This window comes from Pseudomonas syringae (genome assembly GCF_001698815.1).
Lineage (GTDB): Bacteria > Pseudomonadota > Gammaproteobacteria > Pseudomonadales > Pseudomonadaceae > Aquipseudomonas > Aquipseudomonas syringae_A.
Genome location: NZ_LGSI01000071.1, coordinates 1 through 109,131, shown reverse-complemented (window position 1 = coordinate 109,131; position 109,131 = coordinate 1). Strand labels below are relative to the sequence as shown.

At 58.5% G+C, this 109,131-nt stretch carries 93 protein-coding genes, 2 tRNA genes, 1 other RNA gene and 2 pseudogenes; 51 read left to right on the top strand and 47 right to left on the bottom strand.

From position 1 onward, the window contains the following. Positions 1–856: pseudogene (locus AFK24_RS26850) on the bottom strand (transposase); the annotation flags it as partial. Between the two features lie 110 nt (positions 857–966). Between AFK24_RS26850 and AFK24_RS26845 the strand changes: the two are divergent. Next, entirely contained in the window at positions 967–1,158 is a 192-nt protein-coding gene (locus tag AFK24_RS26845) for a hypothetical protein (RefSeq protein ID WP_065836125.1), read from the top strand. A 522-nt stretch (positions 1,159–1,680) separates the two neighbouring features. Here AFK24_RS26845 and AFK24_RS26840 read toward each other — a convergent pair. The 7 genes from AFK24_RS26840 to AFK24_RS26810 form a co-directional block, all read right to left on the bottom strand. Then, positions 1,681–3,216, bottom strand: coding sequence for a sigma-54-dependent Fis family transcriptional regulator (locus tag AFK24_RS26840; protein ID WP_240500464.1), 1,536 nt, complete (start codon positions 3,214–3,216; stop codon positions 1,681–1,683). A gap of 349 nt (positions 3,217–3,565) precedes the next feature. After that, positions 3,566–4,456 carry a transporter gene (locus AFK24_RS26835; protein ID WP_065836123.1) on the bottom strand — a complete coding sequence of 297 codons (891 nt, stop codon included), beginning with the start codon at positions 4,454–4,456 and terminating at the stop codon, positions 3,566–3,568. Between the two features lie 59 nt (positions 4,457–4,515). Next, the gene (locus tag AFK24_RS26830) at positions 4,516–5,637 is read right to left on the bottom strand and encodes an NAD(P)-dependent alcohol dehydrogenase (RefSeq protein ID WP_065836122.1); all 1,122 of its coding nucleotides are present in this window, start codon (positions 5,635–5,637) and stop codon (positions 4,516–4,518) included. Positions 5,638–5,655: 18 nt separating this feature from the next. Then, positions 5,656–7,116, bottom strand: coding sequence for a benzaldehyde dehydrogenase (locus AFK24_RS26825; RefSeq protein WP_065836121.1), 1,461 nt, complete (start codon positions 7,114–7,116; stop codon positions 5,656–5,658). Between the two features lie 776 nt (positions 7,117–7,892). Beyond that, complete coding sequence (gene mdlD, locus AFK24_RS26820) at positions 7,893–9,203, bottom strand: NAD(P)-dependent benzaldehyde dehydrogenase MdlD (protein WP_065836120.1); 1,311 nt, start codon at positions 9,201–9,203, stop codon at positions 7,893–7,895. Positions 9,204–9,225: 22 nt separating this feature from the next. Next, positions 9,226–10,035 (bottom strand): transporter, encoded by an 810-nt coding sequence (locus AFK24_RS26815; protein ID WP_170826404.1) that lies wholly within the window; start codon positions 10,033–10,035, stop codon positions 9,226–9,228. Between the two features lie 117 nt (positions 10,036–10,152). Beyond that, the gene (locus tag AFK24_RS26810) at positions 10,153–11,751 is read right to left on the bottom strand and encodes a GMC family oxidoreductase (RefSeq protein ID WP_065836118.1); all 1,599 of its coding nucleotides are present in this window, start codon (positions 11,749–11,751) and stop codon (positions 10,153–10,155) included. 101 nt (positions 11,752–11,852) lie between these two features. Between AFK24_RS26810 and AFK24_RS26805 the strand changes: the two genes are divergently transcribed. Further along, the gene (locus AFK24_RS26805) at positions 11,853–13,007 is read left to right on the top strand and encodes a helix-turn-helix domain-containing protein (protein WP_080482333.1); all 1,155 of its coding nucleotides are present in this window, start codon (positions 11,853–11,855) and stop codon (positions 13,005–13,007) included. Between the two features lie 236 nt (positions 13,008–13,243). Here AFK24_RS26805 and AFK24_RS26800 read toward each other — a convergent pair whose 3' ends face one another. Genes AFK24_RS26800 through AFK24_RS26785 form a run of 4 tightly spaced genes read right to left on the bottom strand, consistent with a single transcriptional unit; the run spans position 13,244 to position 18,480 of the window. Beyond that, positions 13,244–14,776, bottom strand: a complete 1,533-nt coding sequence (locus AFK24_RS26800; protein WP_065836116.1) for an ABC transporter substrate-binding protein — start codon at positions 14,774–14,776, stop codon at positions 13,244–13,246. Continuing rightward, positions 14,769–16,598 (bottom strand): ABC transporter ATP-binding protein, encoded by a 1,830-nt coding sequence (locus AFK24_RS26795; protein WP_065836115.1) that lies wholly within the window; start codon positions 16,596–16,598, stop codon positions 14,769–14,771. Before AFK24_RS26795 ends, AFK24_RS26800 begins: the two co-directional genes overlap by 8 nt. Then, the gene (locus tag AFK24_RS26790) at positions 16,595–17,446 is read right to left on the bottom strand and encodes an ABC transporter permease (RefSeq protein ID WP_065836114.1); all 852 of its coding nucleotides are present in this window, start codon (positions 17,444–17,446) and stop codon (positions 16,595–16,597) included. The genes AFK24_RS26795 and AFK24_RS26790 overlap by 4 nt, the downstream gene beginning before the upstream one ends. Then, positions 17,443–18,480 (bottom strand): ABC transporter permease, encoded by a 1,038-nt coding sequence (locus AFK24_RS26785; protein WP_065836113.1) that lies wholly within the window; start codon positions 18,478–18,480, stop codon positions 17,443–17,445. The genes AFK24_RS26790 and AFK24_RS26785 overlap by 4 nt, the downstream gene beginning before the upstream one ends. 343 nt (positions 18,481–18,823) lie before the next feature. Here AFK24_RS26785 and AFK24_RS26780 point away from each other — a divergent pair, with 343 nt between their 5' ends. The 6 genes from AFK24_RS26780 (at position 18,824) to AFK24_RS26755 (ending at position 24,508) form a co-directional block, all read left to right on the top strand. Continuing rightward, on the top strand, positions 18,824–19,603 hold the full coding sequence (locus tag AFK24_RS26780) for an outer membrane protein OmpK (RefSeq protein ID WP_205884887.1): 780 nt from the start codon (positions 18,824–18,826) through the stop codon (positions 19,601–19,603). A gap of 96 nt (positions 19,604–19,699) precedes the next feature. Beyond that, positions 19,700–20,914 (top strand): CynX/NimT family MFS transporter, encoded by a 1,215-nt coding sequence (locus tag AFK24_RS26775; protein WP_205884886.1) that lies wholly within the window; start codon positions 19,700–19,702, stop codon positions 20,912–20,914. Between the two features lie 37 nt (positions 20,915–20,951). After that, entirely contained in the window at positions 20,952–22,010 is a 1,059-nt protein-coding gene (locus AFK24_RS26770; RefSeq protein ID WP_065836110.1) for an LLM class flavin-dependent oxidoreductase, read from the top strand. Continuing rightward, the gene (locus AFK24_RS26765; protein ID WP_065836109.1) at positions 22,007–22,648 is read left to right on the top strand and encodes a cysteine hydrolase family protein; all 642 of its coding nucleotides are present in this window, start codon (positions 22,007–22,009) and stop codon (positions 22,646–22,648) included. The genes AFK24_RS26770 and AFK24_RS26765 overlap by 4 nt, the downstream gene beginning before the upstream one ends. Further along, positions 22,641–23,990, top strand: coding sequence for a peptidase M20 (locus AFK24_RS26760; RefSeq protein WP_065836108.1), 1,350 nt, complete (start codon positions 22,641–22,643; stop codon positions 23,988–23,990). Before AFK24_RS26765 ends, AFK24_RS26760 begins: the two co-directional genes overlap by 8 nt. After that, the gene (locus AFK24_RS26755; RefSeq protein ID WP_080482332.1) at positions 23,990–24,508 is read left to right on the top strand and encodes a flavin reductase family protein; all 519 of its coding nucleotides are present in this window, start codon (positions 23,990–23,992) and stop codon (positions 24,506–24,508) included. Before AFK24_RS26760 ends, AFK24_RS26755 begins: the two co-directional genes overlap by 1 nt. Positions 24,509–24,548: 40 nt before the next feature. Here the strand turns inward: AFK24_RS26755 and AFK24_RS26750 are convergent, their stop codons facing one another. The 3 genes from AFK24_RS26750 to AFK24_RS31415 all read right to left on the bottom strand — a co-directional run bounded on the left by AFK24_RS26750 (position 24,549) and on the right by AFK24_RS31415 (position 26,373). Continuing rightward, positions 24,549–25,508, bottom strand: a complete 960-nt coding sequence (locus tag AFK24_RS26750) for an AraC family transcriptional regulator (RefSeq protein ID WP_065836107.1) — start codon at positions 25,506–25,508, stop codon at positions 24,549–24,551. A 342-nt stretch (positions 25,509–25,850) separates the two neighbouring features. Further along, the gene (locus tag AFK24_RS31420; RefSeq protein WP_205884885.1) at positions 25,851–26,012 is read right to left on the bottom strand and encodes a hypothetical protein; all 162 of its coding nucleotides are present in this window, start codon (positions 26,010–26,012) and stop codon (positions 25,851–25,853) included. Between the two features lie 22 nt (positions 26,013–26,034). Then, entirely contained in the window at positions 26,035–26,373 is a 339-nt protein-coding gene (locus tag AFK24_RS31415; protein WP_205884884.1) for a hypothetical protein, read from the bottom strand. A 44-nt stretch (positions 26,374–26,417) separates the two neighbouring features. Here AFK24_RS31415 and AFK24_RS26740 point away from each other — a divergent pair, with 44 nt between their 5' ends. Then, positions 26,418–26,633, top strand: coding sequence for a hypothetical protein (locus tag AFK24_RS26740; protein ID WP_139110583.1), 216 nt, complete (start codon positions 26,418–26,420; stop codon positions 26,631–26,633). On the opposite strand, the gene AFK24_RS26735 is transcribed toward AFK24_RS26740, so the two are convergent. From AFK24_RS26735 to AFK24_RS26705, 6 genes are all read right to left on the bottom strand, one after another. Further along, positions 26,634–26,825 carry a hypothetical protein gene (locus AFK24_RS26735; protein ID WP_065836105.1) on the bottom strand — a complete coding sequence of 64 codons (192 nt, stop codon included), beginning with the start codon at positions 26,823–26,825 and terminating at the stop codon, positions 26,634–26,636. A gap of 756 nt (positions 26,826–27,581) precedes the next feature. Then, positions 27,582–27,970: a transfer-messenger RNA gene (gene ssrA / locus AFK24_RS26725) on the bottom strand. Positions 27,971–28,083: 113 nt separating this feature from the next. After that, positions 28,084–28,377: a hypothetical protein gene (locus AFK24_RS26720; protein ID WP_065836103.1), complete on the bottom strand. Its 294-nt coding sequence runs from the start codon at positions 28,375–28,377 to the stop codon at positions 28,084–28,086. A gap of 209 nt (positions 28,378–28,586) precedes the next feature. Further along, positions 28,587–31,397 (bottom strand): FAD-binding and (Fe-S)-binding domain-containing protein, encoded by a 2,811-nt coding sequence (locus tag AFK24_RS26715; RefSeq protein ID WP_065836102.1) that lies wholly within the window; start codon positions 31,395–31,397, stop codon positions 28,587–28,589. Between the two features lie 71 nt (positions 31,398–31,468). Then, a complete protein-coding gene (gene lldD, locus AFK24_RS26710; RefSeq protein ID WP_065836101.1) occupies positions 31,469–32,614 on the bottom strand; it encodes an FMN-dependent L-lactate dehydrogenase LldD in 1,146 nt (381 codons plus the stop codon). A 77-nt stretch (positions 32,615–32,691) separates the two neighbouring features. Then, complete coding sequence (locus AFK24_RS26705; RefSeq protein WP_065836100.1) at positions 32,692–34,389, bottom strand: lactate permease LctP family transporter; 1,698 nt, start codon at positions 34,387–34,389, stop codon at positions 32,692–32,694. 403 nt (positions 34,390–34,792) lie between these two features. Here AFK24_RS26705 and AFK24_RS26700 point away from each other — a divergent pair, with 403 nt between their 5' ends. Beyond that, the gene (locus AFK24_RS26700; RefSeq protein WP_065836099.1) at positions 34,793–35,560 is read left to right on the top strand and encodes a GntR family transcriptional regulator; all 768 of its coding nucleotides are present in this window, start codon (positions 34,793–34,795) and stop codon (positions 35,558–35,560) included. 270 nt (positions 35,561–35,830) lie between these two features. Here AFK24_RS26700 and smpB read toward each other — a convergent pair whose 3' ends face one another. Then, positions 35,831–36,313 (bottom strand): SsrA-binding protein SmpB, encoded by a 483-nt coding sequence (gene smpB / locus AFK24_RS26695; RefSeq protein WP_065836098.1) that lies wholly within the window; start codon positions 36,311–36,313, stop codon positions 35,831–35,833. Positions 36,314–36,426: 113 nt separating this feature from the next. Between smpB and AFK24_RS26690 the strand changes: the two genes are divergently transcribed. From AFK24_RS26690 to AFK24_RS26680, 3 genes are read left to right on the top strand one after another with little or no spacing between them, the layout of a single operon-like run. Further along, the gene (locus AFK24_RS26690; RefSeq protein WP_065836097.1) at positions 36,427–37,830 is read left to right on the top strand and encodes a sodium-dependent transporter; all 1,404 of its coding nucleotides are present in this window, start codon (positions 36,427–36,429) and stop codon (positions 37,828–37,830) included. A gap of 7 nt (positions 37,831–37,837) precedes the next feature. After that, a complete protein-coding gene (locus AFK24_RS26685) occupies positions 37,838–38,272 on the top strand; it encodes a type II toxin-antitoxin system RatA family toxin (RefSeq protein ID WP_020293177.1) in 435 nt (144 codons plus the stop codon). Then, positions 38,265–38,585 (top strand): RnfH family protein, encoded by a 321-nt coding sequence (locus tag AFK24_RS26680; RefSeq protein ID WP_065836096.1) that lies wholly within the window; start codon positions 38,265–38,267, stop codon positions 38,583–38,585. The genes AFK24_RS26685 and AFK24_RS26680 overlap by 8 nt, the downstream gene beginning before the upstream one ends. Positions 38,586–38,654: 69 nt before the next feature. On the opposite strand, the gene AFK24_RS26675 is transcribed toward AFK24_RS26680, so the two are convergent. Beyond that, the gene (locus AFK24_RS26675; protein WP_065836095.1) at positions 38,655–39,176 is read right to left on the bottom strand and encodes an outer membrane protein assembly factor BamE; all 522 of its coding nucleotides are present in this window, start codon (positions 39,174–39,176) and stop codon (positions 38,655–38,657) included. Between the two features lie 98 nt (positions 39,177–39,274). On the opposite strand from AFK24_RS26675, the gene fur reads away from it, so the two are divergent. Beyond that, positions 39,275–39,682 carry a ferric iron uptake transcriptional regulator gene (gene fur / locus AFK24_RS26670; RefSeq protein ID WP_065836130.1) on the top strand — a complete coding sequence of 136 codons (408 nt, stop codon included), beginning with the start codon at positions 39,275–39,277 and terminating at the stop codon, positions 39,680–39,682. Between the two features lie 163 nt (positions 39,683–39,845). On the opposite strand, the gene recN is transcribed toward fur, so the two are convergent. Continuing rightward, entirely contained in the window at positions 39,846–41,519 is a 1,674-nt protein-coding gene (recN, locus tag AFK24_RS26665) for a DNA repair protein RecN (protein ID WP_065836094.1), read from the bottom strand. Between the two features lie 273 nt (positions 41,520–41,792). Between recN and grpE the strand changes: the two genes are divergently transcribed. The 8 genes from grpE to AFK24_RS26625 all read left to right on the top strand — a co-directional run bounded on the left by grpE (position 41,793) and on the right by AFK24_RS26625 (position 52,316). Continuing rightward, on the top strand, positions 41,793–42,356 hold the full coding sequence (gene grpE / locus AFK24_RS26660; protein WP_065836093.1) for a nucleotide exchange factor GrpE: 564 nt from the start codon (positions 41,793–41,795) through the stop codon (positions 42,354–42,356). Between the two features lie 103 nt (positions 42,357–42,459). Continuing rightward, positions 42,460–44,379 carry a molecular chaperone DnaK gene (gene dnaK / locus AFK24_RS26655; protein ID WP_065836092.1) on the top strand — a complete coding sequence of 640 codons (1,920 nt, stop codon included), beginning with the start codon at positions 42,460–42,462 and terminating at the stop codon, positions 44,377–44,379. Positions 44,380–44,706: 327 nt separating this feature from the next. Then, a complete protein-coding gene (dnaJ, locus tag AFK24_RS26650; protein WP_020293184.1) occupies positions 44,707–45,843 on the top strand; it encodes a molecular chaperone DnaJ in 1,137 nt (378 codons plus the stop codon). Between the two features lie 22 nt (positions 45,844–45,865). Then, positions 45,866–46,669, top strand: a complete 804-nt coding sequence (gene dapB / locus AFK24_RS26645; RefSeq protein ID WP_065836091.1) for a 4-hydroxy-tetrahydrodipicolinate reductase — start codon at positions 45,866–45,868, stop codon at positions 46,667–46,669. A 275-nt stretch (positions 46,670–46,944) separates the two neighbouring features. Further along, positions 46,945–48,081, top strand: a complete 1,137-nt coding sequence (gene carA / locus AFK24_RS26640; protein WP_065836090.1) for a glutamine-hydrolyzing carbamoyl-phosphate synthase small subunit — start codon at positions 46,945–46,947, stop codon at positions 48,079–48,081. Between the two features lie 119 nt (positions 48,082–48,200). Further along, on the top strand, positions 48,201–51,422 hold the full coding sequence (gene carB, locus AFK24_RS26635; RefSeq protein WP_065836089.1) for a carbamoyl-phosphate synthase large subunit: 3,222 nt from the start codon (positions 48,201–48,203) through the stop codon (positions 51,420–51,422). After that, positions 51,419–51,895 (top strand): transcription elongation factor GreA, encoded by a 477-nt coding sequence (greA, locus tag AFK24_RS26630; RefSeq protein ID WP_020293188.1) that lies wholly within the window; start codon positions 51,419–51,421, stop codon positions 51,893–51,895. The genes carB and greA overlap by 4 nt, the downstream gene beginning before the upstream one ends. Before the next feature lie 28 nt (positions 51,896–51,923). Continuing rightward, positions 51,924–52,316: an MFS transporter gene (locus tag AFK24_RS26625; protein WP_065836129.1), complete on the top strand. Its 393-nt coding sequence runs from the start codon at positions 51,924–51,926 to the stop codon at positions 52,314–52,316. A gap of 21 nt (positions 52,317–52,337) precedes the next feature. On the opposite strand, the gene AFK24_RS26620 is transcribed toward AFK24_RS26625, so the two are convergent. Next, positions 52,338–52,646 carry a YhbY family RNA-binding protein gene (locus tag AFK24_RS26620; protein ID WP_020293190.1) on the bottom strand — a complete coding sequence of 103 codons (309 nt, stop codon included), beginning with the start codon at positions 52,644–52,646 and terminating at the stop codon, positions 52,338–52,340. Positions 52,647–52,750: 104 nt separating this feature from the next. Here AFK24_RS26620 and rlmE point away from each other — a divergent pair, with 104 nt between their 5' ends. The 16 genes from rlmE to AFK24_RS26540 all read left to right on the top strand — a co-directional run bounded on the left by rlmE (position 52,751) and on the right by AFK24_RS26540 (position 68,757). Then, complete coding sequence (gene rlmE, locus AFK24_RS26615; RefSeq protein WP_020293191.1) at positions 52,751–53,401, top strand: 23S rRNA (uridine(2552)-2'-O)-methyltransferase RlmE; 651 nt, start codon at positions 52,751–52,753, stop codon at positions 53,399–53,401. A gap of 192 nt (positions 53,402–53,593) precedes the next feature. Next, positions 53,594–55,504: an ATP-dependent zinc metalloprotease FtsH gene (gene ftsH, locus AFK24_RS26610; RefSeq protein WP_020293192.1), complete on the top strand. Its 1,911-nt coding sequence runs from the start codon at positions 53,594–53,596 to the stop codon at positions 55,502–55,504. An 8-nt stretch (positions 55,505–55,512) separates the two neighbouring features. Beyond that, complete coding sequence (gene folP / locus AFK24_RS26605) at positions 55,513–56,364, top strand: dihydropteroate synthase (protein ID WP_065836088.1); 852 nt, start codon at positions 55,513–55,515, stop codon at positions 56,362–56,364. A gap of 16 nt (positions 56,365–56,380) precedes the next feature. Continuing rightward, positions 56,381–57,721 carry a phosphoglucosamine mutase gene (gene glmM / locus AFK24_RS26600; RefSeq protein ID WP_065836087.1) on the top strand — a complete coding sequence of 447 codons (1,341 nt, stop codon included), beginning with the start codon at positions 56,381–56,383 and terminating at the stop codon, positions 57,719–57,721. Positions 57,722–57,787: 66 nt separating this feature from the next. Beyond that, on the top strand, positions 57,788–58,543 hold the full coding sequence (tpiA, locus tag AFK24_RS26595; protein ID WP_065836086.1) for a triose-phosphate isomerase: 756 nt from the start codon (positions 57,788–57,790) through the stop codon (positions 58,541–58,543). A 4-nt stretch (positions 58,544–58,547) separates the two neighbouring features. Beyond that, complete coding sequence (gene secG, locus AFK24_RS26590; protein WP_065836085.1) at positions 58,548–58,928, top strand: preprotein translocase subunit SecG; 381 nt, start codon at positions 58,548–58,550, stop codon at positions 58,926–58,928. Positions 58,929–58,970: 42 nt separating this feature from the next. Then, positions 58,971–59,056: transfer RNA gene (locus tag AFK24_RS26585), tRNA-Leu, on the top strand. 95 nt (positions 59,057–59,151) lie between these two features. Further along, positions 59,152–59,228 (top strand) — tRNA-Met (locus tag AFK24_RS26580). Positions 59,229–59,358: 130 nt separating this feature from the next. After that, on the top strand, positions 59,359–59,817 hold the full coding sequence (gene rimP / locus AFK24_RS26575; RefSeq protein WP_065836128.1) for a ribosome maturation factor RimP: 459 nt from the start codon (positions 59,359–59,361) through the stop codon (positions 59,815–59,817). Positions 59,818–59,876: 59 nt separating this feature from the next. Next, positions 59,877–61,358: a transcription termination factor NusA gene (nusA, locus tag AFK24_RS26570; protein WP_065836084.1), complete on the top strand. Its 1,482-nt coding sequence runs from the start codon at positions 59,877–59,879 to the stop codon at positions 61,356–61,358. A gap of 27 nt (positions 61,359–61,385) precedes the next feature. Further along, positions 61,386–63,917 carry a translation initiation factor IF-2 gene (gene infB, locus AFK24_RS26565; protein ID WP_065836083.1) on the top strand — a complete coding sequence of 844 codons (2,532 nt, stop codon included), beginning with the start codon at positions 61,386–61,388 and terminating at the stop codon, positions 63,915–63,917. Between the two features lie 160 nt (positions 63,918–64,077). Further along, positions 64,078–64,491 (top strand): 30S ribosome-binding factor RbfA, encoded by a 414-nt coding sequence (gene rbfA / locus AFK24_RS26560; protein ID WP_020293200.1) that lies wholly within the window; start codon positions 64,078–64,080, stop codon positions 64,489–64,491. A 3-nt stretch (positions 64,492–64,494) separates the two neighbouring features. Next, complete coding sequence (gene truB / locus AFK24_RS26555; RefSeq protein ID WP_065836082.1) at positions 64,495–65,412, top strand: tRNA pseudouridine(55) synthase TruB; 918 nt, start codon at positions 64,495–64,497, stop codon at positions 65,410–65,412. Between the two features lie 151 nt (positions 65,413–65,563). Further along, entirely contained in the window at positions 65,564–65,833 is a 270-nt protein-coding gene (gene rpsO, locus AFK24_RS26550; RefSeq protein WP_002555121.1) for a 30S ribosomal protein S15, read from the top strand. A gap of 174 nt (positions 65,834–66,007) precedes the next feature. Beyond that, complete coding sequence (gene pnp / locus AFK24_RS26545) at positions 66,008–68,113, top strand: polyribonucleotide nucleotidyltransferase (RefSeq protein ID WP_065836081.1); 2,106 nt, start codon at positions 66,008–66,010, stop codon at positions 68,111–68,113. 290 nt (positions 68,114–68,403) lie between these two features. Then, a complete protein-coding gene (locus AFK24_RS26540; RefSeq protein ID WP_065836080.1) occupies positions 68,404–68,757 on the top strand; it encodes a BON domain-containing protein in 354 nt (117 codons plus the stop codon). 260 nt (positions 68,758–69,017) lie between these two features. Here AFK24_RS26540 and AFK24_RS26535 read toward each other — a convergent pair whose 3' ends face one another. From AFK24_RS26535 to dksA, 17 genes are all read right to left on the bottom strand, one after another. Continuing rightward, a complete protein-coding gene (locus AFK24_RS26535; RefSeq protein WP_240500465.1) occupies positions 69,018–69,311 on the bottom strand; it encodes a DUF2845 domain-containing protein in 294 nt (97 codons plus the stop codon). Between the two features lie 27 nt (positions 69,312–69,338). Beyond that, the gene (locus AFK24_RS26530) at positions 69,339–72,305 is read right to left on the bottom strand and encodes a DUF748 domain-containing protein (RefSeq protein ID WP_065836078.1); all 2,967 of its coding nucleotides are present in this window, start codon (positions 72,303–72,305) and stop codon (positions 69,339–69,341) included. Between the two features lie 108 nt (positions 72,306–72,413). Further along, positions 72,414–73,430: a class I SAM-dependent rRNA methyltransferase gene (locus AFK24_RS26525; RefSeq protein WP_065836077.1), complete on the bottom strand. Its 1,017-nt coding sequence runs from the start codon at positions 73,428–73,430 to the stop codon at positions 72,414–72,416. Between the two features lie 158 nt (positions 73,431–73,588). Then, positions 73,589–74,767, bottom strand: a complete 1,179-nt coding sequence (locus AFK24_RS26520) for an acetyl-CoA C-acetyltransferase (protein WP_065836076.1) — start codon at positions 74,765–74,767, stop codon at positions 73,589–73,591. A gap of 149 nt (positions 74,768–74,916) precedes the next feature. Then, on the bottom strand, positions 74,917–75,783 hold the full coding sequence (locus AFK24_RS26515) for an oxygenase MpaB family protein (protein ID WP_065836075.1): 867 nt from the start codon (positions 75,781–75,783) through the stop codon (positions 74,917–74,919). A 131-nt stretch (positions 75,784–75,914) separates the two neighbouring features. Continuing rightward, the gene (gene acs, locus AFK24_RS26510; protein WP_065836074.1) at positions 75,915–77,852 is read right to left on the bottom strand and encodes an acetate--CoA ligase; all 1,938 of its coding nucleotides are present in this window, start codon (positions 77,850–77,852) and stop codon (positions 75,915–75,917) included. Between the two features lie 137 nt (positions 77,853–77,989). Beyond that, positions 77,990–79,654, bottom strand: a complete 1,665-nt coding sequence (gene pgi, locus AFK24_RS26505; RefSeq protein ID WP_065836073.1) for a glucose-6-phosphate isomerase — start codon at positions 79,652–79,654, stop codon at positions 77,990–77,992. 182 nt (positions 79,655–79,836) lie between these two features. After that, the gene (gene panD, locus AFK24_RS26500; protein WP_065836072.1) at positions 79,837–80,217 is read right to left on the bottom strand and encodes an aspartate 1-decarboxylase; all 381 of its coding nucleotides are present in this window, start codon (positions 80,215–80,217) and stop codon (positions 79,837–79,839) included. A 2-nt stretch (positions 80,218–80,219) separates the two neighbouring features. After that, the gene (panC, locus tag AFK24_RS26495) at positions 80,220–81,077 is read right to left on the bottom strand and encodes a pantoate--beta-alanine ligase (protein ID WP_065836071.1); all 858 of its coding nucleotides are present in this window, start codon (positions 81,075–81,077) and stop codon (positions 80,220–80,222) included. Next, a complete protein-coding gene (gene panB, locus AFK24_RS26490; RefSeq protein WP_065836070.1) occupies positions 81,074–81,874 on the bottom strand; it encodes a 3-methyl-2-oxobutanoate hydroxymethyltransferase in 801 nt (266 codons plus the stop codon). Before panB ends, panC begins: the two co-directional genes overlap by 4 nt. Before the next feature lie 237 nt (positions 81,875–82,111). Next, a complete protein-coding gene (gene folK / locus AFK24_RS26485) occupies positions 82,112–82,597 on the bottom strand; it encodes a 2-amino-4-hydroxy-6-hydroxymethyldihydropteridine diphosphokinase (protein ID WP_065836069.1) in 486 nt (161 codons plus the stop codon). 15 nt (positions 82,598–82,612) lie between these two features. Continuing rightward, complete coding sequence (locus AFK24_RS26480) at positions 82,613–84,022, bottom strand: polynucleotide adenylyltransferase PcnB (protein WP_065836068.1); 1,410 nt, start codon at positions 84,020–84,022, stop codon at positions 82,613–82,615. 720 nt (positions 84,023–84,742) lie between these two features. Beyond that, positions 84,743–86,173, bottom strand: a complete 1,431-nt coding sequence (locus AFK24_RS26475; RefSeq protein WP_065836067.1) for a sigma-54-dependent transcriptional regulator — start codon at positions 86,171–86,173, stop codon at positions 84,743–84,745. Positions 86,174–86,195: 22 nt separating this feature from the next. Beyond that, positions 86,196–89,150, bottom strand: a complete 2,955-nt coding sequence (locus AFK24_RS26470) for a sensor histidine kinase (protein WP_170826403.1) — start codon at positions 89,148–89,150, stop codon at positions 86,196–86,198. Further along, positions 89,134–89,310, bottom strand: a complete 177-nt coding sequence (locus AFK24_RS26465) for a hypothetical protein (RefSeq protein ID WP_004879930.1) — start codon at positions 89,308–89,310, stop codon at positions 89,134–89,136. The genes AFK24_RS26470 and AFK24_RS26465 overlap by 17 nt, the downstream gene beginning before the upstream one ends. Before the next feature lie 123 nt (positions 89,311–89,433). Beyond that, positions 89,434–90,321, bottom strand: coding sequence for a tRNA glutamyl-Q(34) synthetase GluQRS (gene gluQRS, locus AFK24_RS26460; protein ID WP_065836065.1), 888 nt, complete (start codon positions 90,319–90,321; stop codon positions 89,434–89,436). A gap of 211 nt (positions 90,322–90,532) precedes the next feature. Continuing rightward, entirely contained in the window at positions 90,533–90,976 is a 444-nt protein-coding gene (gene dksA, locus AFK24_RS26455) for an RNA polymerase-binding protein DksA (RefSeq protein ID WP_065836064.1), read from the bottom strand. A gap of 392 nt (positions 90,977–91,368) precedes the next feature. On the opposite strand from dksA, the gene AFK24_RS26450 reads away from it, so the two are divergent. Next, a complete protein-coding gene (locus tag AFK24_RS26450) occupies positions 91,369–92,541 on the top strand; it encodes a pyridoxal phosphate-dependent aminotransferase (RefSeq protein ID WP_065836063.1) in 1,173 nt (390 codons plus the stop codon). Continuing rightward, a complete protein-coding gene (gene sfsA, locus AFK24_RS26445) occupies positions 92,541–93,299 on the top strand; it encodes a DNA/RNA nuclease SfsA (RefSeq protein WP_065836062.1) in 759 nt (252 codons plus the stop codon). The genes AFK24_RS26450 and sfsA overlap by 1 nt, the downstream gene beginning before the upstream one ends. Here sfsA and AFK24_RS26440 read toward each other — a convergent pair. Beyond that, positions 93,260–93,589, bottom strand: coding sequence for a Rieske (2Fe-2S) protein (locus AFK24_RS26440; RefSeq protein WP_065836061.1), 330 nt, complete (start codon positions 93,587–93,589; stop codon positions 93,260–93,262). The two genes, sfsA and AFK24_RS26440, sit on opposite strands and share 40 nt — an antisense overlap. A gap of 109 nt (positions 93,590–93,698) precedes the next feature. Between AFK24_RS26440 and AFK24_RS26435 the strand changes: the two genes are divergently transcribed. Both AFK24_RS26435 and deoC read left to right on the top strand, forming a co-directional pair. Then, a complete protein-coding gene (locus tag AFK24_RS26435) occupies positions 93,699–94,607 on the top strand; it encodes a ChaN family lipoprotein (protein ID WP_430962184.1) in 909 nt (302 codons plus the stop codon). 138 nt (positions 94,608–94,745) lie between these two features. Further along, positions 94,746–95,534, top strand: a complete 789-nt coding sequence (gene deoC / locus AFK24_RS26430) for a deoxyribose-phosphate aldolase (RefSeq protein WP_065836060.1) — start codon at positions 94,746–94,748, stop codon at positions 95,532–95,534. A 196-nt stretch (positions 95,535–95,730) separates the two neighbouring features. On the opposite strand, the gene AFK24_RS26425 is transcribed toward deoC, so the two are convergent. From AFK24_RS26425 to AFK24_RS26415, 3 genes are all read right to left on the bottom strand, one after another. After that, positions 95,731–96,003, bottom strand: coding sequence for a TfoX/Sxy family protein (locus AFK24_RS26425; protein ID WP_065836059.1), 273 nt, complete (start codon positions 96,001–96,003; stop codon positions 95,731–95,733). A 206-nt stretch (positions 96,004–96,209) separates the two neighbouring features. Further along, positions 96,210–96,557: a pentapeptide repeat-containing protein gene (locus AFK24_RS26420; protein WP_020293227.1), complete on the bottom strand. Its 348-nt coding sequence runs from the start codon at positions 96,555–96,557 to the stop codon at positions 96,210–96,212. 100 nt (positions 96,558–96,657) lie between these two features. Beyond that, positions 96,658–98,196, bottom strand: coding sequence for a bifunctional aminoglycoside phosphotransferase/ATP-binding protein (locus AFK24_RS26415; RefSeq protein ID WP_065836058.1), 1,539 nt, complete (start codon positions 98,194–98,196; stop codon positions 96,658–96,660). Between the two features lie 129 nt (positions 98,197–98,325). On the opposite strand from AFK24_RS26415, the pseudogene mrcB reads away from it, so the two are divergent. The 3 genes and pseudogenes from mrcB to AFK24_RS26400 all read left to right on the top strand — a co-directional run bounded on the left by mrcB (position 98,326) and on the right by AFK24_RS26400 (position 101,767). Beyond that, positions 98,326–100,666 (top strand): annotated as a pseudogene (gene mrcB, locus AFK24_RS26410) (penicillin-binding protein 1B). A gap of 16 nt (positions 100,667–100,682) precedes the next feature. Beyond that, positions 100,683–101,438: a tetratricopeptide repeat protein gene (locus AFK24_RS26405; RefSeq protein WP_065836057.1), complete on the top strand. Its 756-nt coding sequence runs from the start codon at positions 100,683–100,685 to the stop codon at positions 101,436–101,438. Next, the gene (locus AFK24_RS26400; protein WP_065836056.1) at positions 101,438–101,767 is read left to right on the top strand and encodes a YqcC family protein; all 330 of its coding nucleotides are present in this window, start codon (positions 101,438–101,440) and stop codon (positions 101,765–101,767) included. Before AFK24_RS26405 ends, AFK24_RS26400 begins: the two co-directional genes overlap by 1 nt. A gap of 28 nt (positions 101,768–101,795) precedes the next feature. Here the strand turns inward: AFK24_RS26400 and AFK24_RS26395 are convergent, their stop codons facing one another. Then, entirely contained in the window at positions 101,796–102,224 is a 429-nt protein-coding gene (locus AFK24_RS26395) for a DUF4124 domain-containing protein (RefSeq protein ID WP_065836055.1), read from the bottom strand. A gap of 403 nt (positions 102,225–102,627) precedes the next feature. Here AFK24_RS26395 and AFK24_RS26390 point away from each other — a divergent pair, with 403 nt between their 5' ends. From AFK24_RS26390 to msrQ, 6 genes are all read left to right on the top strand, one after another. After that, positions 102,628–104,352 carry an acetolactate synthase 3 large subunit gene (locus AFK24_RS26390; RefSeq protein WP_065836126.1) on the top strand — a complete coding sequence of 575 codons (1,725 nt, stop codon included), beginning with the start codon at positions 102,628–102,630 and terminating at the stop codon, positions 104,350–104,352. A gap of 2 nt (positions 104,353–104,354) precedes the next feature. After that, positions 104,355–104,846, top strand: coding sequence for an acetolactate synthase small subunit (gene ilvN, locus AFK24_RS26385; protein WP_020293234.1), 492 nt, complete (start codon positions 104,355–104,357; stop codon positions 104,844–104,846). Positions 104,847–104,893: 47 nt separating this feature from the next. Then, positions 104,894–105,910: a ketol-acid reductoisomerase gene (gene ilvC / locus AFK24_RS26380; protein WP_065836054.1), complete on the top strand. Its 1,017-nt coding sequence runs from the start codon at positions 104,894–104,896 to the stop codon at positions 105,908–105,910. 156 nt (positions 105,911–106,066) lie between these two features. After that, positions 106,067–106,924 carry a CDP-diacylglycerol--serine O-phosphatidyltransferase gene (pssA, locus tag AFK24_RS26375; RefSeq protein WP_065836053.1) on the top strand — a complete coding sequence of 286 codons (858 nt, stop codon included), beginning with the start codon at positions 106,067–106,069 and terminating at the stop codon, positions 106,922–106,924. Between the two features lie 64 nt (positions 106,925–106,988). Next, positions 106,989–108,002, top strand: a complete 1,014-nt coding sequence (msrP, locus tag AFK24_RS26370; RefSeq protein WP_065836052.1) for a protein-methionine-sulfoxide reductase catalytic subunit MsrP — start codon at positions 106,989–106,991, stop codon at positions 108,000–108,002. Next, positions 108,002–108,622, top strand: a complete 621-nt coding sequence (gene msrQ, locus AFK24_RS26365) for a protein-methionine-sulfoxide reductase heme-binding subunit MsrQ (protein ID WP_065836051.1) — start codon at positions 108,002–108,004, stop codon at positions 108,620–108,622. The genes msrP and msrQ overlap by 1 nt, the downstream gene beginning before the upstream one ends. Positions 108,623–109,131: the final 509 nt, after the last annotated feature.

Sequence of the window (109,131 nt, the reverse complement as noted above, 5' to 3'; positions counted from 1 at the left end):
TTTTTCGTCGACCATCCAGGCCAGCATCGGGGCGGTTCCATAAGCGGTATCGCCGATGAGCCGATCCGGCTTGATGTCGAACTGTTCTTCGACCCGCTCAATCATGATCTTGGTGCTCTCGACCTCGGCAGTTCGATGCGCTGGCGTCGGCTCCACGTCCATGATCACGCCATGCTCGACATCAATCAGATAGTTCGTCGAGTAAGCGAAAAACGCTGGACCTCCTGGCGCAGCGGTCCAACGTGCAAGTGGATCGGTCAGCGACAGGCGCTTGGGCAGTGCTTCGGCCAAAGCTTCTTCACCCAGCGCTTCAAGGTACTCTCGCACGGCGCGAGTACTTAGCGACGGATCGCTCCAATTGATCTCTTCATTGCCAGGTACGCCGCGTTGCCGACTGGCATCAGCCTTGATAACGCTGGCGTCCACAGCAAAACCTTCGCCTTGACCAGACCTGCGTCCATGCAGCGACGCAGCACCTCGTGGAACAGCCAGCGAAACAGCGAGCTGTCACGAAAACGACCGTGGCGATTCTTGGTAAATGTAGAGTGATTGGGGACTTCGTCTTCAAGACTCAAACGGCAGAACCAGCGATACGCCAGGTTCAAATGAGCCTCTTCGCACAACCGACGTTCGGAACGAATGCCGTAGCAGTAGCCCACGACCAACAGGCGAATCATCAGTTCGGGATCAATCGATGGACGCCCGATTGGGCTATAAAAATCGGAGAGATAATGGCGCAGATCGCTTAGATCGAGGCATCGATCAATGTTGCGCAGGAGGTGATTGGCCGGGATGTGATCTTCAATATTGAACGAGTAAAACAGTCGCTCTTGTCCCTCGACAATTGTCCCATCATGCTGCGAATCCTCCCGCTGGCCGATGACCTGATTTTGCAGCAGGCCAGGCAGGAGGTCTACTTTTTCAACAGAATCGGCCCAAAGCTGACAGTCGATTGAACCGCAAAACATGCGCATCAACCTCGTTGAGGACGGCCCACGGGTTCTGTCGGCGCTGCCGGAGCGTTTTGGTTATTCGGTGATGCGTGAGCCGGAGAAGCTCGGCGTTCTGGTGCGCACGTCCTCGCCCGTAAAAGAAATCAACGCCCGAGACATGGTGATCAGCGACGGGACGTTTATTCCGGCAACGCTAAAGGGCTGAGCCGCGGGCATTCGCGGGCCAGGGTATCCTGCGCAACTGGATGGCCATTAGACCAACCGCATCAATCAACTGATCGTCAAACAGAACCTGCAGACCACGTACCACCAGAGCGTCTTCGCCCTGGGCGACTGGGCCGCGTGCCCGATGGCATCAGGCAGCGAAAAATGTCCCGCTCAGAGCTTAAACCTCGCACCAACAGGCATCGTTGCTTGCCATCTCGTTGAAGAACCGCTCTGCGGGTAAACCCATCGACGACTATCGGTGTGAGGATTACGGCTCGCTGGTTTCACTCGACAGATAGCGCCGTTGGCAACCTCATGGGGCGTGTGATGGGGACAGTGAAAGTGGAGGGTTGGCTTGCCCGAATGTTCTATGTATCGCTTTACCGCATGCACCAGCTCGTGCTGTACGGTGTTTCCCGTACAGGCTTGCTGATGCTCGGTGACCGCATCGGGTGCAAGAATCACCCCCCGTATGAAGCTGCATTGAGACCACGGCGTCGCGTTAACATCCGGGCTGCGGCTAGCGGCCCAGCCGTTTATACAAGGTAGTGCGTGAAATGCCCAATTGGGTCGCCGCCGCGCTGACGTTGCCCGCATTGGCCAGCAGGGCTCGCTCGATGGCTTGTCGAGTGGTGTCCGCGAGCCGCTGCATGGCCGCATTAGGCTGGCCAGAGCAGTGTAACTCAGGGGGTAAATGGTGCGTACGGATCAACAACTCTCCGGTAGACAGCGCAACGGCCCTGCGAATCACGTGATCCAACTGACGCAGGTTGCCGGGCCAGGCGTAATCGCATAGCAACGCGCGGGCGGCGTCATCTGGTTGCAAGGTGCCATGTCGGGCAATTGCGCTGTCGATCAATTGAACAATGTCGACACGCTGAGAGAGAGGAGGTAATTCCACGCGGAACCCGTCGAGCCGGTAATAAAGATCCTCGCGAAACAAACCGCGAGCAACCTGCTCGGAAAGCGCGCAATGGGTGGCAGCAACGATCCGTACACTGAAAGGGCGTGCCTCGCTGCTTCCCAAGCGCGTGATGCGCCGATCTTGCAGCACCCGCAGTAAGCGGGTCTGCAAGGTAAGCGGCATGTCACCGATTTCATCGAGCAGCAACGTCCCCCCGTTCGCAGCCTCCAGCAGGCCAGTGGAGCCGCCTTTGCGCGCGCCGGTGAAACTTCCTTCGCTGTAACCGAAAAGCTCCGCTTCGATCAGACTGTCGGGGATGGCTGCGCAGTTCACTGCAATGAACGGAGCGTTGGGCGTGTAGCGTTGATGCAGGGCGCGGGCAAATACCTCTTTTCCCGTCCCCGTCGCTCCTAGAATCAGCACCGGGAGATCTGCCAGGAAGGCTTTTCCTGCTGCGTCGAACTGTTCGTTGACCCTGGGATCGCCACCCAGTGGCGAGCGAGAGGGGCGTGCAAGCCTGGATTTGATGGCCGCCGGCGTCTGTATCTTACCGTAGACCCGTACGCCATCGGTCAGTGTCAGCAGTTGGATGTCCTGGTCTATTTGGCGCTGGCTGGCCGGCTCGAACAGGTCGTGAAGCGTCAGTGCGCGAGGGCGGTAATGTTCGATGCCCAACAACCGTTGCGCAGCTCTGTTGGCCGCCTCGATGCTCCCGTCTTCGCGGATCGCCAGCAATGCCTGCAACGGCGTGCCCAACAGGCGAGGGTCGTGCTGCAGGGCAATGACCCGACAGCCGACCAGCCCGTCGAACATATGATTTTCAGTGGCCTTCGCCGCATGATTCAGACGCTCAAGCATCGTGCCCGCGTTGCGGCTGCCGATTCCTGTCAAGTCGAGCGCACCGAGCACTTCTCCGCTTAGGCCGTGCACCGGGACGCTGACACAGAAAAAACGCTCGAATTCCTGCAGGTAATGCTGATTGCCTACCACCGCCGTCGGGATGCCTTCTGCCAGCGTGCAGGCAGGCGCGGTCGTGCCGACGTCCGATTCAGCGACGCGGCGGCCAGGCTGGAGCAGCAGCAAGGGACCCTGGCTGCCCTGGGGCTGCCGTGTATGCACAATCCGGTTGTGCGGATTGACGCAGAACAACATCCAGTGGGTGTCTCCAATCAGTTGCCAGAGCCGTTCCATTTCCGGACGTGCGTGCTCGGCCAGATGATGGTCATGATCAGTCAGCGCCGCAAAGTCAAGGTCCGCCCCCCGAAGGCCCGGGGTGTGCGGCAACAGTCCTGCGTCACGCGAGCGGGTCCAAGAGCGGGCGATGCTTTCAGGCAGAAGCCCGACGGGGAGAGGGGCTCCCTCGGAGAAAAGGGCCCGAGCGGTTTGCAAGTCGAATTGAAGGGTATCCATGGGCAGACCTTATTGTTATGGCGACACAGCAGTTGAAGCGTCAGCAGATTCTGCTGTGTCGCGGTGCTCAGTCAAGGCGCGGGATTAGGCCTCAAAACAATAGCAGAGCGCGCAAATTTACTCCTGTGTCTTCGCGAAACCCACCCACCACGCGCGTGTCATGGGTCAACTGCGTGCTGAGCTGCAGGCTCGAGGTGACCATCTGCTGGAATTCGAAACGCACTTGTTGCACTTCGGTTTTCTGCCCGGTGTATTCGTTAGAAATGTATTGCTTGCCGCCATCGGTCGCGGAAAAACCTAGAGCTAGCCGTTGGGTGGGGTTGAAGTCGTAGCGCAGGTTGGCCTGAATCTGATAGGTCGGATCCTGACGCAGCGTCTGGCTGCCGGTGCCCGCATCATTGTTGGGCCCATAGAAAACTGCATCGCCATAGAGCTCCATCCCCCATTTGCCCCATAGCGGTTCGACCCAGCCGACTTGCAAGTCACCTTTGAAACGATTTTCTCCCAAGTTCACCGCGTTATGGCGGTCGTATTGACCCCATGGCAGGTAGATCAACGGAGTGATACCGAAATAGCGGCCACTGGCACCTGCATTAGGCTGGTTGACGAGCCAGAAGGTCGCGCCGACGATGGGATCGGCGATACCGCTGTTGCTGCCTAGCTTTTGCCCGCCGACCTTGACGTCGTAAACATGGCCGAAGGGCAGAAGGATCTGCGGGTCGATGGTGATACCGCCCAAATCCATGAAGTGAATAAGACGTAGGATGCTGATGTTGGACCGCAGCCCGGTTGAGCGAGTCGCATCAGGGCTGCCATCGCCGTTGAACCGATCGGCATGTCCCCATTGTTGATACCAGGCCGCGATGTTGGTGCCGGGTGGGGCGGCGTTGTAATCACCAGCGTTGACGTCGACCGCAAAGGCTTTGCCAGTCAGAAGGGTGCAGGCCGCAAGGCCAAATGCATAGCGAGATGTATGCTTCACGGGAAAGGTCCTGTTTCTTCTTGTTGGAAATGGCCGCCCTGTCGAGCGGCCACTATCTGTCAGCGCTGAATGCGGATAATCGGCTTCAACGTGAGACCCTTCTCGCTGTCTTCGGCGGCCTGATTAATCTCCTCGAAGTTGTAAAACTTGACGAGTTTGTCGAAGGCGAATCGTCCTTGTAGGTACAACTGCACAAGTTCTGGAATGAATTTCTTGGGAATGCTGTCGCCTTCAACAATGCCCCGAATGGACTTGCCCCCCAGCAGTAGGTCGTTGACGTCGAATTGTGCAGTGGTCCCCAGTGGGGGAGCGCCGACCACGCCCAGCACGCCTCGACTGCCAAGGGCGTCTACAGCTTGGCGAAGGACTTCAGGACGACCTGTCGACTCCAAAGCGAACTGCACACCACCGGTGATTTCGCGAACCGCGGCAACCGGGTCCGTCTCACGGCTGTTCACCACATGCGTGGCGCCCAACTCCAGCGCCAGCTTCAGACGCGAAGGCACGACATCGACTGCGATGATGGTGCCAGCTCCGGCGACTTGCGCTGCCAGCACAGCGGAAAGCCCCACGGCTCCGCCGCCGAACGCGGCGAAGGCACTGCCAGGTGTGACACGAAGCGAATTGATGACGGCACCGGCACCCGTCTGGATTCCGCACCCCAGAGGGCCGAGCAGTTCGATGGGCGCCTCTTTGGGAACGCGGACTGTGTTGTTTTCTCGGCCCAAGGCATAGGTTGCAAAGGACGATTGAGAGAAGAAGTGATCGTGCAGCACAGCTCCGTGCTCATCCTGCAGCGCATTCTGGCCGTCTGGTCCAGCGCCACTGAAGTTGCGCCCGAAAAACTCCTTGCAGTACGCTGCCTGGCCGGTGTCGCAGGAGAGGCAGTGGCCGCAGTAGCCGTATGTCATCACGACGTGATCGCCGACGGCCAGATCCACGACCAGAGGACCTACCGCCTCGATGATGCCTGCGCCTTCATGGCCTAGCACGGCAGGAAGGGGGACCGGATAATATTGATCACGCACGATCATGTCGGTATGGCACATACCGGTGGCGACGATGCGCACTAGCACTTCATCACCGATGGGTGCGCGAATCTGCGCAGATTCAAGCACGAAGGGCGCGCCTTTACCTCGAGTGACTGCGGCACGAATGGGGCGAAATACAGTGGTGTTCATTATTGTTGTTCTCCGTTTTTACAGGGGGTAGGCCGGTGCTTCACCTTTGAGGGTGAGCCATTGCCATTGCGTGAATTCTTCCCAGTTCGCAGCACCGCCGATGCTCGTGCCATTGCCCGACGCGCCGACGCCTCCGAACGGGTTGATAACTTCATCATTGACTGTCTGATCATTAATGTGCAGAAGTCCGGTGCGCAACTTCTCGCCCAGCTTGAGTGCCCGCCCGACATCACGCGAAAGGACTGCGGCGCTAAGGCCGTACTCGGTATCGTTGGCCAGCCTCACGGCTTCATCGTCGGTATCGAACGGGACCACCACGGCAACAGGCCCGAATATCTCTTCATGGAAGGCGGGGTTCTTCTGGTCGACGCCGCTCAGCACTGTGGGTTGAAAGAACAAGCCGTCAGCCGCTCCACCGATTTCCACCTGGGCACCAGCAGCCTGGGCGGCCCGAACGATTCGCAGGACGCTAGTGCACTGCTGCGCACTAATCAGAGGTCCCAGGTGAACTTCGCCGCTTGCAGGATCGCCAACGGTCAGGCTCTGAGCCTTGCGCACCAGTTGCTCAAGGAAACGGTCATAGATGCCTCGTTGTACCAGGAGACGTCCGGTCGACATGCAAATCTGGCCCTGGTGCAGATACACCCCCCACGTCGCATTGGCGATCGCAAGGTCCAGATCTGCGTCGTCGAGCACGATGAGCGAATTCTTGCCTCCCAGCTCCAGTGAAACCTTCTTGAGGTGGCGTCCGGCGGCTTCACCCACTTTGCGTCCGGCGTTGGTGGAACCAGTGAACTGAATCATCGCCACCTGAGGGGACGCTGTAAGTGTGGACCCTGCGTCGGCTCCTCCAGGGAGCACATGCAGGGTGTTGGCGGGCAAGCCAGCCAGTTGGAAAAGGCGAGCAATGATAAAACCGCCACACACCGCCGTACGGGGGTCCGGCTTGAGGACCACGGCGTTGCCGGTTGCCAGTGCCGGAGCTACGGCGCGCATGGCCAGATAGAGCGGGAAGTTGAACGGTGAAATGACCCCGATTACGCCAAGTGGGCGCCGCCGAGCCAGGCTCAGCCGACCCGCTGGCGATGGCAGAACTTCCCCTTGGCTGCGTGAGGGCAGGGCGCAGGCTTCGTGAAGCGCTTTGATGGTGACAGCGGTTTCGAATGCTGCTTTGGGACGCGTCGAACCGCTCTCGCGGACGATCCAGTCGATAATCTCATCCTGATACTGTTCGGCCAACTGTGCGGCTCGACGCAGAACTGAAGACCGCTGGTCATAGGGCAGTGCAAACCATTGTCGCTGGGCTTCGACGGCCCGTTCGCAACTGCGTTGTACCTGCGCGCCGTCTGCCATTGCCAGCGTGCCGAGTATCTGTCCGCTGCCTGGCGACAAAACGTCCACGCATGGAAGCGCCCCGGCTTCCCAGTCGCCGGCATAGAGGCGCTCCTGCCACAGATCGTTGGGTAGCAATCGATTCATTGTTCACTTCCTTCTTATTGTGCAGTTGTTGGAGGTGCTACGTGGACTATTGCAGGTGCCGTGCCACACCGCAGAACCGCACTGGCGCGGGACTTTCAAAAAGCTGTTGTCGGAAAGCTGGACGATCGGAGGCTGGGGAGCTGTCCAGTATCTGAACAATCAGGATCGTGATCGGGTAATCGAGGGAGTTTTAGCGAAGGAAGGCTCGGCGATTGAAGCAGGAAGGTGTGCTACGCGCTTGGAGAGAGGGATCAGGCAGGGACGACGCAGGGCTGCAGAGGCTCCGTGCCCGATGAATCAGGCACGGAGGGTCGATTGGGCGCAGGGGGCGATCAGGCGACGATACGCACGGACCTCTTCTGAGTGAATGTCAGGAAGCTGTGATGGCCGTGGTACTCGCGCCGAAGGGCATGTAAGGCGAGAATGCTTGGAGCATGACGCTGTTCACCTGTGCGTCTCAAGATTAGATATGCAAGATGATCGAACAGGCGTGAAAAGTAGACATAGGGATATGGCACGCGTCGCTACGATTTAGTACGAGCGCTTTTACGCAGTTGTTTCGGTCGCGTCCTATTCAACTCCCGTCGCCGGAGAAGCAAATCCAAATTTCATCAAGTTAAGAGGGACGTAGAAAAAGCCTCGGCCTTCCGGGAGCAAGCCCTTACTGGCGTATCAACCTACTGCTATCGCATAACACGCCAACAAGAGCCCTCCACAATGCAACGGTGACGCAGCGGGACGATTACCAACTGCGCCACATCTGATAGCACCCTTGATTAAGGAACGATGCGTATCGACTTCTTGTGGGTGAACGTCAGAAAACTGTAATGCCCGTGATATTCACCCATCCCCGAGTTACCAACACCACCGAAAGGCAGGTAAGGGGAGAAGGCGTGCAGCATTACACCGTTGACCTGCGCATCGCCCGCTTGAATCTGGTCGATGACGGTCTGAGCTTGTGCCTGGTCATGGGTGAAGACGTAGACCGCCAAAGGCTTGGGGTGATACAGATTCACCGCGGCAATTGCCTCGTCGGCCGATGCAAAGCTGAGCACTGGCAGGATAGGCCCGAACAACTCTTCGGACATTAGCGCATCGCTCCACTGCACCTGGTCCACTACGGTTGCGCTGAACACCCGGCGCGCAGGATCCGCCTCGCCCCCCACCAGCACGCGACCTTTGCTGTCGGCGAGCAGTGCCTGAAGTTTTTCGACTTGGCGGCTGGTCACCAGTTTGCCGGTGGAGTCGATATCGGGCAGTTGCTGCTTGACCGCGTGCGCAAGCTTGGCCAGCAACGGCTCTTTTACGTCGGCCTGTACGTAAAGATAGTCCGGAGCAATGCAGGTCTGACCGCTGTTGATGAACTTGCCGAACAGCAACTGCTCGACCACCTGATCCAGGTTGGCGTCGGGCAGCACGATCAGTGGGCACTTGCCTCCGAGTTCCAGCACTACCGGGGTCAGGTGCTCGGCGGCCGCGCGCATCACCACTTTGCCGACGTTGGGGCTGCCGGTGAAAAAGATGAAATCGAAAGGCAGGCTGAGCAGATGGGTGTTCTGCTGACGCCCACCCTGCACCACGGCAATGTAGTCAGGCTCGAACGCTTCGGTGATGATCTTTTTCAACACCGCTGAGGTTTCAGGAGTGGTCTCCGATGGTTTCAAAATAGTGGTGTTACCCCCTATGATCGCGCCCACCAGAGGCGTCAAGGTGAGGTTTATCGGGTAATTGAAAGGCCCGATGATGTAGGCCACACCGAAGGGTTCTTGGGTGACGTAGCACGTCGAAGGAGCAATGATCTCCGCGGTCGGCACTTCCTTGGGTACGGCCCATTGGTCCAGATGCTCCAGGGCGAAGTCTATTTCGTGCAGTACCGCGCCTATTTCCGCCAGATCGACGTGTTCGCGGGGTTTGCCCAGATCAGCGTCAAGGGCAGCATAGAGCAGTTCGCGATTGTCGAGCACCGCTTGCTTGAGGCGCTCCAAACTTTGCTTGCGAAAAGCGATGTCGTAGGTCTGGCGCGAAGCGAAGAACGCTTTCTGACGGGCGAAGATCGCGTCGATAGTGTGGTTATCCGGGAAGCTCATGGATCGATTACCTCGTCGATGTTCAAAAGAATTGCGCAATGCGCAGGTTAAGTTGACTTTGAATCTTGAAGCCGTTGTCGACACTCGTGTCGCGGCCCCAGCCGAGAATGAGTTGGGTTTTGGAGGGAAGCATGTACGCTGCGCCGATCGTGTACTTGTTTATCCCTGAGCGGCCTTGACTCATACCATCGACGAACTGCTCGCCACCCCACTCATGGGAGTAGGAGGTGCGCAGGTCTAGGCTGGGGGTCAGGTTGTAGCGCAGGATGGTCTGCCCTTGGTACAGCGTGCGTTGCGAAAGCGTTGCCCCGGTGCTGCCATAACGGTCGTTGTCACCGAAATGGGTGCCGTCGAACACCAAGTCCAGGGTTACCTTGTCGACCAGTCGCTGACTGAAGCCCAGTTGCAAGGTGTACTTGTAGCGGTTCTCACCGATGTTGAGCGGGTCGTCCTTGTCATAGCTTCCGATGGGCAGCGTTACCATCGGCGTCACCCCGAAAAAGGTGCCTGATGCCGGCCGGTTCACTAACCACACTGTGTTGGCGAGGATCAGATCGCCAACGCCGTTGCCGGTGCCCAGATCGCTACCTGCCTGCTTGCCGTTGACATGACCGAACGGCAGCAGAAATTGCGGGTCGATGGTGAGCCCGCCGATTTCCATGAAGTGGATCATCCGCAAAATGCCGATGTCCTGAGTCAAATGGGTGCCACCCCCGACATTGTTACCATGGCCGTATGCGCTATGGCTGTAGCCATGCTGGTAGTAGAGCAGAGCTATATTGCTGCCCGGCAGCAATGGGTTGTAGTCACCGCCGTCGACATCCAGCGCCATGCACGTAGCTGGGACCAGAGTCGCGAGGCACGCCAAGGCCCCAGCGTGGGCCAGCGGGTTCCGGATTGATTTCATGGGGCAGATCTCCTAGAGCTGCTGCAGGAAGTCGCGCGGGTCTCAGTGCTTGAAATAAGAGGCTACGAGCATTTTCGCGCCATGCAGCGCCAATGCCTGGGTCGGTGCATTGGTGTTGCCGCTTGTGATGTTGGGCATGATTGAGGCGTCGATTACGTGCAGGTTGTCGACCCCGTGGACCCGCAGTTGCGCATCGACTACAGCATCATCGTCATATCCCATGCGGCAGGTGCCCACGGGGTGCCACATGGTGGTCGCGACGCTCTTGACCCATTCGGCGATCTGCTCATCAGTCTGCACCTGGGCGCCGGGTGAGACTTCCTCATCAATGACCGGCGCCAGTGATTCCTGTTTCATGACTTCACGCATAGCTTTGACCGACTCCACCGCGACCTTGAGGTCGTACTCATGGCCGATGAAGTTGGGGTGGATGAGGGGCATGGAGGTTGGATCGCTGTCGGCCAGACGGATGTACCCCCGGCTCTTGGGTTGCAGCACCACCAGCTCGAAGGTGATGCCGGAGCGGCTACCCGTCGGGCTCAGGCCATCCTTGGAAATGATCGGCACGTGATAGCACTGCACGGTGGGTTCGGCGCTGAAATCCAGAGGGTCCCAGTAGGTCACCGTCTCGATGCCATTGCCAGCGGCCGGGCCATCCTTGGTCAGGATGTAGCGCAGGCCGGCATTGACCGTGCCCAGGCCTTGGGCTGCTTTCTGATAACCCAGGTTGCCGGTTACATAGGCGCTGAGCGGAACGATAGGGTGGTCGTGCAGATTCTCGCCCACGCCCGGCAGGTCGATCTTTACCGGGATGCCGAACTCTTCCAAGTGTGCACGTGGACCAATGCCTGAGTGCATGAGGATTTTGGGGCTGTGCACCGCCCCTGCGCTCAGCACCACGTGGGTGGCGTGGATCTCGGTACTGCGGCCGCCAACCAGCGCTTGCACGCCCACAGCACGATTTTGCTCGAACAGCACCCGAGTGACGGTGGTCTTGGTCAACAGTGTGATTCGACCGCTGTCCAGATGCCGACGCAAGTGCGCTTCCACGGCGCTGCAGCGGCGTTTGTTCTTGATGTTCGATTGCACCGGTGCGACGCCGATCTGGCTGTCACCGTTGTAGTCGGGGTTGTAAGGCAATCCATATTCCTGGAATGCTTTCAGGCAATACTGATTGAGCTCATTGATGCCATTGGGCATCTGGACGGCGAGGTTGCCATGAATGCCATGATGCTCGTTGTGAAAGGTGTCATTGCTCTCCTGTTCGATGAACGCCTTCCACATGTTGGCGTACGACCACCCACCTTCACCGCGCGCCGCTTGTTCCCAGCCATCAAAATCGCGCTTCTGGCCCCGTACGTAGCACATCGCATTGACCGATGTACCGCCGCCCAACACCTTGCCAGAGCGAAAGCGCCGCTCGCTGCCGTGTTGGGGGATCGTGTTGTCTTTGAACACATGCTTGTCATGGGCAAGGATGTTTCCGAAACCTGCGGGGATGTGGATCAGGGGGTCGCCGTCTTTTCCGCCGGCCTCAATGATCGCGATGCTGGCTTTGGTCTGCTCGGCGAGGTAGCTCGCCACTACGCATCCAGCCGCGCCGCTACCCACCACAATTACGTCAAAACTTTGCGTTGTCATGCTTGTTCACCGTCGACTGAGAGTATCGATTGCTTTCAAGCATGGTGCGACAGGATGACGCATGCGGCCATCGGGCTAGGGTCTGATCCGAAAGCCCAAAGATGACACTTATTGGTACAGCTAACGATTTTCGTGTTACAAAACTGAACAGTTCAAAGGTTGATCAATCGATAATGGATAAGTCGCACGCATTTGGGGGATTTTCTGATGATTACTCAGACCGACTGAGGACCGCTAAGGAAGCCATCGTTAGCGGCGGGGATGCAGGGCATATGGGCATCCCTGAATACCTGGTGGAGTCGTGGCGGCGCAGTCATGGATTTGGCATTCATCCCTCGGACCAGTTGCTGGCTTCACCAGATTCCCAGTTGTTCCTGATCGACGACCAGGACCGCTATTTGAGCGCGGTTGTCGGTCAGGCGATCGATTCGATCTGGAATTCGTTCGGCGGTGAAAATTGGGTGGTCTATGTCACCAACGAAGAAGGGGTCATCATCCGCGCTCGGCACGGATCGAACCCGGCGTCGAGATCCTTCGCGCTGCAAGTTGGCCGGCGCTTGAGCGAGTCGGACATCGGCACGACCGCACCGTCATGCGCCCTGCAGGAACGGCGGCCTCTGACTTTGGTTGGGGCTGAGCATTACCTGTCGGAATTTTCTCGTCTATTTTGTTGCGCGGTCCCGATTTGGGGCCCGTGGGGAACGGTCATGGGGGTCATGAACATTACCGGTAGTGAGGAGTTCAAATCTAGCCTGGTAGAAAAGAAACTGTTCAGCGCAGCGGTAAAGGTCGAGAACAGGCTGTTCATGGACGCTCATCGCTCCAATCAAGTGATCAGGATCCACTACGACTTCGAATTCATCGACACGCACCACGCGGGTCTAGTAGCGATCAACGGCTATGGGGACATCCTGTCGTTGACACGCTGTGCTGCCGAGATGCTGGATAACATTGATCCCTTTCACCAGCGCTGCAATCTGGCGGATCTCTTCCTGGATGATCTGCTGATCGATGGTCAGTGCTTCGAGGCCCAACTCAAGAACGGCATCGTGTTCTACACCCGAGGAATGCTGCCCGGTAGCGGCGCTGACATCAGTGCGCCGTTTGTGGTGCGCAAGATGGCCACTTTGCGAGATCGATCAGAGCTGCATATTCTTGAAACATTAGCCAAGACTAAAGGCAATGTCAGTAAGGCTGCGCAGATTCTCGGCGTTTCTAGAAATACCCTTTATCGGGTATTAAAGAAGCACGATTGATGTGTTTCCACTTCCATTGCTGGATCCTCAAACATACAGAAAACCAAGGCAAGAGAGTTTCCCACTAGTCCGCCGTACGAAGCTTGCTCTACCAGGTGGAACTCCTCATCTCCCCCTCCGACCGAGACGATCCGCGGTTTAACAAATCCTCAACCTGTACCTCTTCCGTATCGTCCGGAAAGCCATGAGTTTTTCGTCGAGGTCTGCGCGTAGAGGTATCGTGATACGTGAGTGCTCTAGTCGTGGCACCAGCCCAGCGCGGTGGGAAACAACAGCCCGCTCGGATGGGCAGTAAAGTGCAGGTCGTCGCGATAGACGAAGGTCGCGGGGCTTTGGAAAAGCGGGATGGAGTAGCCCTGTTCCACCTGCCAGCGATCAAAGTTTCTGAACCCGGCAAAACGGATTTCATCGTTCGGCTCAGCCATCAGCGGGTCCAGGCGTGCGGCTATATCGTCGCTCTTGAACAGGGCGAAACTCATCGCCGGGTGCATTAGAAAACCCGAGTAGGTGGCCGGGTCGCCGGCGGCAGGATTCCAGCCACGCAGCACCGGTCCGTCCAGGCGGCCCTGGTTCTGGTAGGCAATCAGCAGACTGGGTGACAGGACCTTGAGGTGTACCTCGATGCCGATGGCTTGCCACATGTATTGGACTGCCTGGGCCATTTCCAGATCTGCGGGCAGGGCGCCCTTGGTGGTGTAGAGATTGAGCTGCAGGGGCCGTTGCGGGCCATGACCGGCGCCGGCGAGCAGTTGCCGTGCGCGCTCGGGATCGTGGTCGATGCGAAAACCTTCGACGTGGCCTGGCATGTCGGGGCCGGCGGGTACCCAGATAGGCACCGCGCAACCACCGAACAGCCCCGAGGAAATCGCCGGCTTATCCAGAGCATGGTGCAGCGCCAGTCGTACATCGCGATTGCGCAAGGCTCCCTGGTTGACCATTTGCAGCAGCACGATGGCCGTGCTGGGGCGAATGCTTTGGGCAAGCCCCGGCAGGTTGCCCAGGCGTCGGGTTTCCCGGACCGACAGGTTCATCGTCAGCCCGGCCTTGCCAGCCTGGAGCATGGCGGCGCGGGCAATCGCATCGCGGCTGATTAGAAAGACCAGTCGGCGTATCGGAGGCGGGCCGCGCCAGTAGTCGAGGTTGGCCTCCAGGACGACCCGCTCGCCCTGCCGGTACTCGACCAGGCGATAGGGACCGGACCCCACCGGGGCCTTGGCGAATCCGCTACTGCCCACGGTCTGATAATAGTCGGCGGGAACCAGGTATGACGGTACATCGGCGAGCATTGCCGGGGCGAAAGCCATGGGATAGCGCAGGTGGATAATCGCTTTTTGCTCGCTGAGGATTTCGATCTCCTCGATACCACTCCAGACACCGGCCAGCAACGATCCCGGTGCCTGGCGTGCGCGATCGACGAAGGAGAAACGCAGATCCCGAGTGGTCAATCGGTCGCCGTTATGGAAGCGGATTCCGTCACGCAGGCACAGCTCCAGCGTGCGGCAGTGGGTATCCAGCCAGCGGTGGTACGTGACCACGCTGGGACCGTAGCGCAACTGGTCGTCGACCGTCAGCGGCTGGTCGAACAGGCACTTGATCAGCGCCGATTGCAGCGGGTTGACCCCGAGCGGATCCCAGCCGTTGATATCGGTCGGGTAGGCAATGCTCAGTTCATCGGGCGTGCCTCTGCTTTCGGCGAGTATGGCCCTGGGCAGTGCGGCCAGGGCCAAGCCCTGCAGGGTCCCGCGAAGCAGGGCGCGGCGTTCAAGCATGGTCGGTCTCGCTATCTGCGGCGCGTAGCAGCGCCTGGGTCACGGGATGTCGGGGCTGGTCGAACACTCGGGCGGTTTCGCCGCTTTCGACGATGCGTCCCTGATCCATGACCAATACACGGCTACACAGGTAGCGCACTACGGCCAAGTCGTGGGAGATCAGCAATAGGGCGATCTTGTGTTCGCGGCGCAGCTCCAGCAGCAGGTTGAGAATTTGAGCCTGCACCGACGCGTCCAGTCCGGAAACGATTTCATCGGCAATCAGCAGTTGTGGCAGTACGCACAATGCTCGGCCGATGTTGACACGCTGGCGCTGGCCGCCGGAAAGCTGGCCGGCCAGGCGATTGAGCATGCCTGAGGGCAGGCCAACCGATCGCTGCAGGGCCAGTGCTCGACGGGCGCGCTCCGAGCGCAGCACGGAGCGATGGTCCAGCGGCTGGGTCAGCAGATCGCCCAGGGTACGACGCGGATTGAGGGCGGCTGTCGGGTTTTGGAACACTAGCTGTAGAGCCTGGCGCCGCCGCTCCCAGGAATGACGATCCTGCTTGAGCGGATGCTCGTTGAGCAAGATACGTCCGGCGCTGGGCACCTGCAAACCCATCAACAGTCGCGCGAGGCTGGTTTTCCCACTGCCGCTGGCACCGATCAGCCCGACGAATTCGCCGGGCGCGATAGTCAGGTCGATATCTTCCAGTACCTGAACCTGCCGGCCATAGGGCCAACGCCCATGACGAAGCTGCTGGGCCAGCCCTTCGACCCGCAGAAAGGGTGTCTCGCTACCCAGCAGGCCCAAGGCGTAATGTTCGTTCAGCCGGTTGACGTCGTGCCGTGCCGGCTCTTGACCGACCCCTCCATTGCAGCGCAGGCGACGCCCGTCGGCTTCATGTTGCAGTGCGATCGGCCCCTGGGAGCAGTGATCGGAAGCTTGGGCACAGCGCGGTGCAAAGCGACAACCCGACAGTCCGGCCAGACCCTCGAGCCCTGGCATCTGGCCCACCAGTGGCTGTAGCGCCTGCCAAGGGCCGCGCAACGAGGGCCGCGCGCGCAACAGGGCGCGGGTATAGGGATGACGAGGGTTATCGAGCAGTTGTCGGGCGCTGCCGTACTCGACTGTGGTTCCTGCATAGAGCACCAGCAGGTCGTCGCAGAGCTGCGAGGCCAGGCCCAGGTCGTGGGTGATAAAAAGCACGGCGGTGCCGTGCAGGCGCTGCAGGTCGCGTAGCAGGCTGACGATATGCTGCCGGCTCGGAGGGTCCAGCGCGGTGGTGGCTTCATCGCAGATCACTAGGTCGGGCCCACTGGCGAAGGCCATGGCAATCAGTACCCGCTGGCACATGCCTCCCGATAGTTGATGCGGATACTGCTGCAGTACTCGCTGCGGCTCGGCGATGCGTACGCTGTTCAGCGCCCCGAGGCTCAGCGCGGCACGACTTGTTGCGCAATGGCCAAGGCGCTGGAAGTGCTCGTCGAGTTGCTGGCCGATACGCAGTACCGGGTCGAGCGCCTGAACCGGATCCTGGGGCACGAAACAGATACGCTTGCCCAGCCGTTGCCGGTGTTCGGCTGGTGGGTCACTCAGCAGGTCGCCGCCGGCGAAACGCACATCGCCCTCGACCACCCGCAGACCCTGGGGCAGGGCACGGGCCAGAACCTTGCCAAGCAGGCTCTTGCCCGCGCCGGACTCGCCGACCAGCCCCAGAATCCGGCCTTTGTGCAGGCGGAAGCTGATGTCCTGCAGGGCCAGGCTGACCGGGCCGCGAACACTTAGCCGCCGTACTTCAAGCAGGACTTCGGCAGGCAGGGAAAAAGGCGCAGTCGTCATGGCACGGTTACTCCGCCCGAGGCTGCCGGACCGCGGCTTGCATAGCGTAAACCGGTGCCGAGCATGATGCTGGCAAGAATTGCGCTGACGGTCGCGAGCAGCGGCGGCAACAATTGCCACGGCGCGCTAAGGGCGTTGTCCAGGCCTTGGGCGATCATTGTGCCCCAGGAGGGCACGCCGGGGTCCACAGACATACCGACGAAGGCAAGGATGCTTTCGGTGACAATCGCACTGCCCATGGACAGGCTGGTCATGACGATCAACGTAGGCATCACCCCCGGCAGCAAATCGCGACCGATCACCGCCAGCGGCGACGCCCCGGTGATCCGGGCGGCCAGTACATAGTCACGAGTCGCCAGTTGCCGTGTCTCGCTGCGGATCACTCGGCAGAACCGGGTCCAGTCGACCAGGATGATCGCAAGTATCACATTGGCGAAGCCCGGCTCCAGGGCGACCATCAGCAGCATCGCCAGAACCACGGCGGGAAACGCCATCCAGGTATCCATCAACAGGGCGATCAGCCGTCCCGGCCAGCCTTTGATATAGCCGGCCAGCAGCCCCAGCGTGGTCCCGATCAGCGCACTGCCGAGGGCAGCAAGCAGTGCCACGACAAACACCACGCGGCTGCCGAAGATCAGGCGCGATAGCAGGCAACGGCCGAGGGAGTCGCTGCCCAGCGGCAGATCCCAGTCGCCGCCGGGCAGCCAGGCTGGCGGTAACAATGGCCGGTCGAGATCCTGCAATTGTGGCGGGTGCGGGGCGATATCCGGTGCCAGCCAGGCGATCAGCCCCAGGGTCAGCCAATAGCCCAAAGCCAGCCAGACCCGCCATCCCAATGCCGTCCTCATTCCGTTCTCAGGCGTGGGTCGAGGCGGATCAGCCACAGTTCCATCAGCGTATTGCTTAGCAGTACCGCCAGTGCATAGACCAGGCTTACGCCCTGGATCAGCGGTAGGTCCTGGCTGGTGATGGCGTCAATCATGAGGCTACCGAGCCCCGGCAATCCGAAGATAACCTCGACCAGCAAGGTGCCGCCGATGAGTAATCCGCCTTGGACGCCCATTAGCGTGACTACCGGCAGCCAGGCATTGCCCAGCGCATGGCGCAGCAGAAGGCGGCTTTCCGAGAGGCCGCGTAGCCGGCCGTTGTTGATGTACTCCTGTGCATAGGCTTGATCCAGGCTTGAATAGAGAATTCGCATCAATGGCGGGGCGATGGCCATGGCCAGAGCCGTTGCGGGCAGGAGAAGATGGGCGAGGGCGCTACCCAGCGCCGCTCCGTTGCCCGCCAGCAGGGTATCGAGCAGTAGAAATCCGCTGCGTCGGGGCACTATCAACAGCGGATCGATCTGACCGAAGAAGGGCAGCCAACGCAGGGCAATACCGAATAGGAGCATCAATAGAATGGCCCAGAGGTATTCCGGGATGGCCAGAGCCAGGCTGTTACACAGATCCAGTGCGCCGCGCAGCGGTGTTTGCCGGTAATGAAATGCCACCAGCCCGCTGGCGATGCCCAGGCTGATCCCCAGAACCAGGCTGAAGAACACCAGTTGCAGAGTCACGGGCAAGGTGCGCAGGATCAGTGTTGCGACACTTTCACCAAACTGGATCGACTGCCCCAGGTCACCGCTGACGGACTGCCGACACCAGAACAGAAACTGCACTGCTATCGGGCGGTCGAGCCCGAGCGCCTGCCTTAAATGAGTGCTCTGTTCGGGCGTGGCATTGGGTGGCAACAGCATGGCAACCGGATCCAGAGGTAGCAGGCGCAGCAGTACGAAAATCATCGCCGCGACCGAGAACAGGATCAGCGGGAGTCTGGCCAACGGCGCCAGCCAGCGACTCGATACACCGATCGTGCGATGCAAGCGTGTGATCAACATCCATCATCCTCAATAGAAATTTTCCAGCGTGTTGCCACCAAAGCACACCTTTAGGCCTCAAAAGTGCAAGAACCGAGCCGTGACGGGTAGGCGCGTGATCACGAGGGGAATAGGGATAACACCCTTTACGTGGCCTAGACAGTGCAAATCGTGATGCGGATTTGGACAAGTTTTCCTCTGCACGCCTGGCTAATATTAAATGGCAGGACGCAGAGTAATTTCGATATGTATTAGAACAATAAGCCACTGTCGATAAAGCAAGGATCCGAACATCAAGAATGCCTGCCGTTGAATGATCCTAATGCTCCATAAGTGGAGTGTTTGTAACTTTATGGGTGAGCCAATGAATAATATGATTAGAGCCCGAAAAGCGGCGATGGCAATGGCGTGCACGGCGTTGGCCAGCTCGTATCAGGCTCAGGCGGGAGATTTCGTCAATTTCCAGATGTTCGATGCCAGCCTGTATGCCCAGGCGGGCAATGAAATCGATCCAGAGAAAACCATCTCGCCGATTTTCGAAGCATTTGGCGACTACAGCATCGGCGATATGTATGTTTATAGCATCTGGCAGAACGCCATGGAGCCGAACCAGCAAGGCACATCGAGCACCTATTACTATAAGTTCGTACCACGCCTGAGTTTTGGCAAAATTCTCGGCAAAGACCTGTCCTTCGGGCCTTTGAAGGATATCAGCTTCGCCCAGTGGATCTCCCGAACCAAGGGCTATCACCATGAATACATGCCAGGTCTCGGGCTGGACTGGGATGTTCCCGGCTTTAGCTGGCTGCGCACTATGTACTATTTTGAGCACAACGAGCAGCAGGGTTGGAACGATCGGCGCATCCATATCGACTACGGCTATCCGTTCAGTACTCGCTATGGCGATTTCCGCGTGGTAGGGACCTTCGATCATACGTTCGGCGGTCGTGGTCAGGCCAAGGTGACCGACTTCAAGCCAGAACTACACTACGACTTGGGTAAGGCATTCGGGCAGGCACCGGGGCACTTGTGGACGGGTATTGTTTTGAACCCTATCAAGAATAAATACAAGATCGAAGATAGTGATGACTTTCCAACTAATCAGGTCAGTTATGGCGCCCTGATTCGTTACAGTTTTTTTTGAATTAAAGTCTGCACCCATTATCGGTGTCGGAGGGGGTTATATATGAATGCGCAACACAGGCCTTACTCTAAAAGATATCAGTGGAGCATATTGCTGTTGTTCAGCCTGTTATTCTTTTTGATTACCGCATCCACTTTTACTTCGCTGGGCGTGGTGCTGCCCAGCATGATCATGGAGCTGCAGTGGAGCTGGGCCGATGCGGGTTTGGGCTTCACCTTGCTGGGGCTGGCCTGCGGGCTGTCAAGCTACTTGCCTGCGCTGCTCATTCGTAAAGTCGGGGTCCGGGCCACGCTGTTTCTGGGCACGCTGATTCTGCTGGCCGGCTTTGGCAGCTTGTACACGGCTCACGGTATCGGCGCCTACTTCGCGGGGACGACCCTGCTCGGCATCGGCTTCAGCTTTGTCGCGACCGTGCCGGGCACCCACGTGATTGGTCGGTTATTCGAGAAGCAATCGCTGGCCTTTGGTGTCTATTTTACCCTGGGCGGGCTGGGCGGCGTGGTGGGACCGTGGATCTACTTTCTGGCGGTCGAGGTCTGGGGGAGCTGGCGCATGCACTGGGGACTGTGCGGTGGTCTGATTGCCGGCGCCGGGTTGCTGACCTGCCTGGTCCTGCAGGAAGGTGAGCGCGAGAAGGCCCACGCGGATGCTATCAGCCAGCGAAGTCAGGTCGGCTACCGCGGCGCGATCTATCGCACTGTCCAGGTCTGGAGCGCGAGCCAAGCACTGCGTACATGGCAGTTCTATGTGATTGCGGCGGCTTACACCTCGTTTCTACTCTGCGGCATCACCGTCAACAGCTTCGCCGTGGCGCACCTGACTGACCGCGGTTTCAGCGCCGAGATAGCCGCCAGCCTGCTTAGCGCCCAGGCCCTGATCAATGCCTTCTCGCGGGTCAGCGGTGGAGTGGTCGGCGAGTTCTTCGAGCCGAAGAAGCTGTTGGCCGGAAGCTTGGCGCTGATGATCATCGGCGTGCTGGCCCTGAGCTCCGGCGGTTCTTGGCCCAGCCTGATTCTGTTTACGGCCGGCATTGGCATTGGCTACGGCATGACCTTTCTGGCGACCAGCATTCTGTTGTCGAACTACTTCGGTCGCGGTCCGTACCTGGAACTGTTCTCGGTAATGAACCTGATTTCCACTCTGGCCTGCTTCTCGCCCTTTCTGGCGGGTGCTATCAAGGACGGCACCGGCAGCTTCAGCCTGGCATTCCTGATTATTGCCATTGTTCCGACGCTGGTCCTGTTGGCTACGCTGGCGATGCGTCCGCCGCGTCTGGCTCAGGCGTCTTCGGCCCAAGCGGCGCTTTCCTGACACTGCCTACGGGCACTTTTGCAACGGGGTAAAAACCATGAACCAATCAACCAAAGAATTCGGCGTCTTCCTGCCTATCGCCAAGGGAGGCTGGATCATTTCCACCACCACGCCCCCCTTGGATGCGTCCTATACGCAGAACCGCGAAGCGGCAGTACTGGCCGATGAAATCGGTATGGATTTCATTATGTCGATGGCCAAGTGGCGCGGCTTTGGCGGTGAAACCGGCCACTGGGGCACGTCGCTGGAGTCGGTGACCATGATGGCTGGTATCGCCGAGGTCACCCGGAACGCGAAGATCATTGCCACCATGCATGCCGGCCTGCACAACCCGGCGGTCACCGCGAAAATGATCTCCACCCTGGACCAGATCAGCAATGGCCGCGCCGGGCTGAATATAGTCTCCGGTTCGTTCAAGGAAGAGTTCAGCCAGATGGGCGAGTGGGACGCATCGCTGTCTCACGACCAGCGTTACGCTATGACCCAGGAATGGACGCGAATGATCAAGCGCCTGTGGAGTGAGGAGCATGTCAGCGAGCAGGGCGAATTTTTCACCCTTGACGACTGTACCCTGCTGCCCAGACCAGTCTCGAGCCCGCGTCCCTATCTGGTATGTGCTGGCCAGTCCGAGCGTGGTCTGCGCTTTAGCGTGCAGCATACCGATGTGTGCTTTATCGGCGGCAAGGATGATGCCCAGACCCGCGAGATCAGCCTGCTCGCCAAGCGCTTGGCGGCCGAGTACGGAACCAGTATCAAGACCTTCTGCATGTCCACCATTGTCTGCGCGCCGACCGATGAAGAGGCCCAGGAACTTGCTGAGCATTATCGTGCGGGCCTCGATGTCGAGGCCGTGCGCGGCATGATGCGCAGCTTTGGCATAGAGGCAGATGGCCAAAACGCCATGGTGGAACGAGCCAGCAATGCCTTCATGACCCATACCGCCATCGGCAGTCCGGAAACCTGCCGCCGGCAATTGTCCGAGCTGCTGCGAGATGCCGAACTGGACGGCGTGATGCTGATCTTCCCTGATTACGTCGAGGGTCTGACGGTATTCGGCGAGCAGATCCTGCCGCAACTGCGCGCGGAGTTTGCGTGAACCTCGACAGCCTGCAGGAATGGCTGGCACCAGCCCGTACGGCCTTGTGCATCATCGATCCACAAGTCGACTTCATCGCTCCCCATGGTCTTTTGGCTAACCTTGGTGTCGATGTCGCGCCTCTGGCCGCACCTCTGGGCAGAATCCAGCGGTTGCTGGAGCAGGCCCGGGCCAGCGGGGTGGCGGTGTACTTCATAGGGCTGGCCCAGTCGGTGGAGGGCTGCCCACCTAGCTGGCAGCAACGGCTGCTGCGTAGCGACAAAGATCTGCAGGTTGCCAACAGCCTGTGCGTAGAACTCTCGCCCGGCGCCGAGTTCTTCGGCGTCCAGCCGCACGAGGGTGAGCAGGTGGTGTGGAAGCATCGCTACAGTGCCTTCCACGGTACCGATCTGGCAACTCGATTGCGCGCGACGGGGATCGATACCCTGGCTGTTTGCGGTTTCACCACCGAATGCTGCGTGGACTCTACCGTGCGCGATGCCTTCCATCAGGACTTCGCGGTGTTCGTGGCCAGTGATGCCTGTGCAGCCTACGACCCACAGATCCATCGGCACAGTCTGGCGGTGCTGGCCGAAAGTTTTGCGATAAATCTTGAAACGGATGTACTTATCCAGGCCTGGAGCCATGACCATGCATAACCTGAACAGTGCTGACCAACCGATTGTCGAAACCGGTTGCCCGGCGCCCTATAACGTTAGCGAGCAGGAACTGGCGGCCATCGAGGCGGCCATTGATATGGACGAACTGACCGAGCTGGCACTGACGCTGGGTAATATCCCCAGCCGCTCCGGCGAGGAGTTGCAGGCAGCCGAATTCGTTCGCGACTGGTTGCAGGCCGAGGGGTTCGCCACGCGCGCGGTCGGTATCAATCCGCAGCGGCCGAATATTATCGGTGAGTACGGCGGTCGCGGAGTGGGTGCTAATCTACTGTTTACCGCGCACCTAGACACCGAAAGCCCGACCTTCGACCCTGATCTGGATCGTTACAAGTACCGTGACGCCAGTGTCCTGCGCCCCGAGTGGACCCGTTGCTGGCTCGAGGATAATCGCTTGCACGGCTACCCGATCAGCAATGATCGCGGGCCGATGAGCTGTTTTCTGATTGCGGCCAAGGCCTTGCGCAAGGCCGGCATTGAGCTGGCCGGGCGTCTCTATCTGACCGCTTGCCCGGGCGAGATCGGCCCTGAACCTATCGAGGAGCATCGCGGGGTGGATAACCTGGGCAAGGACATTGGTGCTCATTATCTGTTCCACCACGGCGGTGTTGCAGCGGACTACGCCATTGCCGCCGAGGGCACTGATTTTGGCGTGACCTGGCAGGGTTGCGGGTATGCACTGCTGCGTATCGATCTACTCGGTGACGGCGCCTTTACTCCGGCCCTGGAGCATCCACAGGATCTGCTGGCGCATCCCAACCCGATCTATCGCAGTGGCCGTCTGATCGAGGCACTGCACGCCTGGGGGATAGAGTACGAGCGCGAACACCGTTACGAGTCCGCGGGCGGTATCTCCGTGCCCAAGGTGCAGATCGACGCGGTGCGCGCCGGGATGCCGCATACCTTTGGCGCCGGCAGCGAGGTGTTTTCGCTTTATCTGGAAATAGGCCTGACGCCGCGCCAGACCCTGGCGCCCGTCATGCGCGATATCGAAGCTCTGTTGCGCGGCCTGAACCTGGGCGAGTTCGCGGTGCTGCCGCAAGTCTTGCGACATGGCTTCGAGGCCGATCAGCGCGCCGTAGAGCCGCTGGTAGCGGCGCTTCAGGGGGCGACGCAACGTGTATGCGGAGAGCCGTTACGGCGCGCCCATCCGGTGTATTCGAGCATGTGGCGTGACCACAATGTATTCAACATGCAGCGTATTCCTGCAGTGACATGCGGCATGCCGAGAGTCCTGCCGACGCCGGAAGATCTGGTAAAAAGCGCCCGTATCTATGCATTGACGGCCCTGGCCATTTGCGGTCGGGCAGGAGGACGGGACTAATGACGCAAACCACAATCCACAAGGGCCCGGCCGGGGTTTACCAGGATGAAGAACAGGCGCTGGATGAGTGGAAACGCAGCATGGGCCAGTTCGCCGCAGGTGTTACGGTGATTACCGCGCTCGATGCCATGGGGCGGACGGTGGGCACCACGGTGAGTGCCTTTTCCAGCCTGTCCCTGCGGCCCCGGTTGCTGCTTGTCTGCCTGGATCGGCGCAGCCGCACGCTCGAAGCTATTCGTCATGGCGGATGTTTCGCGGTCAATATGCTGGCGGCCGGTGAGGGCGAACTGGCCCTCAACTTCGGACGCAAGGGCGAGGATCAGTTCGCCGGTATCGCTCATGCCCGGGGCGTCCTCGGATGCCCGCTGCTCGAGCGGGTCTGCGCACGGATCGAGTGCCGTCTGGAGACAATCCATGACGGCGGCGATCACGACATTCTGATTGGCAGTCCGGTGCGGGTCGAGGTTATGCCCGAGAACGCCCCACTGGTCTATTACGCGGGGCGCTTCGTGCCCTGATCACTCCGCCGGGGACGGTGCCCCGCCGTCCCGGGCCTTTTCACGCCGGATCCTGCTGTCCCAGTTGGCGGGCGCGATACGCCCTCGGACCCATGCCATATTCGGCAGTGAACGAGCGGCTGAAGTACGCCAGATCGTTGAAGCCCCAGCGCAGGCAGATTTCGGTGATCGACAGGCCGCCATTGAGCTGGCTCGACATATCCCGCTTGCAGCGTTCCAGACGTCGGCGGCGCAGGTACTGATTGAAACCGAGCCCGGCCTCCTTGAATATTTTCTGGATATAGCGCGCCGATGCATGGCAGTACCCGGCGATCATTGCGAGATTGAGCTGTGGATCGCCCAGGTGCAACTCGATGCAGTGGCAGATTTCCTGAAAATGTTTGGCATGGCCCGGAATCCGGAACGTATTGATCGACGTCTGCTCTGTTAGGGCATGAATCAACAATTCGGTCAGTGCCAATTCCACCGGGTGGAACGCCACCGCATCGAGGCTGCCCAGCTCCTGGGCCACGCCGCTCAACAAACTCGCCAGGAGACGGCTGACCCCTGACTCGCAGGCCAGGGTCCCGGCGCGAATCGACAGTGGATTGAGCAAGCGCTTGTAGAACAGCGCATGTGGAATTTCCAGGGTCAGCACCAGGAAGTCGCTACGTAGATCGAGCGCAACCCGCTCCCCGCCCGTAGCGCCATAAAGGATTTCCCCGGCCTGTAGCCGCGTAATCTGTTCGCCGATCTGCACGTGGGCCTCGCCGGCGATGACCAGCGCGAGCCAGAGACTCTCCGGCTGTAGCGGGCAGTCGCCGACCAGCCGCTGGGCCGAGCCGGACAGAGTGACGAATTCGATTCCTTGGGGTGAGATGTTGTAGGTCACTTCGCCCAGCAATGCCCCATCGCGGGGCCAGTGGGAAACCGACAGATATATCTGTTGTAGGGCCTGCTGCCAGATGTCCTCGCGTTGTTCGGCCGGGTGCTGCGCAGTGCAGACCTTCCAGTTGTTCATGATCGGACTTCCGCAGATGCGACGGGCAGATGCCCGAGGGGTGGAACGGCTATTGTAACGAGCAATATCCAGGCCATTACGGTTGTGGTGGAGGATAAAAAAGACGTCCTTGGACGTCTTCAAATATCGAGTGCTAGCCTGGGTGTCGCAACCTGAATCGAATCCAAGGCGCGGTATATGCTATTTCGCACAGTCAGCACTTTAGTGTTAGCTGGAGCTTTTCTATGGTGCACCGTGCAGGGTAGGCTTCGGCCCGGCCGGGTTCATTGGTTTCCGGGTTGTGACCTTACGGTGTGCCACCCATTTGTGCCACAGCGGTGGATGGATGCCAGCACGCGATCGTCAATGCAGCGAGGCGGCATCACGAAGCCCCCCTGACCACAGGCACGTGTTCTTCGTGTAGTTGTCGTGAATGCTCAGCGCGGTGAAGTGGTACGGATGGAAGGTGCTCTGTGGCTTGCCGAAGATCGAGCTGAACACGCTGACTGGATTCTCAAAGACCACGGCGCACCTGATATCTGGCCGATCACCCGACACTGCTCAGCAACCAGCGCAGCTTTCGCCTGGAGAACTTATCTTTCGCGGCTTTGGCTGTGAAGTGAGGCGTTCTGGAGACCGCTACGTCAGTGCATGGCGGGAAACCGGCCACAAAAGAGACGCGACCAGTGGATATTGCCTCGCGCAAAACCCGCCAAGTGTCCGGGTGGTCGATGATCTGCCCGACCCGGGTAATTGCCCCGTCGGTGTGGACGCCGGCCGGATGCTGCGGATCCACCAGAATGGCGTGGTATCCAGCCTCAACCCATGGCTTGGCCATCACTCCAGTGAGATCGCAGAGGAGGATGGCGATGTTTTTCGAATGCATGGTGGTACCTCGCCGTGAATTGCGGCTAGAGTCGGGTTTCATTTATGGAGTTGAAAAAGATGGGTATTGGCGACTGCTGTAGCGAAGCAATGAAAGAAGTCGAAGATCTGGGGCTATCGGACAAATTCATTAAACACGGCACGCAAGGGGTGCCGGGCAAGCTGGTAACTGCCTATGAATGCAAAGAGTGCGGCCATAACTGGACTCAAGAACTGGACACGGAGGAACCTGACCGCCACATGTGGTATCCGCAGGACTAACTAACGCGACATATCCTTGGCCTGCTTCTTCGACCAACTCAGGACATCAGCGATGACATTCTTCTTGAACATGCTGCGCTGTCGGTAATAGTCGACGGCGTGGCGGGCAACACTGAAGCAGATCCCTTCCTTGAAGCCCCGCTTGACCAGTTCGTCGTGGACGCTCTTCTCGATGAATTCATGGGGAGTCATAAGCCCACCCACTCGTTGTTACCGTCGTAGTAGCCGTGCTACTCACCGAGCTTCAAAACCAGAGTTCCGGGTGCGCACAGCCAGGCTCTGTCGATTGGTCCGCCAGTGAGCGCGAAGTGTGATTTCAGGGCACTCAGTACGCGGCGGCGAATCCGGCGACGGGATAGGTCAATCCGCCTGATGCGTAGGGGGTACCGCCGCGTGAAGCTGTCGCGAGCAGACCACAACCGTCTTTTCCCGAACCATCCCATTCACTGGGCACACCGCTTCGAGTACTACCTCAAGGACACGGACTTCCTGTTGTAAAGGTTTGTAACGCGCGAAGTGGTGGCGATCAGCATCGTCCTTTTCCCTCTGAGCCTGTTGGTCTACGGCGTTGCGAATTTCAAAGCGGTTTGGCGGGAGCACGTCAGGATGGTCACCCTCAATTCCAAAGTTGCCGCAGGAAGCGCGACAATCCGCGACCTCACCTCTGTGCTCGCCGACTTGCGCGAGCGGGGTGACCAGGCAGCGGGAAAGCTGGCGGCAATTGCTGATGCAAGCCGAATAGCAGGGATCACACGTGAGAAGTCTATGACTCGTTGTTGCTGAAGAAACAGTGATTGGTGTTCATCGGCAGGACGCCAGGGGAGGGTGGTTGCTGAGACGTCGCCGAGGCATGGATTTATTCACATGAACCCACAACAACATTCAGCAACTTTCGAAACCCCAGATACAGCGAAGCCCGCACTGGGCGGGCCTCTCTGGTGTTTCGTTTGGTGGAGCCGGGGGGATTTGAACCCCCGTCCGCCAGTACTCCGCTGTCGGTCCTACATGCTTAGCCGTGTCTATTGAGTTAACCCTCAGCCGCCCGACGGGCAGGGTGCATTGGGCGAGTTGTGTAAGTTTTAGCCGCTTCGTCCACAACGTACTGCACGGCGATTCTGTTCTATATGACAATCACGTTGGGTTTACAGACATCCCCTAGTGATTGCTGGAGCCGAAGCTACCAGAAGTGCGGGCTAGGCTGCTTACGCAGCTAGTTGAGCACCGTAGTTTTCGTCATTGGCAACTATAAGTAGTTGCAACAGTGGATTTACGACTTCTGTTACCAAGTCGGCATGCACCTAAAGTTTCGCAACCGGCGTCGAATCCTAAACGGCCCCAGTTGACTGCTTTCGCAGTCAGGTCGCGGAGTGTACTCCAGTGAGGGAGTCACGTCGACCTTTTGACGCGCTTCGAGCTACGGCCAGCCGCTGGGCTGGCCGTTACAGGCGTGTTACTTGGCGCCTTCGCTACCCGAACCGATGTTTTTCAGAGCGGTGATTTGCTTGGTGGTGATCTCGACACATTCTTTGTCGCCTGCAGGAGTGCCCTTGGCTTGCGCAGCCCGTGCATCTTTCTCAGTTTTCTCGAGATCCTTCTTGGCGTCAGCGCTCATGTTGGTGTTCGTGGAAACCTGGGCATCCTTGAGCGTCTGCAGGTTGGCACCACACAGATCATCGGCGGCGAATACCGGGGAACCCAACAGTGCAGCGGTGAGGAACAATCCAGTCAGTGCTGTGCGCTTCATGTGTATCTCCTTTAGCCTGTGGACTCGGTATGGCCGGTCTATGAGGCCGATGTCCGAGGTTTGTCGAGGACCCCAATTCATTTGCGGGGCTTAAACAAACTGACTGTGCTGAAACGCAGGGGTTCTATTTCTTTTCGCGATAATTTGTAAAAGCCACATTACGGCGAAAAGGCACCAAAAAGGGGCGATCCTCGCGCCCTGTGATGGGATCAAACGGTTTTGGCTTGGGTGACGCGATCCACCAGATACACCAGCCCGTGATAGTCGATGCCGCCGTGTTGCGACAGGCCGATCTCGCAGGTACGGCTGGTGGAAATGCCTTCATTGCAAAACTGCACCGCGTTCTTGAGGCTGCGCAGCGAGTGGGCGTTCAGCTCTGGCGTGGTGAAGCCCTTGTCGCCGGCGAAGCCACAGCAGTGAATGCCTTCCGGGATCACCACGTTGACGCTGCACAACCGCGCCAACTCGATCAGTGCCTGACTTTCGCCCAGATGCTGCGTGCTGCACGTGACGTGGACGGCGATGGCTTCCTGCTGGGGCGTGAAGGTCAGCTTGTCCAGCAAATGCGTGCGAATGAAACGCACTGGATCGTACAGATCCAGACGCGTGTCCTTGAGATCCTGCACCAGGCGCAGCGTGCACGGGCTGGTGTCGCAATAGATCGGATCAAGCCCGCCACGGCTGGCTTTGCTCAACGCGGCCAGCAGTTCCAGGCGTTTGTCGTCGGCTTGTTGCTTATAGCCCTTGGACTCAAAAGGTTGTCCACAGCACAGGCTTTCCTGATCGTCCGGAAACACCACTTGGTAACCGGCTTTTTCCAGCAGGCTGCGGGTCTTGTCGAGTAATGACGTCTGCTCGCGGTCACCGGCTGCCGGGCCCATGACCCGGGAGACGCAGGCCGCCAGATACACCACGCGCGGGCGCTGATCCTCGACTGGCGGGGTGAAGCGAATCGCATGTTCCGCCTGAGGCATGGCCGGTGACCATTGCGGAACGCGTCCGCCGGACGCCTTGCTCAACGCGCCGGACAGTTTCGCCAGCCTCGGTGCGCCGAGCAGCATCCGAGCGCCATTGGCGGCGTGCAGGGTAAAGCGCGCACCTTGCAGTGCGGTCTTGAAATTGTGCGCCAGCCAACCAGCGGCCTTGCCGTGCCTGGCCTCCTGAGCGCGCAGCTTCTTGACCAGCTCGCCGGTGTTGATGCCAACCGGGCAGCGTTGCGCGCACAGGCCGGTCGCGGCGCAGGTTTCAATGCCTTGGTAGTGGTAGTCACGCTCCAGCTTGGTGGTGTCGACACCGGCGCGTTTCTTCGCCTGAATGTCACGCCAGATAACGATGCGCTGGCGCGGGCTGAGGGTCAGGCCTTTCGAAGGGCAGACCGGCTCGCAGAACCCACATTCGATGCACTTGTCGACAATCTCGTCCGCAGCGGGCAACGGCTTGAGGTGCTTCAAGTGGATCTGTGGATCTTCGCTGAGGACCACATCCGGATTGAGAATGCCGTTGGGATCGAGCAGACGTTTGAGTTGCCACATCAATTGATAAGCGTCATGGCCCCATTCCAGCTCGACGAAAGGCGCCATGTTGCGCCCGGTGCCGTGCTCGGCCTTGAGCGAACCGCCAAACTCGACGGCAACCAGCTGCGCCACGTCGTCCATGAATGCTTTGTAACGCGCGACTTCCTCGGGATTGTTGAAACCCTGAGTGAAGACGAAGTGCAGATTGCCTTCCAGCGCGTGGCCGAACAGGATCGCTTCGTCGTAATGATGCTTGTCGAACAGCGCGATCAGGCGCCGCACGCCGATGGCCAGCTGTTCGACCGGGAAGGTCACGTCTTCGATGATCACCGTCGTGCCGGTTTGCCGTACGGCGCCGACAGCGGGAAAGGTGTCTTTGCGGATCGCCCACAGGCGGGCGTTTTCCAGCGGGTCTTCGGTGAAATCGACTTGCTTCTCGACCGGAAACGCAACCAGGGACACCATGATCTGCGCCAGTTGTTCGTGTAGCAAATCCCGGCTGGCGGCGCGGGCTTCGATGAGCAGGGCGCAGGCGTTTTCCGAGAGTTCGCGGACGAAACCAGGCATGCCAGGTTTGTCCTGTACCGAGCGCATGCTGCGGCGATCCAGCAGCTCGACAGCGGCGACCGGCTGGGTTTTCAGGACGGTGACGGCGTTGCAGCAGGTTTCCACATCTGGAAACACAATCAGCGCCGACGCCTTGTTCGGGTGATCGACCACGGTGTCGTAAGTGACTGCGCTGATAAAGCCCAGCGTGCCTTCGGAGCCGACCAGCAAGTGGCTGAGAATATCCAGCGGCTGGTCGAAGTCCACCAGTGCGTTGAGAGACAGGCCGGTGGTGTTTTTCAGGCGATATTTGTGGCGAATCTTGTCGGCCAGTTCGGTGTTGGCCCGGGTTTCCCGGCCCAGTCGCGCCAGCTGCTGCAGCAAGTCGGCATGACTGCTGTGAAAGGCGGCGACGCTGGTCGGGTCTTCGGTGTCCAGGCGGGTGCCATCGGCGAGCACCAGACGCATGCCCGCCAGGGTGTGATAGGTATTCTGCGCCGTGCCGCAGCACATACCGCTCGCGTTGTTGGCGACAATGCCGCCGATCTTGCAGGCGTTGATCGAGGCTGGGTCCGGGCCGATCTTGCGGCCGAACGGCGCCAGCCAGGCATTGGCCTGGGCGCCAATAACGCCGGGTTGCAGGCGGATTTGCGTGCCTTGGTCACGCAGTTCGCGGCCGTTCCAGTTGTCGCCGAGCACCAGCAATACCGAATCGCTGATAGCCTGGCCCGACAGACTGGTGCCCGCCGCGCGAAAGGTCACCGGGACTTTTTCCTGTTGCGCGAGTTTGAGCAGGGCCACGACTTCATCTTCGGATTCGACGCGGATCACCAGCTTGGGAATCAAGCGATAGAAGCTGGCGTCGGTACCGAAGGCGAGCGTCGACAGCGGATCGTCGAAGCGGCGTCCGGCGGGGATCAGATGATGGACACCGTTCAGGAAGGAGGCGGGCAGGCTCATGCGGTCTTCCTCAGGAAGTCAGGTTCAGGGCGCCGCGGCTTCTGGCGAGCCGCGTGCGTGGGTGCAGGGGCTCAGGCGCCCAGTTCACGGACGAGTGAGTCGCGAGATATCTCGCTGATGGATTTGGCCCCGGTCAGCACCATGGCCACGCGCATTTCTTTTTCGAACAGGTCGAGAAGGTTCTTCACGCCCGCCTCGCCATGGGTTGCCAGGGCATAAATGAATGCGCGTCCAATCAGTACCGCATCGGCACCCAGGGCAATCATTCGCACTACATCCAGACCGCTACGAATGCCGGAATCGGCGAGGATCTTCAGTTCGCCCTTCACCGCGTCGGCAATGGCCGGCAAGGCGCGGGCACTCGACAGCACGCCGTCGAGCTGGCGGCCGCCATGGTTGGAAACAATGATGCCGTCAGCGCCAAAGCTCACTGCGTCCCGGGCGTCTTCGGGGTCGAGGATGCCCTTGATGAGCATCGGCCCGTCCCAGGTTTCGCGGATCCACTCCAGATCCTTCCATGAAATCGACGGATCGAAATTCGCCCCTAGCCAGCCGATATAGTCGGCCAGGCCGGTAGGGTTGCCAAGGTAGGTCGAGATGTTGCCCAGGTCATGCGGGCGACCTTTGACGCCAACGTCCCAGGCCCACTGTGGATGAGTCATGGCTTGCAGAATCCGCCGCGTCGGCCCGTTCACGCCGCTCATGCCGTGATGGGCGTCGCGGTAACGAGCACCCGGCACCGGCATGTCGACAGTGAACACCAGAGTCTTGACCCCGGCGGCCTTGGCCCGCTCCAGGGCATTGCGCATGAAGCCGCGGTCTTTGAGTACGTAGAGCTGAAACCAGATGGGACGGTCGATGGCCGGCGCGACTTCTTCGATGGGGCATACCGAGACGGTGGACAAGGTGAATGGAATGCCCTTGGCTGCCGCCGCACGCGCCGCCTGCACTTCACCGCGCCGGGCGTACATCCCGCAAAGTCCGATGGGTGCCAGCGCAACCGGCATGCTCAGGTTTTCGCCGAACAACGTGGTCTCCAGGCTCAGCTCTGACATGTTCTTCAGGACCCGCTGGCGCAGGGCAATGCTGGCCAGGTCCGATACGTTGTGGCGCAGGGTGTGCTCGGCGTAAGCGCCGCCGTCGGCGTAGTGAAACAGGAATGGCGGCAGCTTGCGTTGCGCTGCGGCACGATAATCAGTGGAGGCGGAAATGATCATGGGCTCTCGCAATCTCTTGTAAATAGCCTGGTAAGTAGCCGCCAGGCGCGCAATGGCGCACCCGGCGCTCGTCTCATTTAGTGCACCAGCATGCCGGTGAACCAGTAGGCCTGGGCGTAGGTGATGCAGCCCACGATGGTGGCGAAGAACAGGCTGTGTTTGAGCGTAAACCGGAACAGGTCCGATTCCTTGCCCACCAGCCCGGTGGCTGCGCAGGCAACGGCGATGGACTGTGGCGAAATCATCTTGCCGGTCACACCACCGCTGGAGTTGGCCGCGACCATCAGCACATCACTGACACCGATCTGGTGCGCCGTCGTGGCCTGCAACGAACCGAACAGCGCGTTGGCGGAGGTGTCGGAACCGGTCAGGAATACGCCCAGCCAGCCGAGGAACGGCGAGAAGAACGGGAAGGCCGCGCCAGTGCCAGCCAATACCAGCGCCAACGTGGAAGACATGCCCGAGTAGTTCATGACGAAGGCGAAAGCCAACACCATGCCGATGGACACGATGGCCCAGCGCAGTTCTTTCAAGGTTTCCTTAAAAGTGGTCAGACCAGTGCCGGCGCTGATCTTCAGCACGATCATCGACAGGATCGCCGAGAACAGAATGGCCGTACCGGAAGCTGCAATCAGATCGAATTTGTAGACGGCTGGCATCGCCGTCGCCTTGGCAACAATCGGTGCGCCTTTCATGACCAGTTGGTCAAGGTGCGGAATGGCGAAGTTCATGGTCCACGCCTGCATCGCGCCACCGGCGGCGAACATGGCCTTGAACGGTTTGAGGGTCCAGATGGTGACCATTACCGTCAGAATCAGGAACGGTGACCACGCTTTGAGGATCTGCCCCAGGGTGTAAGGGGATTTGACCGAAGTGCGTGGCTGACCGAAGCCGCCCGGATTGCCCAGCATGGCCGCGCCGCCAGCGGTGGCGACCACAAATTCGGAATCTGCTGCGCGCTGTGGCTGCCAGACCTTGAGGAACAGAGTCAGGGAAACCAGACTGACCAGTGCCGAGGTTATATCCGGCAGTTCAGGGCCGATGTAGTTGGACGTCAGGTACTGAGTGATCGCGAAGCTCAAGCCTGCCACCAGCGCAGCCGGCCAGGTTTCCTTGACGCCGCGCAGGCCGTCCATCATGAACATCAGCCAGAACGGTACGAACAGCGACAGCAGCGGCAGTTGACGACCGGCCATGGCGCCGATCTTGAACGGATCGATCCCGGAGACCTGACCGGCAACGATGATCGGAATACCCAGCGCGCCGAACGCAACCGGTGCAGTGTTGGCGATCAGGCACAGGCCAGCCGCGTACAGCGGATTCAGGCCCAGGCCAACCAGCAGCGCGGCGGTAATGGCCACGGGTGCGCCGAAACCGGCGGCACCTTCCAGGAATGCGCCGAAGCAGAAGCCGATCAGTAGCACTTGCAGACGCTGGTCATCGGTAATGGACATGACCGAACTGCGGATGATCTCGAACTGGCCGCTCTTGACGGTCAGTTTGTAGAGAAAAACCGCAGCCACGATGATCCAGGCAATGGGCCACAAGCCATACGCGAAGCCATATCCGGCAGCCGCGAGGGCCATGTCAGCTGGCATCTGGAAAGCGAAAATCGCCACAATCACTGACAACGCCAGCGTGATACTGCCTGCGATATGACCTTTTAGGCGAAACACCGCCAAGGCCAGAAAGAAGAACACGATTGGGATGAGTGCGGCGGCGGCGGAAAGGCCGAGGCTGCCCAGAGGGTTATAGAGTTGTTGCCAGGTCTGCATGTGGGTGGCCCCTAATTATTTTTGGTTAGGCCTGGTGTTCCATGTACGCGCGCGCGGCTTCGATTCGACGTTATGCCAGCAAATGTCTTGTCGATAATGACGAACGAATCACAGGGTCCACCAGCTCAAGCCTTTCGCTCGAAAGGTCTTGCAGCGCTGAAGAGGTTAGCCATCAAAACGCTGGCATTGGCTAATTGGTAATACCAATTTACAATGACTAAGCGCTAGGGTAAAAGCCTTGGACGTGGTGTGTCAATTTGCCGTACTACGACTTTGGTCGGGTGCGGCTGGAAATGCAGTCCTTATGGGCTGATTCCAGCGGCATCTGGCAGGTGTCGAGCCGACGGCAATCAGCCAGAATAGGCGGCCCCGACACGTGTTCGGGGATGTGAAGCGAGGATTTATGGGCTTTGATCAGGTGCGTCAGCGCCGTTTGTCCGACGATATTGTCGAGCAGCTGGAAAGAATGATTCTTGAAGGCACGTTGAAATCCGGAGGGCGTTTGCCCGCCGAACGTGCCCTTGCCGAACAATTTGGTGTGTCCCGCCCATCACTGCGCGAGGCGATTCAGAAACTCACGGCCAAGGGACTATTGATCAGTCGCCAGGGCGGCGGCAATTACGTGGTGGAAAATCTCGGATCGACTTTCAGTGATCCGTTGTTGCATCTGCTGGAAAGCAGCCCGGATGCCCAGCGCGATTTACTGGAGTTCCGCCACACCCTCGAAGCGTCCTGTGCGTATTACGCCGCGATTCGCGCCACTGATGTGGATCGCGAACGCCTGCGTCTGGCGTTCGAAGCGCTTCAGGATTGCTACTCAAGGGACGGTGAGGTCAGTCGTGTTGAAGAAAGCGCGGCCGATGCCAGCTTTCACCTGGCGATTGCCGAAGCCAGCCACAACGCCGTGTTGCTGCATACGATTCGCGGGCTGTTCGATCTGCTCAAGCGCAATGTATTGATCAATATCGGCGGAATGTACAAACAGCGCACGGAAACCCGGGACATGCTGATCAGCCAGCATCGCGAGCTGTATCTGGCGATCATCGAAGGCCGTGGCGAAGACGCGCGGGAAGTCTCCAGTCGTCATTTGCTGTATGTGCAGGAGGTGTTGGAAGAAGTGCGCCAGCAGGTACAACGCACCGCTCGGGCAGAGCGGCGCAATGGGATGTGAACTGCAAACCTTGTAGGAGCCAACCTGTCGGCGAGGCGTAGGTCCTGCGTGACCAGAAATACTGCTTCGCGAACAAGTTTAAACAACGCACAGCCATCGAGTTGAAATGCTCGTTGGAGCGAGGCTTGCCCGCGAAGAGCGATAACGCGGTAGATCTGGTTCACCGAGGCGCCTGATTCGCGGGCAAGCCTCGCTCCAACGGGAGCCGGTGTTTGCTGGACGACAGCGCCGTGTCGACAGCACGGCGAAATCTCCTACAAGACGGGCAACCTAATCATCCTTGCCCTTGCTGCGCACGGCCCGTTGCAGTTCGCGATCGGAGTCGCGTTCCCGTTCGGTGTGGCGCTTGTCGTATTCCTTCTTGCCTTTGCCCAGTGCGATTTCGCACTTGATCAAGTGCGCTTTCCAGTAAATGGAAAGGGCCACGCAGGCATAGCCTTTCTGCTGCACCGAGGTGATGAGCTTTTCAAGCTCACGCTGGTTCAGAAGGAGTTTACGGGTGCGTGTCGGGTCAGCGATGACGTGCGTGCTTGCAGTCGTCAACGGTGAGATATGGCTACCCATCAGCCACGCCTCGCCATCTTTGAGCAGCACATAACTGTCGACCAGCTGTACCTTGTTGGCACGCAGGCTTTTTACTTCCCAGCCAGCCAGGACCAGACCGGCCTCGAACTTGTGTTCGATGAAGTAATCGTGACGCGCCTTTTTATTTTGCGCGATGGTCCCTGTGGGATGTTTCTTGAGCTTAGCCATAGGCGACGCATTATAGGGACTCGCTTCGATATCGGCTATGGGGAAGCTGCGTGCTTGAGCAGGTTGATTGAATCCCGGACAATGCGTCTCTTTTTTGGTTGGACGTGTCTACGATGTCGACGGACAAGGTTTCGGTCCATGGCGGCTGGGCAAGCCGCTGGGTGTTCATTCTGGCAGCGACCGGTTCTGCCGTGGGTCTGGGCAGTATCTGGAAATTTCCCTACATGGTCGGCGTCTATGGCGGCGGTGCGTTCGTGCTGGTGTTCCTGGCCTGTATCGCGCTGATTGGCGTCCCGGTGATGCTCGCCGAGACGTTGATCGGCCGTCGTTCGCGCCTGAGCCCGGCCAACGCCTTGAAGGTGTTGGCGATTGAGGCCGGGCATTCAGCGCGCTGGTCCTGGGGCGCTTTTGCCGGAATGATCACCGCGCTGCTGATCCTGTCTTTTTATAGCGTGGTGGGCGGCTGGTCGCTGGATTACATCATCGACATGGGGCGTGGAGATTTTCAGGGCGTAACTGCTGATCAGGTTGGCGCTTATTTCGGCAACGTCATCGGCGATCCCTGGAGGCTGGTGCTCTGGCACACGATCTTCATGCTGCTTTCGGCGCTGGTCATCGCCAAGGGAGTGGTCGCCGGGCTGGAACGCAGCCTGCGGATCATGATGCCGCTGTTGTTCATCCTGATGGTTATTCTGCTGGGCTACAGCCTGACCACCGGGCACTTCATGGAAGGCGTGCATTTCATGTTCGACTTCAACCCGTCCAGGCTGCTCGACGGGTTATTGCCTGCCATGGGCCACGCGTTCTTTTCCCTGAGCGTCGGCGTCGGCTCGATCATGATCTACGGCGCTTACATGCCGAAAAACTCGTCGATTTCCGGAACCATCGTTGGCGTTGCCCTGCTGGATACTTTTGTGTCGCTGCTGGCCGGGCTGGCGTTGTTTCCCATCGTTTTTGCCGCTGGCCTGAACCCGAGCGAAGGTCCCGGCCTGATGTTCGTGACCTTGCCCTTCGCCTTTGGCAACGTAGCGTTCGGTCAGCTGATGGGCGTAGTGTTCTTCGTCCTGGTGGCGGTAGCTGCCTGGAGTTCGGCGATTTCCCTGCTTGAGCCAATGGTTGCCTATCTGGTGGAGCGGACTAAAATCCGCCGCGCCTGGGTCACGTTCTGGTTGGCATTCAGCTGCTGGTTTGTCGGGCTCGGGACCGTGTTTTCGTTCAACATCTGGCAGCAGGCCAAATTTTTCGTGAACGATGGCGGCGCATTCCATCTCTATCAATGGGGCGCAGCCGGGGGCCTGGACTTTTTCGGCGTCATCGATTTCTTCACTTCGCGGATCATGTTGCCGCTGGGTGGTTTGTGTTTCGTAGTATTCGCAGGTTGGGTGATGGGCCGCGAGGCAGTGCGTGACGAACTGTCGATCCGCAGCCCGATGCTTTTCGCCTTGACGTTCTTTTTGATGCGCTATGTGGCGCCGTTCGGCATTCTTGTTGTGTTTGCCGCTCAGCTTTGGAAGTGACGCTGACATGACTACGCATATTCAACGCTCCGCCCTTTTGCCTTATCCGGCTCAAGCTCTGTACGACCTGGTAAATGACGTGGCTCGCTATTCCGAGTTCCTGCCGTGGTGTTCTTCGGCGAAGGTGCTGGAGGCAAGCGACGAGCGCATGCGTGCCAGCCTGGAAATCGCCAAAGGTGGGCTCAGCCAACATTTTGTAACGCAAAACACGCTCGTACCGGGGCAGTCGATTGTGATGGATCTGGTCGAAGGGCCGTTCAATCAGCTGCACGGCGTCTGGACGTTCAAGGCGCTGGGCGAAAAAGCCTGCAAGATCAGCCTGGATCTGTCCTTCGACTATGCCGGTCCCATCGTTCGCGCGACCCTTGGGCCATTGTTCAACCAGGCTGCCAACACGCTGGTTGATGCGTTCTGTCAGCGGGCGAAAGAACTGCATGGCTGAGGCCGAAATCACGGTCGAAGTGGTTTACGCCGCTGTCGACCGGCAACTGATGCTCAGTGTCAAAGTGCCTGCGGGCGCCACGGTGCGTCAGGCGCTGTTCTTGTCCGACATTGGAACGGAGTTTCCCGAGCTGGATCTGGCGCAATGCGCTGTAGGCATTTTCGGAAAAGTAGTGGTGAATGCTGAATTACGCACGCTGAAAGACGGCGAGCGGATTGAAATCTATCGCCCATTGCTGGCTGATCCGAAAGAGGTGCGGCGCTTGCGTGCAGCGAAAGCGGCCAAGGCGCGCCAGGACCGGGAGCAGAATTAGCTATTTACCGATCCGCAGACACTAAAAAGCCCGGCATGCCGGGCTTTTTGTTGTCGCAGTAAATGACGATTACTGCGGCGATGTTTCCAGAGGTTCCTGGGTCGGCACCGGTACGGTTTCGACTTTATCCACGTCTTGCTGGATCTGCTCAAGCAGCGAACCAGGCTTGGCCGGCTCTTCGGCTTTCGGCTGCTCGACATTGCCAGCCGGCGCCGTAGTGCCGTTGTCGCGGCCAAGAATGGCGTCGTCACGGCTCACGCCCGGCATGAAATCACCGGAGAGGCTGACGAGTTGGTCATTGCCATTGAAGATAACGCTGACGCGCTCTTGCTGGCGTTCACCACCTCCAGGCTGCAGGCTATACAGGTAATCCCAGCGATCTGCATGGAATGTGTCAGTCAGCAAAGGGTTGCCCATGATAAACCGTACTTGCCGTCGGGTCATTCCGGGCCGTAACTGGTCTATCATGTCTTGCGTGACGACATTGCCCTGTTGGATGTCGATTTTGTAAACCCCGGGGAATGAACAACCGGCGAGTGCGAGCAGTCCCACAAGGGTGAAACTGGTTAGCAGGAGCTTGGTGTTTTGCATCGGTGGGCGACTTCCACTATCTTGGCTGGGACAACGTAAACCCCGATCATACCTGCATTAAGAGAAGCTGCGAAGCAGCGTCTGTGAGAAAGCTGACCATGGTTGAAAATAGCGAACTACGAAAAGCCGGACTAAAGGTGACCCTGCCACGGGTCAAAATTCTACAGATGCTCGATTCCGCCGAGCAGCGTCACATGAGCGCCGAGGATGTTTACAAGGCTCTCATGGAGGCTAGCGAGGACGTCGGTCTGGCCACGGTTTACCGTGTACTGACACAATTCGAAGCTGCCGGATTGGTGGTTCGCCACAATTTCGACGGCGGTCATGCAGTATTCGAATTGGCTGACGGCGGCCACCATGACCATATGGTCAACGTGGAATCCGGCGAAGTAATCGAGTTCTTCGAAGAAGAAATCGAGAAACTTCAGAAGGCGATTGTCGAGAAGCACGGCTACGAGTTGGTGGATCACAACTTGGTGCTCTACGTGCGCAAGAAAAAGGTGTAAACCTTTTTTTGATGTAGCAGCAAAGGCGACCTTAGGGTCGCCTTTGTGCGTTTTGGTGGCTTTCGTTGGAGCGAGGCTTGCCCGCGAATCAGGCGCCTCGGTGGACCAGACCCACTGCGTTATCGTTCTTCGCGGGCAAGCCTCCAACAGGCCCTGCGTTCGCTCAGCTCTTGGCCGTCACCACCATCTTCTTCGCATGCGCCAACGACTCTTTGGTCAGGTCGATGCCGCCAAGCATGCGTGCGACTTCTTCGATGCGCTCGGTCTTGCTGAGTTTCGACACAGCCGTGCGGGTAACATCGCTGTCGCGAACCTTGTGCACAAACAGATGCTGGTGGCCTTGCGCTGCAACTTGCGGCAAATGCGTGACGGTCATCACCTGGCCGCGATCACCCAGTCGTCGCAACAGTTGGCCGACAATCTCGGCCGTCGGGCCGCCAATGCCCACATCGACTTCATCGAATACCAGCGTCGGCACCCGCGACGTCTGCGCAGTGATCACCTGAATCGCCAGACTGATGCGTGACAGTTCGCCACCGGAAGCCACCTTGGCCAAGGCCTTGAGCGGCTGCCCCGGGTTGGCGCTGACCAGAAACTCCACCAGCTCCAGCCCATTGGGCAGCAGCTCTTTTTCGGAGTTAACGCGCAATTCTATGTTGAAGCGCCCGCCGGGCATGCCGAGGCGCTGGATTTCCTGCTCGACCGCATGCGCCAGCGTAGGCGCAGAGCGATGCCGCAAGTCGCTCAGCTCCCGCGCACGTTCTTTATAGTGCCGCGCGAAGGCAGCCAGTTCGTGTTCAAGGCGTTCGATGGCTTCGTCGTTGGCATTCAGCGTTTCGATTTCGTCGAGCAGCTTCTGTTGCAGTGTGGCGACTTCAGTAGGTTGGATGCGATGTTTGCGCGCCAGGGTATAGATCGCGTCGAGCCGCTCTTCCAGTTGTTGCAGGCGTGCAGGATCTGCATCGAAGTGATCAAGAAAACGGTTGAGCTCGCCAACGGCTTCTTCGACCTGGATCTGCGCGCTGGACAGCAGATTCGTCGCTTCGCTCAGGGCGGTGGGTGAGTCGTTGACGCTGCTCAGGCGATGCAGGCTGGCGGTCAGGGCATTGAGCACGTTGCCGGAATCATTTTCGCTGCACTGCTCGACCACTTGCCGACAAATGCTCAGCAGGCTTTCGGCGTTGGTCAGGTTCTTGTGTTCCTGCTCCAGCTGTTCCAGCTCGTTTTCGCCCAGGCTCAGGCTTTCCAGCTCTTCGAGCTGATAGCTCAGCAGTTGGTGACGCGAACGTTGCTCGTCGCCGGAGTTTGAGAGGCGGTCAAGCTCCTGGCGGGTTTGCCGCCAGCGTTGTGCCGCCAGTTGAACCTGGCGTGCCAGATCAGTCGCGCCGGCGTATTCGTCCAGCAGGCGGCGATGAGTGTCCGCTTTGAGCAGGGACTGATGTTCATGTTGGCTGTGGATATCAATCAACAGCTCGCCGAGGGCTTTCAAGTCGCCTTGCGGGCAGGGTGTGCCGTTGATGTAGGACCGCGAACGACCTTCGGCAGTGATGACCCGGCGCAGGATGCACGGACCGTCATTGTCCAGGTCGCGCTCCTGAAGCCAGATGCTGGCCTCGGGTATATCAGCCAGGTCGAAGGTTGCCAGGATGTCGGCCTTGTCCGCGCCGGGACGAACGACTCCGCTGTCGGCGCGATCCCCGAGGGTCAGACCCAGCGCATCGAGCATGATCGATTTGCCAGCACCGGTTTCGCCGGTGATTACGCTCATGCCTCGGTCCAGCTCGAGATCGAGATGTTCAACGATGGCGTAGTTATGTACGGAAAGGTGCACCAGCATGGAGTGGCTCCCAGGCGATTTGTCTGGTTATTTATACAGTGTTTTATTTGTCGGTGACAACGGCGTTTTTTTGCCTGATTCAGTTGCTGCACAGATTTTTTTAGCCCATCGGGACATTTTTTCAAGCGCCATAAGGACTTGGGCTATGTCAGGAATTTCGTAGGGGTATTGCTCGATCTCGCCTCTCTAGCCCTTGAAGCTGAAAAATCCGCTCCCATATAGGGGGACAGAAGCGCGAGTTGAGCTCGCGGATGTTTTTGAAAGGAGAAATCTATGGCTGACGAACAGAATCTGGATGCGCAGACCCAGGACCAGGCTGCCGATGCAGCTTCCGGTGAAGAATTGGTAACTCGTGTGCAAGTGCTTGAAGAGCAGTTGGCTGCGGCACAGGACCAGTCCCTGCGAGTGGCTGCGGATCTGCAGAATGTCCGCCGCCGTGCAGAACAGGATGTCGAAAAGGCACACAAATTCGCTCTCGAAAAATTCGCTGGCGATCTGCTGCCTATCGTCGACAGCCTTGAGCGTGGCCTTGAGCTGTCCGATGCGAACGACGAAAGCATTCGTCCGATGCGTGAAGGTATCGAGCTGACGCTGAAGATGTTCCACGACACGCTCAAGCGTTATCAGCTGGAAGCAATCGAGCCGCACGGCCAGCCATTCAATGCCGAGCACCATCAGGCAATGGCCATGCAGGAGAGCGCGGATGTCGAACCCAACAGCGTTTTGAAAGTGTTTCAGAAGGGTTACCAGCTTAATGGTCGCCTGCTGCGCCCGGCTATGGTCGTGGTCAGCAAGGCACCATCGCCTGTTCAGCCGTCAATTGACGAGCAGGCTTGAAATCAGCTGTCTGGCCCCCATTTATAGGCCAAGCGTTTAAGAGCTACCGCAATTTGTAAACGCAGTTGCGGCAACCCAATCAAAGTTTCGGGAGAGTCAAAAGATGGGCAGAATTATCGGTATCGACCTGGGGACCACCAACTCCTGCGTCTCCATTCTGGAAAACGGTAACGTCAAGGTTATCGAGAACGCCGAAGGCACTCGTACCACGCCTTCGATCATTGCTTACGCCAACGACGGCGAAATCCTCGTGGGTCAGTCGGCCAAGCGTCAGGCAGTGACCAATCCGCACAACACCCTGTACGCGGTGAAGCGTCTGATCGGTCGTCGTTTCGACGAGGAAGTGGTTCAGAAAGACATCCAGATGGTCCCTTACAAGATCGTCAAGGCTGACAACGGCGACGCATGGGTCGAAGTCAACGGCCAGAAAATGGCTCCGCCGCAGATTTCCGCTGAAATCCTGAAAAAGATGAAGAAAACCGCCGAAGACTATCTCGGCGAAGCTGTGACTGAGGCGGTCATCACTGTTCCGGCTTACTTCAACGACAGCCAGCGTCAAGCGACCAAGGATGCCGGCCGTATCGCGGGCCTGGATGTAAAACGCATCATCAACGAACCCACCGCAGCCGCTCTGGCCTACGGCATGGACAAAGCGAAAGGCGACCACACTGTCATCGTTTATGACTTGGGTGGCGGTACTTTCGACGTTTCGGTCATTGAAATCGCTGAAGTCGATGGCGAGCATCAGTTCGAAGTTCTGGCAACCAACGGTGACACGTTCCTCGGTGGTGAAGACTTCGACATCCGCTTGATCGACTACCTCGTAGACGAATTCAAGAAAGAAAGCGGCATGAACCTCAAGGGTGATCCGCTGGCGATGCAGCGCCTGAAAGAAGCTGCTGAAAAAGCCAAGATCGAGCTGTCTTCGAGCATGCAGACCGACGTCAACCTGCCGTACATCACTGCAGATGCAACCGGTCCTAAGCACTTGAACGTGAAGATCTCCCGTTCGAAGCTGGAATCGCTGGTTGAAGACCTGGTTCAGCGCACCATCGAACCTTGCCGCATTGCCTTGAAAGATGCTGGTATCGAAATCAACGCGATCAACGACGTGATTCTGGTCGGTGGTCAGACTCGTATGCCGCTGGTTCAGAAGCTGGTTACCGAGTTCTTCGGCAAAGAAGCCCGTAAAGACGTTAACCCGGACGAAGCCGTTGCCATGGGCGCTGCTATCCAGGGCGCGGTTCTGGCTGGCGACGTCAAAGACGTTCTGCTGCTGGACGTCAGCCCGCTGACGCTGGGTATCGAAACCATGGGCGGCGTGATGACCGCGCTGATCGAGAAAAACACCACGATTCCTACCAAGAAATCCCAGGTGTTCTCGACTGCCGACGACAATCAAGGCGCAGTGACCATTCACGTTCTGCAGGGCGAGCGTAAGCAAGCCGCTCAGAACAAGTCCCTGGGCAAGTTCGACCTGGCCGAGATTCCACCAGCGCCACGCGGCGTTCCGCAGATCGAAGTGACTTTCGATATCGATGCCAACGGCATCCTGCACGTAGGCGCCAAAGACAAGGCTACCGGCAAGCAGCAGTCCATCGTGATCAAGGCCAACTCCGGCCTGTCCGAGGAAGAAATTCAGCAAATGGTTCGTGATGCTGAAGTCAACGCTGAAGAAGACCGCAAGTTCGAAGAGCTGGCAGCAGCCCGTAACCAGGGCGACGCACTGGTTCACTCGACTCGCAAAATGATCTCCGACGCTGGCGAGAAAGTGACTGCGGAAGAAAAAACCGCAATCGAAGCTGCGCTGGTTGCCCTGGAGGCCGCCATCAAAGGCGACGACAAGGCTGCCATCGACGCCAAGGTCGAGGAACTGTCCAAGGTTTCCGCTCCGGTTGCACAGAAAATGTACGCCGATCAGGCTGAACAGCCGGAAGCCGGTGCAAAGGCCGCGAAGGAAGAAGGCAAGCCTGCTGACGACGTTGTCGATGCAGAGTTTGAAGAAGTAAAAGACCACAAGTAAGCGCAGGCTCACTTGAGCGCCAGTTGACCGCTTCCGAGTGGTCACTGGTAGGATGTCGCCGCGCGGGAGCTTGCTCCCGCGTTGGCGTGTCTGGCATAGACGAATTTTTTGATGGCTTGCGGCTTGATTGCGCGAGCCCTGTGGCAAGGTCGCGATGCTCCTGCATGGTGGCTTGTTCTGCCGCTTTCTCGGTCAGGTATCTGGCTGTTGAACGAAGACCAGGATCGTTGAATTGACGTGAGTTGGGTCCGGGCCTGTATGGGGCTCAACGAGTTTGGCGAAGCTCAGGAGGGTTTTGCCGAACGTCCTCAAGAGTGCGGAAGAATTATGGCAAAGCGTGACTATTACGAAGTATTGGGGGTGGAGCGAGGCTCCAGCGAAGCGGATCTGAAAAAGGCTTATCGTCGTCTGGCGATGAAGCATCACCCGGATCGCAATCCTGACGACAAAGCATCGGAAGACATGTTCAAAGAGGCCAACGAGGCCTATGAAGTGCTGTCCGATGCAAGCAAACGTGCGTCCTACGATCAGTACGGCCATGCCGGCGTTGACCCAAGCATGGGCGGCGGCGGTTTCGGCGGCGGCGCGGGCGGTGCGAATTTCTCCGATATATTCGGCGACGTATTCAGCGACTTCTTCGGCGGTGGTCGTGGCGGTGGCGGCGGACGTGGCGGCGCTCAGCGCGGCAGCGACCTGCGTTACACACTCGAACTGAACCTCGAAGAAGCTGTGCGTGGCACCACGGTGAATATCCGTGTGCCAACGCTGGTCAACTGCAAGCCGTGCGATGGTTCGGGCGCGAAGAAAGGCTCTTCGCCGGTAACTTGCCCGACTTGCGGCGGTATTGGTCAGGTGCGCATGCAGCAGGGGTTCTTCTCCGTGCAGCAGACCTGCCCGCGCTGCCATGGTCATGGCAAGGTCATTTCCGATCCGTGCGATTCCTGCCATGGCGAAGGCCGTGTCGAGGAATACAAGACCCTGTCCGTGAAAGTGCCGCCTGGCGTTGATACTGGTGATCGCATTCGTCTGTCTGGCGAAGGTGAAGCGGGTGCTCAAGGTGGTCCGACCGGCGACCTGTACGTCGTGATCAACGTGCGCGAACACGCGATATTCCAGCGCGACGGCAAGCATCTGTACTGCGAAGTGCCGATCAGCTTCACCGATGCTGCGCTGGGCGGTGAGCTGGAAGTGCCGACGCTGGATGGTCGGGTCAAGCTGAAGATTCCCGAAGGTACGCAAACCGGCAAGCAGTTCCGCCTGCGTGGCAAGGGTGTTGCTCCGGTACGTGGCGGTGGTGCCGGCGACTTGATGTGCCGTGTCGCGGTGGAAACTCCGGTCAATCTCGGTCGTCGTCAGCGCGAATTGCTCGAAGAGTTCCGTGCAACGCTGGAAGGTGACAGCTCACATTCGCCGAAAGCCACCGGCTGGTTCGACGGTGTGAAACGTTTCTTCGGCGATTTGTAAGCGCATTCAACGGGAGCAAGGCATGCGACGTATAGCTGTGATGGGCGCCGCTGGGCGCATGGGCAAAATTCTGATCGAAGCCGTTCAGCAGGCACCGGGTGCCGGTTTGACTGCCGCGATCGATCGCCCCGACAGCACGCTGGTTGGTGCTGATGCGGGCGAGTTGGCTGCATTGGGTCGAATTGGTGTGCCGTTGTCGGGTGATCTGGCCAAGGTTGTTGATGAGTTCGACGTACTGATCGATTTCACGCACCCGTCCGTGACGCTGAAGAACCTGGCGTTCTGCCGCAAGGCTGGCAAGGCCATGATTATCGGCACCACAGGCTTCAGCGCTGAAGAGAAGCTGCGTCTGGCTGAGGCGGGCAAGGAAATCCCGATCGTGTTCGCCGCCAATTTCAGCGTGGGCGTGAACCTCTGCCTGAAACTGCTCGACACCGCTGCTCGCGTGCTGGGTGATGATGTTGATATCGAAATCACCGAAGCGCATCACCGGCACAAGGTCGATGCGCCGTCCGGTACGGCGCTGCGCATGGGTGAAGTGGTCGCCAGCGCCCTGGGTCGTGATCTGGAAAAGGTCGCGGTCTACGGGCGTGAAGGGCAGACCGGCGCGCGGGATCGCCAGAGCATCGGTTTCGCGACCATTCGCGCCGGCGATATAGTCGGTGATCACACCGTGCTGTTCGCCGCCGATGGTGAGCGCGTCGAGATCACCCACAAGGCATCGAGCCGCATGACCTTCGCCAAAGGCGCTGTTCGTGCTGCTCTGTGGCTTGAGGGGCGCGAGCCTGGCTTGTACGACATGCAGGACGTGCTGGACCTGCGTTGATCGTTCTGATCACGCAATCGAGGGTCAAAATTCACCATAAGCGTGAGTTTTGACCCTGTTTTACCCCCGCCGATTGAACTTCTGTCGCATTCCCCCGTCTTTTCGCCTCATTGCCGGTAGACCAAAACAGGGCTTTTCTGTAAGCTACAGCTTTAGTGTGTCCACTAAAAGCGCGCAGATGATTCGATAAGAAAGCGGGGTGACGTGTCTATACGTCATTCCGCTTTTTTGCAACCTGCGAACGCCCTTTCAGGCTTTACTTACGGGAGGTCTTCTTGACTAAGCCAGCCATACTCGCCCTTGCTGATGGCAGCATTTTTCGCGGCGAAGCCATTGGAGCCGACGGTCAAACCGTTGGTGAGGTGGTGTTTAACACTGCCATGACCGGCTATCAGGAAATCCTTACCGATCCTTCCTATGCCCAACAAATCGTCACGCTGACGTATCCACATATCGGCAACACTGGCACTACGCCGGAAGACGCCGAATCGGATCGCGTCTGGTCTGCAGGCCTGGTCATTCGTGACCTGCCACTGGTGGCCAGCAACTGGCGCAACAAGATGTCCCTTGGCGATTACCTGAAAGCCAACGGCGTCGTTGCCATTGCCGGTATCGATACTCGCCGCCTGACCCGCATCCTGCGTGAGAAAGGCGCACAAAACGGCTGCATCCTGGCCGGCGACAACATCTCCGACGAAGCGGCCATTGCAGCTGCACGCGGTTTCCCCGGCCTCAAGGGCATGGATCTGGCGAAAGTCGTCAGCGTCAAGGAAAGCTACGAGTGGCGCACCAGCGTCTGGTCGTTGCAGACCGACAGCAGCCCTGAAATCGCAGCCAGCGACTTGAAGTACCACGTCGTGGCCTACGATTACGGCGTCAAGCTTAACATCCTGCGCATGCTGGTCGAGCGCGGCTGCCGGGTCACTGTTGTACCCGCGCAAACTCCGGCCAGCGATGTGCTGGCGATGAATCCGGATGGCGTGTTCCTGTCCAACGGTCCTGGCGATCCTGAGCCGTGCGACTACGCGATTCAGGCGATCAAGGATGTGCTGGAAACCGACATTCCGGTGTTTGGCATCTGCCTGGGTCACCAATTGCTGGCACTGGCTTCTGGCGCGAAGACCATCAAGATGGCCTTGGGTCACCATGGTGCGAACCACCCGGTTCAGGATCTTGATACCGGCGTTGTCATGATCACCAGCCAGAACCACGGTTTTGCGGTGGACGAAGCGACCCTGCCGAGCAACGTTCGCGCGATTCACAAATCGCTGTTCGACGGCAGCCTGCAAGGCATCGAGCGTACCGACAAGGACGCCTTCAGCTTCCAGGGTCACCCTGAGGCGAGCCCGGGTCCGACCGACGTTGCGCCACTGTTTGATCGCTTCATCGAAGCGATGGCCAAGCGACGCTGACCGGTTGCCTTGAGAATGTAACGCGCAGGTGACTGGACTGGCCCCGAACGACACGTCGTCCGGTAAATGGCCGCCCAGCCATCGCAGAGAAGCAGACCTACGTATTCGAGTGACAACCCATGCCAAAACGTACAGACATTAAAAGCATCCTGATTCTTGGCGCCGGCCCCATCGTGATCGGCCAGGCCTGTGAATTCGACTACTCCGGCGCCCAGGCCTGCAAAGCCCTGCGCGAGGAGGGTTACCGCGTCATCCTGGTGAACTCCAACCCCGCGACGATCATGACCGACCCGTCGATGGCCGACGCAACGTACATCGAGCCGATCAAATGGCAGACCGTTGCCAAGATCATCGAAAAAGAGCGTCCGGACGCCTTGCTGCCAACCATGGGCGGCCAGACCGCACTGAACTGCGCGCTGGACCTGGAGCGCGAAGGCGTTCTGGAGAAGTACAACGTTGAGATGATCGGCGCCAATGCCGACACCATCGACAAGGCAGAAGACCGCTCGCGTTTCGACAAGGCCATGAAGTCCATCGGCCTGGACTGCCCGCGTTCAGGCATTGCCCACACCATGGAAGAATCCTACGCGGTTCTGGAAAAGCTCGGTTTCCCGTGCATTATCCGTCCGTCGTTCACCATGGGCGGCACCGGTGGCGGCATCGCTTACAACCGCGAAGAATTCGAAGAAATCTGCACCCGTGGTCTGGACCTGTCGCCGACCAAAGAGCTGCTGATCGACGAATCCCTGATCGGTTGGAAAGAATACGAGATGGAAGTGGTCCGCGACAAAAAGGACAACTGCATCATCGTCTGCTCCATCGAAAACTTCGATCCGATGGGCGTCCATACCGGCGACTCCATCACTGTTGCGCCAGCCCAGACGCTGACCGACAAGGAATACCAGATCATGCGTAACGCCTCGCTGGCGGTACTGCGTGAGATCGGCGTTGAAACCGGCGGCTCCAACGTCCAGTTCGGCATCTGCCCGGACACTGGCCGCATGGTCGTGATCGAGATGAACCCGCGTGTATCGCGCTCTTCGGCACTGGCTTCGAAAGCGACAGGTTTCCCTATCGCTCGCGTCGCAGCCAAACTGGCCATCGGTTACACCCTCGACGAACTGCAAAACGAAATCACCGGCGGCAAGACTCCGGCGTCCTTCGAGCCATCCATCGACTACGTGGTTACCAAGCTGCCGCGCTTCGCCTTCGAGAAATTCCCGAAAGCCGATGCGCGCCTGACTACCCAGATGAAGTCGGTTGGCGAAGTCATGGCCATTGGCCGGACCTTCCAGGAATCCTTGCAGAAAGCCCTGCGCGGCCTTGAAGTCGGCGTTAGCGGTCTGGATCCGAAACTGGACCTGACCAACCCGGAAAGCATGGGCGTGCTCAAGCGCGAGCTGACCGTGCCGGGCGCCGAGCGTATTTGGTACGTCGCGGATGCGTTCCGTGCCGGCATGACTGTCGAAGAAATCTTCGCCATGAACATGATCGATCCGTGGTTCCTGGTGCAGATCGAAGACCTGATCAAGGACGAAGAGAAGATCAAGACCCTGGGTCTGGCGACGATCGACCGCGACCTGATGTACCGCCTCAAGCGCAAGGGCTTCTCCGATGCGCGTCTGGCCAAACTGCTGGGCGTTACCGAGAAAAACCTGCGTCGCCATCGTCACAAGCTTGAGGTGTACCCGGTCTACAAGCGCGTTGATACCTGCGCTGCCGAGTTCTCGACCGATACGGCCTATATGTATTCGACCTACGAGGAAGAGTGCGAAGCCAACCCGACGACACGCGACAAGATCATGATCCTCGGCGGCGGTCCTAACCGCATCGGCCAAGGCATCGAATTCGATTATTGCTGTGTGCACGCGGCACTCGCCCTGCGCGAAGACGGGTACGAGACCATCATGGTCAACTGCAACCCGGAAACCGTGTCCACCGACTACGACACATCGGATCGCCTGTACTTCGAGCCAGTGACCCTGGAAGACGTGCTGGAAATCGTCCGCGTCGAGAAGCCAAAAGGCGTGATCGTGCAGTACGGCGGCCAAACCCCGCTGAAACTGGCACGTGCTCTTGAAGAGGCTGGCGTACCGATCATCGGCACCAGCCCTGACGCTATCGATCGTGCAGAAGATCGCGAGCGCTTCCAGCAGATGGTTGAACGCCTGAACCTGCGTCAGCCGCCGAACGCGACCGTGCGCAGCGAAGACGAAGCGATTCGTGCTGCAGGCAAGATTGGTTACCCGTTGGTGGTGCGTCCTTCCTACGTGTTGGGCGGCCGGGCGATGGAAATCGTCTACGAAGAAGATGAGCTCAAGCGCTACCTGCGTGATGCAGTAAAAGTGTCCAACGACAGCCCGGTGCTGCTTGACCACTTCCTGAATTGCGCCATCGAAATGGACGTCGACGCAGTTTGCGACGGTACGGACGTGGTGATCGGCGCAATCATGCAGCACATCGAGCAGGCCGGCGTTCACTCCGGTGACTCGGCATGCTCGCTGCCGCCGTACTCGTTGCCTGCGCATATCCAGGACGAGATGCGCGAGCAGGTCAAGAAGATGGCCCTGGAGCTGGGCGTTGTCGGCTTGATGAACGTGCAACTGGCATTGCAGGGTGAAGACATCTACGTCATCGAAGTGAACCCGCGTGCCTCGCGCACCGTGCCGTTCGTTTCCAAGTGCATCGGTGTTTCCCTGGCGATGATCGCAGCCCGCGTCATGGCCGGTAAGACCCTGAAAGAATTGAATTTCACCAAAGAAATCATTCCGAACTTCTACAGCGTGAAAGAAGCGGTGTTCCCGTTCGCCAAGTTCCCTGGCGTCGACCCGATCCTTGGCCCTGAGATGAAGTCCACGGGTGAAGTGATGGGTGTCGGCGACACCTTCGGCGAGGCTTTTGCCAAGGCCCAAATGGGCGCTAGCGAAGTCCTGCCGACCGGCGGCACTGCGTTCATCAGTGTGCGTGATGACGACAAGCCACTGGTTGCTGGTGTCGCTCGCGACCTGATCAACCTGGGCTTCGAAATCGTCGCGACAGCGGGCACCGCCAAGCTTATTGAAGCTGCGGGCCTGAAAGTTCGCCGCGTCAACAAGGTGACCGAAGGCCGTCCGCACGTGGTCGACATGATCAAGAATGACGAAGTCACGCTGATCATCAACACCACGGAAGGGCGCCAGTCGATCGCTGATTCCTACTCCATTCGCCGAAACGCCTTGCAGCACAAGATTTACTGCACCACTACCATTGCTGCAGGCGAGGCCATCTGCGAAGCGCTCAAGTTCGGTCCGGAAAAGACCGTGCGTCGCTTGCAGGATCTACATGCAGGGTTGAAGGCATGATCAAATATCCAATGACCGTCCAGGGTGCGAAAGCCCTGGAAGAAGAACACGCACATCTCACCAAGGTCGTTCGTCCCAAGCTCAGCTCGGACATCGGAACTGCACGTGAACTGGGCGACCTCAAGGAAAACGCCGAATACCATGCCGCTCGCGAACAGCAAGGCATGGTCGAAGCGCGTATCCGTGATATCGAAGGCCGCATGCAGAATGCGGTGGTCATCGACGTCACGACCATTGAGCGCACCGGCAAGGTGATTTTCGGCACGACTGTCGAAATCGCCAACGTCGAGACTGACGATCGTGTGACCTATCAGATCGTTGGCGAGGATGAGGCCGATATCAAAAAGGGCAAGATTTCAGTGGGTTCGCCCATTGCTCGTGCCCTGATCGCCAAGGAAGAAGGCGACGTCGTCGCCGTCAAAACGCCTGGCGGCGTTATCGAGTACGAGATTGTTGAAGTCAGGCACATTTGACCTGGCGCGCCCATTTGCACTGGGCGCGATCATCTGGCAGCTCGCCCAGACACTGTGGGTGGGCGGCTTGGTGTTGTTGCACCTGGCGTTGTTGACGGTGTTGGATCAGACCGGTCTGGCGCCGTTATTGATTCATGAGTTCGCCAATTTTTCCGGAGCAGTGCTGGTGGGTTTCGCGGCAGTCTGCGCGATGCTTCAGGTGGCGGTTCTGGTGAGTGCGGAAGGTGTTTCGAGTGTGTGGCTTGACCTGCGTGGCCAGCTTTTACTGATCGCACTGTTGGCGTCAACCAGCTATTTTGGATTGCGTTACTGGCTGCCCGATGCGCTGCATCTGCAGTTGATGAGTTATCTGGTGTTGGGCTTGTCTGGCTTACTGCTGGTTTTGCAGCCAGTGCCGGGAAGGAGCAACAGGGCGCGCTAGTGCGGCCCTGGCTTTGTTACATCAAACGGCGCGGTGGACGTTCGACAGCAGCTTGTTTACCTTTGGATTCTTGCGATAAATCAGTGCCATCTTGCCGATGACCTGTACGAGATCCGCTTTACCAGCCTTGCACAGTTCTGCAATGGCCTGAAGACGGCTTTCGCGTTCGAGGATGTTGAGTTTGATTTTAATCAGCTCGTGATCGCCCAATGCGCGTTCAAGCTCTGCTAACACACCTTCAGTCAAACCATTGTCGGCCACAGTCAATACCGGTTTCAGATGGTGGCCAATGGATTTGTACTGTTTCTTCTGCTCCTGAGTGAGCGGCATAATCTGACCCCTGCGTCTGATCTTGTAAAAAGCGGCGGCCAGTTTACCCGAGCGAGTCCGGGACCGCCCAGTTAATCACGACTCGTTTATTTTTGAGGTGCCCCGTGGCCCGTTCCAAGACAAGCCATAACTGGCTCAAAGAACACTTCGACGACAAATACGTCAAAATGGCGCAGAAGGACGGCTATCGTTCTCGCGCCAGCTACAAGCTCCTGGAGATCCAGGAAAAGGACAAGATCATCCGGCCTGGCATGACCGTGATCGACCTCGGCGCCGCGCCTGGCGGGTGGTCGCAAGTGACCAGTCGTCTGATTGGCGGTCAAGGTCGTCTGATCGCGTCCGACATTCTGGAAATGGACAGCATCCCCGATGTGACCTTTATTCAGGGCGACTTCACCGAGGACGCCGTGCTCGCGCAGATCCTGGAGGCTGTCGGTAAAACGCAGGTAGACCTTGTGATTTCCGATATGGCCCCCAATATGAGTGGATTGAGCGCTGTTGATATGCCTCGCGCCATGTTCCTGTGCGAATTGGCACTGGATCTCGCAGGGCGGGTTTTGCGGCCAGGTGGTGATTTTTTGATCAAGGTCTTCCAGGGTGAAGGCTTCGACAAGTACCACAAGGACATCCGCAAGCTGTTCGACAAGGTCCAGATGCGCAAGCCGGAGTCATCACGGGACCGCTCTCGCGAGCAGTATTTGTTGGGTCGGGGCTTTCGCGGCATTGAAGGCTCGGAAAGCATCGAGCGCAATTGAGACGGGCCGATAGTTTTTTTCAAATGGCCCTGCGGTTGAAGCATAAACGAACATGCTGTAGTCAAAGTTTCACAAAGGGTTACAGACGGCGCCTGCCACATCTGTAGGTTCTGTAGTAAGTTAGGCCGGTGAATATCATGCGAGGCACGCTCCTGCGTGGAGCTTGCTTCAGAGGGTAGCTAATTGAACGATATGGCAAAGAATTTGATCCTGTGGTTGATCATCGCGGCAGTCCTCGTGACGGTGATGAACAACTTCTCCAGCCCGAACGAGCCGCAGACCCTCAACTATTCCGAGTTCATCCAGCAGGTCAAGGATGGCAAGGTTGAGAAGGTTGCTGTTGATGGTTACGTCATCACAGGCAAGCGCAGCGACGGCGACACCTTCAAGACCATTCGTCCGGCCATTCAGGACAACGGTCTAATCGGTGATCTGGTCGATAACAACGTGGTTATCGAAGGTAAGCAGCCTGAGCAGCAGAGCATCTGGACTCAGCTTCTGGTTGCCAGCTTCCCGATCCTCGTGATCATCGCCGTGTTCATGTTCTTCATGCGCCAGATGCAAGGTGGTGCGGGAGGCAAGGGCGGGCCGATGAGTTTCGGCAAGAGCAAGGCGCGTCTGCTGTCTGAAGATCAGGTCAAGACGACCCTGGCTGATGTCGCAGGTTGCGACGAAGCCAAGGAAGAAGTCGGCGAACTGGTCGAGTTCCTCCGTGATCCGGGCAAATTCCAGCGTCTTGGCGGCCGCATTCCACGCGGCGTGTTGATGGTGGGCCCACCGGGTACCGGTAAAACCCTGCTTGCCAAGGCGATTGCCGGCGAAGCGAAAGTGCCGTTCTTCACTATTTCCGGTTCTGACTTTGTCGAGATGTTCGTGGGTGTTGGTGCAAGCCGCGTCCGTGACATGTTCGAACAAGCCAAGAAGCACGCGCCTTGCATCATCTTCATCGACGAAATCGATGCCGTGGGTCGCCATCGTGGCGCTGGCATGGGTGGTGGTCACGACGAGCGCGAACAGACTCTCAACCAGTTGCTGGTAGAGATGGACGGCTTCGAAATGAACGATGGCATTATCGTCATTGCCGCTACCAACCGTCCTGACGTACTCGATCCAGCCTTGCTGCGTCCGGGTCGTTTCGACCGTCAGGTCGTGGTTGGTCTGCCGGATATCCGTGGTCGCGAGCAGATCCTCAAAGTCCACATGCGCAAAGTGCCGATGGGTGAAGACGTTAATCCGGGCGTAATTGCTCGTGGTACGCCTGGCTTCTCCGGTGCCGACCTTGCCAACCTGGTCAACGAGGCTTCGTTGTTCGCCGCCCGTACCGGTAAACGCATTGTTGAAATGAAAGAGTTCGAACTGGCCAAAGACAAGATCATGATGGGCGCCGAGCGCAAATCCATGGTCATGTCCGAGAAAGAGAAGCAGAACACTGCTTATCACGAAGCTGGTCACGCTATTGTCGGTCGTGTAGTGCCTGAGCATGATCCGGTCTACAAAGTGTCGATCATTCCTCGTGGTCGTGCGCTGGGTGTAACCATGTTCCTCCCCGAGGAAGACCGTTACAGCCTGTCCAAGCGTGCCTTGATCAGCCAGATCTGCTCGCTGTATGGCGGCCGTATCGCTGAAGAGATGACGCTGGGCTTCGACGGTGTAACCACCGGTGCTTCCAACGACATCATGCGTGCAAGCCAGATTGCCCGGAACATGGTGACCAAATGGGGCCTTTCGGAAAAACTCGGTCCGTTGTTGTACGGCGAAGATGAGAACGAAGGCTATCTGGGTCGCGGTGGTGGTGGTCCAAGCAGTGGTTTGTCGGCTGAAACTGCTCGTTTGATCGACTCCGAAGTGCGCAGCATCATTGACCAGTGCTATGGCACGGCCAAGCAGATCCTTACGGATAATCGCGACAAGCTGGATGCGATGGCAGATGCGCTGATGAAGTACGAAACGATCGATGCCGAGCAAATCGACGACATCATGGCTGGCCGTGCTCCGCGCGAGCCACGCGATTGGGAAGGTGGTTCGGGTACGCCAAGTGCGCCGGTAACTCCTCCGGACATCCGTCCAGAAACCCCAATCGGCGGTCCAGCTGCTGAACACTAAGGTCTGACATGACTTCTGTGCTGTACCCGACCCGGTTGCCTTGTGGCAACCGGGTTCTTGATTTATCCCATACGCACGTGATGGGAATCCTGAACGCTACCCCTGATTCGTTTTCGGATGGCGGTCGCTACAATCGTCTGGACGCCGCATTGCGTCATGCCGAGGCGATGGTTGCTGCTGGCGCAACGCTTATCGACGTGGGTGGCGAGTCTACGAGACCCGGCGCACGCTCCGTATCTCCCCTTGAAGAGCTTGAGCGGGTCGCTCCGGTCGTCGAGGCGTTGCATCGCGAGCTGGATGTCATTATTTCCGTAGATACATCCACGCCTGCGGTAATTCGCGAGACGGCGCGTCTCGGCGCCGGACTTATCAATGATGTGCGTTCGCTGCGTCGCGAGGGGGCACTTGATGCTGCCGCTGCGACCGGCCTTCCCGTATGCCTGATGCATATGCGCGGTGAGCCTGGCGACATGCAGGACAATCCGCACTATGAGGATCTGGTGGGTGAAGTCAGCGCGTTCTTGCTGGAGCGTATGGCGCAGTGCGCAGCTGTCGGCATACCGAACGAGCGCATCATTCTTGATCCGGGGTTTGGCTTCGCGAAAAGCCTCGACCACAACCTGAGTCTCTTCAAACATATGCAAGAGCTGCATGCCTTGGGACGTCCGCTGTTGGTTGGTGTCTCACGCAAGAGCATGATCGGCGGTGCGTTGGCTCGGCCTGTGGGCGAGCGTCTTTTCGGAGGTCTGGCGCTGGCAGCGTTGGCCATGACCAAGGGCGCAAGAATTTTACGTGTGCATGATGTCGCCGAGACGGTTGATGTGGTGCGCATGATCGCCGCTGTAGAAGCGGCCGAATAAGAATGATGGAGCAGCGATGACTACCAAAAAATACTTTGGAACAGACGGCATTCGTGGCCGAGTGGGGCAGTTTCCGATTACTCCCGATTTCATGCTGAGACTGGGTTGGGCTGCGGGTATGGCGTTTCGCCGCCTTGGCGCCTGTCGAATCCTGGTCGGCAAAGACACAAGAATTTCCGGTTACATGTTTGAATCGGCTCTGGAAGCAGGCCTGTCGGCTGCAGGTGCAGACGTCATGCTGCTTGGGCCAATGCCGACGCCGGCGATTGCCTATCTGACGCGTACCTTTCACGCTGAAGCAGGTATCGTGATCAGCGCCTCGCACAATCCGCATTACGACAACGGCATCAAGTTTTTCTCGGGGCAGGGCACCAAGCTGCCTGACGAGATCGAGATGATGATCGAAGAGCTGCTGGATACACCCATGACCGTCGTCGAGTCGGAAAAGCTCGGCAAGGTCTCGCGTATCAATGACGCTGCAGGTCGCTACATTGAATTTTGCAAAAGCAGCGTGCCCTCAAGTACTGACTTTGCCGGGCTCAAGCTAGTCATCGATTGTGCTCATGGCGCGACCTACAAGGTTGCGCCCAACGTGTTTCGCGAGCTGGGCGCTCAGGTGACCGTTCTGTCGGCTCAGCCTGACGGGCTGAATATCAACAAGGATTGCGGTTCTACCCATATGGGCGCGCTTCAGGCTGCGGTCCTTGCTGAGCATGCTGATCTGGGCATCGGTTTTGACGGCGACGGCGACCGTGTCCTGATGGTCGACCACACCGGTGCCATCGTCGATGGCGATGACCTGCTGTTCATCATTGCCCGTGATCTTCACGAGCGAGGTCGCCTTCAGGGCGGCGTGGTCGGCACGCTGATGAGTAATCTTGGGCTTGAGTTGGCCTTGGGCGAGCTGAATATTCCGTTCGTGCGGGCGAATGTAGGCGATCGTTATGTCATCGCTGAGCTGCAAGAGCGTAACTGGCAAGTGGGTGGTGAAAACTCAGGCCATATCGTCTGCTTCCAGCACACGACGACCGGTGATGCGATTATTGCTGCGTTGCAAGTGCTTCTGGCTCTGCGTCGCAGCAATCAAAGTCTGGGAGAGGCTCGCCAGGCGTTGCGTAAATGCCCGCAAGTGCTGGTCAATGTAAGATTTGAAGGCGGTGTGAACCCGGTAGAGCATCCTGCGGTCAAGGAGGCTTGCCAGCGTGTAACTGACGCAATGGCCGGTCGTGGTCGCGTGCTTTTGCGCAAGTCGGGCACTGAGCCACTGGTTCGCGTGATGGTTGAAGGTGAGGATGAGGCTCAGGTTCGTGCCTATGCTGACGAGCTTGCAAAGCTGGTTGCAGAAGTTTGCGCCTGATTTCGGCTTGCCAGTGTTGAAACTGTTGGGTAACATCTGCGCCCACTTTGACCGACGAGGTACAGCATGCGTCGCCCTATGGTAGCTGGTAACTGGAAGATGCACGGTACCCGCGCCAGCGTCGCTGAGCTGATTGAGGGCCTTGCTGCACAGGCTCTCCCTGGCGGTGTTGATGTCGCGGTATTTCCGTCGAGTCTGCACATCAATCTGGTGATTGATGGTTTGCAAGGCAAGTCGATTCCTGTTGGTGCGCAGAATTGCGCCCACGAAGCAGGGCAGGGTGCGTTGACCGGTGAAGTATCGCCGAGTCAGCTGGCTGATGCAGGTTGCAGTCTGGTGCTTGTGGGTCATTCGGAGCGTCGCCAGATTATGGGCGAAGGCAATGAGGTTCTGATTCGCAAGTTCGCTGCCGCTCAGGCAAGTGGTCTTACGCCCGTGCTGTGCATTGGCGAAACCCGCGAAGAGCGCGAAGCTGGCGAAACGCTTGCAGTTGTCGGGCAGCAGCTTGGCAGTGTCATTGAAGCGCTGGGTATTGACGCTCTGGTCAATGCGGTAATTGCTTACGAGCCGGTCTGGGCCATTGGCACCGGGCTGACTGCTTCGCCTCAACAGGCGCAGGATGTGCACGCCGCTATTCGTGCACAACTGGCGAAAGAGAATGCTGAGGTCGCACAAGGCGTGCGACTTCTTTATGGCGGCAGCGTGAAGGCGGCCAATGCGGTCGAACTGTTCAGCATGCCGGATATCGATGGGGGGCTCATTGGTGGAGCGTCCCTGAATGCAGATGAGTTCGGTGCGATCTGTCGCGCCGCGGGAAACTGAAAAAATGCTGGAAACAGTCGTAGTCGTTTTTCATCTGTTGGGCGCTCTGGGTGTTGTCGCCCTGGTATTGCTGCAGCAGGGTAAAGGTGCGGACGCAGGCGCGTCATTCGGAGCAGGTGCATCAAATACTGTATTCGGAAGCCAAGGTTCCTCTACCTTTCTTAGTAAGTTTACTGCTATACTCGCCGCAGCTTTTTTCATAACCAGCTTGGGGTTAGGTTACTTTGCTAAAGAGAAAGCTCAACAGCTGACTCAAGTAGGTTTGCCAGATCCAGCAGTAATGGAAGTGAAGCAAAAGCCGGCAGCAGATGATGTTCCGGTTCTCGAAGGGCAAAAGCCAGCGGTAGTACCAGCTGACATACCTCAAGCCCCAGAGAAGAAGTAAAGTTTCAACAGGCAGTGATTTCGAGGCTGTCAACGTTGTATTGCCGAGGTGGTGGAATTGGTAGACACGCAACCTTGAGGTGGTTGTGCCCAATGGGTGTAGGGGTTCGAGTCCCCTTCTCGGTACCAATTATCAGGGCAGCCCGCATTAGCGGGCTTTCTTGTAGGTGGATGTTCGATTGACCCTGTAAGGGATCAGCCGTATACTTCCGCCCCAGCTTTGTCGCGGGGTGGAGCAGTCTGGTAGCTCGTCGGGCTCATAACCCGAAGGTCGTTGGTTCAAATCCAGCCCCCGCAACCAGTTTTAGCGGAGCCCCTTTTTAGGGGCTTTTTGTTAGCTGGACAGTTTATGACGCCGCTTTCGACGGCGTTTTCATGGATGGGCTCTTCGCCCATTTTTTTATTTTTAAAGCATGCACGAGGGGGTTCAGGTGTCGAGCAAGCTAGAACAGTTGCAGGCCTTGCTGGCCCCGGTGGTCGTGGCCCTAGGCTATGAATGCTGGGGCATTGAGTTTTCGGCTCAAGGTCGCCACTCAATGTTGCGTATTTATATCGATAAAGAGGGCGGTGTGCTGGTGGACGATTGCGCCATCGTGAGCCGTCAGGTCAGCGGCGTTCTGGATGTTGAAGATCCGATTGCTGCTGAATACACCCTTGAAGTTTCCTCGCCTGGCATGGAACGCCCACTGTTCACTCTTGAGCAGTTTGCAAAATTTGCCGGTGAACAAGTGAAGATCAAGCTGCGCTCGCCTTTCGATGGTCGACGCAACTTTCAGGGCCTTCTCCGCGGGGTGGAGGAACAGGATGTCGTGGTGCATGTAGAAGACCACGAGTATCTGTTGCCGATCGATCTGATCGACAAGGCCAACATTATTCCCACGTTTGACTGAGACGTGCCAGATACTGCGGATCCCGCGGATCCAATGGCTTGCGAAAGGCGAGGCGTACGATGAGCAAAGAAGTACTGCTGGTTGTTGAGTCGGTGTCCAATGAAAAGGGCGTTCCGGCAGGAGTGATTTTCGAAGCACTGGAGCTGGCGCTTGCCACTGCTACCAAGAAGCGCTTTGAAGATGAAGTTGAACTGCGTGTAGAAATCAATCGTCAGACGGGTAACTACGAGACTTTCCGTCGCTGGACAGTGGTCGAAGACGAAGATCTTGACGACCCGGCCTACGAATTGGCTGTCGACCAGGCGCAAGCCAAAAAACCTGGTGCCGTCGCGGGCGATCTGATTGAAGAGAAGATCGATTCCATCGAATTCGGTCGCATCGCAGCCCAGACCGCCAAGCAAGTCATTGTGCAGAAGGTCCGTGAGGCTGAGCGTGCTCAGGTCGTCGACGCTTATCGTGAGCGTTTGGGCGAAATCATTTCCGGTACTGTTAAAAAAGTGACGCGTGACAATGTCATCGTTGATCTTGGCAACAATGCTGAAGCCTTGTTGGCACGTGAAGACATCATTTCGCGGGAAACTTTCCGGGTAGGTGTTCGTGTTCGGGCATTGCTCAAAGAAATCCGTACCGAAAACCGTGGCCCTCAGTTGATCCTGTCGCGTACTGCGCCAGAGATGCTGATCGAGCTTTTCCGGATTGAAGTTCCGGAAATCGCCGAAGGTCTCATAGAGGTGATGGCTGCCTCTCGTGACCCGGGTTCGCGTGCAAAAATCGCTGTTCGCTCCAAGGACAAACGAATCGATCCGCAAGGCGCCTGCATCGGCATGCGTGGTTCGCGCGTTCAGGCTGTTTCTGGCGAGTTGGGCGGCGAGCGAGTGGATATTGTCCTTTGGGACGATAACCCGGCGCAGTTCGTCATCAACGCGATGTCCCCGGCTGAAGTCGCGGCAATCATCGTTGATGAAGATGCCCATGCAATGGACATCGCCGTTGGCGCGGACAACCTGGCGCAGGCCATTGGTCGCGGTGGTCAAAACGTTCGTCTGGCAAGTCAGTTGACTGGCTGGACCCTGAACGTGATGACCGAATCGGACATCCAGGCTAAGCAGCAAGCAGAGACCGGCGACATTCTGCGCAACTTCATCGAAGAGCTGGAAGTCGACGAAGATCTCGCGCAGGTACTGGTTGATGAAGGCTTCACCAGCCTGGAAGAGATTGCCTATGTACCGGTGGAGGAGATGCTCAACATCGACGGCTTTGACGAAGATACCGTCAACGAGCTTCGCGCTCGGGCCAAGGATCGTTTGTTGACCAAAGCCATCGCTACTGAGGAAAAGCTGGCAGACGCCCATCCGGCCGAAGACCTGCTCTCGCTTGAGGGTATGGACAAGGATTTGGCGATGGAACTGGCGGTGCGCGGCGTTGTTACCCGCGAAGACCTGGCCGAGCAGTCTATTGACGACCTGCTCGACATCGACGGCATTGACGATATTCGTGCCGGCAAGTTGATCATGGCCGCCCGAGCCCATTGGTTCGAGTAAGTAGGCGCGGCCTGAGGAGAGAAGTGCATGACGCAAGTCACGGTGAAAGAACTGGCCAAAGTGGTCGACACACCGGTAGAGCGCCTGTTACAGCAGATGCGTGAGGCAGGTCTGCCGCACACCGCCGCCGAGCAAGTTGTGACCGATAACGAGAAGCAAGCCCTGTTGACGCATTTGAAAAGCGGTCACAAGGCTAAAGTGGAAGAGCCGCGCAAGATCACTTTGCAGCGCAAAACCACGAGCACCCTGCGCGTTGCTGGTAGCAAGAGCATCAGCGTTGAAGTTCGCAAGAAGAAAGTATTCGTTCAACGCAGCCCGGAAGAAATCGAAGCCGAGCGTAAACGCGAAATGGACGAACGCCGCGCAGTAGAAAATGCTGCTCGTCAAAAGGCTGAAGAAGAAGCCAAGCGCCGCGCCGAAGAAGACGCACGCAACCAGCCTGCCGGGGCTACTGCAGCCACCGACGCTGTTGCAGCGCCAGCGGCTCCCGCTCCAGTTTCCGAGCCAGCGCGTCAAGCGCCGGTTGTTTCTGCGGCCCCTGCTCCGGCCCCAGCTGTTGATGCGCGCAAGCGTGACGAACAGCGTCGTCCGGACAAACCACGCAGCGATGACAGAAATGCTCGTGGCGGCGACGGCGATCGCAAGAACGCTCCGCATCGCGCCTCTGTTAAAGAGAAAGCGCCAGCGCCACGTGTTGCGCCACGTACTACCGACGAAGAAAGCGACAGCTTCCGTCGCGGTGGTCGCGGCAAGGCCAAGCTGAAGAAACGCAACGCCCACGGTTTCCAGAGCCCAACCGGCCCTGTCGTGCGTGAAGTGAAGATCGGCGAGACCATCACTGTTGGCGATCTTGCCCAGCAGATGTCGGTCAAGGCTGCTGAAATCATCAAGTTCATGTTCAAGCTGGGTACTCCAGCCACCATCAACCAGGTACTGGATCAGGAAACTGCTCAACTGGTTGCTGAAGAGCTGGGCCACAAAGTGACCCTGGTCAGCGACAACGCCCTGGAAGATTCCCTGGCCGAGTCCCTGAAGTTCGAAGGCGAATCGTTCTCCCGTGCTCCGGTTGTGACCGTAATGGGCCACGTCGACCATGGTAAGACTTCCCTGCTCGACTATATCCGTCGTGCCAAGGTAGCTGCAGGCGAAGCCGGCGGCATCACCCAGCACATCGGTGCCTACCACGTTGAAACCGAACGCGGCATGGTCACCTTCCTCGACACCCCGGGTCACGCTGCGTTTACCGCAATGCGTGCTCGTGGTGCCAAGGCAACGGATATCGTGATCCTGGTGGTTGCAGCGGACGACGGCGTGATGCCGCAGACCATTGAAGCTGTTCAGCATGCCAAGGCTGCTGGCGTTCCATTGGTAGTTGCAGTGAACAAGATCGACAAGCCGGGCGCTGATCTCGATCGCATCCGTAGCGAGTTGTCGGTTCACGGCGTGACTTCCGAAGAGTGGGGCGGTGATACGCCGTTCGTTTCGGTTTCCGCGAAAGTGGGTACCGGTGTAGACGACCTGCTGGAAGCTGTTCTGCTGCAAGCCGAAGTCCTGGAACTCAAGGCAACGCCTTCGGCTCCTGGCCGTGGTGTTGTGGTCGAGTCCCGTCTGGACAAGGGCCGTGGTCCTGTCGCGACTGTTCTGGTTCAGGACGGTACGCTGCGTCAAGGCGACATGGTTCTGGTAGGTTCGAACTTCGGCCGTATCCGTGCGATGCTCGACGAGAATGGCAAGTCAATCAAGGAAGCAGGTCCATCGATTCCGGTCGAAATCCTGGGTCTTGATGGCACGCCGGACGCTGGCGACGAGATGAGCGTAATGACTGACGAGAAGAAAGCGCGAGAAGTCGCGATGTTCCGTCAGGGCAAGTTCCGCGAAGTCAAACTGGCCCGTGCTCACGCCGGCAAGCTTGAAAACATCTTCGAGAACATGGGTCAGGAAGAGAAGAAGACGCTTAATATCGTCCTCAAATCCGATGTCCGTGGCTCGCTGGAAGCATTGCAGGGCGCCTTGGGCGGCTTGGGTAACGATGAAGTGCAAGTGCGCGTAGTCGGTGGCGGTGTCGGTGGTATCACCGAGAGCGACGCCAACCTGGCACTGGCCTCCAACGCTGTTCTGTTCGGCTTCAACGTGCGTGCCGATGCTGGTGCGCGCAAGATCGTCGAGCAGGAAGGTCTGGACATGCGTTACTACAACGTGATCTACGACATCATCGAAGACGTCAAGAAAGCCCTCACCGGTATGCTTGGCAGCGACGTTCGGGAAAATATCCTGGGTATCGCCGAAGTGCGTGACGTGTTCCGTTCTCCGAAATTCGGCGCAATTGCCGGTTGTATGGTTCTTGAAGGTGTTGTTCACCGTAACCGTCCAATCCGTGTTCTGCGTGAAGACATCGTTATCTTTGAAGGCGAGCTGGAATCCCTGCGCCGCTTCAAGGACGACGCTGCCGAAGTTCGTGCCGGCATGGAATGCGGTATTGGCGTCAAGAGCTACAACGACGTCAAGGTCGGTGACAAGATCGAAGTCTTCGAGAAGGTCCAAGTGGCTCGCAGCCTCTAAGTCGCGAGCTATCGGAGCCATGACAGGTCGCCGCATGCAAATGCCCCGCGCCCTGTCATGGGCTCTAAACGCAACGCCCGGTCCGACATCCGTCAGGCCGGGCGTTTGCCGCTTTCAGACCGCAAGGGTTTCGGCCCCGGTCAGTATCAGGTAGCAAAACATGGCAAAAGAATATAGCCGTACCCAACGCATTGGCGATCAGATGCAGCGCGAGCTGGCCCAACTGATCCGCCGCGAAATCAAAGACCCGCGCGTAGGTCTGGTCACCATTACGGCTGTTGATGTCAGCCGTGATGTGGGTCACGCGAAGATTTTCATGACCGTGATGGGTCAGGACAGCGCTGAAGAAATCGCCCAGACCATCAAGGTGCTCAATTCCGCCGCGGGTTTCCTGCGCATGCAATTGGCCCGCGAAATGAAGCTGCGTAGCGTTCCTCAGTTGCATTTCCACTACGACGAAAGCGTCGTGCGTGGCGCGCACCTCTCGGCTTTGATCGAGCGCGCAGTGGCTGAAGACGGTCAGCATCCGGAAAGCGCGGCGCAGAACGCGAAGCCAGAAAGCACCGAGGAATAAAGAGTGGCTCAGGTCAAGCGTATACGCCGGAACGTCAGCGGGATCATCCTGCTCGACAAACCACTGGGCTTCACGTCCAACGCGGCCCTGCAGAAAGTGCGCTGGTTGCTCAACGCCGAAAAGGCCGGGCACACCGGCAGTCTCGATCCCTTGGCCACGGGTGTACTGCCTTTGTGCTTTGGCGAGGCTACCAAGTTCTCGCAATACCTGCTCGATTCGGACAAATCCTACGAGACGGTGATGCAACTGGGTAAGACAACGACGACGGCCGACGCCGAAGGCGAAGTTTTACAGACGCGTCCGGTGACCGTTGGTCGTGCGGATATCGAAGCGGTTTTACCCGCTTTTCGTGGGCAAATCAGTCAGATACCGCCGATGTACTCAGCGCTCAAGCGTGATGGCCAGCCCCTTTACAAACTGGCTCGGGCCGGGGAAGTAGTGGAGCGCGAGGCGCGTTCTGTTACTATTGCGCGCCTGGAATTGCTGGAAAGCGAAGGCGAGACTGCACGCTTGTCGGTGGACTGCACCAAAGGCACCTATATCCGCACACTGGTTGAAGATATTGGTGAAGCACTCGGGTGTGGCGCCTATGTCGCGCAGCTGCGTCGTACACAAGCCGGACCTTTCAGCCTGGCCCAGACGGTTACGCTGGAAGAGTTGGAGCAAGTGCATGCCGACGGCGGTAATGAAGCGGTTGATCGCTTCCTGATGCCATCGGACAGCGGTCTGCAACACTGGCCGCTGCTGCAATTTTCGGAACACAGTTCGTTTTACTGGTTGCATGGTCAACCGGTGAGAGCACCGGACGCGCCGCAGTTCGGCATGGTTCGGGTACAAGATCACGAAGGTCGCTTCATCGGTATCGGTGAAGTGAGCGAAGACGGGCGGATCGCGCCGCGTCGATTGATTCGGTCAGAATGACCGGACCCGGTGAAGCGGGGTTTCCTGCTTCAACGGTATGAGGATGGCTGTTAACAGGCATGGTCAGTCCTCACTTTTTAATACGAGAGTTTGCTCTCGGCCTGTTGAAACCGCACCTCTGGTACGGTTTCCTGATAAAAGGATTGCCCACATGGCACTCAGCGTTGAAGAAAAAGCTCAGATCGTAACCGACTACCAGCAAGCTGTTGGTGATACTGGTTCGCCAGAAGTGCAAGTTGCACTGCTGACCGCCAACATCAACAAACTGCAAGGCCACTTCAAGGCCAACGGTAAGGACCACCACTCGCGTCGTGGTCTGATCCGTATGGTAAACCAGCGTCGCAAGCTGCTGGATTACCTGAAAGGTAAGGACGTTAGCCGTTACAGCGCCCTGATCGGTCGTCTGGGTCTGCGTCGCTAATAACGACTCGGATAGAGGTTGGTTGTCTGTCGTGGGCTCGCCGGTTGTTTCGGTGAGTCGGGCAGGCTCCCAGCCTCTAGTTGTATCTGGACTGTCGTGGGGCCGATTCCCCGCACCGCCCAAGAATTCGCAAGAAACCAGTTCCCCAAGAGCCAACAAAGAAGGTAGGAAACCGTGAACCCGGTAATCAAGACATTTCAGTTCGGTCAATCGACCGTAACCCTCGAGACAGGCCGTATCGCCCGTCAAGCTTCCGGCGCAGTATTGGTCACCGTTGACGACGACGTCAGCGTATTAGTGACTGTGGTCGGCGCCAAGACAGCTGACCCAAGCAAAGGCTTCTTCCCACTTTCCGTGCACTATCAGGAAAAAACCTACGCTGCCGGCAAGATCCCTGGTGGTTTCTTCAAGCGCGAAGGCCGTCCTTCCGAGAAAGAAACCCTCACTTCGCGTTTGATCGACCGTCCGATCCGCCCGTTGTTTCCAGAAGGCTTCATGAACGAAGTGCAGGTTGTCTGCACCGTTCTGTCCACCAGCAAGAAGACTGATCCAGACGTCGCTGCCATGATCGGCACCTCGGCGGCACTGGCTATCTCCGGTATCCCGTTCGACGGCCCTATCGGTGCCGCGCGCGTTGCTTTCCACGAAAGCTCCGGCTACCTGCTGAACCCGACTTACGAGCAACTCAAGGCTTCGAGCCTGGACATGGTCGTTGCCGGTACGTCCGAAGCTGTTCTGATGGTTGAATCTGAAGCCAAAGAGCTGACCGAAGACCAGATGCTGGGCGCCGTACTGTTTGCTCACGACGAGTTCCAGGTTGTGATCAACGCTGTCAAAGAGCTCGCCGCTGAAGCCGCCAAGCCGACTTGGGACTGGCAGCCGAAGCCTGAAGCCACCGCTCTGCTGGGCGCTATCCGTAGCGAATTCGGCGAAGCGATTTCCCAGGCTTACACCATCACCATCAAGCACGAGCGTTATGCCCGTCTGGGTGAGCTGAAAGACCAGATCGTTGCCAAGCTGTCCGGCGAAGAAGGCCAGCCGACTTCCAGCGAAGTCAAAGCTGCTTTCGGCGAAATCGAATACCGCACCGTGCGCGAGAACATCGTTAACGGCAAGCCACGTATCGACGGTCGCGACACCCGCACTGTACGTCCGCTGAACATCGAAGTCGGCGTTCTGCCGAAGACCCACGGTTCGGCCTTGTTCACTCGTGGTGAAACCCAGGCGCTGGTTGTAGCAACATTGGGTACTGCCCGTGATGCACAGCTGCTCGATACCCTGGAAGGCGAGAAAAAAGACCCGTTCATGCTGCACTACAACTTCCCTCCGTTCTCGGTGGGCGAGTGTGGTCGCATGGGCGGCGCGGGTCGTCGTGAAATCGGTCACGGCCGTCTGGCTCGTCGTTCGGTTCAGGCGATGCTGCCTGCTGCCGACGTGTTCCCGTACACCATTCGTGTTGTATCGGAAATCACCGAGTCCAACGGTTCCAGCTCCATGGCTTCGGTCTGCGGTGCTTCCCTGGCACTGATGGACGCTGGTGTGCCGATGAAGGCGCCAGTTGCCGGTATCGCCATGGGTCTGGTTAAAGAAGGCGAGAAGTTCGCCATCCTGACCGACATCCTGGGTGACGAAGATCACCTGGGCGACATGGACTTCAAGGTAGCCGGTACCGCCAAAGGTGTTACCGCGCTGCAGATGGACATCAAGATCAAAGGCATCACCGAAGAAATCATGGAAATCGCTCTGGGCCAAGCCCTGGAAGCGCGCCTGAATATCCTCGGCCAGATGAACCAGATCATTGGTCAGTCGCGTACCGAGCTGTCGGAAAATGCTCCGACCATGATCGCGATGAAAATCGACACCGACAAAATCCGTGACGTTATCGGTAAAGGCGGCGCGACCATCCGTGCGATCTGTGAAGAGACCAAGGCTTCGATCGATATCGAAGACGACGGCTCGATCAAGATCTTCGGCGAAACCAAGGAAGCCGCTGAGGCGGCACGTCAGCGCGTTCTGGGTATCACCGCAGAAGCGGAAATCGGCAAGATCTACGTCGGCAAGGTTGAGCGCATCGTCGATTTCGGCGCATTCGTCAACATCCTGCCTGGCAAAGACGGCCTGGTGCACATCTCCATGCTGAGCGACGCTCGCGTAGAGAAAGTGACCGACGTGTTGCAGGAAGGTCAGGAAGTCGAAGTACTGGTACTGGACGTGGACAACCGCGGCCGTATCAAGCTGTCGATCAAAGACGTTGCAGCAGCAAAGGCATCGGGCGTCTGATCTACTGATTAGCTGAACGATGAAAAAGGGACCCTTCGGGGTCCTTTTTTTATGAGCGCAATTAAAGACTTAGAAGATTCACAGTAACGACCGTCGGAAACATGCAACTTGCACGCGCCCAGAAAGACGAACGGGCAATCTGCACGATTCCATGAAATCTCTATTTCTGTAACTTACTGATTTATATATATTTTGTGGTTGTCTGAGGGTTGGCACAGCGATTGCGATATATACCGTAACCCTGCTGCCACTTGCTGGCGCAGATTTAGAGAAAAACAGGAGTTACTCGTATGAAGAAGTTTGCTATCGCTGCTGCTACCGCCACTGCCCTGACTCTGACCATGGCTAACGCTGCTTTCGCACAGACCTCGACTCAAGCTCCGATGGTCCTGGCAGCCAACACCACGACTCAAGAAGTCAAAGAAGACACTTCTGATACCTGGATCACCACCAAAGTCAAAGCAGACCTGCTGACTGAAAAAGGCATCCCGGGTTCGGACATCAAGGTAGAAACCAACAAAGGCGTGGTTTCCCTGTCCTCCATGGTTAAAGTGACCGAAGCTCAGAAAAAGACCGCTGTTGCGATCGCCCATAAAATCAAGGGCGTTAAAGACGTCTCCGCTGCCGGCCTGAAAGCTGAGTAAGCAAATATATGCGCTGAACATTTATACAAGCAGTCGTCGCCCGCAAGGGCGGATGACTGACTGATTGAAGGTTCATGCGAAGACCACAAGGATGTGGTCATTAAAGGCCCCGGCGTTTACGTCGGGGCCTTTTCTATTGTGGGAGACACAAACCCGTTGGAGCGAGGCTTGCCCGCGAAGAGGCCGGCACACGCGACGTCCAGGTACAGCCTGGAAACGCGTTCGCGGGCAAGCCTCGCTCCAACGAACCCGCGTGCTTCTCACCGCTGCCGTTGACTCTCAATCCTCACCAGCCGACCACCTTCAAATCGCAAATACTGATACATGCCGTGGTCGGGGCCGTAAATCCACTCTTCGACACGCACCTCTTCAGATCTCCGGTATGTACTGTTGAAGGTTTCCTTGCTGCCGATGACGTCTTGGCTTACCGGTACACCACACTTCTGCTGCACCTCGAACGCCCGGTCGCCAACACTGATCAGCTGGCTGCCGCAACGCAGCGTCGAAGCCTGCGCAGCGCAGGTCAGCGACAGCAGGCCCACGCTGAGTAACAGGCGTACTGCGAAAGAAGTGTTCAAGGCTTACTCGCTATCCAGATGCAGTGGGCTGATTACGGTGCCATTCTTCTGCGCTTCGCCCAAGGAAGCATCGACGAAATACACGCGTTCGTCCGCCAGCTTGCCTTTGTCGACCAGGTAATCCTTGATGCTGCTAGCCCGCTCCTGGCCCAGCTCGCGCAGCAGGGTTTCACTGCCGCTCCAGAACTTGAGAATCTCGTCGCGCATGACCTTGGAGCGCTCTTCCTTGCCCAGGTCTACCCACTGCGCCAATGGCTGTTTCTTCAGGCGGGCGCGGTAGATGCCTTCGAGCATCGGCGCTTTTTCGCTTTCCGGCACTTCCAGCAGCGAAGCCTGGGCCGGGACTTTATCGCCCCGACGCTGGAGGATCTTGTAATAGGTGTACTGATATTCGCGTTCCAGTCGTGCCTGGGCAATCAATGGACCGTCGGCGGTGGCCGCAGCGGTGCCTTCGATCTCGAGACGCAAGGCCGGACGCTCCTTGAGCGCGGCTGAGAGCTTGTCCAGGGCCTTTTGCGCATCGCCACTCAACTCGCTGACGCCCGGCGCGAACGACACGCTGCCGAGGTCCTCGGAGCCTCCACCGCTGACCAGCCCGCCAATGAACTTGAACGGCGCGGTCGCGGCGCGCACCACTAGATTGCGCAGGGTCTGCCAGACAATCGGCATGACGCTGAATTGCGGGTTGTTCAGGTCACCGGAAACCGGCAGCTCGATGGAGATCTTGCCCTCGCTATCCTTGAGCAGCGCGATAGCCAGGCGAATCGGCAAGTCCATCGCGTCCGGGCTGTCGACCTTTTCCCCCAGCTGCAATTGCTCGACCACCACCTTGTTCTCCGCCTGCAGCTGGCCTTTGATGATCTTGTAATGCAGGTCAAGATTGAGTCGACCCTTGCGGATGCGATAGCCGGCAAATTTCCCGGAGTAGGGTGTCAGGGTGGTGAGTTCCACGCGTTTGAAACTTGTTGCGATATCCAGCGCGGCCATTGGGTCGAATGGATTGAGACTGCCCTTGATGGTCACCGGCGCGTAGCGATCCACTTTGCCGTTGATGTTGACGGTGGCGGGTTTCGACTGGCGATTGTCCAGCGTGCCGATCTGGCCATTGAGTTGCTGGATGGCGGTGGCGAAGTTGGGGGTCAGGCTGAAGTCGGCAAAGTTGGCCGAGCCGTCATTGATGTTCACTTCGCCGACACGAATACCCAGTGGTTTTTCTTTGCTCGCACTGGCGCTGGTCTTGGCTGCCGGGGTTTTATCCGCCGGTTGCGGGATCAGCAAATCATCGACGTTGGTGGTTCGGTCATCGTTGATCATGAACCGCGCGTAGGGTTGCGCCAGGTTCACTTTGGCAATGTTCAGGCTGTCGCCGTGCTCGTAATTCAGCCCTTCAAGCGTCAGCTGTTGCCACTTGAGGAAATCCCGCTGTTTCAGCGTATCGAGCGTATGCAGCTGGCTCACCTGAGCCTGGCCGTTGATGCTGAAGGCCAGTGGTTCGGTGTTTTTCAGGTTGACCGCCAAGTCGCTGCCGAGCATACCGCTGCGCAATTCAAGGCGGATGAACGGGCTGATGTAAGCCTGGGCGACGCGCAGGTCGATGTCCTTGGTGGTCACTTGCAGCCTGGCGCTGACCGGGCTCAGGTTTACATCACCGGCGGCAGTGAGACTGCCTTGCTTGCCGATACCGGTGTCTAGCTTGAGGGTGAAGGGCGATTTATTCAGGCTGTCGAAGTTCTGCACGTCCAGATTCAGTGGGCCGACATCAATTGCCACCGGCTCTTTCGGCACGCGGTCGGCGAGGTGGATTTGATAATCGCGCAGCTGCACATCCTTGAGCAGCACCTGCCAGGGCTTGGACGCCGTGGCCGGTTTGGCAGCGGCTTGCGCTTGCGCGTCGGTTGGCGCGGCCGGTTCCGGAGCCTTTTCGTCCACGGTCGCGGCTTTGGCGGGCTGCGGTGCAGTTTTCCCCGGTTGGCTGGCGAACAGCTTTTGCCAATCCAGTTGCCCGTCGGATTCGCGCGCGGCCCAGGTTTCGAGCTTGTTGCTGCGGATCTTGCCGACGCTGACCAATTGCTTGGCCAGATCCACCGAGGTATCGCTGACATCCAGACGTTGCAGGCGTACCAGCGGGCGGCCGTCAGGTGCATTGATCGCGAACGGCGCAACGCTCAGGGCCAGGTCCGTCAGCTTGAGCTCGGTGTCCTTCGACAGGTTCAATGTGTAGGCGGTGCTGAAGTTCAGCACGCCGTCCTGCAACGCCAGCGGCAGGGCGTCGCGCACATAGGGCCACCAGACTTTCATCTTGCCGTCGGTGATTTTCAGTGTGCCTTCGGACGTGATCGGCACGAGGCTGATGCGCCCGACCCAATCGATCTGGCCGCCTTCGGGCCCCGCCGCGACCAGCGTCATGTCGGCGTTGTCTTCGGGGAGGGTGCTGAGATTCTTCAGCTCGAAGTTGAGCTTGTCGTAGAGGAATTCGATGGGTTCGCTGGGGCGCAGGTCCTGGAAATGCACAAAACCGTCCGCCAGTTTGATCTGGTCAATACGCAGCGGGAATGGCTTGCTGGGCGGCTCGTCTTTCACCGGTTCGCTGGGCGGCAGCTTGAGCAGCTGGGCCAGATTCAGCTTGCCCTGCTTGTCGAACAACAGCTCGGTCTTGGGTTTGAGCAGCTCCACGGCCTGCAAATGCAGCGCGCGGGTCCAGAGGCTGTCGATCTGCAGATTGGCATAAAGCTTTTCGAAACCGACCTGTTCTTTGCCGGGCGCCCCGATATTCAGGCCCCAAAGAGTCACTTCCAGGCTGAAAGGGTTGAGCTCCAGCCGGTCGAGTCGCGCCGGAACTGTGGAGTAGTCCGCCAGTTGCTGGTTGGCGATACGCAAAGCGATGCCGGGGAGGATGAGAAAGCCCAGTACGGTATAGAGGCCGAAGACCACCAGTAGGGCGCCAATCGCGCGTTTCAATCCTTTGTACATGTGAGGCGTCGTCTTTCTATATCGGAGGTCCTTTGAGTATGGCACGCCATTCTGGTTCCGAAGGTGACGCCTTTAGTTCTCGTAGGAAGCCTCCGAAAGCTCTGTGGCTTAGAGCTGGAGGATCAACGTCTTGAGCGGCGGCTGATTGTCCATGGACGGGAAGTCCTCGGCCGGCGGCATGATCTGCCACTCGCGCACGGGTCGCCCGGTCTTGGTGGCACAGCGCAGCACCTGTTCGCGCCAGTCTTCCATGCTGACTTTCGCCAGATTGTTGCAGCAGATCAGCACGCCGTTGTCGGCGGTGGTCAGCAGCGCAGGCTTGAGCAGGCTTTGATAGTCGCGCAGCAGATCAACCGTGCCAAAGGCACTTTTCGCCCAGGCGGGTGGGTCGAGCAACACCAGATCGTATTGGCGCTGATTCAGCTTCACGTAATCCGGCAGTTTGTACCCGCGCCGCTGAGCGATGGGCAGCCCGGCCATTTGCCGGATCGCCGGGAAATAATCGGACTGAATGAATTCCATGCGCGGCAGTTGCGGGTTGAGCGCGCCGTTCTCACGGCCGACTGCGAGATTGCCCTCGGCAAAATCCAGATTGCAGACTTCGCGGGCACCGCCCGCTGCTGCGCTCAAGCCGACGCCGCAGGTGTAGGCGAACAGATTGAGTACGCTCTTGCCTGCGCAGTGCTGCTTGACCCAGCCGCGGGTGTTGCGCAGGTCGAGGAACAGCAGTGGGTCCTGGCCGGCGTGACGTCCGCGCACGCGGTAATTCAGGCCCCATTCGTGACCGATCAGGTCTTGCAGCGCTGCATCTTCAGCCTGGTAAACGGCGTCGTCCCGGTCGATTCGGGAATTGCCCTGTGACCGGTCGTTGTAAACCAGCAGCGTGTCGACGTTCAGGCGTGTATTGACCGTGGCGTGCAGTTCCAGCAACGCGTCACGCTCAAGGCGCGTGTGAAAGCTCTGCACCAGCAATTGCGGGCCGTAGCGGTCGATGGTCAGGCCGCTGGCGCCTTCCTGGCTGCCGTGGAACAGCCGATAACAGTCCGTGCCCTGTTGATGCAGTTGGGTCAGCAAGGATTGGCGGTTATCGAGGGCGACGCTTAGCGCCTGAATCAAGGAAGACATGCAAAGCGCCTTGGGCTGGAATGGGCGCGGCAGTTTATCAGGTAAGTGATGCGGGGAGAGATCGCTGAATAAGGCGCAATCCCGTAGGACCGGCTTTAGCCGGGAGGGCGTTCTCCCGGCTAAAGCCGGTCCTACGGGAAGAGCATTGGCGCTTATGTTTACCGCGCCAACGCCAGCGCAACCCCTTGCCCGCCGCCGATGCACAAGGTCGCCAGACCTTTCTTGGCGTCGCGCTTGATCATTTCATGCAGCAGGGTCACCAGCACGCGGCAGCCCGATGCGCCGATCGGGTGGCCCAGGGCGATTGCGCCGCCGTTGACGTTGACCTTGGCCATGTCCCAGCCCAGTTCCTTGCCGACCGACAACGCCTGTGCCGCGAAGGCTTCGTTGGCTTCGATCAGGTCCAGTTGCTCAATGGACCAACCGGCTTTGTCCAGGCAGCGGCGGGTGGCGCTGACCGGGCCGATGCCCATGATCGCCGGGTCGACGCCCGCGTTGGCATAGGCCGCGATACGCGCCAGCACCGGAAGGCCGAGTTGTTCGGCCTTGGCGGCACTCATCAGGATGACCGCTGCGGCGCCGTCATTGAGCGATGAGGCGTTGCCCGCTGTAACGCTGCCGTCTTTCTTGAAGGCAGGCTTGAGCTTGCCCAGCGACTCGGCAGTAGTACCGGCACGCGGCTGCTCGTCAGTGGCGAAAGCGATCGGATCGCCTTTGCGCTGAGGGATCAGGATCGGCGTGATTTCCTCGACGAAGCGTCCGCCTTCGATGGCGGCTACGGCTTTCTGCTGTGATTGCGCAGCAAAAGCATCCTGCGCTTCGCGGCTAATTTCGTACTTGTCGGCGAGGTTTTCGGCGGTGATGCCCATGTGGTAATCGTTGAACGCATCCCACAAGCCATCGCTGATCATGGTGTCCACCAGCGTGCTGTGGCCCATGCGCAATCCGGTGCGTGCGCCCGGCATGACGTAGTTGGACAGGCTCATGTTCTCCTGGCCGCCGGCGATGATCACTTCGGCATCGCCGCAACGAATGGCCTGGGTTGCCAGATGCAGGGCTTTGAGGCCCGAGCCGCAGACTTTATTGAGGGTCATGGCCGGTACTGCAAACGGCAGCCCCGCCTTGATTGCCGACTGCCGCGCAGGGTTTTGCCCGGCGCCAGCGGTGAGAACCTGGCCCATGATCACTTCATCGACTTGCGCGCCATCAAGGCCGGTCTGCGCCAACAACTGGCGGATGACGGCCGCGCCCAGATCGACAGCGGAAACATTTGCCAGGGAACCCTGGAAACTTCCGACAGCGGTACGAGTGGCGGCAACGATAACGACGTCTTGCATGGCGCGGATCCTCATTTTTGTTAGGGTTTTACGTCGGGAATGATGCTTCGGTCCCGAGTCGTTGTGATGAAGAGGTCCATGTTGTCACACAAATGGCGGGCGCTTCCAACCGAGAACCGACCAGTATCCGTTTTGGCTTGCCGTTTAGCTTACTGGTCCATGCGCCGCCGGGCGCGATGAATCGAGCCGTTGCGCACCGCCCAGCGCAATACCGGAGCACTGCGTTTGACGGCGGCGCGGATCATTTTGCGTTGTAAGGGGGATTGATGCAGATCGAGCATCGCGCTGGCCCAGTCAGGCAGCAACTCAATGCCCGCCTGCATCATTAAAGAACCCATGGGTTTGGCCATCAAGCTGGGTGCAGGCGCCGCCAGCAGCAGACGCAAGACTTCCCGGCTGCGCTCGTCGCACATCAATTGCGGACGGATGCCGGCTAGGTAATCGGCGATTTCCTGCGACGAGCGCGGCACATTCCGCGCGCCGAGCCGTTCAGCGACAAGCGCCGTTTCGTTGTAGTACCGGTCCTGATCCGCTAGGGAAAGGTTCGGGTTCAGGTAGCGCAAATGCGCGGCGAGAAAATTGCTGACCTCGGCGACATGCACCCAGGTCAGCAAATCCGGGTCGCTGGCGGCATAGGGCCGGCCGTCGGGCGCGGAGCCGGTCACTTGCAGGTGAATGGTGCGCACCTTGTCTATCAGCCAGTTGGCGTCCTGGGTGGAGCCAAAGGTGGTGCCGGAGATGAATTGCCCGGTGCGGCGCAAGCGGCCAAGCATGTCCTGACGAAAGTTGGAGTGATCCCAGACACCGGCCAGGGCGAGCGGATGCAGCGCCTGCAACATCAGGGCGCTGATACCGCCGATCAGCATGCTGGGGAAATCGCCGTGGACTTGCCAGCAAATGGCATCTGGCCCAAACAAACCGGGATCGCCCTTGGGGTTTTCCAGATCCAGTTGGCCGAGTGACAGCCCGGTGAGGCTCATGACTTGGGTTTCGATACGACTTCGGATGAATTCCATGGGCTCTCATCGAACAAAACATAACCACTTGAATTGACGCGTAATCCCGTAGGAGCGGCTTCAGCCACGAGGCTGCTCTCCCGGCTGAAGCCGGTCCTACGGAACCTATGCGGGACCATGCCCCGCTTCGCTCAACGATTCAAGCGTTTGTCGATCAGTCCTTCCACCACGCTCGGGTCGGCGAGGGTGGAGGTGTCGCCCAAAGTGTCCAGTTCATTGCAGGCAATCTTGCGCAGAATGCGCCGCATGATTTTCCCCGAGCGGGTTTTCGGCAGTGCTGGCGCCCATTGAATCAGCTCGGGTTTGGCGAAACTGCCGATTTCCGAGCTGACGTGAGCAAGCAGCTCTTTGCGCAACTCCTCACTGGGTTCGACTCCATTCATCGGCGTTACAAAGGCGTAGATGCCCATGCCTTTGACGTCGTGTGGATAACCGACGACGGCGGCCTCGGCAATACTGTCGTGCAGCACCAGGGCGCTTTCGATTTCGGCCGTTCCGATCCGATGCCCGGAAACGTTGATGACGTCATCCACGCGCCCGGTGATCCAGTAATCGCCGTCCTCGTCGCGACGAGCGCCGTCCCCTGTGAAGTAATAACCGGGATATGGCTTGAAGTAGGTATCGATCATGCGCTGCTTGTCGCCATACACGCTGCGTATCTGCCCCGGCCAACTGGCCTTTAGCGCCAGCAAACCGCTGGCCGCGCCCTGGATTTCCTGACCCTTGTCGTCGAGCAGAACCGGCTGCACGCCGAACATCGGCTGCGTGGCGCAGCCCGGTTTGATCCGGCTGGCACTGATCAGCGGGGTCAGCAGAATGCCGCCGGTTTCCGTCTGCCACCAGGTATCGACAATCGGGCAGCGCTCTTTGCCTACCTGATGGAAATACCATTCCCACGCTTCCGGGTTGATCGGCTCACCGACGCTTCCGAGCAAACGCAGGCTTTCCCGGGATGTGTCCTGCAAGGGGGCGAGCCCTTCGCGCATCAAGGCGCGCAACGCGGTGGGCGCAGTGTAGAAAATATTCACCTGATGCTTGTCGATCACTTGCCAGAAGCGCGAGCTGTCCGGGTAGCTGGGCACGCCTTCGAACATCAGGGTTGTCGCGCCATTCGCCAGCGGGCCATAGACGATGTAACTGTGGCCAGTCACCCAGCCGACATCCGCCGTACACCAGAAGACTTCGCCGTCGCGGTAATCGAACACGTATTTGTGGGTCATCGCCACCTGCAGCAAATAACCACCGGTGGTGTGCAGCACGCCTTTGGGTTTGCCGGTACTGCCAGAGGTGTAAAGAATAAACAGCGGATCTTCGGCGTCCATCGGTTCTGGCGGACAGTCATCGCTCATGCCGCGTACGGCTTCGTGATACCAGATATCGCGATCCGGCACCCAATCCACATCGCCTTCAGTGCGTTGCACCACCAGTACCGTGCTGACATTCGGGCAACTTTGCAGTGCCTTGTCGACGTTCTGTTTGAGTGCCACGTATTTACCACCGCGCACGCCTTCGTCAGCGGTAATCACCGTGCGGCAGTCGGCATCGAGAATCCGGTCACGCAGGGCGTCCGGCGAGAAACCACCGAAGACCACCGAATGCACCGCGCCGATTCGCGTGCAGGCGAGCATGGCGTAGGCGGCTTCAGGGATCATCGGCATGTAGATGCACACCCGATCACCTTTTTTTACGCCACGGCTTTTCAGTACGTTGGCGAGGCGGGCGACGTTGTGATGGAGTTTTTTGTAGGTTATTTCAGCGGATTCAGAAGGATTGTCGCCCTCCCAGATAATGGCTATCTGCTCGCCGCGCTGCTTGAGATGGCGGTCGATGCAGTTGTAGCTGACGTTGAGTTTGCCACCTGCAAACCACTGGGCTTCGCCGGTCTTGAGATCGGCGCGCTGCACTTCGTTCCACGGCGTTGACCAGTCGAGGAAGATTTTGGCTTGTTCGGCCCAGAACAGGTCGGGTTGTTCCACTGACTCGCGGTACATGCGCTGATAATCGGCGGCGTTCAGCTGCGCCGCCTGGCGCACAGCATCGGCTTGGGGATATCTGCTGATATCGAACATGACGGTTCCTTATTCTTGTGGAGGTCACAAGGCAGTGTAGTGCGTCGGGCTTGGGTGGGTTCAATCCACGCCCAGAAACGCAAAACCCGCCGTCTCTTGCGAGAGCGGCGGGCTCGGGTGTTGCGTTGAGCGCAAGATCAGCCGCGGTGACGACCACGGAAATAATTGATCAGGCCCTGGGTCGACGCGTCATCAGCTGGTTCGTCGGTGCCGCCGGTCAGGCGCTGGTAAACCGCCTTGCCCATTTCCTTGCCCAGCTCCACACCCCACTGATCAAAGGCGTTGGTGCCCCATATCACGCTTTGCACGAAGACCTTGTGTTCGTACATCGCCACCAGTGCGCCGAGGCGGCGGGGGCTAATGCGTTCGAGCACCAGGGTGTTGCTCGGACGGTTGCCGGGGATGACTTTGTGCGGCGCGAGCTTTTGCACGTCGCCTTCGGCCATGCCCTTGTCACGCAGTTCAGCTTCGGCTTCGCTGCGAGTCTTGCCCATCATCAAGGCCTGGCTTTGCGACAGGCAGTTGGCGTACAGCCATTGGTGGTGATCGGCGACCGGGTTGAAGCTGACAATCGGCACGATGAAGTCAGCCGGAATCATCTGCGTGCCCTGGTGCAGCAACTGGTGATAAGCATGCTGACCGTTGGCGCCTACGCCGCCCCAGATGACCGGGCCGGTGTCGGTAGAAACCGGCGTGCCGTCCTGGCGCACGCTCTTGCCGTTGGATTCCATGTCCAGCTGTTGCAAGTGCTTGGTGATGTTACGCAGGTAATGGTCGTAAGGCAGAATCGCGTGGCTTTGCGCGCCCCAGAAATTGCCGTACCAGACACCCAGCAGCGCCAACAGCACCGGCATGTTCTGTTCGAACGACGCGGTCAGGAAGTGTTGGTCCATCGAATACGCGCCGGACAACAGTTCCTTGAAGTTGGACATGCCGATGGCCAGCGCGATAGGCAGGCCGATAGCCGACCATAGCGAATAACGACCGCCGACCCAGTCCCACATCGGGAAGATGTTTTCTTCACGGATGCCGAACGCCACGGCAGCGGCATTGTTGCTCGACACCGCGATGAAGTGACGATACAGCTCAGCCTCGGAACCGCCTTGCGCCAGATACCAGGCACGGGCGGCGGTCGCGTTCTTGAGGGTTTCCAGGGTGGTGAAGGTCTTCGACGAAACGATGAACAGCGTCGTTTCAGCACGCAGCTTCAAGGTCAGTTCGTGGAACTCACTGCCGTCGATGTTCGCCAGGTAATGACAGCGAACGCCTTTTTGCGCGTAGGACAACAACGCTTCGGACACCAGCTCCGGACCGAGGAACGAACCACCGATGCCGATGTTCACCACGTCGGTGATTGGCTTCTCGGTGTAGCCGCGCCACAGACCGTCGTGAATGCGGCCGACCAGATCAGTCATCTGGTTGAGCACTTTGTGAACTTCAGGCATCACGTTGACGCCGTTGACCTGCAGCTTGTCGCCAACCGGACGTCGCAGCGCGGTATGCAACGCCGGGCGGCCTTCGGAAGCGTTGACCAGCTCGCCGTCGTATTGCGCCTTGATGGCTTCTTTGAGGCCGACTTCATTGGCCAGGCTCACCAGCAAGTCGCGGGTTTCACTGGTGATCAGGTTTTTCGAGTAATCGAGAAACAGACCACAACTGCTCAGGGTGAATTCGCTGAAACGCTGCGGGTTTTCGTTGAACGCTTCGCGCATGCTGAAATCCTGCATGGCTTCGCGGTGTTGATTGAGTGCCTGCCAAGCGGGCAGGCTGGTCACGTCGGAAGGGGTGCGGTAGTACGCCATCGCTGCGGGTTTCCTTGTACTTGGAACTGGCTTTGGACCTTAAAAGCGAGCGGGATCAGACAGGTTTTACGGCGTTGGAGACTAATACCTGTGCGCCTGTTTGTCTGCGCTTCGCTTTACCTGGGCTCGGTACTTTTTCACACAACATCGTCCGGGCATTAAACATGTTCGGTGCTGGTTCGTCAGGCCACCTGTACCGGTATGGCATTGCTGGTGTGGCTAAGTTCATTACCGGGAGCCATGTACAGCATTCGTGGCTTGAAATGCTCAAGCTCGGCTTCGGAGTACTGAGCATAGGCGCAGATGATCACGCGATCACCGACTTTCGCTTTATGAGCGGCCGCGCCGTTGACCGAAATCATCCGCGAGCCTGCTTCGCCCCGGATGGCATAGGTCGTGAAACGCTCGCCGTTGTCCAGGTTATAGATCTGGATTTGTTCGTACTCGCGAATCCCGGACAGGTCCAGCCATTCGCCATCAATCGCACAGGAGCCTTCGTAGTCGAGCACTGCGTGAGTGACTTCGGCACGGTGCAGCTTGGCCTTCAACATGATGCTTTGCATGTTTATGCATGTTCCCTGTTCAGGTGCAGGTTATCGATCAAGCGCGTCTTGCCCAGGAAAACCGCAGCCAGAACGACCACATCACTGTGCTCGGCAGTCGCCGGACGCAGGCTGGTGGCTTCGCGAATTTCCAGGTAGTCGGGGCGCAATCCGGCCGCTTCGAGCTGGTGCTTGCCCAGGTCGAGCAGCGCGCTGAAGTCCTGTTCACCTTTGCTGATGGCGTCGCCAATCTGGCAGATCACGCGGTACAACTCGGGCGCAATGGCGCGCTGTTCTTCGCTGAGGTAGCCGTTGCGCGACGACAACGCCAGGCCGTCCGCCGCCCGAACCGTCGGCTCACCGATGATCTGGATCGGCATGTTCAGGTCGCGTACCAGCGCGCGGATCACCGCCAGTTGCTGGAAATCCTTCTGGCCGAACACGGCCAGATCCGGCTGGACCATATTGAATAGCTTGCTGACTACCGTCGCAACGCCGTCAAAGTGCCCTGGACGACTGGCGCCGCACAGTCCTTCGGACAGGCTCGGTACGCTGACGATGGTCTGGTCGGCCATGCCGTGGGGATACATTTCTTCAACCGTCGGCGTGAACAGCAGATGGCAGCCGGCCTGGAGCAGTTTTTCCTGATCTGCCGCCAGGGTGCGCGGATAAGTGGCCAGGTCTTCGTTAGGGCCGAACTGCAGCGGGTTGACGAAGATGGTGGCGACGACGAAGTCCGCGCGTTGCGCAGCCTTGGTAATCAGCGCCGCATGACCGCTGTGCAGGTTGCCCATGGTCGGCGCCAGGCCGATCCGCTTGCCTTCACTGCGCGCACGTGCGACAGCCGCGCGTAATTCGCGCACGGTTTTAACTGTGATCATGCTGAAAATCCGTGTTCAGTTGCCGGGAAGCTGACGTCTTTGACTGCCGCAACATAGGCCTGCAATGCTGATTGAATGTCGGGCTGACCGATCATGAAGTTCTTCACGAACTTGGGTACGCGACCGGTTATGGCCAGCCCCAGCATGTCGTGCAAGACCAGCACCTGGCCATCAGTCGCACTGCCCGCGCCGATGCCGATGACCGGAATCTTCACCGCATGGCTGATTTCCTCGGCCAGCTCGCTGGGCACGCATTCCAGCAGCAGCATCGCCGCGCCAGCCTGCTCAAGCGTGATGGCGTCGGCACGCATTTGCCGCGCCTGAGTTTCCAGCCGGCCTTGCACCTTGTAACCGCCCAGTACGTTCACCGCTTGCGGGGTGAGGCCCATGTGCGCGCAAACCGGAACGCCACGGTCGCTCAGCAGGCGGATCGACTCCGCCAGCCAGGCTGCGCCTTCGACCTTGAGCATGTGCGCACCGGCCTGCATCAGCGCGGCGCTGTTGGCGAAGGTTTGATCGAGGGTTGCGTAGGACATGAACGGCAGGTCGGCCATGATCAGCGCGCCCTGATTGCCACGTTTGACGCAGGCCACGTGATAGGCCATCTCGGCGGTGGTAACAGGCAACGTGCTGTCATGACCTTGGAGGACCATGCCCAGCGAATCGCCGACCAGCAGCACTTCTACGCCGGCCTGGCTTGCAGCATGGGCAAAGGTCGCGTCGTAGCAGGTCAGCATGGTGATTTTCTCACCCTTTTGTTTCAGGCCCAGCAACGACGTAACAGTGATATCTGGCATGGAAAAGTCCTCGATCAGGCGCTGTGAACACTACGGCGAGCAACGCGTGAGATTCATCCTGGAAAAGCAGGTACACCGTCGTTTTGCGGTGTTTACCGAGTCCTGCTTGCGCCCATGGGCCAGCGAACAGGCTGGCGGGGACGCCTATCTTCGTGAGGAGGGGGCGTGAAGTCAATTGCGCGTGTTACCCCCGGCTACCGGTTACAGCAGAGCGGTTACAGCCAGGCTGTTACCGGGTCAGGTGCGGGCAGGCAGGCGCTCAAGTCCTTCGAAGGGGCAATCGGCGAGCATTTGACTCAGGGAGCGACCGTCCGGCAGCTGCAAATCAGGGGCAAGCTCGGCCAGCGGGTAGAGCACGAAGGCCCTGGCGTGCATGTGATAGTGCGGCACTTTGAGGCGCGCTTCGTCGATGAGGCGCTCACCGAACAGCAGGATGTCGAGGTCCAGGGTACGCGGTCCCCAGCGCTCATGACGTTCGCGGCCTTGATCCAGTTCGATGGCTTGCAGGCGGTCGAGCAACGCCAGTGGCGTCAGCTCGGTATCCAGCGCAGCGACGGCATTGGTGAAACGCGGCTGGCCTGGCAGCAGGGAATCGCTGATGTACAAGGCTGAAACGCCAACCCACTGACTGTGGGGCAATTGCGTCAATGCAGTGGTCGCACTGCGCAATTGCTCGGCGGGATCAGCCAGATTGCTGCCCATGCCTATATAGACGCGTTCCATGTCAGCAACCCTGGATCATTCGCCGGAAGAATTCGGCGCGTCGCCAGCGGCGCGTTTGCGCTTGGCGCCACTGGTACGGCGGCGTTTGCGCGGCGGGGCGCCCGTGGCGTCAGGCTTGCTGCTCAGGTCGCGAATCATCTCGCGGCGTTCGCTGTCGTTGCATTCCTGATAATCGGTCCACCATTCGCCCAGGCCGTCGGTCTCTTCGCCGGCGCTTTCGCGCAGCAGGAGGAAATCGTAACCGGCGCGGAATCGTGGGTTGTCGAGCAGCATATCGGCACGCTTGCCGGAGCGACGCGGCAGACGTTCCTGCATGTCCCAGATCTCGCGGATCGGCATGGTGAAACGCTTCGGGATAGCGATGCGCTGGCATTGCTCGATGATCAGCTCTTGCGCCGCTTCGTTCATGGCCGGAATCGGCGGCATGCCGCGTTCCTGCAAGCGCAGCACTTTGGCAGGCAATGCTGGCCAGAGCAGGGCAGCAAACAGGAACGCCGGTGTTACCGGCTTGTTCTGTTTGATGCGCAGGTCAGTATTGGCCAGGGCTTCGCTGATCAGCGTGTGGGTGTAGGTCGGGTTGTATTCAAGGGCCTTGGAGCTGGCCGGGAACAGCGGTTCGAACAGTTCCAGATCGACCAGCATTTCGAAGGTCGACGCGGCGTAACCGGACATGAACAGCTTGAGCACTTCTTCGAAAAGACGCGCCGACGGAATATCGCGCAGCATCGGCGCCAGCTGCCGGATCGGCGTGGCGCTGTGTTTTTCGATGCCGAAATCCAGCTTGGCGGCGAAACGCACGGCGCGCAGCATGCGCACCGGGTCTTCTTTATAGCGCTGCTGCGGATCGCCGATCAGGCGGATCAAGCGATTGCGGATGTCGTGTACGCCGTTGGCGTAATCGAGCACGCGCTCGGAAACCGGGTCGTAATACAGGGCGTTGATCGTGAAGTCGCGACGCTGGGCGTCCTCTTCAAGCGTGCCATACACGTTGTCGCGCAGAATCCGGCCGCTCTCGTTACGCGAAGACTGGTTGCTGTCTTCGTCCTCATCATCCACCGGATGATTGGCACGGAAGGTGGCGACTTCGATGATTTCGCGGCCGAAGTGAATATGAACCAGCTTGAAGCGCCGGCCTATGATTCGAGCATTGCGAAATTCAGCGCGAACCTGTTCCGGCGTGGCGCTGGTGGCGACGTCGAAATCCTTGGGTTCGATATGCAGCATCAGGTCCCGCACGCAGCCACCGACCAGATAAGCCTGGTAGCCAGCGTTTTGCAGGCGCTCGACAATGCTGACCGCGTAGCGGCTGAACTGGCTGCGTTGCAGCGAGTGTTGGCTGCTGTTGAGCACTTCAGGTGTGCTGCGGATGTGTTGCTGCGGTTTGCGCAGTGGGGAACGGAGAGACTGGAACAGCTTCTTCAGCATGGGATGCACTGTTTGAAGGAATATTCGGCCAAAAACGAAGAGTGACCGCACGATGGGCGGGGATTCTAGCATTTAGTCGGGGGATGGTGTAGGAAGCTGCGCGACAGGCTTACAAGAAGGGGGTGAACGGCTTTCTTTATTGCGCAAGCTACTGGGGGAGCCGAAGCTCCCCCAAAGTCTATGCTCTTTATTTTTATTGTCTGTTCGGGCTTTTTGTTTTTGTTGAGTGCCCATTCACGAGACTTTTCGTCTGTGAACCCTCCCAATCGGGAGTCAAGAGCAAACGGATTGCTTTGGTCGCTGCGTTGCAATGATCATTCGATCCAACCAGTTCAGGCGCTACCTTAGGGTAGTTTTTGTTGTTCTCAGCCTGGTCGTGGGGCAAGCCCCAAATACAACTCCTCTCCAAAAGAATCAGTTAGCTGCGCCTCCGCCGTGTTGTTCTTGTTATGCGTGAGTCGATACGTATTGTTTTTATTATGGATTTTGCTACTGCGAGTTTTTGTTGTTCTTGTACCAGAGATATTGCAGAACCTGTGCCAACTTTTAGAAACCCTTTAAAACCGGGCGCTCTGGGGTTGGGATGGCTTTCTGGTGGCATAAAAAAGCCGGGACTTCGTTACCGTAAGACCCGGCTTTTGTTACGTTGAACCTGCTGAGGTAACACCTTCGACACAAGGCGCGCACGCTCGGGCTAGAGCCTTGCGCGGCCTTCCTCGATCAAGTTTCGCTGGCCACACCTTTGCGGCGCGGGATGCCCAGGCGCTGACGACGCTCCCACAGACACTTGCGGCTGACGCCCAGTTTGCGTGCCAGCTCGGTTTCAGTCATGTGATCCTGATGTTCCAGGACGAAATGCTGGAAGTAATCCTCAAGGGACAAGTCTTCGGTGGGCTCGTGGCTGGTGGAGCTGGAAGCATTATGCTGAGCGGGCAGGCCGATGAAGTCCTCGTCGTCCAGGTCGCTCAGTTCGATGTCGATGCCCAGCAGCTCGGCCGAAATTTCCGGGCTCTCGCACAGAATGACCGCGCGTTCTACAGCGTTTTCCAGCTCGCGCACGTTGCCCGGCCAAGTGTAATGGCGAATCGCTTGTTCGGCGTCCGGGGCAAACTTCAGGTCAGTGCGACCGACCTTGGCGCTTTGTCTGGCAAGAAAGGAACGGGCGATGTCGATGACATCTGCGCCACGTTCACGCAGGGCCGGCAGTTTCAGCGCGATCACGTGCAGGCGGTAATAAAGGTCTTCGCGGAACTGGCCGACTTTGGCCAGGCTTTTCAGGTCGCGGTGCGTCGCAGCAATCAGGCGCACGTCGACTTTTTGCGACTGAACCGAGCCAACCCGGCGAATTTCGCCTTCCTGAAGCACGCGCAGCAATCGCGCCTGGGCTTCGAGGGGCAGCTCGCCAATTTCATCGAGGAACAATGTGCCACCGTCGGCGGCTTCTACCAGACCGGCACGACCTGCGCTGGCTCCGGTAAAGGCGCCTTTCTCGTGGCCGAACAGTTCGGACTCGATCAAGGTTTCCGGGATCGCTGCGCAGTTCACCGAAATCATCGGCGCCTTGGCGCGGCGGGAAAGATTATGCAGCGCACGTGCCACCAATTCCTTACCGGTGCCCGATTCTCCCTGGATCAACACATTGGAATCAGTTGGCGCGACCTTGCGAATCTTGCTGTAAAGGTCCTGCATCGGCGCGCAAGAGCCGATGATGCCGATTTCGCCATTGCTGTTGTCGACCACGCCTTTGTCCGCACCGTTGGCCTTGGCCAGACTGCGGTCGGCCTGCATGCTTTGCACGGTTTGACGGTCACGCAGAATCCGCGCCACGGCCTGGAGCATCTCGTCGTGATCGAACGGTTTGGCGATGTAATCGACGGCGCCCATTTTCATGGAGTCCACGGCCGAGCGCAGGCTGGCGTAGCTGGTCATGATCAGCACGGGCTTGCCTTCACCGAGTTTGATCAACTCGGTGCCGGGCGCGCCCGGTAAGCGCAAATCACTGACGATCAGATCAAACGAAGGGATGCTGAATCGTTCCTGGGCTTCCTGCACCGAACCCGCTTCGCTGACCTGGTACTGGTTACGTTCCAGCAGGCGACGCAGGGCCGAGCGGATAATGGTTTCGTCTTCGACGATCAGAATATGCGGCATTGATTCGGTTCTCTCGACGGTCTCAGTTCACAGCGGACGTCGCTTCGACATGTCGCGGCAATGTCACCCGAATACGGGTACCGCGCTGGTGCTCGGGGTCGGCCGGGCTGTCGATGGTGATCTGTCCATAATGCTCTTCAACGATGGAATAGACCAGTGCGAGGCCCAGTCCGGTACCTTCACCTGGATCCTTGGTGGTGAAGAAAGGTTCGAACAATCGATCCATGATTGCTTTCGGAATGCCACTGCCTTCGTCTTCCACAATCAGGTCGACAGTGTGTTCGGAAACTTCGCTCCGGACCCGCACCGCACTGCCCGCAGGCGACGCGTCGCGGGCATTGGAGAGCAGATTGATAAGCACCTGGGCCAGCCGTTGCGGGTCGCCATCGACCCAGTGTTCGGGATCGCACAGGTTATAGAAATGCACTTCGAAGTTGCGCCGGTTCAGTGCAAGCAGACCAATGGCATCCTGCGCCACCTCGGCCAGGCACACCGCTTCGTCGGTATGTTGATGACCGCCCGCATGGGCGAAGCTCATCAGCGACTGCACGATCCGTGAAACACGCTTGGTCTGTTCCAGGATCTGGCTGCTGATTTCGGTCAGTTCGCCATCGTCTTCGCGCTCTTCACGCAGGTTCTGCGCCAGGCAGGCGATGCCAGTAATCGGGTTGCCGATTTCATGAGCCACGCCAGCGGCCAGACGACCGATGCTGGCCAGCCGCTCGGAGTGCACCAGTTTGTCTTCGAGCATCTGCGTGTCGGTCAAATCCTCGACCAGCAATACCAGGCCGCTGTTGCCGGGGGCCAAGGGCTCGTCGATAGCGGCTTTGTGCAGATTGAGCCAACGGGTCTGGCCATCAAGTGCCAGGCGCTGCTTATGCAGATGCTCGTCGGGAAGATTGATGAAACCCAGCAGCAACTCTTTCCAGGGGTCGGTGATGGTCTCAAGCCGCGAGCCGACCACGCGCTGGGCGGCGATGCCGGTCAGTTCTTCCATGGCCTTGTTCCACATCAGGATCTCTTGATCCTTGGCCAGCGAGCACACGCCCATTGGCAGCTCTTGCAACGTCTGCCGGTGATAGCGGCGCAGGGCATCGAGCTCCGCAGCCAGCCCGGTCAGGCGCGAGTGGTAATCCTCAAGGCGGCTTTCAATAAAGTGGATATCTTCGGTGACGTAGTTTTCGCCACCGGACTTGTAGGGCAGGAAGGTCTCGACCATGTCCTGGGCCACGCTGGGCCCCATCAGTCCAGACAGGTTGGCTTCAATGCGATCGCGCAGACGCCGCAGCGCGTAAGGACGACGCTCATCAAACGGCAAGTAAAGATCGCGCAACGCCTGCTCGACTTCCTTCTGCGCAGCCTTGGCTCCCAGCGGCTTGGCCAGTTGCGTGGCGAACTCCTGCGGCGACGCGGCGTGCAGTTCGCGGCGTTGCGGGCGGCGCACGTTGTCCACCGCGCAGGCTTCGGCGGCGCTGGCTTCTTCCGGGCTGGGATTGCTGAACAGCGAAATCAGGGTGAATAGCAACACGTTGGCGGCCAGCGAGGCGATTGCCGCCATGTGCCAGCTGGTATCGTCCAGAACGTAGATCATGTTCAGCAGCGGGATATAAAAACCCTGGAAGTCGCCGATCAACGGCAACAGCATGCTGACCATCCATACCGTGATGCCCGCCAGCAAGCCGGCGATGAATCCGCGACGATTGGCCGCCGGCCAATACAGGACCGAAAGCACCCCCGGCAGGAATTGCAGGGTCGCCACGAACGCCACGATACCCAGATTAGCCAGATCCTGTTGCGCGCCGAGCAATAGATAGAAACCGTAGCCAGCCATGATGATCGCAACGATCAGGCCGCGCCGGGTCCACTTCAGCCAACGGTAGATATTACCTTCGGCGGGCGGCTGATAAAGCGGCAGAACCAGATGATTCAAGGCCATGCCCGACAGGGCCAGGGTCGTGACGATGATCAATCCGCTGGCCGCCGACAGCCCGCCCACATAGGCGAGTAGAGCCAGCGCCTTGCTGTTGACTGCGATGCCGATGCCTAGCGTGAAGTATTCCGGGCTGGTGGTCGCGCCGAGCTTGAGCCCGGCCCAGAGAATCAATGGCACAGCCAGGCTCATCAACAACAGGAACAGCGGCAGGCCCCAGCTGGCGCTGACCAGCGAGCGCGGGCTGAGGTTTTCGGTAAACGTCATGTGGTACATGTGTGGCATGACGATGGCCGAGGCGAAGAACACCAGCAGCAAGGTGCGCCACGGGCCTTCCTGCAGCGGTGTATGCAGCGCTGCGAGCGCACTCTGGTTCTGCAACAGCCATTGTTCCAACGCTTGCGGGCCATCAAAGACGCCATACAACGCGTACAGGCCGATGCCGCCAATGGCGATGAGCTTGATCACTGACTCAAAGGCAATGGCGAACACCAAACCTTCGTGTTTCTCCCGGGTGGCGATGTGTCGCGAGCCAAAGAAGATCGTGAACAGGGTAATCAGCGCGCAAAACGCCAGGGCGACGCGGTTCTGCACCGGCTCGCGGGTGAGGATGCCAATGGAATCGGCCACCGCCTGGATCTGCAACGCGAGCAGTGGCAGTACGCCGATCAGCATGAAAATAGTGGTCAGCGCGCCCGCCCAGGTGCTGCGGAAGCGGAACGCAAACAGATCGGCCAACGATGAAAGCTGATAGGTGCGGGTGATTTTCAGGATCGGATACAGCAACACCGGCGCCAAAAGGAACGCCCCGGAAACCCCGAGATAGCTGGAGAGAAAGCCGTAGCCGTACTGATAGGCCAGGCCGACCGTCCCGTAAAACGCCCAGGCACTGGCATAGACACCCAGCGACAAGGTGTAGGTCAGCGGGTGACGGATGATCCAGCGGGGAATGACGCCGCGCTCGCTGATCCATGCCACGCCGAACAGCACTAATAAATAGGCGGCGCTGACCAGAATCATCTGGGTCAGGCTAAAGCTCATCGGCATCTCGTTGGCTCTGGAGAATGAAGGTGACCACGATCAGGATCAGCCACAGCAGATACGGGCGATACCAGGCGCCGGTCGCATCTATCCACCAATCCATGATGGCCGGAGAGAACAGGTAAATGCCTACCACCAGCAACAGGACCAATCGGTAAATATACATTTGGCCTCCTTCGCGATTCGTTCGCGTTGCTGCGGATGAGGAGCGGCATGGTAACGGATGGCGCGCAACCTGCAAGAGGCGTTTCATCACCCGTCTATACAAGTTGATCGCGACCGCTCTAGCTCAGTCTATCCGGGCTTCTTCAAGGTTGCGAACCTTGGGGATCAACGCAGCGTTCCAGTGCCCGATTGCCCACTTGAGGACCTCTTGTGGCGTGCCGTAACCCAGTTGCTTATCGACCGGCTGTCCCAGCGCACGCAACGCTCGCAACAATAAAGGCGTCGCTTGATCTGCCGCCAGTGGTGGCGAACGATAGGATTTGCCCAGTTTGTTGCCGTCCGGCTGCGTGATCAGTGGCACATGCAGGTAGCGAGGGGCTGGAACGCCGAGCAATTCCTGGAGGTACAGCTGGCGCGGGGTGGAGTCAAGCAAGTCGGCGCCGCGCACCACGTCCGTGATGCCTTGCCAGGCGTCGTCGATCACCACAGCCAGTTGATAGGCGAACAAGCCGTCGCGGCGTTTGATCACGAAATCCCCGACTTCACGGCCCAGATGCTGCTGAAAGTTGCCCTGAACCCGATCCTCGAATTGATACTGCACTTCCGGCACGCGAATGCGGATGGCGGCATTTTCCCAGTCGTGGCCGGCGTCCCGGCAAATCCCCGGATAAACCCCGGCGAACGGCTCCAGTTGTTTGCGCGAGCATGTGCAGGCATACGCCAGCCCGTGGCTGAGCCAGCGATTGACGATCTGTGCGTAAGCGTCATGGCGCTGGCTTTGACTGACCAGCTCGCCATCCCATTCAAAACCGTAGCGTTCGAGGGTATCGACAATCGCGGCTTGCGCGCCCGGGACTTCTCTCGGTGGATCGAGATCTTCCATGCGCATCAGCCATAGACCGCCAACCGAGCGGGCGTCGAGGTACGAGGCCAGTGCTGCGACCAGCGAGCCAAAGTGCAGGTAACCGCTGGGCGTCGGCGCAAAGCGCCCGATGTAGGAAGAGGGATTCATGGGCGCGATGTTACTGGAGATTGGGGCTGGCTTCGATATTTGGCTTGTTGGAGCGAGGCTTGCCCGCGATTCAATCGCCTCGGTGTGTCAGACAATTCGCGTAATCGTTCTTCGCGGGCAAGCCTCGCTCCTACAGAATCAAGTGTTTGCCCAGGAGATCCAGAAACAACAAAGGACGCCGAAGCGTCCCTGGTTCAAGGCTGCGGGTCGCTTACTTGCCGACCTGCTTTTCCTTGATTTCCGCCAACGTCTTGCAGTCGATGCAAAGGTCGGCGGTTGGGCGGGCTTCGAGGCGGCGGATGCCGATCTCTACGCCGCAGGATTCACACCAGCCATATTCTTCGTCTTCGATCAACTGCAGCGTCTTGTCGATCTTCTTGATCAACTTGCGCTCGCGATCACGGGCGCGCAACTCCAGGCTGAATTCTTCTTCCTGGCTGGCGCGATCTGCTGGATCCGGAAAGTTGGCCGCTTCGTCTTTCATGTGATGCATGGTCCGATCGACCTCTTGCATCAACTGCAACTTCCAGCCACCAAGAATCTTGGTGAAGTGAGCACGCATCTTTTCGCTCATGTACTCCTCGCCCTTACTGATTTCGTAAGGTTTGAAGTCACCAGCTATCTGGTTGTTCTGCTGCTTTTCTTGGGTGGGCATGAATGGACCGCCTCTCACTCTTTAATCCATTGCGCAGGATTTATACATCGCCGACACCTGCCGGCCCTGCGGCTGCAAGCGGGCGAACTTACCAGATCAAATCGGAGCGCGCTACTCCCGGTTGTCGAGCATGAGCGCACGACAGCACAGTTGATCATAGCTCCGGCCACGGCATGGGGTGGGAAAAAACCTTGGCTGAATTGATTTTCGCAGGCTGAGTTGCACCCATTTGGATATTTACCCCCTCAATCATTGGTCAAACGGGCAAATTCCCAGCGGTGAGCTGTCCTCGTCTTTTTAAATCACAGGCACTCGCGAGGTTGGGTAGAATCGTTCGCGCAAGGTATCCAGCCTGTTTATCCGGCTCTGTTTTTTATCATTAAGGAAGGCCAATGGCTCAGCCCTACAGTGCGCGCAGTCGCGCCATCGAACCCTTTCATGTCATGGCGTTGCTGGCGCGGGCCAATGAACTGCAGGCGGCGGGGCACGATGTCATTCACCTGGAAATCGGTGAGCCGGACTTCACCACTGCGGCGCCGATCATTGCCGCCGGGCAAGCCGCGCTGGCTGCGGGCAAAACCCGCTACACCGCCGCGCGTGGCCTGCCGGAGTTGCGCGAGGCCATTGCCGGATTTTATGCCCAGCGTTATGGCGTGAGCCTCGATCCCGGCCGGATTCTGGTGACACCCGGCGGTTCCGGTGCGCTGTTGCTCGCCAGCAGCTTGTTGGTCGATCCTGGCAAGCATTGGTTGCTCGCCGATCCTGGCTATCCGTGTAATCGCCATTTTCTGCGACTGGTCGAAGGCGCCGCACAACTGGTACCAGTCGGTCCAGACGTGCGTTATCAACTGACGCCCGAGTTGGTGGCTAAACATTGGGATCAAGACAGCGTGGGCGCATTGGTTGCTTCGCCCGCCAATCCCACCGGCACACTGCTGCATCGCGATGAATTGGCGGCATTGTCGGCAGCGCTCAAGGCGCGAAACGGTCATCTGGTGGTGGACGAGATTTACCATGGCCTGACTTACGGCACTGACGCGGCCAGCGTGCTGGAAGTCGACGATGAGGCGTTCGTCCTTAATAGTTTTTCGAAATATTTCGGCATGACCGGCTGGCGTTTGGGCTGGCTGGTCGCGCCGCCGGATGCGGTCGCGGATCTGGAGAAACTCGCGCAGAACCTCTACATCAGTGCGCCGAGCATGGCGCAATACGCCGCGCTGGCCTGTTTCGAGCCGCAAACCCTGGAAATTCTCGAAGAGCGCCGCGCCGAATTCGGCCTGCGCCGGGACTTCCTGCTGCCAGCCTTGCGTGAACTGGGCTTCAAGATCGCAGTAGAGCCAGAGGGCGCGTTTTACCTTTATGCTGACATCAGCGCGTTCGGCGGCGATGCGTTTGCGTTTTGCCGACACTTTCTGGAAACCGAGCACGTGGCGATCACCCCTGGGCTGGACTTCGGCCGTTTTCAGGCGGGTCACCACGTGCGTTTTGCATACACCCAGAGCCTGCCGCGTCTGCAACAAGCCGTTGAGCGAATCGCTCGCGGTCTGCGGAGCTGGCAAGGCTGATGCGCTTTTCTCCCGAACTTGAACAAGGTCTGCTGGTGGTGCGTTACAAGCGTTTCCTGGCCGATATCGAAACCACCAGCGGTGAGCTGCTGACCATTCATTGCCCCAACACCGGCTCGATGTTCAATTGCATGATGCCGGGCGGACGGGTCTGGTTCAGTCGTTCCAGTGACCCTAAACGCAAGTTGCCCGGCACCTGGGAAATCAGCGAGACCCCGCAAGGGCGGCTGGCCTGTATCAATACCGGGCGCGCCAATCACCTGGTGGAAGAAGCCTTGCGCGCTGGTGTCATCAGTGAACTCAACGGTTTCACCGGCCTCAAGCGTGAAGTGGCGTACGGGCAGGAAAAGAGCCGGGTGGATTTTCGTCTGGATTACCCTGATGGCCCGGCGTTCGTCGAGGTCAAGAGCGTGACATTGGGTTTTGACGGTTCATCGGTCGCGGCATTTCCCGACGCCGTCACCCTGCGCGGCGCTCGGCACTTGCGGGAATTGGCGAGTCTGGCGCGCGACGGTGTGCGCGCAGTGTTGCTGTACTGCGTCAACCTGACCGGCGTCGAAGCGGTCAGGCCCGCAGCAGAGATCGACCCCGGTTATGCAGCAGCGTTGCGCGACGCGATGGCTGCGGGGGTCGAAGTGCTGGCCTATGGCGTCCAGCTAACATCCGAGGAGATATTCATCGACCGGCCCTTGCAGCTTCGCTGGGAACTCGATCCCGTTCAGGCGTTATCGCTGGAAGTGATCCAGATCCCGTCTTGATCCTCATGACAGGCAATCGCCGTCAACGATTGCCCTTCGCAAGGCCCGGCCACGCATTCGCCGCTTTCGATAAGGAACAGTGCGCCGTGGGTCGTGCACTGGATCAGGCTGGCGCTGGGGTCCAGAAACTGGTTTTCCTGCCATTCCAGGGCGATGCCGCGATGCGGGCAGCGGTTCTGGTAGACGTATATCTGGCCGTCACGACGTATCGCTATCAGGTTACGGCCGTCCAGTTCCAGGCCACGGCTTTGGCCTTCCGGTATATCGCTACCGGCACAGAGCAATTTCAGAGGGTTCTCCTTGGTGGGCGGTGGAATAATCTTTACCGTTTATGTCTGAGTGGAGTGTGGCAGTTCTCGTGGCATTGCGGCCATGATCTTCATCGATTGAGAGGTTGGAATGATGCGTTGTCTGCGTCCGATACTGGCATTGCTGCTGCTGAGTGCTTGCCAAGGGCCACCTTCGTTGCCGAATATACCCCTTTGGCAGAGCCCGCTTGGGCGTGAGGATTTGGATTCAGGCATGATTCATGACATCAAGAGCGGGCAAGAGCTGACGCCGCAGCAGCTTGCCGAACGGCTCTCCCTGGCACCGCGTGTTCTGGTTGGGGAGCTGCATGACAATCCCGATCACCACGCATTACAGCTTTGGCTTTTACAGGTACTGGCCGATCGTCGCCAGCAGGGCAGCCTGCTTCTGGAGATGATCAATCCCGATCAGCAGGCATCGGTTGATACGGTTCGCGCTGGCATCGCCCGAGGCGAATTTCCGCCCGACCTTCCCGCCGCGTTGCAGTGGCAGAAAGGCTGGGACTGGGCCCTGTATGGTCCCATTGTCAGGTACGCATTGGCGCAACCCTATCCGCTGCTTTCCGCCAATCTGGACAGCGCTGAAGTCATGTCGCTTTACAAGCAGCCACCACGAGTGGAGGGCTCGTTGTCGTCGTCCTCCAGCGTGCGCGAAAAGTTGCTGGAACAGGTTCGTGCGTCCCATTGCGGTCTGTTGCCCGAAGAACAGCTACCCGCGATGGTCGCCATTCAGCAACTGCGTGACCGGCGAATGGCCGAGCGGCTTATGGCTGCGCCCGCTCCGGCGCTGTTGTTTGCCGGGAGCTGGCATGTGCGCAAAGACGTCGGTGTGCCGCTGCATATGGCGGATCTCGGCGCGCAAGAGCCGCCGGTTGTGCTGATCCTGAGTCAGTTCGGCATGGATGTGGATCCCGCCAGCGCGGATTACGTCTGGTCTACCGCAGCCACTCCGGCCGAGGATTATTGCGCCGGAATGCGTAAGCCTGCATCTGGAAACTGAGCGGCGCAGACCAGGGTTCCTCTTCGGAAATTTCTGTTTTTTGCGTAGTCCCGTTCCTTGAAGGTCGGCCAGCCGGTTTGCGAGGCTGAGGCTCATATATTGTCTTGCTCCTGAACTTGCAAAGGATCGAGGCGAGACATGAGCACAGATATAAAAGCTGACGATGAGCAGTTGGCACGGCGGGCAATCGGCCTGCTTGATCTAATGGCGCTCAATGCAGACGACACCGACCAGCGCATTATCGGCATGTGTCAGCGAGCACTGACTCCCTTGGGGCCTGTCGCCAGCGTTTGCGTCTATCCGAAGTTTGTCCTGCTGGCCCGCACCGCGCTTGACCGGCTGCGTACGCCGGACATCCGCGTGGTGGCTGCGGTCAATTTCCCGTACGGCTCCGCGAATATTGAGTCTGCCGCGTCAGAAACCCGAGCGGCGGTGATGGCCGGGGCGGATGAAATCGATGTGGTCTACCCGTTTCGCACGCTGCTTTCTGGTGATCAACAGGTCGGAATGGATCTGGTGGCCGCGTGTCGGGATGCCTGCGGCCCGCGCACCCGCTTGACGGTGACGCTGGAAACCGGCGATCTGCGTGACCCGCAGACGATTCTGGATGCCAGCCGTGGTGCGATCCTGTCGGGTGCGGATTTCATCAAGACCAGCACTGGCAAGGTGGTCGTCAGCGCGACGCCCCAGGCCGCCCGAATCATGCTGGAAAGCATTGCTGAAGTGGGAGGGCAGGTCGGTATCAAGTTCGCGGGGGGAATCCGTACGTTCCAGGACGCCAAGAAGTATCTCGACATGACCCAGGCGCGCTTCGGTCCTCATTGGCTCACCGCCGAGCGAGTGCGTATCGGCGCATCCAGCTTGTTGGACGATCTGCTGATCCAGCTGGGCGTTCTCGCGCCAGGACCGCACGGCAACTGCTATTGATGCCCACTTTTTCGCAGGCAAAAAAAGACCCGGCAAAGAGCCGGGTCAAAAACCGTGATTAGCCTGATGAGGAGATAATCTGAAACACCGAACCAAGGTCTTTCAGGTATCGGCCAGTCTCGCGACCAGTTGTGATAATCATAGCGATTCTCATTTGCATGTCAACGGTTTATTTTTTCATTCCTCGCAAGGGCTTTCAAAGCTTCGACTGCTGGCACGTACCGTTTAATTGGTGATTGAGGTCGTCTTTGCGATCAATCGGCAGATCAATCCAGTGAATATCCATGAGTGCTGCCTCGATTGCGTACAACAACACCTTGGTTGCCCGGAAACCGCGCTTGCGTACAGCCTGATACGCCCCGACAGACCCCATTCGCCGTAAATCCGATGGGCTGTGGATACCGACAGCGTGTAACCATTGAGATGAAGTCTTGCCGAGGTTTTTGAGGTGTAACAGTTCATCGTTCATCATGCCTCCATGCGATGCTGAGCTCCGACGTTAAGGAAAACGCAGGCGAACCATTAATCATTGTAGTCCGCGGTCTGTAGGCGTGTAGGAAGGAGGCTTGCATTGCAATAAGCAGGAGGGCGACGGGTAGCAGAACGTGCGTGTAGCCAGGCATGCCGACATGCGTTGCGCATGCCGGCAGTTCGAACAGAGCTAGTTCAACTGAGCTATCTCGCCGTGCGATAACGCATGCGAGTGCCGAAGTTGACTGACATCAGAATCTCGTCCGCCGATAGCTCTGCCGGGAAGAACGCACCCGAGATCTGCGCGTGAGCAATGCTGGCGCCTTCCATGGGCGTATTGCGTAAATCAAGTCCGCGTAAATCAGCCGAACGGAAATACGCATCGGTAAAGTCGATGCGCTCGGTATCCAGGGCGCGCAGATCAAGGCCGCGAAAATCACCCCCAGCCAGATCCACGGTGCCGGACCTGGGTTTCTGCAGGTTGAATCCGGCCACATCGTCCTTGCGCAACAGCGCGTACAGGAAGGAATCCAGAATTTTCGGCTGAGTCATAGCGCCTCTCGTTTTTCCGTTACGTTGGAATTATGGCGCCAGTATATCGCCACTATTTTCGAGCCGTGAAGCGCTAAATGCCAAACGGCTCGAACATGTTTCAGAGGCCCGGAAGACGCTGACGAATGTTCTCGATCAGGCTATCCAGATCCGAGCTCTGATTGGTCTGCACGTGCTTGCTGTGCAGCACTTCCTCAGCGGTCAAAGGCTCGCGACTGGCCTGTTGGGCCTCGATCACTTCCAGCGTTGCGTCGGACGGATCGACATTTGCCGCCTGACGCTGAGCCAGCCAGCCGGCAATCACTGCTTGTGGGGCTTCGCAATCCAGGATCAGAAACGGAACGCCGGTGGCTTCGGCCACTTTGGCAGCGGCCGCGCGCTGGGCCTGCTTGAGATAAGTCGCGTCAACCACCACCGGGAAGCCTGCACGCAAAATCACGCCGGCCAACTCATGCAGGCTTTTATACGTAGCGATGCTCGCGTCTGCGCCGTAAAGCTCGGCGTCTTTGGCCGCGAACAGGCGTTTGCGCTCGACATCGGAACGCAAGCGGATCGCACCCAGGGATTCCACCAAACGCATGGCCACATGACTTTTGCCCACAGCCGACACGCCATGAGTGATCGCCAGGAAGCGGGAAGGGATCGCGCTGTAGCTTTCGGCCAGGTTTGCATAGTTGCGGTATTGACGAAGGGTCGTCCCGCGTTGGACCGGATCGGCGTCGGCAGGCAGGCTGAACAGCGCAACCTTGGCGCGAACCAATGCGCGGTAGGCTTTGTAGAAATTCAGCAGCTCCAGGCCTTGATAGTCACCGGTCAGCTCCAGGTATTGGCTGATGAGGCGACGCGACAGGGATTTCAGGCCGCGATCTTCCAGGTCCATGGCCAGAAAGCCGATGTCGGCGTAGACATCGGTCATACGGAACGGCTCGTTGAACTCGATGCAGTCGAAGATCACGACCTTGTTGTCGATCAGCGTGATGTTGCCCAGGTGGATGTCACCGTGGCATTCGCGGATAAAACCTTCGGCCTTGCGCTTGCCCAGCAATGTCTTGAGACGATAGAAGCTGGATTCTGCCCAGGCTTGTAGGGCATCGAGTTGTAGCAGGTCGGCCTTTTCGCTGATTAGCGGGCGAATCTGCTCAAAATTTTGCAGGACCGGGGCCATGGCGCTGTCAGGCGAACCCAGCTCGTTGTCGGCCGGGACCACTGGAGCGCTGATATGAAACTGAGCGATCTGCCGGGCCATTTCGTCGATATGCGTGGTGGTCAACTCGCCGTTGGCCTGCAAGGTGCTGAGCAGGCCGCTTTGCGGGAATTGGCGCATCTTCAGCGCGTACTCGATGGCTTCGCCTTCGCCGCCCAGTTGCGGAGCGTCGACCGTGCCGGTGATCGGCAGGACTTCCAGGTACAGATCGTCGGTGAGTCGCTTATTCAGGCGCAGCTCTTCGTTGCAGAAGTGCTGGCGGGCCGCAAGCGTTGTGAAATCGAGGAAGCCGAAGTTGACCGGTTTCTTGAATTTATAGACGTAGGGACCGGTCAGCAGGACCCACGAAATGTGCGTTTCGATGAGTTGGAAACCCTCGACCGGATGCGGAAAAAGGGCGGGGTTTTGCAGGGCTGCAATGAGTGACTGGCTCACGGACGATCCTTCAGAAGTGATAATTCGGTGAATGGCTCAAGGCGGCCATTATGGCCGCTTGGCGCAAGCCTGCAAACCGCCGTCAAGGCCGCCTTTCGAACGCTTGCAAAGTGCGTATAATCCGCCGCCATGACTCGTACTCGCACTTCCCGTACCCCAAAAAAACCTGCCCCTAGCCGACTTCGCACCTGGCTGGGCTGGGCTTTGAAGCTCAGTCTCGTCGGCCTCGTCGTGCTGGCTGGCTTTGCCGTGTATCTCGATGCCATCGTCCAGGAGAAGTTTTCCGGCAAGCGCTGGACGATTCCGGCCAAGGTTTATGCGCGGCCGCTGGAGCTGTTCGTCGGGCAGAAGCTCACCAAGGACGACTTCCTCATCGAGCTTGATGCCTTGGGCTATCGTCGCGAAAGCGTGGCCAACGGCCCCGGCGCGGCGGCAGTCAATGGCAATACGGTTGACCTCAATACCCGTGGCTTCCAGTTCTACGAAGGTGCCGACCCGGCGCAGCAGGTTCGTGTGCGTTTCTCGGGTGACTATGTTGCCGACCTGAGTTCGGGTAATGGCGCGAAGCTCGCGGTGGCCCGCCTTGAGCCGCTGATGATCGGCGGCCTGTATCCGAAGAACCTCGAAGACCGGATCCTGATCAAGTTGGATCAGGCGCCGCCGTATCTGCTCGATACCCTGGTTACCGTCGAAGACCGCGACTTCTATCACCACTTCGGCGTCTCCCCCAAGTCCATCGCCCGCGCGTTCTGGGTCAATGCCTCCGCCGGGCAGATGCGCCAGGGCGGCAGTACGCTGACGCAGCAGCTGGTCAAGAACTTCTACCTGACCAACGAGCGCAGCATCACCCGCAAACTGACTGAAGCGATGATGGCGGTCTTGCTGGAGATCCATTACAGCAAGCAGGAAATTCTCGAGGCCTACCTCAACGAGGTGTTCGTCGGTCAGGATGGCCAGCGCGCCGTGCATGGTTTCGGTCTGGCCAGCCAGTATTTCTTCAGCCAGCCGCTGTCCGAGCTCAAGCTGCATCAGGTGGCGTTGCTGGTTGGTCTGGTCAAGGGCCCGTCCTACTACAATCCGCGACGCAATCCGGAGCGGGCGCTTGAACGGCGCAATCTGGTCCTTGATCTGCTTGAACAGCAGGGCGTGGCAACGGCCGAAGTGGTCGCCGCCGCGAAGAAAATGCCTTTGGGAGTTACCCGAACCGGCAGTCTGGCCGACAGCTCGTTCCCGGTTTTCCTGGATCTGGTCAAACGCCAGTTGCGCGAAGACTATCGCGACGAAGACTTGACTGAAGAGGGTCTGCGGATCTTCACCAGCTTCGATCCGATCCTGCAGATGAAGTCCGAAGCGGCGATGACCGAGACGTTCAAGAAGCTGAGCGGGCGCAAGGGTGTGGACGAGATGGAAGCGGCGATGGTCGTGACCAACCCGGAAACCGGCGAAGTCCAGGCCTTGATCGGCAGCCGCCAGCCGGGCTATGCCGGGTTCAACCGGGCCATCGATGCCGTGCGCCAGATCGGATCATTGGTTAAGCCGGTCATTTACCTGACGGCGCTGGAGCAGCCGAGCAAATACACCTTGACCAGCTGGGTGGCCGACGAGCCGTTCCAGGTCAAGGGCGCGGATGGCCAGATCTGGAAGCCGCAGAATTACGATCACAAGGCCCACGGCAATATCTTCCTTTACCAAGGGCTTGCGCACTCCTACAACCTGTCCAGCGCCAAGATCGGGCTGGAACTGGGCGTGCCGAATGTCTTCAAGACCCTTGGCAAGCTGGGGGTGCAGGCTGACTGGCCGACCTATCCGTCGATGTTGCTGGGCGCAGGCTCGTTGAGCCCGATGCAGGTTGCGACGATGTACCAGACCATCGCCAATGGTGGCTTCAATACCCCCATGCGCTCGATTCGCAGCGTGCTGACTGCCGAGGGAGAACCGCTCAAGCGCTATCCGTTCCAGATTCAGCAGCGCTTCGATCCGGGCTCCATCTATCTGCTGCAGAACGCCATGCAGCGCGTGATGCGCGAGGGTACGGGCAAGTCTGTCTATAACGTATTGCCAAGCTCGCTGAACCTGGCGGGCAAGTCCGGTACGACCAACGATTCCCGCGACAGTTGGTTTGCAGGTTTCAGCCAGGATTTGCTGGCAGTGGTCTGGATGGGGCGCGATGACAATGGCAAGACGCCTTTCACCGGTGCGACCGGGCCGTTGCAGGTCTGGACCAGTTTCATGCGCAAGGCTGATCCGTTGCCGCTGGACATGCCGTTGCCGGATAACGTGATTCAGGCGTGGGTCAATGCCGCGACCGGACAAGGCACCGATGCAAGCTGCCCGAATGCCGTCCAGATGCCGTATATTCGCGGCAGCGAACCCGCACCCGGCCCGGCCTGTGGCGGGAATACGGCCCCCGCCNGGGAATACGCCCCCCGCCGATTCAGTGATGGATTGGGTCAAGGGTTGGTTGAACTAAGCAAAGAGGACATCAAGTGAACAAGTGGTTGATACCAGCGTTAACAGCTCTGGCTTTGCTCAATGGTTGTGCCAGCGTGGAGCGTGGTTCGATTCCGGTAGTCGATTCCAGCTCGAAAGTTTCCAACAGCGAACGCGTTGCCGCTTCACGTAATGGTGCTTACCGGCCAAACGCCGGACAGGCTCCTGCACAGGCCCAATCCGTTCCGCAGGATTCCGGCGTGGTCGTAATGATCCCCGGTGGCGGGACTGGCAGTGCCGCGCCTATTGGCACTTATGCCGCGCCTGCCGAGCAGGTGCCGTTCAGCACCAGCGCACCGATCGATACATCAGCGAATCAGGCGCCGATCAATACCGCGCCGATCAACAACACTCCTTACAGCGCGCCTGCGGCATCGGCGCCGAGCGGTATCCCTTCGTCGGGCGGTGGCCTGTCGGCTGACGAACAGCTGGACGGCCCGGTGCTGGCGTTGCTGACTACCGCGCAGCAACAGCAGAACGGCGGCGACCTCAATGGTGCGTCGTCGAGCCTCGAGCGTGCGCAGCGTGTTGCACCTCGTGAGCCGCAAGTCATCTATCGACTGGCGCAGGTGCGTCTGGCTCAGGGCGATGCCGCCCAGGCCGAACAGCTTGCGCAGCGCGGCCTGACTTACGCCAATGGTCGTCCGAGCCTGCAAGCCAGTCTCTGGGACATCATCGCCCAGGCCCGTGAAAAGCAGGGTGATTCGGCCGGTGCTGCCCAGGCCCGCCAGAAAGCCAAGGTTGGCGCATGATGGACAAACGCTTTCCTGAGGTGGCGGAACATTTGCTGCTGATCGAGCGTGAATTGAGAGTGCTGGGGTGGTGGAGGGATTCGCCACCTAGTGAGCAGGCGCTGTCCAGTGTCGAGCCGTTCTGTGTCGATACCCTGGAATTCGAGCAATGGTTGCAGTGGATCTTCCTGCCGCGCATGAAGATCATTCTCGAGCAGAACCTGCCGCTGCCCAATGCCTCCGGGATTCTCGAAATGGCCGAGATGGTTTACGCCTCTCGAGCCCAGGAAACCCGATACCTGCAACAGCTGCTGGCTCATTTCGATCGATTGATCACCGAGTTCACGTAAGCGCCAGCCCGTGTCTGGCTAAAATCGCTCAGCCGCAAAAGTCCTCAATGGCCTTTTGCGTTTCGCTGATGCGATCCTGGCGCTCATCTTCCGACAGACGCTTCGTCTCACCCTCGACCTGCTCACGCACGCGAGGGTTGTTCTGCAGTTGCGCGAGGTTGGTGCGCAGCTTCGTGCAGTTCTCCTTGCGCTTGGCCTCTTCGGTCGCGATCTGTTTCTTGACCTTCTTGTCGATGGCTCGCTGTTGTGCCGCGCCGTCAACATCAACCGGTGGTGTCGCCGGGGCTGATGCCGGTGGTGGTTGGGCCGTATTGATTTGCTGTGCCGCCTGTCCCGCCGGAGGCTGGGCGTCGAAGTGAGTGACGCCTTGGGCATCGACCCATTTGAAGATCTGCGCGGCCTGGCTGGTATTGCCGATTGCCAGTACGAGGAGGGCGGAGAAAATCACGCTGCGCATGCTGCTTCCTTGAAGTGTTGTGCTCCGCGCACGCTACCATAAGCACCCTCGCGCGGTCCCATTCGGTGATTTTTCATGCGGTTACTGAGAAGAAAGCTCACGGATGACTTGACTTGCGAGGGTCGAATCACAACAATCCAAAGTTCGCTGTGGAAGGACTGCCAGAAGCAGGCCATCTCGGTAGATCATGAGGCGCACACCCGCGCCGACCTGTTACACCCGCAACGCGTTACCTCGCGCTGGGTGGGAAAGCCCCGCAACACTCTGGGGTCATCCCAATACTTGCTCAGTCAGTGCTGACGTAGTCGGCGACCACCGTCGCTCATGCTCTGCTTGGCAGTAAAACCTATTAAGACCCGTCCTCGTTTGTGGGCGGTATTCTGGCGTTTTAGAGGTGAACAACGTGGAGCTTTTATCCGGCGGCGAAATGATCGTCCGCTTTTTGCGTGACGAAGGCGTTAAACATATCTACGGGTACCCTGGTGGCGCCCTCCTGCATGTCTACGATGCCCTGTTCAAAGAACCTGCCGTGAGCCATATCCTTGTTCGTCACGAACAAGCGGCGACGCACATGGCTGACGGCTACGCGCGCGCTACCGGCAAGGCTGGCGTCGTGCTGGTCACCTCGGGTCCTGGTGCAACCAACGCAATTACCGGTATCGCGACGGCCTACATGGACTCGATCCCGATGGTGATTCTGTCTGGTCAGGTCGCCAGTACGCTGGTGGGCACCGACGCGTTCCAGGAAACCGACATGATCGGTATTTCCCGTCCGATCGTGAAACACAGTTTCATGATCAAGCACGCCTCGGAAATCCCCGAAGTCCTGAAGAAGGCTTTCTACCTGGCGCAATCCGGTCGTCCAGGTCCGGTTGTGGTCGATATCCCCAAAGATATGACCAACCCAGCGGAAAAATTCGAATACGTGTTCCCCAAGAAAGCCAAGCTGCGTTCCTACAGCCCGGCGGTTCGTGGTCATTCCGGCCAGATCCGCAAGGCTGTGGAAATGCTCCTGGCGGCCAAGCGTCCGATCATCTACGCCGGCGGCGGTGTGATTCTGGGCAATGGCTCCGAACCACTGACCGAGCTGGCTCAAGCGCTGAATGCTCCGGTGACCAATACCTTGATGGGCCTGGGCGGCTATCCGGGCATGGATCGCCAGTTCCTGGGCATGCTTGGGATGCACGGCAGCTATACCGCCAACCTGGCGATGCACCATGCTGACGTGATCCTGGCAGTTGGCGCGCGTTTCGACGATCGAGTGATCAACGGCGCTTCGAAGTTCTGTCCGAACGCGAAGATCATCCACATCGACATCGACCCTGCATCGATCTCCAAAACCATCAAGGCTGACGTGCCTATCGTCGGTCCGGTGGAGAGTGTGTTGACCGAAATGGTTGCCACCTTGAAGGAAATCGGCGAGACCCCGGACAAGACGCTGGTCGCCAACTGGTGGAAGCAGATCGAAGAGTGGCGCGGCGATCGCGACATGTTCCCGTACAACCCGGGCGACGGCAGCGTCATCAAGCCGCAGAAAGTCATCGAGACATTGTGCGAAGTGACCAAGGGCGATGCTTACATCACGTCCGATGTAGGCCAGCACCAGATGTTTGCTGCGCAGTATTACCGCTTCAACAAACCCAATCGCTGGATCAACTCCGGCGGCCTGGGCACCATGGGCTTCGGTTTTCCCGCAGCCATGGGCGTCAAGTTGAGCTTCCCGGACGCGGACGTTGCCTGCGTGACAGGTGAAGGCAGCATCCAGATGAACATCCAGGAACTGTCGACCTGCCTGCAATACGACTTGCCGGTGAAGATCATCCTGCTCAACAACGGCGTACTCGGCATGGTTCGCCAGTGGCAGGACATGAGCTACAGCGGTCGTCACTCGCACTCTTATATGGAGTCGCTGCCTGACTTCGTGAAGCTGGTCGAGGCCTATGGCCATGTCGGCATGCGCATCACCGATCTCAAAGACTTGAAGCCGAAGATGGAAGAAGCCTTCGCCATGAAGGATCGTCTGGTGTTTATCGATATTCAGGTCGACGTCACCGAGCACGTCTACCCGATGCAGATCAAAGACGGCTCCATGCGCGATATGTGGCTGAGCAAGACGGAGCGGACTTAATCATGCGGCACATCATTTCCCTTTTGCTGGAAAACGAACCGGGTGCCTTGTCTCGCGTCGTGGGGCTGTTTTCGCAGCGTAACTACAACATCGAAAGCCTGACCGTGGCGCCAACCGAAGACCCGACACTGTCGCGCCTGACGTTGACCACTGTCGGCCAGGATGAGGTGATCGAGCAGATCACCAAAAACCTCAACAAACTGGTCGAAGTGGTCAAGCTGGTTGATCTGTCGGAGAGCGCTCACATCGAGCGCGAGCTGATGCTGATCAAGGTCAAGGCCACTGGCGCCCAGCGCGCCGAGATCAAGCGCACCACGGATATCTTCCGTGGGCAAATCGTTGACGTTTCAGCCAGTGTCTATACCGTGCAACTGACCGGTACTAGCGACAAGCTGGACAGCTTCATTCAGGCCATCGGCACTGCCGCCATCCTGGAAACAGTACGTAGCGGCGTTACGGGCATTGCCCGCGGCGACAAAGTGCTGAGCATCTAACTCAATTAAGCAAATGGCCTGAACGGCCAGGATAACAGGGGAATTTCATGAAAGTTTATTACGACAAAGACTGCGACCTTTCGATCATCCAGGGCAAAAAAGTTGCCATCATCGGTTACGGTTCCCAAGGCCACGCCCAAGCGTGCAACCTGAAAGACTCCGGCGTAGATGTCACCGTTGGCCTGCGCAAGGGTTCGGCTACTGTCGCCAAGGCTGAAGCTCATGGCTTGAAAGTGACTGACGTTGCTTCCGCTGTAGCTGCTGCTGATCTGGTCATGATCCTGACTCCAGACGAATTCCAGTCCGCGCTGTACAAGAATGAAGTCGAGCCGAACCTGAAACAAGGCGCAACACTGGCTTTTTCCCACGGTTTCGCGATTCACTACAACCAGGTCGTGCCGCGCGCTGACCTGGACGTGATCATGATTGCTCCTAAAGCGCCAGGTCACACCGTTCGTACCGAGTTCGTCAAAGGCGGCGGTATTCCCGACCTGATCGCGATCTACCAGGACGCTTCGGGCAACGCCAAAAACGTTGCTCTGTCCTACGCTTCGGGCGTTGGTGGCGGTCGTACCGGCATCATCGAAACCACCTTCAAGGACGAAACCGAAACCGACCTGTTCGGCGAACAAGCCGTTCTGTGTGGCGGTACCGTTGAGCTGGTAAAAGCGGGCTTCGAAACGCTGGTTGAAGCTGGCTACGCTCCTGAAATGGCCTACTTCGAATGCCTGCACGAATTGAAGCTGATCGTTGACCTCATGTACGAAGGCGGTATCGCCAACATGAACTACTCGATCTCCAACAACGCCGAATACGGCGAATACGTGACCGGTCCTGAAGTCATCAACGCTGAATCCCGTCAAGCCATGCGCAACGCTCTCAAGCGCATCCAGGATGGTGAGTACGCGAAGATGTTCATCACCGAAGGCGCCACCGGCTACCCTTCGATGACTGCCAAGCGTCGTAACAACGCTGCGCACGGCATCGAAATCATCGGCGAGCAACTGCGCTCGATGATGCCTTGGATCGCAGCCAACAAGATCGTCGACAAAGACAAGAACTAAGTCTTTCGACTTCGTTCTTCAGTACGGAAACGCGGCCAATTGGCCGCGTTTTTTCGTATGGGCCTGACGCTTCTGGTATAAAGCTGCATCGTTTGCAGACGAACCCTCGTTGCAGACATCTGTCGAAACTTTCCACACCGTTGCAAGGTAAAGTCCATGAGCGAACGTCCTGAAGAGCCAAGCAAGGCCTCTGACGCCGAAAGCCTGCTACCGATCGATGAGCATATTGAAGAAGGCCATGACGCTGAAGGGCGCAAGGTCCGGCATCGCGGTATCTATCTGCTGCCAAACCTGTTTACTACGGCGAATCTGTTCGCCGGCTTTTACTCCATCATCAGCTCGATGAGTGCCCAGAGTGCCTTGAGTGCCGGGGATGCCGCCGGAGCGAGCAAATATTTCGCATTTGCTGCAATCGCCATTTTCGTCGCCATGGTTCTGGATGGCCTGGATGGTCGAGTGGCGCGTATGACCAATACTCAGAGCGCCTTCGGCGCCGAATACGATTCCCTGTCCGACATGGTTGCGTTCGGCGTTGCGCCCGCGTTACTGGCATTTGGCTGGGCATTGGGCGATATGGGTAAAGTGGGCTGGATGGTTGCCTTCATTTACGTCGCGGGCGCTGCGCTGCGTCTGGCGCGTTTCAACACCCAGGTGGGCAAAGCCGACAAGCGCTATTTCATTGGCTTGGCGAGCCCTGCTGCTGCGGGCGTCGTTGCCGGTACGGTGTGGGCGTTCAGCGACTATGGCATCCAGGGCTCAAAACTGTCATTCCTGGTGGCCTTGCTGGTAGCGGCTGCGGGGATGCTGATGGTCAGCAACATCAAGTACAACAGCTTCAAGGAGCTCGACCTCAAAGGCCGCGTCCCCTTCGTTGCAATACTCGCGGTCGTTTTGGTGTTTGCTGTCGTATTCAGCGACCCTCCGCGCATCTTGCTGCTAATTTTTCTCGCTTATGCGGCATCCGGTCCTGTTCAATATTTGTTACGACTGCGTCGCCACCGGTCGGTCGACTGATGTAATTTTCCCCCATACTCCCAGTCTATTGGTGCATCAGTTTCCTTTAGACTGCGGAGTCATCATGCTAATCAAGCTTCCCTCGTCGTCCGACTGCAAAGAGTCGGACGTCACTCCTGAATCGTTCTATCTCTCCCGTCGTGCGCTGCTGGGCAGCTCGCTTGCAGGTCTGGCTGTCAGTGCCATGCCGCGCTGGGCAAGCGCCGCCGATGGTTCTCGCTATGCCAGCGTCGAGCCAGGCAAAGCGCCGTCATGGTTCGCCGAGAAACTTCCTTCTACTAAATGGCAGGCGGTCAACGTCAAGAACGAGACGATCACACCTTTCAAGGATGCGACCCACTACAACAACTTTTATGAGTTCGGTACCGACAAAGGCGATCCGGCGCAAAACGCGGGTTCGTTGAAGACCGAGCCATGGAGTGTGGTCATCGACGGCGAGGTCGCAAAGCCGGGTCGCTACGCACTTGAAGACTTCATGAAGCCGTATCAGTTGGAAGAGCGCATCTATCGGCTACGTTGCGTCGAAGCTTGGTCAATGGTCATCCCCTGGATAGGTTTCCCTATTTCGGAATTGCTCAAGCAGGTCGAGCCGACCGCCAATGCGAAATACATCCGCTTCGAGACCCTGCAGGACCCGAAAACCATGCCGGGTCAGCGCTCTGGTTTTGCCTTGATCGACTGGCCCTATGTAGAAGGCTTGCGGCTGGATGAGGCAATGAATCCGTTGGCCATTCTTGCGGTGGGCATGTATGGCCGGGAATTGCCCAATCAGAACGGCGCGCCGCTTCGTTTGGTGGTGCCGTGGAAGTACGGCTTCAAAAGTGTGAAGTCCATCGTGCGGATCAGTCTGGTCGCCGAGCAACCGAAGACCACCTGGCAAAGCATCGCCGCGAGTGAGTACGGCTTTTATGCCAACGTGAACCCGACCGTTGACCACCCGCGCTGGACGCAGGCACATGAACGCCGGCTGCCGAGCGGGCTGTTCAGTCCCAATATTCGACAGACCGAAATGTTCAACGGTTACGGGGAGGAGGTCGCCTCCTTATATACAGGTCTCGATTTGCGGAAAAATTACTGATGCGTTACCCGTTCTGGCGCCTCGGCGTCTTTCTGGCTGCTTGTGTTGCACCGATCCTTTGGCTGTATCAGGCATGGATTTTCGCTTTGGGGCCTGATCCGGGAAAGGTTCTGGTGGACCGCTTGGGATTGGGCACCTTGATCCTGCTGTTGATCACCCTGGCAATGACGCCGTTGCAGCGTATGACCGGTTGGCCGGGCTGGATTTCGGTTCGTCGGCAGCTGGGGCTTTGGTGCTTTGCTTATGTCGTCATGCATATGAGCGCGTATGCAGTATTCATCCTTGGGCTGGACTGGGCGCAGTTGGGTACGGAACTGCTCAAGCGGCCCTACATTATTGTGGGAAGCCTGGCGTTCTTGTGTTTGCTGGCACTGGCGGTGACGTCCAATCGCTATAGTCAGCGGCGGTTGGGGACTCGATGGAAAAAGCTTCATCGGCTTATATATGTAATTTTAGGTTTGGGGCTGTTGCATATGCTCTGGATAGTCAGGGCGGATCTCAAGGAATGGGCGCTTTACGCTGTCATTGGTGCAGTCCTTCTCCTTATGCGAGTCCCAATGATTGCTCGGCGAATCCAGCGTGTTAGAACGAAAAAGAATGTTGCTGTAACAAAAGCGTAAATTAACGGTTGACGGCCTCTCGAATCTGTCTATAATTCGCACCTCTTCCGGAGCAGATGAAACGGAAAACTCCTTGGTAATCAAGTAGTTAGCCGGTTTGATTGGCGAGGAAGAGGTTTCGATGAGTTGATCGAAAGCGGTGAAAAAAGGTGGTTGACAGCAGGTTGTAACGCTGTAGAATTCGCCTCCCGCTAACGAGCAACGTGAAGTTGATCGAAGCGCAAGTGGTTGAAGTTGCAAAGGAAACTTTGAAAGCTTCGGAAAATAACCGCTTGACAGTAACGGGTGCTGCTGTAGAATGCGCGCCTCGGTTGAGACGAAAGATCTTAACCACCCGCTCTTTAACAATTGAATCAAGCAATTCGTGTGGGTGCTTGCGCTGTCAGACTGAAGTCAACTGATTATCAGCATCGTAAGTTACTCCGCGAGAAATCAAAGAAATAACCAACGATTGCTGAGCCAAGTTTAGGGTTTTCTCAAAACCCAAAGATGTTTGAACTGAAGAGTTT

Excerpts from the sequence above, each read along its gene's own strand:
- AFK24_RS26845 (WP_065836125.1), top strand. The coding sequence starts at position 967 with ATGCGCATCAACCTCGTTGAGGACGGCCCACGGGTTCTGTCGGCGCTG.
- AFK24_RS26840 (WP_240500464.1), bottom strand. The coding sequence starts at position 3,216 with ATGTTGTTCTGCGTCAATCCGCACAACCGGATTGTGCATACACGGCAG.
- AFK24_RS26830 (WP_065836122.1), bottom strand. The coding sequence starts at position 5,637 with ATGAACACCACTGTATTTCGCCCCATTCGTGCCGCAGTCACTCGAGGT.
- AFK24_RS26825 (WP_065836121.1), bottom strand. The coding sequence starts at position 7,116 with ATGAATCGATTGCTACCCAACGATCTGTGGCAGGAGCGCCTCTATGCC.
- mdlD (WP_065836120.1), bottom strand. The coding sequence starts at position 9,203 with ATGAGCTTCCCGGATAACCACACTATCGACGCGATCTTCGCCCGTCAG.
- AFK24_RS26815 (WP_170826404.1), bottom strand. The coding sequence starts at position 10,035 with ATGGCGCTGGATGTCGACGGCGGTGACTACAACCCATTGCTGCCGGGC.
- AFK24_RS26810 (WP_065836118.1), bottom strand. The coding sequence starts at position 11,751 with ATGACAACGCAAAGTTTTGACGTAATTGTGGTGGGTAGCGGCGCGGCT.
- AFK24_RS26805 (WP_080482333.1), top strand. The coding sequence starts at position 11,853 with ATGACACTTATTGGTACAGCTAACGATTTTCGTGTTACAAAACTGAAC.
- AFK24_RS26800 (WP_065836116.1), bottom strand. The coding sequence starts at position 14,776 with ATGCTTGAACGCCGCGCCCTGCTTCGCGGGACCCTGCAGGGCTTGGCC.
- AFK24_RS26795 (WP_065836115.1), bottom strand. The coding sequence starts at position 16,598 with ATGACGACTGCGCCTTTTTCCCTGCCTGCCGAAGTCCTGCTTGAAGTA.
- AFK24_RS26790 (WP_065836114.1), bottom strand. The coding sequence starts at position 17,446 with ATGAGGACGGCATTGGGATGGCGGGTCTGGCTGGCTTTGGGCTATTGG.
- AFK24_RS26785 (WP_065836113.1), bottom strand. The coding sequence starts at position 18,480 with ATGTTGATCACACGCTTGCATCGCACGATCGGTGTATCGAGTCGCTGG.
- AFK24_RS26780 (WP_205884887.1), top strand. The coding sequence starts at position 18,824 with ATGAATAATATGATTAGAGCCCGAAAAGCGGCGATGGCAATGGCGTGC.
- AFK24_RS26770 (WP_065836110.1), top strand. The coding sequence starts at position 20,952 with ATGAACCAATCAACCAAAGAATTCGGCGTCTTCCTGCCTATCGCCAAG.
- AFK24_RS26760 (WP_065836108.1), top strand. The coding sequence starts at position 22,641 with ATGCATAACCTGAACAGTGCTGACCAACCGATTGTCGAAACCGGTTGC.
- AFK24_RS26755 (WP_080482332.1), top strand. The coding sequence starts at position 23,990 with ATGACGCAAACCACAATCCACAAGGGCCCGGCCGGGGTTTACCAGGAT.
- AFK24_RS26750 (WP_065836107.1), bottom strand. The coding sequence starts at position 25,508 with ATGAACAACTGGAAGGTCTGCACTGCGCAGCACCCGGCCGAACAACGC.
- AFK24_RS31415 (WP_205884884.1), bottom strand. The coding sequence starts at position 26,373 with ATGCATTCGAAAAACATCGCCATCCTCCTCTGCGATCTCACTGGAGTG.
- AFK24_RS26740 (WP_139110583.1), top strand. The coding sequence starts at position 26,418 with ATGGAGTTGAAAAAGATGGGTATTGGCGACTGCTGTAGCGAAGCAATG.
- AFK24_RS26735 (WP_065836105.1), bottom strand. The coding sequence starts at position 26,825 with ATGACTCCCCATGAATTCATCGAGAAGAGCGTCCACGACGAACTGGTC.
- AFK24_RS26720 (WP_065836103.1), bottom strand. The coding sequence starts at position 28,377 with ATGAAGCGCACAGCACTGACTGGATTGTTCCTCACCGCTGCACTGTTG.
- AFK24_RS26715 (WP_065836102.1), bottom strand. The coding sequence starts at position 31,397 with ATGAGCCTGCCCGCCTCCTTCCTGAACGGTGTCCATCATCTGATCCCC.
- lldD (WP_065836101.1), bottom strand. The coding sequence starts at position 32,614 with ATGATCATTTCCGCCTCCACTGATTATCGTGCCGCAGCGCAACGCAAG.
- AFK24_RS26705 (WP_065836100.1), bottom strand. The coding sequence starts at position 34,389 with ATGCAGACCTGGCAACAACTCTATAACCCTCTGGGCAGCCTCGGCCTT.
- AFK24_RS26700 (WP_065836099.1), top strand. The coding sequence starts at position 34,793 with ATGGGCTTTGATCAGGTGCGTCAGCGCCGTTTGTCCGACGATATTGTC.
- smpB (WP_065836098.1), bottom strand. The coding sequence starts at position 36,313 with ATGGCTAAGCTCAAGAAACATCCCACAGGGACCATCGCGCAAAATAAA.
- AFK24_RS26690 (WP_065836097.1), top strand. The coding sequence starts at position 36,427 with ATGTCGACGGACAAGGTTTCGGTCCATGGCGGCTGGGCAAGCCGCTGG.
- AFK24_RS26685 (WP_020293177.1), top strand. The coding sequence starts at position 37,838 with ATGACTACGCATATTCAACGCTCCGCCCTTTTGCCTTATCCGGCTCAA.
- AFK24_RS26680 (WP_065836096.1), top strand. The coding sequence starts at position 38,265 with ATGGCTGAGGCCGAAATCACGGTCGAAGTGGTTTACGCCGCTGTCGAC.
- AFK24_RS26675 (WP_065836095.1), bottom strand. The coding sequence starts at position 39,176 with ATGCAAAACACCAAGCTCCTGCTAACCAGTTTCACCCTTGTGGGACTG.
- fur (WP_065836130.1), top strand. The coding sequence starts at position 39,275 with ATGGTTGAAAATAGCGAACTACGAAAAGCCGGACTAAAGGTGACCCTG.
- recN (WP_065836094.1), bottom strand. The coding sequence starts at position 41,519 with ATGCTGGTGCACCTTTCCGTACATAACTACGCCATCGTTGAACATCTC.
- grpE (WP_065836093.1), top strand. The coding sequence starts at position 41,793 with ATGGCTGACGAACAGAATCTGGATGCGCAGACCCAGGACCAGGCTGCC.
- dnaK (WP_065836092.1), top strand. The coding sequence starts at position 42,460 with ATGGGCAGAATTATCGGTATCGACCTGGGGACCACCAACTCCTGCGTC.
- dnaJ (WP_020293184.1), top strand. The coding sequence starts at position 44,707 with ATGGCAAAGCGTGACTATTACGAAGTATTGGGGGTGGAGCGAGGCTCC.
- dapB (WP_065836091.1), top strand. The coding sequence starts at position 45,866 with ATGCGACGTATAGCTGTGATGGGCGCCGCTGGGCGCATGGGCAAAATT.
- carB (WP_065836089.1), top strand. The coding sequence starts at position 48,201 with ATGCCAAAACGTACAGACATTAAAAGCATCCTGATTCTTGGCGCCGGC.
- greA (WP_020293188.1), top strand. The coding sequence starts at position 51,419 with ATGATCAAATATCCAATGACCGTCCAGGGTGCGAAAGCCCTGGAAGAA.
- AFK24_RS26620 (WP_020293190.1), bottom strand. The coding sequence starts at position 52,646 with ATGCCGCTCACTCAGGAGCAGAAGAAACAGTACAAATCCATTGGCCAC.
- ftsH (WP_020293192.1), top strand. The coding sequence starts at position 53,594 with ATGGCAAAGAATTTGATCCTGTGGTTGATCATCGCGGCAGTCCTCGTG.
- folP (WP_065836088.1), top strand. The coding sequence starts at position 55,513 with ATGACTTCTGTGCTGTACCCGACCCGGTTGCCTTGTGGCAACCGGGTT.
- glmM (WP_065836087.1), top strand. The coding sequence starts at position 56,381 with ATGACTACCAAAAAATACTTTGGAACAGACGGCATTCGTGGCCGAGTG.
- tpiA (WP_065836086.1), top strand. The coding sequence starts at position 57,788 with ATGCGTCGCCCTATGGTAGCTGGTAACTGGAAGATGCACGGTACCCGC.
- secG (WP_065836085.1), top strand. The coding sequence starts at position 58,548 with ATGCTGGAAACAGTCGTAGTCGTTTTTCATCTGTTGGGCGCTCTGGGT.
- nusA (WP_065836084.1), top strand. The coding sequence starts at position 59,877 with ATGAGCAAAGAAGTACTGCTGGTTGTTGAGTCGGTGTCCAATGAAAAG.
- infB (WP_065836083.1), top strand. The coding sequence starts at position 61,386 with ATGACGCAAGTCACGGTGAAAGAACTGGCCAAAGTGGTCGACACACCG.
- rbfA (WP_020293200.1), top strand. The coding sequence starts at position 64,078 with ATGGCAAAAGAATATAGCCGTACCCAACGCATTGGCGATCAGATGCAG.
- rpsO (WP_002555121.1), top strand. The coding sequence starts at position 65,564 with ATGGCACTCAGCGTTGAAGAAAAAGCTCAGATCGTAACCGACTACCAG.
- AFK24_RS26540 (WP_065836080.1), top strand. The coding sequence starts at position 68,404 with ATGAAGAAGTTTGCTATCGCTGCTGCTACCGCCACTGCCCTGACTCTG.
- AFK24_RS26530 (WP_065836078.1), bottom strand. The coding sequence starts at position 72,305 with ATGTACAAAGGATTGAAACGCGCGATTGGCGCCCTACTGGTGGTCTTC.
- AFK24_RS26525 (WP_065836077.1), bottom strand. The coding sequence starts at position 73,430 with ATGTCTTCCTTGATTCAGGCGCTAAGCGTCGCCCTCGATAACCGCCAA.
- AFK24_RS26520 (WP_065836076.1), bottom strand. The coding sequence starts at position 74,767 with ATGCAAGACGTCGTTATCGTTGCCGCCACTCGTACCGCTGTCGGAAGT.
- AFK24_RS26515 (WP_065836075.1), bottom strand. The coding sequence starts at position 75,783 with ATGGAATTCATCCGAAGTCGTATCGAAACCCAAGTCATGAGCCTCACC.
- acs (WP_065836074.1), bottom strand. The coding sequence starts at position 77,852 with ATGTTCGATATCAGCAGATATCCCCAAGCCGATGCTGTGCGCCAGGCG.
- pgi (WP_065836073.1), bottom strand. The coding sequence starts at position 79,654 with ATGGCGTACTACCGCACCCCTTCCGACGTGACCAGCCTGCCCGCTTGG.
- panD (WP_065836072.1), bottom strand. The coding sequence starts at position 80,217 with ATGCAAAGCATCATGTTGAAGGCCAAGCTGCACCGTGCCGAAGTCACT.
- panC (WP_065836071.1), bottom strand. The coding sequence starts at position 81,077 with ATGATCACAGTTAAAACCGTGCGCGAATTACGCGCGGCTGTCGCACGT.
- panB (WP_065836070.1), bottom strand. The coding sequence starts at position 81,874 with ATGCCAGATATCACTGTTACGTCGTTGCTGGGCCTGAAACAAAAGGGT.
- folK (WP_065836069.1), bottom strand. The coding sequence starts at position 82,597 with ATGGAACGCGTCTATATAGGCATGGGCAGCAATCTGGCTGATCCCGCC.
- AFK24_RS26480 (WP_065836068.1), bottom strand. The coding sequence starts at position 84,022 with ATGCTGAAGAAGCTGTTCCAGTCTCTCCGTTCCCCACTGCGCAAACCG.
- AFK24_RS26475 (WP_065836067.1), bottom strand. The coding sequence starts at position 86,173 with ATGCCGCATATTCTGATCGTCGAAGACGAAACCATTATCCGCTCGGCC.
- AFK24_RS26470 (WP_170826403.1), bottom strand. The coding sequence starts at position 89,150 with ATGCCGATGAGCTTTAGCCTGACCCAGATGATTCTGGTCAGCGCCGCC.
- AFK24_RS26465 (WP_004879930.1), bottom strand. The coding sequence starts at position 89,310 with ATGTATATTTACCGATTGGTCCTGTTGCTGGTGGTAGGCATTTACCTG.
- gluQRS (WP_065836065.1), bottom strand. The coding sequence starts at position 90,321 with ATGAATCCCTCTTCCTACATCGGGCGCTTTGCGCCGACGCCCAGCGGT.
- dksA (WP_065836064.1), bottom strand. The coding sequence starts at position 90,976 with ATGCCCACCCAAGAAAAGCAGCAGAACAACCAGATAGCTGGTGACTTC.
- AFK24_RS26450 (WP_065836063.1), top strand. The coding sequence starts at position 91,369 with ATGGCTCAGCCCTACAGTGCGCGCAGTCGCGCCATCGAACCCTTTCAT.
- sfsA (WP_065836062.1), top strand. The coding sequence starts at position 92,541 with ATGCGCTTTTCTCCCGAACTTGAACAAGGTCTGCTGGTGGTGCGTTAC.
- AFK24_RS26435 (WP_430962184.1), top strand. The coding sequence starts at position 93,699 with ATGATGCGTTGTCTGCGTCCGATACTGGCATTGCTGCTGCTGAGTGCT.
- deoC (WP_065836060.1), top strand. The coding sequence starts at position 94,746 with ATGAGCACAGATATAAAAGCTGACGATGAGCAGTTGGCACGGCGGGCA.
- AFK24_RS26425 (WP_065836059.1), bottom strand. The coding sequence starts at position 96,003 with ATGAACGATGAACTGTTACACCTCAAAAACCTCGGCAAGACTTCATCT.
- AFK24_RS26420 (WP_020293227.1), bottom strand. The coding sequence starts at position 96,557 with ATGACTCAGCCGAAAATTCTGGATTCCTTCCTGTACGCGCTGTTGCGC.
- AFK24_RS26400 (WP_065836056.1), top strand. The coding sequence starts at position 101,438 with ATGGACAAACGCTTTCCTGAGGTGGCGGAACATTTGCTGCTGATCGAG.
- AFK24_RS26395 (WP_065836055.1), bottom strand. The coding sequence starts at position 102,224 with ATGCGCAGCGTGATTTTCTCCGCCCTCCTCGTACTGGCAATCGGCAAT.
- ilvN (WP_020293234.1), top strand. The coding sequence starts at position 104,355 with ATGCGGCACATCATTTCCCTTTTGCTGGAAAACGAACCGGGTGCCTTG.
- ilvC (WP_065836054.1), top strand. The coding sequence starts at position 104,894 with ATGAAAGTTTATTACGACAAAGACTGCGACCTTTCGATCATCCAGGGC.
- pssA (WP_065836053.1), top strand. The coding sequence starts at position 106,067 with ATGAGCGAACGTCCTGAAGAGCCAAGCAAGGCCTCTGACGCCGAAAGC.
- msrP (WP_065836052.1), top strand. The coding sequence starts at position 106,989 with ATGCTAATCAAGCTTCCCTCGTCGTCCGACTGCAAAGAGTCGGACGTC.
- msrQ (WP_065836051.1), top strand. The coding sequence starts at position 108,002 with ATGCGTTACCCGTTCTGGCGCCTCGGCGTCTTTCTGGCTGCTTGTGTT.